This is a genomic window from Paenibacillus sp. 01T431, assembly GCF_056398625.1.
On record NZ_JBFTPT010000001.1, the window covers coordinates 230686 to 346028 of the forward strand.

Sequence of the window (115343 nt, forward strand, 5' to 3'; positions counted from 1 at the left end):
AAGCTGCAGGAACGTGAGAGCAGCATTAAACGAGTGAAGCGCTGAATAAAGCAGCCGCTAAGACGAGTACAATCCAGGCATTCGAGCGGAGGTGGCAAGATGTCGATGTTGCTAAACGGGCAAAACGTATTGCCGGCAGTGCATAAGCTGAAGGATGTGGAAGCGGTGCTTGCCTCGCCTTTTTCATACATGGTGCTCCTTGGTGGGCATTTGGGGCAGTTAAAGCATATCGTTGATCTGGCGAGTCAGCATAACAAAAAGGTACTGCTGCATGCCGATTTGATCGATGGCTTGAAAAACGATGAATACGCGGCAGAGTTTCTTTGCCAGTCTATTAGGCCAGCAGGTATTATCTCGACGCGATCCAGCGTTATTGGTCGTACGAAGCAGAATGGACTGATTGCCATTCAGCGATTATTTCTTATTGATTCGGATGCTTTGGAGAGAAGTTATACGGTGCTGGACAAAAATCGTCCTGATTTCATTGAGGTACTGCCGGGTGTTATACCGGATATTATAAGTGAAGTGAAGCAGCGGAGCGGCATTCCCATTATAGCGGGAGGACTAATTCGTACGGAGGCGCATGTCAGCCAGGCGCTTGAAGCGGGAGCTTCGGCGATAACGACATCACGGAAAGAGCTGTGGAAGCTAGGAAAATAAGAGGAAGCTGAAAAGTGAAGGAGGGGTTCAAGTGGAAACGTATATGTTATCGCTCGATCAGGGCACAACCAGCACGCGCGCGCTGCTCGTGGATAAGAGTGGAACCATTGTAGATATAGCAAGAGAAGAGCTTCCGCTGTCTTACCCGCATGCAGGATGGGTAGAAGCAGATGCTAGGTTTATATGGCAGTCGACGAAAAAGGTAATGGCAGAGCTGCTGGCCAAAACAGGCATTACCGCTGAGCAAATTGCTGGAATCGGAATTACGAATCAACGGGAAACAACCGTTGTCTGGGACAAAACGACGGGTCAACCGATTCATAACGCGATCGTATGGCAATCCCGCCAAACGGCGGAAATTAGTGATGGTCTTAAGAAAAGCGGCTATGAGCAACAGTTTCATGAGAAGACGGGACTGCTCATTGATGCTTATTTCTCAGGCACGAAGGTGAGCTGGCTGCTTGAGCATGTGGAGGGCGCACGCGAGCGTGCTGAGAAAGGCGAGCTGCTCTTTGGCACGATCGATACATGGCTGATCTGGAATTTAACCGGCGGACAAGTGCATGTAACAGATGTTTCGAATGCTTCTAGAACACTTATGTTCAACATCCATGAGCGGAGCTGGGACGATGAGCTTCTGCATATTTTGAACATTCCTAAAGCGATGCTGCCGGAGGTTCGATCTTCCTCTGAAGTTTACGGACATGTGGTTGATGAAATAGTCGGACGCAAAATTCCTGTTGCAGGAGCAGCTGGTGATCAGCAAGCAGCTTTGTTTGGTCAAAATGCTTATGCAGAAGGAAATACAAAAAACACATATGGTACGGGATGCTTCATGTTAATGAATACGGGCACCAAAGCAATCGTCTCCGAGAAGGGGCTGCTCACCACGATTGCGTGGGAGGTTGATGGCAAGCTGGAGTATGCGCTTGAAGGGAGCGTATTTGTGGCAGGTGCTGCGATTCAGTGGCTTAGAGATGGTCTAGAGCTTATTGAATCGGCTTCCGAGACGGAAGCTCTGGCGGAGCAGGTGGAGTCCTCGGACGGCGTTTATGTCGTGCCGGCATTTGTTGGACTCGGTACGCCGTATTGGAATAGCGATGTTAGAGGAGCCGTATTTGGACTCACGCGGGGGACATCCAAGGCACATTTTGTCCGTGCTGTATTAGAGTCGCTGGCTTACCAGACCAAAGATGTTCTCTCCGTTATGGAGGAGGAATCAGGTTTGCCGCTGGAGTCGCTTTGTGTAGACGGCGGAGCCGTTGCCAACAACATGCTTATGCAATTCCAAAGTGATCTGCTTGGCGTTCCCGTGGAGCGTCCAGTAGTAAATGAATCTACAGCACTTGGAGCTGCATATTTAGCCGGACTTGCGGTAGGCTTCTGGCAAAACCGCGAGGAGCTGGCTAAGCTGAGACAGGTAGATAAAGTATTTAAGCCTGCTATGGAAGAGGAGACCCGTGCCGATTTATACAGCGGATGGCATCGTGCAGTCCGAGCGGCCATGGCTTTCGCGCAATAATTATGCTATACTAATGGCAAGTTAATAACGGTTGGAGATCTGGAGAAACCACGAGAACCGCTTCTACACCCTTTTTAGGGATTGGGGAGCGGTTTGAGTGGTTTTTTTGTTTATTTAGATTCATTCATGAGTAATGAACTGTAAATGGCAGAACAATAATAAATAGACAATCGGGAGGAAATAATGATGACCATTCATAATAGAGAAATATTTGCCGCCCAAAATCGTGAGCAAGTACTGAAGCAGATGCAGCAATCACAGCTGGATGTACTCGTCATAGGTGGAGGAATTACTGGAGCGGGCATTGCGCTTGATGCTGCTGCGCGCGGTATGAAAGTGGCTTTAGTGGAGATGCAGGATTTTGCAGCTGGGACCTCTAGCCGTTCGACGAAGCTGGTCCATGGCGGTTTGCGTTACTTGAAGCAGCTAGAGATTGGTGTCGTAGCCGAGGTTGGCAAGGAGCGGGCAATCGTATATGAGAACGGGCCGCATGTTACGACACCGGAATGGATGCTGCTTCCGCTTTATAAGGGCGGCACCTTCGGTAAATTCTCAACATCGATTGGTTTGCGCGTTTACGATTTTCTAGCTGGCGTCAAACGAAAAGAGCGCCGGATGATGCTGAACGTAGAGGACACGCTGTTTAAGGAACCTCTTTTGAAGCGGGATGGCTTAAAGGGCAGCGGTTATTATGTAGAATACCGTACCGATGATGCACGGCTGACGATAGAAGTGATGAAGAAAGCGGTAGAAACCGGCGCATTGTCGGTGAACTATGCGAAGGTAGAGACGCTTCGTTATGGCAAAGACGGTAAAATAACAGGCACGTTGGTTAAAGATATGATTAACGGCGCTGAATACGAGTTGAAGGCAACAAAAGTCATTAATGCTACGGGCCCTTGGGTCGATGATATTCGCGAAATTGATGGATCGAAGAAGGGGAAAACGCTCCGTCTGACAAAAGGCGTTCATGTGGTCTTCGACCAGAGTCGTTTCCCATTGCGCCAAGCCGTCTACTTCGATACGCCGGATGGCCGCATGGTATTCGCGATTCCGCGCGCGGGAAAAACGTACTTCGGTACGACGGATACCAACTACAAGGGCAATGCCGTCAATCCAGTGATGACGCTGGAGGATCGCACTTATTTGCTGCAAGCTGTTAACTTTATGTTCCCAGATCTGAAGCTTGTAGAAGCAGATGTGGAATCAAGCTGGGCAGGCCTTCGCCCGCTTATACAGCAAGAAGGAAAATCGCCTTCGGAAATATCGCGTCGTGATGAGATTTTTGTATCGGATTCCGGACTGATTTCGATTGCGGGCGGCAAGTTGACGGGTTATCGCAAGATGGCTGAAACCGTTGTAGATAAAGTAGTTGAACTGCTCGGGCAGGAGGGCGGCAGCAAAGCTTTTGCCAAAAGCGAAACCAAGACGATTACGATGTCAGGCGGGGACTTAGGCGGTTCAAAAGGTTTTGAGCCTTTTGTTCAGAAGAAATCAGCAGAGGGAGCACATTATGGCTTCAGCAAGGAAGAGTCTGCTTTTCTGGCGCAGCGTTATGGCTCAAACGTGGATCAGCTGTTCTCACTGGCGCAAAGCACAGGCGCTTGGGCGGAAACCTTTGAATTGCCGCTCATACTAGCGGTTCAGCTTCGTTACGCCATAGAGGCGGAAATGACAGTGAAGCCAACCGATTTCTTTATTCGCCGCACGGGTGATTTGTTTTTCCGAATCGGATATGTTCAGCAGTGGAAAACACAGGTCATAGCCGCGATGGCGAATCGTCTTCAGTGGAACGATGAGCAGCGGACTGCTTATACATTGGAGCTGGAAGAAAAGCTGGTTGAAGCAGTAGAGCCGCTGAAAGGCTAAGCTGCTTCGATATTCGTTAGATCAACGGAATCCGATAGAAATGGAGGTGCATTGATGCGCCTCTTTTTTTGTGCGTAAAAGTTGTTGCAACATTAGCATAAATTACATATAATAAATTTAATAACATATGAGCATGTATTCATATGTTATAGAAATTCGATTGCATTCATGAAATAGTTGGTTTAGAAGCAAACTAATAGAGTCTGTTGGAATGGATTGGGGGAGAGAACTATGAACGGATCACAAAGCGAGAAACTAGGGGAAAATTTAAAAACAGCAGCCATTGCGGAAAACCATCAACATGATCATGGAGATGGAGCATGCGACCATAACCATGAACAGAACGCAGCTAAACATTCGCATGGGAATCACAGCCATCACGGTCACCACCATGGTCACTCGCATGGTCATGGTCATCATGGACATTCTCATGCTCCGAATAACAAAGCGGGACTGCTGATCGCACTTATTATTACAGCAGGTATTATGGTTCTGGAATTTGTAGGGGGACTTGTGACGAACTCGTTGGCGCTATTGTCTGATTCAGGGCATATGCTGAGCGACACAGCGGCACTGGCGTTAAGCTTGGCAGCAATGTGGATTGCCGTGCGTCCAGCTTCTTCTAACCGCACTTATGGATTTCATCGTTTTGAAATATTGGCAGCCTTGTTTAATGGCATTACACTGTTCGTTATCGCCGCGTTTATCATTGCGGAGGCAATCAAGCGGTTCGGTGAACCGCCGACCGTCGCGAGCGGGTCGATGATGATTATAGCTGGTATCGGTTTGCTGGCTAATATAGCAAGTGCATGGTTTCTTATGCGGAAGGCGGATGTGAAGGACAATCTAAATGTTCGGAGTGCATATCTTCATGTCATCGGAGATGCCATTGGTTCGGTAGGCGCGATCATTGCCGGCATTTTGATGTATTCATTTTCGTGGTATATCGCTGATCCAATCATTAGTGTAGTCGTTGCTCTTCTTATTTTGCGAAGCGCATGGGGAGTGATTAAATCAACCGTTCATATTCTGATGGAGGGAACGCCAGCTCATGTGAATGCTGAGCAGGTTAAAGAAGCACTGCTAGACATTCAAGGTGTCAAAGACGTTCACGATCTTCATATTTGGACAATAACTTCGGGAATAGACTCCTTAAGCTGCCATCTTATTGTTGAGGATGAGAAGGATTGCCAAGTCATTCTTCAGGAAGCGATTCAACATCTGGCCGACAGGTTCCAAATTGAACATTCAACGATTCAGATCGAGAAATCGCAATTGAAGCACTCTGCTTGCAAAGTATAGATCCGGTTATCGTAAAATAGGGCTGTCACTTCAGTAGGATGATCTACTTTTGTGACAGCCCTATTTTTCAGCTTATGATTACGACTAGGCTGCTTCAACAGCTGATTTCGATTTATACACTTGGGAGCCGATTAAGAAGGATACAACACCCCATGTGACCATAATGCCAATACCGATCCAGAATGAGGTTGAAACGATCCCGGAATTGTAGATGAGACCATCCCGCATGCCCTCCACGAAGTAAGTAAGCGGCAAAATTTGTGCAATCGGCTGCAGCCAGTTTGGCATGATTTCGAGTGGGATAAATACACCGCTAAGAAACATCATGAGCATGCTGGCAATGTTGGACATCCCCATATAAGCTTCTATAGACTTACTGAAGGAAGAGAATAAATAACCCATCGCATTAAATACGAGTGCGCCTGCAAAGAAAGCAATAACTAAGCTTAATACATTAATATGAAGATTTGCGCCAAAACCGAATACGCCAATCAATGTTAAAATAATGATTTGAAAAACGCCGAGCAACAGCTTTACAATTACGCCTGCCAGACCGTAAAGGCCCATTTTTGCTGGCGTCATGCGAAGCCGTTTCATCAGTCCCTTTCTGCGCATCTCAACTAGACTGACCATGCCGAACAGGCCGCCCTGCGCGAGTGTTAGACCGATCATGCCAGTTAGCAGGAAGTCCGCATAATTCAAATCCTCGGAGCCTTGCGAAATGGATTGTCTAGTTAAGCTGAATGTTGGCGTAGCTTTGGCAACGGTCCAATTCGTCTGTTGAATAAATTGATCCAAAATGCCGGCAATAGCCTGGGTGGTAGCGCCTTGCTCATTGGCTTTGTTTACAACGAGCTGCATTGTGGTGGAGCTGTCGGATTCAGGCAAAATAATGAGTGCATCAATATCTTGTTTCTCAATGAGCGTATTGCCGGCTTCCTTCGTGATCGGCTGCTCTTCTTTGAACTCGAATACCGGGATTTGGCGCAGCTGCTCAAGCAGCATGCTCGAATTGGCATTCGGCTGTGAATCAACAACGGCAATTGTAGCTTTAAAGCTATCGGGTGAGCCTCCGCCAAAAATGACCATAAACAATACCATTAAAATTATCGGAAAAAAAATGTTCCAAAACCATACTTGTTTTTCGCGAAACATCATTTTGACCTGGGCGCTAAACATTTTGGAAAATTGTTTGGTGCTGTTCATTTAACTTAATCCCTCCATTCCTTGCCGGTGAAGGCAATGAATACATCTTCCAGGCTCATTTCACGAATAGAGATTTGCTCGACGCGGAAGCCGCGATCCTTTGTAAATCCAAACAGCTCATACAATGTTTCTTCAGGCTGGGTCGTCCATAGCTGGAGCGAAGCGCCTTCGCGATTCGTTCGGACGACAGCATGGTGGAGTGTAGCGACTTTCTCAGTCTCAAGAGCTGCCTCAGCGCCATCAATAAAGGTAAGCCTGACCTCTCGTTCCTTCGTGAGCCGATCAATTAAAGCAGCTGGAGTGTCTAAGGTGACGATTTTCCCTTGATCTACAATGCATACACGGTCACTCAGCTTTTCGGCCTCTTCCATGTAATGGGTAGTAAGGATGGTTGTTTTGCCTAGCTCCTTCAGCTTAAGAATAATGTCCCATATATTTCGTCTTGCCTGCGGATCAAGTCCTGTTGTAGGCTCATCTAAAAAAATGATCGTAGGGTCATTAATCATGGCGAGTCCGATGGCAAGCCGTTGTTTCTGTCCGCCGGAGAGCTTCCTAACCTGCTTGCTGCGCTGATCAGTGAGATTAATCATTTCGAGCACTTCTGCTGCTGGCCGGGATTTTGGATAAAAGGTAGCGAACAAATCTAAATTTTCTTCTACCGTCAATAAATCGAACAAAGCGCTGGACTGAGGCTGAACACCGATGGACACCTTGATTTGTTCACTGTTTTTCGTCCAATTTAGAGGACCAAATTCGATTTGGCCGGAATCAGGATTTTGCAGCCCTTCAATCATTTCAAGCGTAGTCGTTTTTCCTGCGCCGTTTGGACCGATGATGGTGAACACTTCTCCAGCCTCGACGGTGAAGCTAATGCCGGCTACAGCGCTGACTGATCCAAAGCTCTTTTGTAAATTACGCACTTCTAATACGGGCATTATGTAACCTCCTTTAGTTTTTGTGAAGCAAAAACTTACTTCGAAAGCATAAGCTTCGTTTTTGTGAAGCAAAAACTTACTTCGAAAGCATACGCTTTGTTTTTGTGAAGCAAAACTCACTTCGAAAGCATAAGCTTCGTTTTTGTGGAGCAAAAACTCACTTCGAAAGCATACGCTTTGTTTTTGTAATGTAAGGTTTCCGATTTGATTGATCTGCTACAATAATTTTAACCGTATCCATTTTATGAGAGTACCGTCTTAAGCATGCTTCGGACTCAGTCTTAAGGCGGAGGCTGGAATGGTTTGGAGATTTTGAAAACGATCAGCGTGTTGAATTTCCTGCCGAAGCTAGAGGAATATTGAGCAATTGCAAGGCTAGTTTTACGCTTGGATGGTCGTGATTGTCTGTTAGATAGAGTGCATAGGCCCTCGTAACTGGAAAAGGCAATTCGCAGCGCAGTTCATATAAACGGTAATCATCTAGAAAAGGCTGCGCAATAGATCGGGGAAGGAAGCCAAATCCTGCTCCTTGCAAAAGCAATGTGAGCATTATGGTGGAGTGGTCCTTTTCAAAAGTAGGCAGATAACCATCCCCAACGATCGAGCGAAACCAATCTGGAAACGGATATCCCCACTCGATGTGACAATATTGTCCCGAGAAGAAGTCTGTTTTCGTAAACAAGTTAGAACTATTTTGAGAAGAAACAAGAATAATTTCGTCCTCAAATAGGAAATGTTTAGTAACATTAGGGCGATCAAGAGGGTCGTATCGAATAGCTACTTGTACAACGCCATCGAGTAAAAGATCTCGAATCATGTAGCTGGAATCGATGTAGCTCAGAAATTTAATAGCCACCTTCGGGTGTGCTTGCCTAAATGAAACAATGTGCTGCAAATAATAGTAATGCCAAACAGAGCCAGGTCCGCTCATGACGATATAGTTTTCTAATCCTTCGGATAACGTCACCTTGCTTTCTTCAAACAGCAGCAGCATCCTCTCTGCATAAGGAAGGAAATGGATGCCTGCCTGCGTTAAGCTTACATTCCGATTATCACGTAGAAACAGCGGTTTTCCGACGGACTGTTCCAGCGCTTTTATTCTTGCTGTAACAGCAGATTGTGAGATATGCAAATACTCTGCAGCCCTTGTGAAATTGCGAATTTTGCACACGGATAAGAAAGCCTCTAACTGTGGAATATCCATAGCTGCACCTCAACTAATTTGAAATATGAATCATTATAATCAAATAAATTCGTTATACAAATTATACTTCGATCATTACTATTAAACTATACTCATGGTTTGGAGGAGATTTGAATGGCTGGTGATGTGATGATTGAACAAATACAATCCATTGAAGAGCATGTTAGCGGGCTGGCGGATCTGTTGGTGCAGGTCGTTGAAGATGGTGCGTCAATTGGCTTTTTACCCCCAATGAAGTTTTCTGATGCTGTAATGTACTGGGAGGCTGTGTTAAGTCCAGAGGTGATTTTATACGTTGCCAAAATCGATGATCGAATCGTTGGGAGCGTGCAGCTGCATCTATGTACGAAGCAAAATGGCGGACATAGAGGGGAAATTGCAAAATTAATGACCCATCCAAACTATCGTCTTAGAGGAATAGGCCGTTTACTCATGCAAAAGGCAGAGGAACGAGCAAGGCACGAAGGCAGAACATTGTTAGTTCTCGATACGAGGGAGGATGATCCTTCGAATATCCTGTATACTTCATTAGAGTACATTGAAGCCGGACGCATTCCTGGCTATGCACGATCGGCAGACGGTAAATTAGATGCAACGATTTTCTATTACAAAATGCTGAATTAATTGACCTGTTAGCTCAGGCAACCTCCCAGAATAGATATCATCACATAAATTCATATGGTACAATATGGATATTGTATCTGCGGAGGAGTTGATCTATTTTGGCAGTTAGAAAACCTTTTGGTTATGGATCACTTTCTATACTTTTTTTATTTTCGGGGTTTTTAATAAATTATAATTTTGGGAATGGTTTTATTTTAACTCACTCTCTCTTTAACCTAATCGGATTAGCAGTATATTCAAACGGCACAGATGGTTTCAACTATCCCTTTTTAGCTTCCATGCCGTTTTGGTTAGCGACAATATTAGTTTCGAAAAGAAATATTCATGATTTTGGAGCAGTCGTCAGCAAAAGAATTGGTGAACTCCTGCTTGCTATAAGCGTTGTAGTTACAATCATTTTTTTAATACTGCCAATATGGATTGAATTCTAATAAAATAAAGAACAAGGAGCAGTTTGCCGCATGGCAGGCTGCTCTTATTTCATGAAGCCATATAAAAAAAGTTCTTATAAGATATTTTTGAATGGTCGTTCGTGTTTTATATAGGAGGTGAATAAATGGACAACAAATCTTTAAGTCGTACCCATAGTGAGTTTTCTGAAATGTATGAGCGGAATATCGATATGGTGTACAGATTATGTTTCATCCTATTGAAAAATACGATGGATGCGGATGACGCTGTTCAGTCTGTATTTTTAAAGCTATTCAAGCACAACAAAACCTTTAATGACGGCGAGCATGAAAAAGCATGGCTTATTGTGACGACCAAAAATACCTGTAAAGACATATTAAAAAGCTGGTGGAGATCTCGCCGGGTTGATGTAGACGTTTTGCCGGAAAAAACATACTGGGAAAACAATGAGCAGCAGAGGGATATACTCGAGAAATTGCTGCGGCTTCCTGAAAAATACAGAACGGTGTTATACCTCTACTATGTGGAGGATTATTCTGTAAAAGAAATATCAAAGCTATTAGATCGAAAAGAGAGTACGCTGCAAACACAATTATCAAAAGGACGAACACGCCTGAAGGCTGATTTGGGAGGGATATATGTTGACGGAAAACCAGTTCAAGGGCATGTTTGAAACCATAAAGCCTAAGAAGGAACATAAGGACAAGCTATTACATGACATAATTGTAAAAATTGAATCGGAAACCGTGGACAAAAGAATACCAACATCATGGAGACATGTAAGATCTGCGATGCTGGCATCAGCGGTTATGATCTGTTTGCTAACGACAACTGCTTTTGCAGCAAGCTATATGGGCCTCGATATGAAATTTTTGAACTTTCTAAACCCGTTGAATGACGAACAGGAGCTGTATTTGGAAAACGGCGCTCAATTGGTCAACAAAAAAGCGGTAAACGAGAATGGAACAATTGAAGTTAAACAGATTATCGGAGACAGCAATTTGATATATGTTCTTTTGGACTTCACCGCGCCGGAAGGTACCGTTCTAGATGCCAAAAGGTATCGTTTTGAGACACATTTAAGTTTTGACCATATGAGTACCAATAGCTCCTCTACCGGTTACACCTTATTGGACGATGAGAATCCAAGCGATAATAAAATCAGTCTAATGATGAGTTATTTAACGAAGAATAGAACAATCGCAGGAAGTCCTGTTACTTTGATGCTTAGTCATTTAGAGGCGGCAGATGTTTATCCCGATATATTTGAAAAAGTAAATCCAGGTTCATGGAAAATCAAATTCAATTTGGACTATAAGGATATGTCAACAACGTATCAGATTGATCAGGACATACTATTATATAACTACGATGCAAAACTATCATCCATTTCTATCTCGCCCATTTCCGTTACAATAAAAGTAGACAGTGCGCATACCAAAGAGATTTCTGAGGCAGCGAGCCGCTCCTCGCGGGAAATAGGGTTAAACGAGTATGCGGATCATTATCCGATCACCATACATTACAAAGATGGAACATCGGAGACAACGGCTGTTTTTAAGGGGATGTCCTCAGGGGATCTTATAACTAACACCATAACGATTGTGAAGCCATTTACCCCTATTATTAATGATAAAGAAATAAAAGCTGTCGAATTTTTTGATAAGGTCATTCCGATGGACTAATTCAATTCTTGTGCGATTTGAGGAACTGCAGGTATGCAGTTCCTCTTTTCTTTGTTGATGGTATGGACTGGTTACAGAAGAAGCTGTTAACCTGCATTGTATTGACAAGAAATATAAATAAAATTATTCTGAATATATATTAATTTATATGTATAAAAATACAATATGAAACGAGGGTATCAACTTGAACCATCTATATAAAGAGTTTCTAATTAGTGATGACAAGTCACTTATTGATATGGATTCCGTTTGCAAATTTTTATCAAGGAGTTATTGGGCAAACCAAAGGCCAGCGGAAACGATTCATAAATCCATTCAAAATTCAGTTTGTTTTGGCATCTACGATAATAAAAGGCAGGTTGGATTCGCTCGAATTGTAACGGATTGGGCAACGATTTATTATTTGTGTGATGTTTTTATTGACGAAGAATACAGAGGCAGAGGGCTCGGAAAGAAGTTAGTTGAATTCATTACCAAAGAATTCGAAGGGATTGGGGGCATACTGCGAACGCATGATGCTCATGAATTGTATGAACAGTATGGATTTAAAAAAGATACTGAACGATTCATGAATCGCCTAGTGAAAAGATAGTTTAGGGGTGAACAAACCAAAGGCAGTCTAGGACATGATTTGATGTCCTAGTCCGTCTTTGTTATTTGAATCAGCTCTGCTCACTAGAATAAACAATTAATCCGATTTTACAGTCGCGTGAATAGCAATGCCGGAAGCGTCATGTACAACGAACGCGTTTCCTTGCTCTGCAGCTTCAACACCGTCGCTGCGCAGATGCTCGAGCCAAGCTTCACGAGATGTTGCAGTTGGGAAAACAATCGTATAATAAGATAAGCCAACCGTATTGGCAGATGGCAAGGCAGCACCTGCGCCTGCCCAAATGTTCATGCCGATATGGTGATGGTATCCGCCAGCCGAGACGAATACAGCAGCCATTTGAGCATAATCGCCAACAACATCAAAGCCTAGCTTGCCTTCATAAAACGCGCGCGACTTCCTAAGGTCGCCTACGTGAAGATGGATATGTCCAATAACGGTTCCTTGCGGGAGACCGCTCCATTCCAAACCATCACTCTGAGCAAGCAGATCTTCCCAATCAAGCGGGTCTGTTGCCATCACATAATTGCCCTCGGCATCTCGCTTCCACTCTTCACGCGGACGATCCGCGTAAATTTCGATACCGTTATGATCCGGATCTGAAATATAAAGCGCCTCGCTTACCAAGTGATCGGCCTGCCCAATATGAATGCCGCTTGTGATCAAGTTGCGGAGTGCAAGCGATAATGAGCGACGATCCGGCAGCAGAATTGCAAAATGGTACAAACCAGCATGAGAGCGTTTTTGCGGCACAACGGCATTCGGTACTTCCTCTAGAACGAGCAGTGAATGTTTCCCATCAGCAGTGAACGCTGCAACACGATGTATTTCATCATGCTGCAAAACCTTTAGCCCGACAACTTCCGTATAAAAAAGGATTGAACGCTCGAGATTGCTTACCTTAAGCTTTATTTCTCCCAGTGAAATTTGTTCATCCAAAAATGTCGACATGATTAATCCTCCTTGAAGTATATATGGTTGTGATACTTGATTGCTTTAAATAAACTGCACCTAAAGCATAGTCCTTTACGTCTATATCATGTACAATATTGGAAAATGTAACCAACGATAATTAAGGCTGCTATAAGCTCAAATCGTATGAATTAGGTTTATAATAGCATATGCAGTATAAAAATTAAAGTAGCTTATTAAAAGTAATCAACTTATAGTATTTTAATCAAAAGGAGGTTGAAATGAGAAAAATAATACGAAGGGTAGAGTGGGTGCTGCTTATTGTTATTGGAGGTTTTTCGCTGCTTTTTGCACTTCCTTCAATTGATTTGTTTGATCATGATGCTGAGCTGAGCGAGGCTAAGAAGAAAGGTTTTTATTATAAGGTGGATGCAGATAAGCAAACCTATTTCAACAAAGAGATAAGTATTGACGGCGTTGTTTATGGGGAAGGGAAGCTGGTTGTTTATTTGTCTTCAAAACGATTTTTTTCGGTGCCGCAACTGCCTAATACCATTCAAATAAAAACAGACGCCAATGAGGCGCTTGAGAATAAATCTTCAAGTGCAACCAGGCGGCTTTATCGATCAAATAGAGAATTTACGTTTACTAACGTGCCGCCTAATCTGAAAAGCGTCACTGTATTTAATGAAGCTTATGGCGAGTCCTTTTCCTTTTATATTCCGCTTGAAAGGGGGAAGGCAGACTAATGCAGACAACTACAAAAATAATTTTCGGACACTTGATCCGTTGGTTATTGATTCTTCTGGCTTGCTCCATCATCTATTCTGCGCTTTTCTCACAAAGCTCTATTCGTGTGGAGAAAGTAGCACAGCATGCACTGGATATGATGGAGTCTCCTTACGCTCCTATTTCCTTAAAATCAAAGACAGGCCAAGGCTATGAGCTGTTGCTAATCGTTGATCATAAACATGAGCTCCAACATCAATTGTTCGTGAAACGTTCGCTTGGATTTTTCTGGAGCTTCCGCGACGGTGGATTTGGAATGAAGCTGGACCCGCAAATCATACTCAGCTTTCGGATGGGTATGTCTACTTTTGGCAAGTATCGACATTATTATGCTGTTGGTCAACTGAATGATCCGAATATAAGCAGGGTGCAAATTGCATGGTGGGATGGATATGAGCAGGATGCGCTTATGAAAGACGGGGTATATCTTGCTGGGCGTTCTATTCGCAGTTCTACTAAAGAGCAGTCGGCTTCCAGAATGAATAAAGTGTATGCCTATGATGCAAACGGGCAATTATTATATGAGCTAAATGATGAGCAGCGGGAGATTAAAGCGGATGCGAAATCAGAAACGGAAATGAAGGAAGCAATTTAATAGAAGAGCCGTCCGCGCTTTCTTTGGAAGCGATCGAACGGCTCTTTTTTTTATTATCCTTGAATACTTGGCTGTATTGGAGAAGCAGGCTGTTTCTTCTTAGTTGGAAGCGGACCAAACAGCAGCCAGTGCCATTTGAATGGTGCGCTAAGTGCCATGATAGCCCAAGGAATAACGAGTGCGAGCAGGAAGCCGCCGGCCACCCAAACATGGAACAGAATTGGAGAGCCGCTGGCATTCGTCTGGCGGTATAAATACAGAATTAAGGGATGGACCAAATATATGCCAAAGGATGTGGCACCGATATGTATAAGAGCTTTGACGACCATCTTGTTCCATGATGTATAAATCCAGAAGGAAACTTGAAGCAGCACAATAGCAGCCGTAACGCAACGCACCTCATCTATCAGTTCTAATAGACTTGTGTTTATAACAGATAGCCCAGTTAACCGTTTCTCGTAATAAAAGTAGACCATAGTCATATTTGACGATAAGAATAGTGCCCACAGCACAAGCGATGCTGCAATTTTTGCCGGAGTAGCGTTTTTTCTTGTGAGATTAACCCATTCAGCGAATTTCTCATAATAAATACCGATAAATGCACCTGCTGTAAAATAAAGCATATACGTAAACGCATAGCTGCCGGGGCTAACCACATGATATTCCCGGACAATGATAAAAATAAATAACCATTGCACCAGCAAACCGATCCAGACGATATGCCGGCTGGATTTTCGAAACCGATTAACGGCGTACAGCATTAGTGGTGATATTGCATAAAATTGAATAATAATAACGACAAAATAAAGATGGACATAGGTTTTTCCAAAAATAAGCATTTTGAGAAATTTAGTCGTTGTAAAGTAACCGATAAAGGTCTGCAGGTCACTAAATCCGTAAGCTGCCAGTCTCGTAAAGGCGAAATAGAGGAACGAAAATAATATAAAAGGAATCAATACTTTAGATATTCGTTTTTTGTAAAACTGCCCAATTGCTGTTGCTGTGAAGGGTTTATTGTAGTAGTTGTAAAACAGGACGAAGCCGCTTAGAAAGATGAAGACGGGCACTGCGAATTTGGTAAATGTGTTTAGAAAGACATAAAGAGGATATAGCGTAGCCTTGTGATCGTAGTTAGCTACGACCGCTGATGTTGCGTGAATCATGATGACCGCTAAAATACCGAATGCTCTAAAAATGTCTAGCGCAGGTAAATATGGTCTTTTTGCTAATTGTGCCATTAAAATCCCCTTATTTTTATAAGATACTAGCTTGTGTTAAGAGGCTATGAGGAAACCTCTATTCGTTATTATAAGGTTAGTCCCAGTTTCAGCCAATACTTTTATTTTTGCATCGGATTACAGAAGAAAGAGCCTCTTCCTAACGCTGAAAGAGGCTTTTTGTGCTTTGGTTTACAGCCATCAGGTTTAACAGATATAATCATTAAAAATATTAATTAGTAATTATATTAATCAAATAATGTTTATGTTATTATACTCTTGTGAAATGAAATAGATTTGTGTATTTACTGTCTTTTCTCGTATGAATTCATATGATAGTTAAGTTATTTTTGATTCTAAAATAAAGATGACGGGTGATCTTACATGAAACGTAATGACGGTAATGAATTTATTAATGATAGTTTAATCGCGCAATACAAGTTTGATCTTGCTGAACATATCGGCAAGGACAGCTCAGGGAATAGAAATGACGGGTCGGCATCAGGTGCTTCCATTCAAACCGTAGGAGGCAAGACTGCAGTCATGCTTTCAGGGGGACGCAACGGCACATCCTATGTGAAGCTGCCTGTGGATCTCCTGAAGGATGTTAGTGATTTGACCGGTATTACCATTTCAACTTGGGTATATGCGGGAAAAGGCTCAAGCGTATGGGAAAGAATTTTTGATTTCGGCAAGGGGCAGACAGGCCCTTATATGTTCTTAACACGCAATTTGCGTGCAGCTTGTTTTGCAGGGGAAGACTTGATCGCAGATCCTGGAAAGACTTTTGCGGCGGGAGAATGGATGCATATTTCTATGTCTGTAGCAGGCACGAAGTCCGGTACATCCAGCAGTGCAGGACCGATTGTATATGTGAATGGCGAGGTGGCTGCAGATGGAACGATCAGTCAGACATCAAGCGGTACCTATGCTAAATTGCGTGCATGGTTTGCTTCTTTCGCTGACCAAGAGAATTACTGCAACAACTATATTGGAATGTCCCAGTACGATGCAGATGTGGATTTTTGCGGTTCGCTTTCGGATTTCCGTGTATACAAAGCGGGACTAACACAAGATGAAGTAATTGAAGTGATGTGCGAATCGTTGACGGATGAAGAGATTGTTGAACTTGCCAAAGACAAGTACTTAACGTTCCCAACCTTCATTATTACAAAAGATATTGCGCTGCCTTCTTCTCTAATGGGCGGCAAAGTGAGCGTATCATGGGCATCGAGTGATATCGGCACGATTTCTAATGAGGGAATCGTCAACAAGGAAATGCAGTCGGCAAAGGGCGTAACGATGACAGCCATCGTAAGTAAAGGAGCAAGCTCCGCTGTAAAAAGCTTCACCGTATCTGTACTTCCTCAAGGTGTACCACCGTATACGTTGACTATTGATGGAAGCAAAGAGATATTGGATGTCAGTCCCGTTTTATACGGCTTATTTTATGAGGATATTAACAATGCAGCTGATGGCGGTATATACGCGGAGCTCGTACAGAACCGCTCCTTCGAGTCATTTGCGTTCGACAGCTACTCTCATGTGTGCGGCGAGCATGGTGCTTCAACAGGAAGAAACTACACGCCTCTGCATGCATGGTCGGGCGATACAAAGCAAATGACGGTGAAAAATACGGGCGGTTTAAATGACTTTTTCGGAATAACAGACAAAGATGTGAATGCTCATTATGTAACGGTAGCGAGCGGAGCGACGATATCCAATCGAGGTTTTGCGGATTCCAATCAAAACTGTGCAATGGCGATTAGACAAGCTGCCAAATACAACTTTACGATCTGGGCAAGAGCTGAAGCGGCAGGCACGATCACCTTGCAGCTGCTGGATAAAGAGGGTGTCTCTATCAGCGACACAGTGGTTGTTCAAATAGAAGGCGGAGGCATATGGAAAAAGTACGGTGTGGACAGCCCTCTTGTATTGACGGGCTTAACAACGGTGTTTGGTCAATTGGCTTTAACCTTTAACGGCGAAATTTCGATCGATATGGTCTCACTGATGCCGGAGGATGTTTGGGGCGCGGGCGAGGAACAGCGATCCTCGACGGCTCATGCAAACTTTAAAGGAAATCCAAACTATAGACTGCGAAAAGACTTAGTAAACGCACTAGTTGATTTGCATCCTACATTTCTTCGTTTTCCAGGCGGCTGTATTTCGGAGGGCTCTCACATTTGGGAAAACGTATACGATTGGAAGGAATCTATAGGGGATGTGGAGCTGCGCAAAGAAAACTTTAACGTATGGGGTTACATGATGACGATGGGCCTTGGCTATATGGAATATTTCCAGTTGGCTGAAGATCTGAATGCCACTCCGCTCCCAGTTATGGCCTGCGGCGTGCTTTGCCAGGCTCGTTCGGATTACGCGAATCCCGCTGGCGGCAAGCTTAGGGACTACTACGTAAAAAACTTTACAGACTTAATTGATTTTGCGATTAGTACAGATTTTGAGAATAACGAATGGGCTGCTTTGCGTAAAAAAATGGGCCACGAAGCGGCGTTTGATTTGCGTTATTTAGGTGTCGGCAATGAAAACTGGGGTACAGAATTTTTTGCGAACTTTGAATATTTTAAAGCAGCTATTGATGATTATATGGAGCAGCATTACGCTGGATATGAGCTGCATATTATTTCAACCGTGGGCGCGCAAGCGGATGATGATGCTTATCAGCAGGGCTGGAAGTTTTTAAGCGGCAGCTTGGCAGGCTCGGAGACGATAAGCTTTACGGACGGGCTGTCGCGCATTGAGGAAACCGTTACGTGGTATGAGAAGCAAAAGAATTACATGGATACGATTGCGGATGAGCACTACTATCGTTCGAATGAGTATTTGTTAGCTAATGCGGACCGATATAATTACTATTACAGAGCTTATAATGATGATGGCAGCCTGAATGAAGCCGAGACCTCCAAAGTATTTGTCGGCGAATATGCTTCAACGGATAAAAACACATTGGCTGGGGCAATTGCAGAAGCAGCGATTATGACCAGCTTTGAGAATAACTCGGATGTCGTTCGATTAGCAGCAACTGCACCGTTGTTTAATAAGGTTCTGACAGATGGTACATATCGATGGACCCCGGATTGTATTTGGTTTGATGATGAAACGGTATGGTATACACCGAACTATTACGTGCAGCAGCTATTCGGAAAATACATCGGCACTAAAGTAGCAGATACGTCGTTTACGACTTATCGGAACGGTGAGCGGTCTGCGCTCATCCCTCGCGGTGGCATTGAAGTGGCTGCTGGAAATGCAGATATTGTTGTGAAGCGTGTGAAAGTAACGTCCAATGTGGATGGCAGCGTGCTTTTTGAACAGGATTTTACGAAGGCATTAAATGCGGCTTGGCAAGTCATTCCGGGCTCGGCAGGTTATACGCTTGATTCGGCCAAAGGCTTGGTATTAAAAGCGCAGAGCAGCGGCTTGAATGGATTGTATATCCTTAATGAAGCATGGACCAATTACAAAGTTGAGGTAGCAGCAGAACGAATATCCGGTACAGACGGTTTTTATGTAGGCGCAGGCTTGACCGATATTTCACCCGACAATAAGGATGTCATAGAATATGTGATCGGCTATAATGGCAGCGCCACTGGCGTAAAGGTGTATAAGCAAGGAATCGAGGGTTATACGTTAGGGGATTACTCCTCGAGCACAGCCGCAGGCAACTTAAGAGCTAGCTGCTATGAAGAGCTCGCCGATCATACCGAATACACGATTACAGTGAACTATGGAGGAGCTGATGGCCAGCATTTGATCTGTTCCTATACGGATGGCGTAGTAACAAGCAAGGTTCTGGATTATAAACTGGAAGCCTATAACAGGGAAATCTATCATTCCGTTACCAAAGATGACAAGCATATGTATGTGAAGCTGGTTAATGCAGACGGTGTGGAGAAAGCAGTGAAGCTTGATTTTAAAGGGATAAATGCAGCTACTACGGGTAAATGGGTCATATTAACGGGTGATGCTTCACTTGTTCATGTTCCGAATGTGAACAAAAAGAACGATGAGAAAATAACCCCAATGGAAGCTGAAATAAAAATGGAGAATAACACTGCCATAATAAATTTGGCCGCCAATTCTGTAAATGTTATTATAGTGAGCCTAATGTAATCGGGAAAATTACTTTATCATTGAGCCTCAGAGACTAGTCTCTGAGGCTCTTTTATTGGCAACCAGACCTATTTGTAATTCTTATTCATTACTTGACTGAACAGTGATAAACTGTGGAATAGCCTTTAACGTTTTGGAAAAGTAGCATTGCACGGATAAGATGGAGGACTGGATAACATGTTGCTTGTAAATAATGTTAAGTTAAAGGAATTGCTGAACGGAAATAAAATGGATACACCTTCCTTTTTACATATAGCGATCGCGCTGACTGAATCCGTACATAAGGCTCATAAGCAAAACCTACTAATCGGTCATTTGAATCCAGCAGGGATACTCATTCAATCGGAAATAAATACTGTTGTGCTCACAGACGAAAGAATAACAGATTACGCCTACCTATCTCCTGAACAAACAGGCAGAATCAACCGTAAAGCTGACGAACGAAGCGATTTGTATGCAATCGGCATGATATTTTATCACATGCTCGCAGGTCGTCTGCCCTTTCAAGCTCAGAATAGGGAAGAATGGCTGCATGCCCATCTTGCGATTGTGCCAATGCCTTTGCGTGAGGTGCGTTTGGAGCTGGAGGATTCTCTCGAAAATATAATTATGAAGCTGTTGTCGAAGAGGCCAGAAGACCGCTATCAGAGTGCTTTTGGATTGCTGTTTGATTTGAAAAGCTGTGCTTCTTCTATGGAGAAAAAAGGAGAAATCATCCCTTTCGAAATCGCTCGTGTCGATGAGGCTAGTCGGTTTCAGCTGCCAAAAACTCTTTTTGGCCGTGAAATGGAGGGAAAGGCGCTCCGCGAGGCTTTGCAACAGGCGCAAGCCGGCGTGTCTTCGTTCGTATTCGTTAGCGGAAGTGCAGGCAGTGGAAAAACCGCGCTTATTCGAGAGTTTCAGGTGCTGGCTAGAAAAGAAGGCAGTCTGTTCATTGGAGGAAAATGTGATCTGATGAATCGTGACGTTCCTCTCTCGCCGCTCTTGCAGGCTCTGCGGAGCTTGATTCGGCAAATATACAGCCAGTCCCCTGAACGAATGGCAAAGCTGAAGTTACAGTTGGAAGAGGCATTAGGTCAAGGAGCAGCTGTTATCGTACAGCTGCTGCCAGAAGCAGCTAAGCTTTTTGGCGAACTTCCGTCTGTGGAGCCGCTGCCTCCTGCCGAAGCGGCTATTCGGTTTCATCGCTTGATTCCTCTTTTTATGAATATATTTGCTGAAAAGGAACATCCTCTCCTTATTTTTCTAGACGATCTACAATGGGCAGACCCAGCTACGTTGGATGTCCTTCGTTCGCTTGCCCATGCTCCCAATAGATTAAACTTACTAGTAATAGGAACGTTAAGAGTAGAAACGGCTTCTGGCTGCTCGGACAACGGAGCAAATCAAGGTGAAGCAGCCTTATGGATGGAGAACACACTGAACTTGCAGCATGCAAGCTCATCCATACCTGTACAGCATATCGCCCTCGAAGCGCTGACCTATTTGGATGTAAGGCAGGTCCTTTCGCATGTTCTTAACGAAAATTCGGCTCGTGTACGAACACTTGCAGAGGTGCTATATCATCGAACAGGCGGTAATCCACTATTCGTACATCGTCTTCTAGACAGCCTGTATCGTGAGAATAAGCTTTATTATGATGAGGAAGCTGCGATTTGGAATTGGGATGCTGCGGCAGTTACACAGATACCGGAACATCCTGACATTCTTCATTTAATCGGGACCCGTATTCGTATGCTTTCAGCGGATATGATTGAGCTGCTTGCCATAGGTGCAGCGATTGGTCATCGTTTTCATTCCTCTACGATCGCTTTAGTAAGCGGTCGCTCTCCGCTTCATACACTTCAGCTTTTACGTTTAGTAGAGGAAGAGGGTTTATTAAGTAGAGAAATTGAAATGGATGATGCAGCAGCGGATGAAGGTTATTATACATTTATGCATGACCGTGTGCAGCAGGCAGCTTATATGACTATTACCGAAGCGGAAAAATCGAGCTTGCATCTGACCATCGGCCGTGTGTTACGCGACCATTCATTAGAAGAGCGTGAACACTCCATTTATGATATGGTGTATCACTTGAATATGGGCAGCGATAAGCTGGTAAATGAAGCAGAAAAGATGGAGCTAGCTGAATATAACTATCAGGCAGGTTTGAAATCGAAGGCAGCAACAGCATTTGCGGCTGCTCTGAACTTTTTTGAAAAAGGCTTGCAGCTTGCGGGGGATGATTGGAGGAGTACGAGCTCACTAGCCTATCGTCTGATGCTGGAGCTGCCTGAATGTGAATTTATGTGCCGTCGCATAGACAAGGCAGAAGCTCTGCTCGAACAATTGATGTCCTGTACTACGGACTTGGTGGAGCGCTCTCAGATTTACCTGAAACGCATAGCCATGTATTCGTACTTGAAGAATGACGAGCTTGCTGTCCATATTGGAAAGCAGGCGCTGGCGGAATTTGGCTGGATTTTTTCTAGTGAGCCCTCTAAAGCTGTCATCGTAAAGGAATTGATCATGACGCAAGGTGTATTATTTAGTATGCGGCATGAGATTATGAATTTACCGATTAATCGTAATCCTGAGTATAAAGCCTTGTCGGACTTGGTCATGGCGATATCTTCTTCTGTATTTACATTAAGCCTTGAACTGTCTGCTGTACTTTTCTCGAGGTTCATTCGCTATGCTCTAAAGCATGGAAGCAACGAAGCGTTCGCTTTTATGCTTGCTGGCTATGGCATGATTATTTTTAAAATTTCTTTCTATCATACGGGACCTCAATATATAGATTTGGCATTTAAGCTATCAGCCTCCTTTGAAAGCTCGGATTTGCGAAGCAGACTGCACTATATTAAGGGGCTTGTTGGGCTGCAGCAGAATCCTGAAGCAAGCGTCAAGCATTTTGAGCAATCGATTTACTATGGGATGGAATCGATTAATCTGTCCTATGTAAGTATCGCTATGCTAACCTCTACGACCACTCATACGGGTGATTTGCATACACTTACTGCACGGATTTCGAATTATGAAGAAATTTCACAGCAGCTCTTGGATGAAGTCACAGTTAATATCTTTCGCATTGCGAGGTGGTATGTGGCACAAATGCAGGATGGAGCGGGTGGATACGATGAAGTCGTAGTGCCGGTGCTGAAGGATCGATTCGAGGAGAAGCTGAATAATGAGGTTTATTATACTTGTACCAGTCAGATAGAAATTGCTTATTTGTTCGGACGCTATCAAGATGCCTTGGAATGGGTAGAGAAGGGCAAATTCAACACATATCGTCAAACCCGGATGCAAGTGCGCAAACAGCATATTTACCATTCCCTGACGCTTGCTGCCATGTATGCGGAGGCAGCGGTGGATGAGCAAAAGGGCATTCGCGCAAAGCTTAACAAGCAATTGCGCAGCATGAGACAATGGACGGGATATTACGGGAATGAATCTTCAGCATATTTGCTCATAACAGCTGAGCTCCACCGTATTGATGGTGACCGAGTGAATGCAGCCAAAGGATTTGAGGGAGCGACCCGAGAAGCTCGAAGAGAAGGAAATGGGCTAATGGAGGCTATTTCTTGTGAGCGTGCTTCAATCTTCTATAGGGAAGCTGGGAGTATTACCGGAGCGGATGTTCTGATTGCAGATGCCTGCGCTGCTTATTCAAGATGGGGGGCAACTGCTAAAGCAAAAAGACTGATGGAGTCAAATTCCAAGCTGAAATTAGCTATGGCGGAACTACAAACAGAAAGCGTGGCTGCCACTGAGGAAATTGGACAAGTAAGCACTATCCGTGAAACCACACCAATGTTCGTTGATGAAAAGGCGTTTATACGGCAAATTACAGATTGGTCAAGAAAGGCAGATGACTGTAATGTAATGAGCCAATTCCTGGAGTCGGCACTTCGGTATTCCGGTGCGGAAAAGGGATATGTGCTGGAGAGCCATGAAGAGGTTTTCACCATTGCAGATCAGGCTGGCACTAGGAATGAGAGTGATGGAGAGGTTTCGTACGCGGAGGCTATTGTCCGTTATGTGGTTAAGACAGGTGATTCTGTTGTGCTTGCAAATGCTTCACGCAGTTCATACGCAGCTGATCCCTATATCACTCGCAGTAAGTCTCAGTCTGTTCTTTGTATGCCGGTTTCCTTTCCAGGAACATCATCGCAATCTGTCCTTTATTTTGAGAATAATCTGATCTCCGATGTATTTACGAAGGAGAGGCTGGAAGTGCTGGATCTTATGATTGCACGGATGGTTTATTTGAAATCGTCAGAGGAATTCCTAATTCAAAGCAGTGCGTCTGCGTCTAGTAGCGATTCGGAGTACAGTCCTCTAGATATCGCTGCCAATGCTGCACAGCCGCAGCCGTTAGTTGAACTGCTGACAAACCGTGAAGCAGAGATTTTGTATGCTTTAACCGATGGATTGTCGAATAAGGAAATCGCCTATCGTTTTGGATTAAAGGAAAGCACCGTGAAAAGTTATGTATTCCATCTATACGGAAAACTAGGCGTGAAACGGCGCAGTCAGGCCATTGCGCGTGCAAAAGAATTAGAGCTGGTTACTTAGTTGTATGGGATAGGCATTTATATGTGGGAGAATACAATAATTACTCATAAGATTGGAGAGGTGAGAATGAGAGGCGGATACAGTATCCTTAGGGAAATTCATAGAAAAGATTTTATGCCTAATGGGAAGGACTATGGCCTATTAAACTATGAATTCGATAATATGATCCGTTTTCTTGAGAAACAAGGGTACCTAGAAAGAGTATTGAGAGTGGGCGACGCCTATTCGCTAAAACCAGCAAAATTAACGTTAAAGGGACTCCAGCTTCTGAAGGATAAATCTGATTATGAAGAAACCTATCCCGCAAGGAATGGTTTGATTGAATGGGTTAGATCAGAGAAAGAACATTATTCTAATTACTAGGCTCCACCAATCACACAGAAGAGAATGTCCCAAAGATAACATGATTTGCTTAAGAAATCATGTGAATATTGAAAAAATGGCGTTACAGAGATTTATTTCTGTGACGCCTTTTTTTTATTTATTAGACATACCACGGACAATATTAGGCCCTAACCAGCTCTTTGGCATACTGCTTGCCTGCCGAAAGAAGAGTGCCGCTCAGTTCTGGATCGTGAACAGACCGTGCAAGAACAAGAGTGCCGACCATTGTACTGATCAGTGCGCTGCCCTTGGTTGTGTCAATTCCCGCTAGATTCGAGATGAAAGTAATCATCCGCTCCAGTTCGTGGGTAAATACCTGCCGGACCTCTTCGGAAGAACGGGAAATTTCGCCAGAAAGAGCAGGAAGAATGCAGCCCATCTCTGTTTTGTCGCGGTGATACGGACTTAAATAATAATCGATGACACTATTGATTTTGGGATTCTGCTTCTCCTGATCAGCAGCATTCTGCAAAATGGCTATGGTATCGCTGATAGCATACCGGCAGGCTTCGGCGACCAGCTGTTCTTTGTTGTCAAAGTGTGAATAAAACCCTCCATGCGTAAGTCCTGCCCCCTTCATAATGAACGGAACACTTACATCGAGTATACCCTTCGTGCGAAAAGCTTGGGCCGCACTTTCAACGATCTTATTCCGCACTTTCATCTTATGACCTTTGGGATACGGTATTGTAATCACTCCACAGCTTCATAATTCTATCTTCAAAATATTATAGTCGTCATAATATAGGGTGTCAATTGAGTGAATACAGCAACGGTTAGCTAGCGGAAGGGCTTAATACGGTTGTTGACGATTTTAAAATATGATGGTTATAATATATTACGGTCATCATATTTTAAATGGTTTCATCAGGAGGGATCAGAAAATGAGTAAGCTTGAATCCGTAGAAACGTTGGTCATTGGATCAGGTCCGGGAGGTTATGTGGCGGCGCTTCGTTCTTCACAGCTTGGAATGAAGACGGCGATTGTGGAACGCAGTCAGCTCGGCGGGGTCTGCACGCATGTTGGCTGTATTCCATCCAAAGCATTAATTGCAGAATCGCATCGCTATGATTTGCTTAGGCAGTTCAATCATGGGGATGCGGCAGCAGCATTTGAAATTGCGCAGCATTTCAAGCAGGGAATTGTGAAAAAGCAGGCAGGAGGAGTTAGCTATTTATTAAAGACTGCAGGTGTGAGCATTTTGGAGGGAGAGGCCAGTTTGGTTGATGAACATACAGCTATTATTCAGCAAAGCGGCCGGGAGCAAACCATTTCTTTTAGAAACGCCATATTGGCAACGGGATCTCGTCCAATTGAGCTGCAAGCATTTCCGGTTGGAGGACGTATTTTATCTTCCACAGAAGCGCTATCGCTCCCTGAAGTTCCGACCAGTTTGATCGTTATTGGCGGCGGTTATATCGGAATCGAACTAGGCCAAATGTATGCCAAATTTGGAACAAAGGTATCGATTCTAGAAGGAGGAGAACAAGTACTGCCGGGTTTCGAGGCAGACCTCGCGATCCCTGTGGTTCGGCAGTTGAAAGCCGATGGTATTCAAATGATTACTGGGGCGACAGCACAGAAAGTGGTTCAGCATGCTGATTCAATTACACTGCAGTATTTAAAAAATAAGGAGCAACATGAAATTACAGCAGAGTATGTGTTAGTCACTATCGGCAGAAAACCAAATACAGATGGTCATTTAGGGCTTGCGAACATAGGCTTGCCCGTGACGGGCAGGGGACTGATTGAGACAAACGAACAGTGCAGAACGGTTATTCCAAATATTTTTGCCATTGGAGATATTACGGCTGGTCCGGCACTCGCCCACAAGGCTTCTTACGAAGCGAAAATTGCGGCAGAAGCCATTGCTGGTCATGCCTCTGAGGTTAATTATAAAGCCATTCCGCTCGTCGTTTTTTCTCATCCAGAGCTGGCCAGCGTTGGTTTAAATGAAACGGAAGCAAAAGCTAAATCCATCCCGATTGTAATTGGCAAAGCTTCTTTTGCAATCAACGGAAGAGCTTTGGCATTGAGGGAGACTGAAGGGTTTGTGAAAATTTTGGCGGACCCATCCTCAGGAATCGTGATCGGTGCACAAATCGTTGGCGTGGAGGCTTCAACACTCGTATCAGAGCTTGGCCTTGCTATCGAGATGGGAGCAACCGTGGAGGATTTGGCTTTGACCATTCACCCCCATCCGACATTGGGAGAAGTAATTATGGAAGCTGCCGAAAACGCGGTCTTAAAAATGATGAAGATAAAAAAAGAGCAGCAGATTTAACTGCAAATAGAGAATGGGAGAGATTGAGGAATGAAAATAAAAGCAGGTTTTTATATTGGGATTGCGGTTGCGCTGATCGTTGGAGGTTCACTTCTTGTTGTTAAAGGAAAGGATGCTGTCAGTCAGGCTGAGATGAGGAAACAAGGTGTGCTTGAGGCGGAGCAAACGACCCTATTTTATCAGAAGAGTCCAGGTTCGATTGTAGAGGTAGGTGTGGCTGCGGGTGACTGGGTAAAACGCGGTGATGTGTTATTCAAGGTTAAATCAGCTGAAGAAGGAGAAGAAGATGTGTTTGCGCTAGATGACGGGTTGATCAGCAGAATTGCGGTTAAGCCGGGGGATCAAGTAAAGCAAGGCGCGCCGATGGCGGTTTTGCAGAAAAATAGCTATTATACAGATCTCTATATACAGGAAAGTGAAATCCAAAAGCTTCAGGTTGATCAAAACATTGGTATTCATTTTCCATACTTGGATGATCCCGCACAGGTGACTGGTGTTGTGACTTCGATTTCAGCGGCCCCTCAATTTGCGAACTTGCGCATGTCACGTGAGAAGGGGCAAGCAGATTTAAGTATGTTTCTTGTCCGAATAGCTGTGGATTCAAATGCTGATTTGCTTCCGGGGATGACGGCGGAGGTGAGACTTGATGAAATCGCTGATTGACGAGTGGAAGTACGTATCGGGCAGTAAGTATTTGCGTTTAATCTTTATTGGCCCACTAGTTGCGGCCCTATTTTTTGGTTTAATGTTCTCGCATAACCAAATTAGCGAATCGCCCGTTGTAGTCATTGATGAGGATCACAGCTCGTATTCGCGGCAGCTGATCTCGAAAATAAATGCTTCCCCCTACATGAACGTTACAAATGTGTACGCGAGCCGCCTGAGCCCGGAAATATTGCTTGCAAATGAGCAGGCTGTAGCGGTCATCATGCTACCTAAGCAGCTTCAGCAGCTTCAGCAGCAGGGCATATCAACGAATATCGGCATTTTAATGGATAACACGATGCCCTCAGGGTTAACCGGCATTCGGACAGCGATTCAGGAAGTCATCGTAACGGAAAATATGACCCTTTCTATGTCCCGTCTGGTTCAAAAAGGGATGGACGCCGAAACCGCTAGAGGCGTTGTTTCTCCGTTATCTCTTCAGCAGCGGATGCTGTTTAATCCAACCACAAGCTATGTCGGCTTTATGGTGCTTGGTTTTGTAAATATTGTGGTTCTCATGATTACAACAAGCGCAGCGGGCTCTATTGCGCCTCGTTTGCGTCAGGAAGGGAAGCTCTTTGCCAACGGAAAGTCGCCCTTGCAGCTTTGGATTCGCAGTGTACCTTACGCGGTCATGACCGCCCTTTCGCTGCTCTTATGTTATGGATTGCTGAAGCAGGTGGGGGGAATGCGGTTTGAAGCGGAGCCTTATCTTTTTATTATCCCATTGCTTGTTTATGCCTTTGCATTGTCACTTATGGGGCTGTTGATCGGCTATTCTGCCAAAGATTTGTCTAAAGTCAATTTGCGAACCAGCTTCGTATTGTATCCTTCATTTCTTGCAACTGGAATTCAACTGACTCCGCTTGCTTTTCCAGAGCCATTTCAAATTTTTGCATGGGTATTGCCGATGAACTGGCTTAACCGCCTCATACGCGGGATGGCGTTTCGGGATGGAGCGCTAACAGCCTACAGTCAGGAGCTCGGAGCACTGCTGATCATTATAGGCGGCGTGTCCTTATTCATTGGATTACTGGTACTGCGGGAAGCAGGGAAAACATATTCCAGCCGGGAACGAGTCGTGAGTGCGGACATTCTGCCGAGCAGCGGTTCGTTAAATAGTTAAGGTCCTTACCCGTTCGAATAACGCCCTTGACTAAGATAGATACCCTATTTCAGTCAAGGGAACACAGGGGAATAAGAGAGTTCAGATTCTCGACTGTTCGAAGGTTTGTTTATTCGCGTTTAATAAATAGTTTAAAGACACTATTTTTCAAATAATCAAGGGAGTAATAAACAGGTTTATCGTTATCGTCATAGTGGAGCTGCTTTAATAAAGCTAGAGATGTGCGTATTATTGGCTCTGCTAGCCTTGCTTTATGTTTAGTGGCATCGGGTAGATTGACTGGATTTTGGCATGATGGGCTTTATCCTTGGGACGTCGCCGCTGGCTTGATTATTATTCAAGAAGCGGGTGGGAAGATATCAAACCGTGATGGAAATGAGTTTAAATTCAAAGAACATAAAGATGACGCCAAGAAATATTTTCCTGAGCGTCATTTTTGTTTTTGTTATCGAAACAAAAATAGATTCGTTGAGCTGTGACGCGTTTTTAGCTTTCAAAAGATGGTCCGCTGTATGATAACAGAGGGTAGACATTGCAATTAGAGTTTGCTATTATTTACCCAACAATATTTTAGAACACGGTTTTATAATATAAAACCACTTCTAGGAGGGGAGCGAGCGAAGAAATATGCCCATCATTCAAGCATTGGATAGAGCACTGAAAATTATCGACTTATTCGATGAGCATCATATGGAGTACAAACTGTCTGAAATAAGCTCAGAAATGGATTTGCACAAAAGTACAGTTCATTCATTGTTGAAAACGCTTCAAATTCATGATTACATTACACAGGATGAGCAGACTGGGAAATACCGCCTCGGGATGAGGTTTGTAGAGAAGGGACAATTGCTTCTCAATCATTTTGATATTCGGGAAATCGCTAGACCGCATCTTAGGGCTTTGTCTGCCGCCACTGGTCAAACGACACATTTGGTCATTATGGATGATGGAAAAGAAGGGATATACATTGATAAAGTAGAGGGGCATAAGGCTGCAATTCGTTATTCACGTATCGGTCGCAGAATACCTTTGCATAGCAGCGCCGTGGGTAAGGTATTGGCGGCTTTCCGGTCTATCAAAGAACAGGTGCAGATTGCGGAAGGACATACGTTTGTTAAGCTTACGGATAAGACGATCGACAACCCCGAAGCTTTTTTGAAAGAGTTGGAGCAAGTCAGGAAGCAAGGCTATGCTATTGATAATGAGGAGAATGAGTCGGGGGTCCGGTGTGCCGCTGCTCCGATATACAATCATAACGGACAAGTGATAGCGGCGATGAGCATATCCACCATGGTAGCACACGTTGATGATCAAGAACTGGCACATTTAATTGACCTGATTCAGCAGGAAACGAGTGAAATTTCTCGCCAGCTAGGTTATCAGTTCTAAGATGAGCTTCCTGAGCAATAACTATTGAGTTAATGCTAGATCGACATGCGATGAAAGCAAGTCGATCTATATTATAATTTGAGAACGTCGTTTTATATTATAAAACAAGGAGAGGTTAAAATGAGAATTATTCGATATCGTGATGGCGTAGAGCAATGTTTGGCAGCAGTAACTGACGAGGATAAGGTATTCAAATTGGCGGATTCGGACTTTATATCATTCCTTGAACGAATCGAGAAGGCAGGAAAAACACCACTTGAAGACGTGAATGATCTGATCCGTTCAAATCAGCCGCTGGATAGGGAGTTTGCTAGTCTTGAATTACTTATGCCAGTAACTGCCCCTGAAGTATGGGCAGCCGGTGTAACCTATGCGCGCAGCAAGGAAGCTAGAAATTATGAGGCGACTGGCGGCAAGCTGAATGCATCCACCTACTATGACAAGGTGTATGATGCAGAAAGGCCAGAATTGTTCATGAAATCCACAGCAGCTCGGACGGTTGGCCATTTTGATAATGTTTGCTTGAGAAGCGACTCGAATTGGCAGGTTCCGGAACCGGAGCTTGGTTTGGTTTTAAATAAGCGAGGCCATATTGTAGGATACATTATTGGCAACGATATGAGCTGCCGCGATATTGAAGGAGAGAATCCGTTATATCTTCCGCAAGCCAAGGTTTGGAAACAATCATGCTCAATTGGACCGATCATAAGATTAGCCGAAACGATTCAAGATCCCTACCAGTTGCAGATCACTTTGCGGATTTATAGAGATGGAGAAAAAGTAGTCGATGAATCAGCAAGCACGGGACAGCTTAAACGCAAGCTGGAGGAACTCGTTTCCTTTCTGCTCAGGGATAATATTGTGTACGATGGTACGATCCTCCTCACGGGTACATGTATCGTTCCTCCGAATCAGTTCACACTTGCACCTGAAGATGTCATTGAAATCGAAATCACCAGCCTTGGAACACTAGTGAATACTGCTGTTTTGGCCTAAATAGCAATTTAAAAAAGAGAGGAAGATTAAAATGGTAAAAATAAATTACGCCATATATAACAACTACATTAATGGCGAATGGAGAAGCTCCGAGAGCGGCAGAACGCAGAAAAGTATAAGTCCAGCAAATAAAAACGAAGTCGTAGGTATGATCCCAGATTCGACTAAACGGGATCTAGAGGATGCTGTTGCAGCTGCAAAGGCGGCCAAGCTTGCTTGGCGTAAGCTAACGGGATCACAGCGGGGTAATTTGCTGTTCAAAGCAGCCGATATTATGGAAAGTAGAATGAATGAAATCGGTGAAGCGATGACAAGGGAAATGGGTAAGACATTACCCGAGGCGAAGGGCGAGACGGCACGTGGAGTGGCCATTCTGCGTTATTATGCAGGAGAAGGCATGCGTAAAATTGGTGATGTTATACCTTCTTCCGATCCAGATGCTTTCTTGTATACAACAAGGTCACCGCTCGGAACGGTAGGGGTGATCTCCCCTTGGAATTTCCCAGTTGCTATTCCTATTTGGAAAATCGCACCTGCATTAATATATGGGAACTCGGTCGTATGGAAGCCAGCAACGGAAACAGCGGTTACAGCAGCGAAAGTTATGCAATGCTTCCATGATGCAGGCTTACCAGCCGGTGTTCTGAATATGATCGTAGGCAGTGGCAGCGTCATTGGTCAAGGTATTGCGGAACATGCTGATATTAACGGAATCACCTTCACGGGCTCCAATGCGGTAGGGCAAGCGGTAGGGCAAGCAGCGTTGGCACGCGGGGCTAAGTATCAGCTGGAGATGGGCGGAAAAAATCCGATCCTAATTGCGGCAGATGCAGACATAGATTTTGCGGTTGAAGCGACAATTAGCGGGGGTCTTCGTTCTACTGGCCAGAAGTGCACTGCGACAAGCCGAGTTATCGTAGTAAAGGATGTTTATGAGGAGTTCAAGTCGAAGCTGCTCCAGAAGGTGACTGAATTGAAGGTTGGAGATGGAATGGATGGACAGACATGGTTAGGCCCATGTGCGAATGAAAAACAAATGGAAACCGTTCTATCTTACATTAGTAAGGGTGTAGAAGAAGGGGCAGTATTGCTGTATGGCGGCACAAGACCAACTGAGGGCGCATTATCAGATGGCTTCTATGTCACGCCAGCGATTTTTGATAAAGTGACTTCAAAAATGTCGATTGCTCAAGAAGAAATATTCGGGCCTGTGCTTACACTAATCGAAGTGAATGATATTCAAGAAGCGATAGAGATTGCGAACGATACGGATTATGGTCTTAGCGCATCAATTTATACCCGTAATATCGGAAACGCTTTGCAGTTCGTTCAAGATATGGAAGCGGGTCTCATCCGTATTAATGCAGAGACAGCCGGTGTTGAGCTTCAAGCACCGTTCGGGGGTATGAAACAGTCCAGTTCGCATTCAAGGGAGCAAGGCCAAGCCGCTATTGAATTCTATACTTCAATCAAAACCGTATTCATTAAGCCATAACGACAACACAAGGGATGGATGGTGTGAAATGAATGAAGGCTTCGAAACGATAATGGGCAAGGATATTGATTCTTATTTTGACATCTATACGCATGCTCCAGGACCAAGCGGCTCCTTGCCGCTTACCCCGGATATGCTTCGTAATTCACCAAGCGGTGATTTATTCGGATTAACACAGAACGTTGGCATGGGATGGGATCCGAAGAAGCTTTTGGGAAAGCAAATACTCATTCTTGGAACCCAAGGCGGCATTCGAGATGAGGACGGCCGCCCGATCGCTCTTGGCTATCATACGGGACATTGGGAAGTTGGAATCATGATGAAAGCCGCAGCGGAGGAAATCACAGGTCTTGGTGGCGTGCCCTTCGCGGGTTTCGTGAGCGATCCTTGTGATGGCCGTTCACAAGGGACGACGGGGATGTTCGATTCACTGCCGTTTCGCAATGATGCGGCCATGGTATTAAGACGTCTTATCCGTTCCTTGCCGCAACGCTCGGCCGTATTGGGGGTAGGCACTTGTGACAAAGGATTACCATCCATGATGTTGGCTCTGGCAGGGATGGGTAAACTTCCTGGCGTAATTGTTCCAGGCGGCGTTACGCTTCCACCGACCCAAGGCGAGGATGCAGGCAAGATTCAAACGATTGGCGCGAGATATACGAATGGTGAACTCTCGCTTGAGGAAGCGGCTGATCTCGGTTGCCGCGCGTGCGCGACACCTGGTGGAGGCTGTCAGTTCTTAGGAACAGCGGGAACGGCACAGGTGATAGCGGAGGCTCTTGGTATGACCGTTCCTCATGCTGCACTGGCACCGTCAGGACAGCCGGTGTGGGAGGAAATGGCAAGGCAATCTGCGAGAGCTGCTCTCAAAATGGCGGAGAGCGGACTGACGACAGGCCAAATTGTAACGGATCATGCCATTCGAAATGCGATGGCCGTTCATGCAGCCTTCGGCGGATCAACGAATTTGCTGCTCCATATTCCTGCAATCGCACATGCGGCGGGGCTCTCCCTGCCAACTGTCGCTGATTGGGCAGAAGTCAACCGCAGCGTCCCACGATTAGTCAGCGTTCTTCCTAATGGACCAGAACATCACCCGACAGTGAGAGCTTTCCTTGCTGGCGGTGTACCTGAGGTTATGCTGCATATGCGCAAACTTGGCGTTTTGGATGAGAAGTCGCTTACGGTAACAGGCAATACGATTGGGGAGACGCTGGATTGGTGGGAATCGTCAGAACGCCGCCACCGCATGCGCCGGCATTTGCTGGAGAACGAGGGGATTGATCCAGACCGCGTCATCTTCAACCCGGAACGCGCCAAACAAGCAGGGCTGACCTCGACTGTGACTTTCCCGACAGGAAACATTTGTCCCGAGGGCTCTGTTATTAAATCGACTGCAATTGATCCTTCAATGGTTGACAGTGATGGGGTCTATCGCCACGTCGGCAGGGCGAAAGTGTTCACGACGGAACGTGCGGCAATCCATGCGATAAAAAACAAAGGCATCGTTGCCGGGGATATTATGGTACTCATTGGGCGCGGCCCATCGGGTACGGGGATGGAAGAGACTTATCAGCTGACTTCAGCGCTTAAGCATCTGCCCTTCGGCAAAGAAGTATCACTGCTTACAGACGCACGCTTCTCGGGCGTCTCAACTGGCGCTTGTATAGGTCATATTGGACCCGAGGCCCTTGCTGGCGGACCCGTTGGCCAGCTTCGCAATGGCGATTGGATTGACATCCGTATCGACCTCCGTCAATTAGAGGGACATGTCGAAATGGTAGGCAGCGGTGAGGTGCCGGAGGATTCGGAAGTGGGAACGAATGTATTGGCTTCTAGAAAACCTCATCCCGATCTCGCGAAAGACCCTGATCTTCCTGACGACACTCGGTTATGGGCTGCACTGCAAGCAGCGAGCGGCGGCACATGGCGGGGATGCGTCTATGACGTAGACAGAATCGTCAAACTGCTGGAAGCGGGTATGAACACGGCAGAAGGCCAGGAAATAATGAACAGTTAAACAAGATTTAAAGGAGAGTTGGGGAACATGATTAACAATCCCATACTGCGAGGATTTCATCCTGATCCATCTATCTTGCGTGTAGGAGAAGACTATTATATTGCAACTTCGACATTTGAATGGTTCCCGGGAGTACGTGTTCACCATTCCAAGGATTTGGTGAATTGGCGTCCGCTCACTTCGATATTGACACGTTCTTCACAATTGAATATGGAAGGCAACATCAATTCCGGTGGCGCGTGGGCACCATGCTTAAGCTATCATGAAGGCGTTTTCTATCTTATTTATACAGATGTAAAAAGTCGCACGGGAGCCTTCAAGGATACTCATAATTATATGGTGACGGCGGACGATATAATGGGGCCTTGGTCTGAGCCCATTTATTTGAACAGCAGCGGTTTCGATCCTTCCTTATTTCATGATGAGGATGGTCGCCAATGGTTGGTGAATATGATCTGGGATCATAGGAGAGGGACAAACTCTTTCGCTGGCACTATTCTTCAGGAATACTCCAAGGAAAAGAAGAAACTTATTGGTCCTAAGAAAAATATTTTTCTAGGCACACAGCTGAGATTAACCGAAGGGCCTCATTTATATAAACGAAATGGATACTATTACTTGCTGACAGCTGAAGGTGGAACGCAATATGAACACGCTGTCACGATGGCGCGTTCTCGGCATATCGATGGTCCTTATGAAGTTGATCCCGCGAATCCAATCTTGACATCTGCGGGAAAGCCGGAATTGAAATTACAAAAGGCGGGGCATGCTTCACTAGTGGAAACGCAGAACGGCGAGTGGTATATGGTTCACCTCGTGGGTCGTCCTGTGATTGATAAGCGATGTATGCTCGGCAGAGAAACGGCCATTCAGCGCTGTCATTGGACGGATGATGATTGGATCGCTGTTGACGGAGGAGCCAATTCGCCGCAATATGTGGTGCAAGCACCTCAATTGCCAACACATCCATTCCCTGCTGAACCGAGCCTCGACCACTTTGATAGAGCACAGCTTGGGCTGCAATGGAATACCCTTCGCATCCCTGCAAGTCCCGATTGGCTATCCTTAACGGAAAGGCCAGGATTTTTGCGGCTTCGCGGCCAGGAGTCCATGAGTTCAACGCATCGCCAAAGTCTTGTCGCGCGTAGACAGCAATCGATGTATTGTGAAGCGGAAACATCCATTGAATACCGTCCAGAGCATTATCAGCAAATGGCGGGATTGATTCTGTTCTACGATACCCGTGATTATGTCTATTTACGCCTGACTCATCACGAGAAATTAGGTACATGTATTGGGATTGTACAATCAGAAAATGGAATCTATAACGAAATACTGGATCAAGATATTCCAATTGCGGATGGAACATACCGATTGAAGGTGAGTATTCAGCGTGAAATGGCCAGGTTCATGTATGCGGGCCAGACAGGGGAATGGATTGTGATTGGCCCACAGCTTGATGTTAGCCATTTATCTGATGAATATGCTGATTATATTCGTTTTACAGGCAATTTTATCGGTGTTTGCGTCCAAGACTTAAGCGGGGAACGCAAGCACGCTGATTTCGATTATTTTCGATATGATGAGTATGATGATGTGCAGACGGATCATTAAATAAAGATTACAGCAGATATTACGTCTTATACGACCCATAGCTTTGTTGTGGGTTTTGTGTAAATAGAGCTGCAGGTGGACTCGGGTGGTAATACCAACAAATCCAGCTGGGAAAAATAGATTTTTTTGTTGAATACTATATATCTGAGGACCTTCCCATTTCTTTCGGTGTTAGTGGTGTGCTTAACACTTGAAGATTTGGGGAGGTACTCCTTTTTCTGGGCTTAAAAATGATCAATCCTGTATGGCTTCGGGGTTATGAAATGAAATCACTAACAAAACAATTGGCTTGAAAGAGGGACAGAATGATGAACAATGCTGTCAGATTCTTGATTAGTTCCTTACCTGGAAAAACCATCATTCGAACGATCATGTTCTCATATTTAATTGTAAACATTCTACTTTTATTGTTGCTGGGACTATTATCCGTTCAGGACTCAACTAAAAGTCTTACCAAAGAAGTCACTCAATCCAGCTACAAAATAATGGAGCAGGCAGCACGCGGGCTTAGCTTCAATCTTGAAGAAGCGACTCGCCCGCTCGTTCTTCTAACAGGCCATTATTCGGTTGGAAGCTTGATGAATCCAGGCAGGGAAATGGATATCGCAGGACGCATCCAGCATGAGAGGAATATCGCGGACCTAGCATTTGGCGTATCTTCCTTGCAATCAATGGTAAGTGATGTTTTGATCTTGGGCAAAAATGGCTATGTAAACAACCTAGATGGCAGAAAATCACTTCGGTGGGATTATCCTTTCACCGAACAAACTTGGTTTAGGCAGGCGATCTCGGATACTCCAAACAAAGGATTCATTACGCTTGGACTCCATACGCAGGACTATTACTTAGAAAATAATATTTCAAAATATAACATGCCGACGTTATCGATCGCTCTTCCGGTTAAAGATTATACCCTTAGAACGATCGGGGCTGTCATTGCTAATCTGGATTTAGCCAAAATCAACGGGATGTTTGAATTTAGCTCCTATCAAAACAATGAAAGCATCTTTATGATCGATAATCAGCAGACTATCATCGCCCATAAGGATAGTACGGCAATCGGGACAAAACTTGACTTCTCAGGTATCGAGCTTATTTATGCCAGCGACTCAGGAAGTTTCGTTACCGAGCTTGGCGGAAATGAGACACTTGTTATATTCCACCCTACTGCCGTTCAGGGTTGGAGAATGATCTCGACGATTCCGATGTCTGTCATCAGAGGACAATCAGACTCACTGAAGTCAAACTTGATCGGTTTTATTTATCTTTGTTTGCTGCTCAACCTCCTCATATCCATCTTGAACACCGCTCGGATATCCCGCCCATTTGGGCAACTGCTCTCAACATTGGACAAGATTGGCGAAGACAGTATTTATATCATTAAGAATAAATACAGGTATCGCGAATTGGATTTGATAGGCGACAAATTTAGGGAACTGGTCATCCGGATCGAAACGTTGGTCAAACAAAATTATCAATCAGATATTGCACTAAAAGAGGTAGAGCTTAAAACGCTGCAGTCCCAGATCAATCCACACTTTCTATTCAATACGCTGCAACTGCTGCAAACCGAAATTGTATGTGGAAGCACGGAGGATTCCAACCATTTGGTGTTGTCATTGAGCAGTCTGCTAAGGTATTCCATGAAGCAATCGGAAGAGATGGTGGAGCTGGAACAAGAAATTCAGAACGTCAGGGATTATCTCTATATTGTGAACAAAAAATATGACGATCGAATTGACATCGAGTTTCTTATTCCGGACGAGTCGATTCTAAAAAACAGAACGATCAAGTTGATCCTGCAGCCTCTCGTAGAAAACGTGGTTTTTCATGGATTTGGCGAAAATCCGCAGTCAGCAAAAATGACGATTAGGGTTATGACAGTCAAAAAAGGAATTATGATCGTTATCCAAGATAATGGAAAAGGGATATCAAGGAGCAGAAGCCGTCAATTGGCAAGGCAATTGAAGCAACAAGACTTTAAGCCGGATGGGATAGGCCTATTCAACGTCAATCAGCGTATCCGATTGAAATTCGGACCTGATTACGGACTGAAGATTAGAAGCAGGCAAGGGGTATTTACAACGGTTTATATCGTGTTGCCCAGAACGTGATATCTTCGGGGAGGTAGCGAGCATGAAATTGCTTATTGTGGACGATCAATTATCTTTGCATAGATATTTAGATAAAGTGATGGATTGGAAGGAGCTAGGGTTTGTGAAGGTGCAACATGCATATGACGGAGAAGAAGCGGCCAACATGGTAGAAACCTTCCGTCCCGATCTGATGATCATGGATATTCATATGCCGTTGCTCGACGGAATCGAGTCGCTGAAGCGGATTCAACATTTGGACAAAATACCGCGAACAATTATTTTAAGTGCGTATGATCAATTCGAATATGCACGGGATGCGCTTCGACTTCATGTTTCCCAGTACCTGTTAAAGCCGGTCGATGCCGAATTGCTTCGGGATGCTTTGCGTGAGCTGATTCAACAGTCCGTATCGGATGCTCAGAAATCGATTCGCAGTGAACTCGATCGGACGATATACGCTGGACAGATCGAAGCAAATTCGTTGATAAACTTCCGAGACTGCCTAGAATTTCTCGCCATCGAACGTTTTGCAATTTTGACATTCGAGAACAGTCTGCCATCGGACGATGATTATTCTTGCTTGCTGCAAGAACAAGCGGTCATCAAAATCCACTGTGTTATGTGTTGTAAAAACCGCAAGGAGCAAGTAGTGCTAGTCGGCGGGGGGGACGATCTGTCTAGCGGTCAATTGAGGGAATTAAGTGAATCTGTGATGGAAAAAGTGGCAGAGTCATCACCGTCTCACACATTGTCTGTCGGAATCAGCTCAATTACCCAAGATGCCGCATTTCTGCCACAGCTAATTTCCGAGAGCATGCTAGCGGTAAGAGCGCCTGCTTCGGAAACCGGATCCAAGCTTCAGGATGCTGTGCGGCGGATTAAACCGTATGTAGAAACCCGATATCAAGAGGATTTATCTTTGCAATCAGTGGCAGATCGCTTCGATATAGACAAGTATCAATTAAGTCGTGCGTTCAAACAGGAATTCGGTGTGAATTATTGGGCTTATGTGATCCAGGTGCGGATGATTAAAGCCGCAGAACTACTCGTTGGAACGAATTGGAGGAACAACCACATCGCGGAGCATATCGGTTTTTTGGACGAGAGTCACTTTAGCCGCGCTTTCAAAAAGTATTTCGGCGTAACGCCTAAAGAGTACCGCGCATCGTCTATTCGACCCAATTAATCGGATTTGCTGCTAGTGCAACATTTGACAACAAATGATGCAACAATATGAATTCAGATTCAAGCGAGTTCATATTACACTCTAAATGTAAGTGCTTACAACAAGTGCTTATTACAAAAAAATGATTACATGGGGGTTAATCAAACATGAAGAAAACGTCTCTACTGCTATTAATCACTCTCCTTTGTTTGTCAGTCGTGCTCGCTGCATGCGGTAAAAACAGCAATACAGGTAATAAAGGCAATACCGGTAATGAAGGTACGACCAACAATGCTGAAAAGGGTAATGATGCACCTAAATCAGTCAAGCTAAGCATTCTTGCATGGAACAATGAAAAAGAAATGAAGCCTGTTATAGACGGCTTCAAAGAAAAATATCCACATATTTCATTCGATTTTCAATTTGCTCCACCGGTAAAGGATTACATTGCTAAGCTTCAGACGATGCTGTTGTCTAATACGGCACCTGATATTTTCATCATCGCCGCAGAAAACCGTAATGAGATTATTGATGGCGGTTATGCACTCGATTTGACTGACGAACCATTCATGTCCGTTATGTTGGACAGTAACAAACCGATGCTAAGTAAAGATGGAAGAACATATGCCTTCACTCAAAGCGGATGGGCAGGCGGCTTGTTTTATAACAAACAATTGTTTCAAAAAGCTGGCATCACTCAATTGCCAGAAACATGGGATGAGTTCATCCAGGACTGCTTGAAGCTTAAAGAAGCGGGCATCATTCCACTCTATGACAGAATGCATGATATTACGATTATTCATTCCGCCATGTTCGGCAGCAATGTACTAACGAAAGACCCAACGTTCGACGAGAAGCTGTTTAAGGGCGAGGCAACATTTGCTGAAGGATGGACTGAAGTGTTAACGATGTGGAAGGAAGGGCTTATCGATAATAAAATTTTGACGCCAGACATGATTGGACTAACCGGTGACCAAGTGATGAACGAGTTCTCCCTTGGTAACGTAGCAATGTTCCCTGGCGGCCCTTGGAACATTGCCACAATTGAGAAAACGAATCCCGATATTGAGTTCGAAATTATGCCGATTCCAGGAAAAGAACCAGGCAACAAATACTACAACGGTGCTCCTGGTGTAGGTTTCGCTGTCAACAGTAAAACGAAAAACAAGGAAGAAGCTTTGCTGTTCCTCGAATATATGACAACGCAAGAAGGGTTGAAGCAATTCGAGGAAGGCACTGGCGGCATCATTACAGCTCACGGTTATGAAAGCAAAGTTCACCCGGCGTATGCACCAGCATATAACGACGGGCTGATGGCAGGAAAGATTTATTTGCCAATGGTATCGTGGGACAGACATCAAGAAGCGCTGCGCAACCAATTCCTTGTATCGATCCAAGATATAGCCGTAAACAAAATAACACCGGAGCAAGCAACGGCTTCACTAGATAAGAAACTGAAAGAAATGGAAAATAAATAATCGGAATTAGTTAAAGTAGAGGGTATGTTGAAACCTACTACCCTCTCTTCAACTATTTACACCTTGATCCTCTATTACTTGAATGCTTCCAATGCAGTTTTATCGACTGCCGACATCATCAATCAAAGTCTCAAAGGAGGCAAATTATGGTCAAATATGTTCGTCAACTACAGTTTCTATTGTTTTTGCTTCCGATTCTAGCGATATACTCATTGTTTACGATCTATCCGCTGATCAAATCGTTTTTCTTGAGCTTTACTAATTTTGACGGATATACGGAGGCATATGATTTTATTGGCTTGAAAAACTATGTGCGGATATTTAGTGATGATGCGATTACATCCGCCATTTCCTATACGTTATTTTTTACTTTTGGCAAGGCTTTGCTTGTTACGTTGTTAGCTATCCCGCTCGCTATGATATTGGATCAAAAATTTTTAACGAGAAACATTCATCGCGCCATCTTTTTCTTCCCGTCGATTCCAAGCGGCTTGCTGCTTGCCTATATTTGGGGATTTATCCTTGCACCGATTGGGTCAGGGGTACTGAACACCGTCCTTAGTGAGCTGTTTAACATCGGTCCTCAGCCATGGCTATCCGCCCCGTTGCTAGCGAAACTGTCAACAATCGTTGTGGCAACATGGGCGATAACAGGATGGCACGCAGTGTTGTATTTGGCATTTCTGCAATCCATTCCGAAAGATTATTATGAAGCTGCCTCAATAGATGGGGCGAACCGTTTACAACAAATTCGGTTTATAACTTTTCCGCTACTCGCACCTGCGATGACGGTCAGCGTCATGCTGCTGCTTACCGGCGGTCTAAAAGTATTTGAAATTCCATTTGCATTGACAAAGGGCGGGCCTGGCTATGAAACTTATTCGATAACCCAGGTCATCGTATTAAGGGGAATATCTGAAACCCAATACGGCCTAGCATCGGCAATGTCGATCGTCTTTTTCCTAATTGTGTTAGCGATTGCTATCTTCCAAGTTACAGTAATGCAACGAAGGGAGCAGGGCATACAATGAAAAAAACCTTTGAAAAACGGTTATGGATTCTAGACATCATCATGCTCCCTGCCGGATTAATAGCGTTCTTCCCGTTTTATTTGATCATTGTCAACACGTTCAAAACGATGCAAGATGCAGCAAGAAGCCCGATGGCTCTTCCTTCGAAATGGATCTTTAAAAACTATGTCCAGGTTTTCGAGGAAACATCGATCTTGCAAAGCTTTTGGAACAGTTTTATAATCACCGTCTGTTCTGTCTTATTGATCGTTTTGATTGGTGCGATGGCGGCATACCCGGTTGTGTTTAATGCGAATCGATTAACACGGTTTGCTATGCTCTATTTGCTTGCCGGATTTATGATTCCTTTCCAAGCGACTCTCATTCCCTTGTTCCAGCTGATGAGTGATTTGCACCTGATCGACAAAATATCCGGTTTGATCATTCTCTACACGAGCGGCTCTGTTTTCGTCTTTTTCCTAATGACGGGCTATATGAAGTCGATACCCAAGGAGCTGCCCGAAGCGGCCGTCATCGATGGCTGCAGTGTATGGGGCATCTTCTGGCGGATCATCTTTCCGCTGCTAAAGCCCATTACGATAACGAGTATCATTTTTCAGACGATGTGGATATGGAACGACTTTTTGGCACCTATGCTGTTTTTGAACTCATCCTCCAAATCGACACTCGTTCTGCAAATCTATAAAGCCAAAGGCGAATTTACCGTTGATTGGCCGATGTTCATGACACTTACGGTCATCACATTGGTACCGATATTCATCTTCTTTATTATTATGCAAAAGCATATCGTCAAGGGTATCGCTGCTGGCGCTGTCAAAGGCTGACATGTAATAAATCAATAGATTTGTTAGAAGCGCCTGATTCTATAATCGGGCGTTTTTTACTAATTGTAAGTTTAATTCCAAAGGGAATGTTTTATCGAGGGAGAACAAGATGGGACTTGCAACGTTTGTTTAAAAGGGAAGCGGTGTAGACAACCGCTTCCTTTTTGTTTATCTTTCATATAGGTTTGATTTAAGAAAGGGGTTCTATTGCACTCATGTGGCTTACTTATTCAGTGTTTGCAGCCTTATGTTTTGGCTTGCGAGGCATTCTGTACCATTGGACGAGTCAGAAGCCGCTTAACCGTAACTTGTTGCTATGCGGCGCGTTTACTATGGGAGCGCTCGTAAATGGAATTTGCGCGTTAGTGTTCTCATCCAGCTGGACGCTCGCGGCGTTGATAGGCATTCAAATGGGCTTGTTTTCATTCGGTGCGAATGCCAGCATGTTCAAGGGGTTTGCCGTCGGCAAGGCTTCACTTGTAGCGATACTAACGGCATTGCCTTCAGTCGTTGTTGTGATCGTTGCGTTTGGACTTTGGGGAGAAAAACTCCATGCGATGCAATTTATTGCATTTGTCGTGATTGTTGGCGGAGTGCTTCTCGTTCGGCTATCGAATGACATCTCGCTGCGCAATTTGCAAGGAGCACAGTGGGGGCTGCTGGCTATGCTGCTGTTTGCAGCAAATGATTTATCAGGCAAATGGTCAACAATTATGGAAGCAGATTTGTTTCCTACCATGTTTTTTATGTTTGTGACGGGCGCATCGTGTTTTGGTATATGGTGGCTGCGAGATTTGCAAGCGGAAAGAGCTAGAAGAGCGTTGTCGCTGCAGGGTGCGGTCACTGCCCGGGGGGAAGTGCGTGTGTCACAGCATTCGACCAGTGCTAGTTTAACCGATAAGCCACCGGCTTGGAGCGGCAAAAAAACGTTTCTTATTGGTTTGGCCGTCGGCACAACTAACGCTGTCGGCATGATGCTTATTGTAACCGCATTTGATCTTGGCAAAGCGGGGCTAGTATCTGCTGTCACAGCTCTAAACGTTCTGATTGTGCTGCTCTATACACGATTCGTTGTGAAAGAGAAGTTCACGAAGATAGAGATCACCGGCATTTCACTTGCCTTCGCGGGTATCTTGCTGATGCGTTTATTCGGATCGTAAGAAATAGTGGATAGAAGAAGCTTTGCATGGGCTAAGAAGTTAAGCCTGTGCAGAGCTTTTTTTGTGGATGATATTGACAATTTAGGTTGGTTCAATTAAATTAATGTTTAACGATTATTAAATGACTTTTATATATTGTTTAAATAACATTAAACGAATACTTAACGAAGTATGGAGGCGTTAATTATTTTAGACTGGGAAATAGCAGCCAAAAGATTACATTTTTCTTATCATGAGCCTATTGAATTTTTAGTCACGATGAAATTTGTTGCGCAATTCGAGCATATGAAGGCTTTCGCGCGCGAGATTCATTTTACACTGGATGATGAAATGATTCGTATGGCGGAGACCGCGAATGCGAGCATGAGCAATTATGTGAAAGCAGAGATAGCTGCCCTATTTGGTGACAACATGTTTAAAGAGCGGCTTGACTATGTCATGGTTATGCTGTTTGTAGAGGAACGAGACAAGCTGAATAGTTCTGAGGATTTTCTGGCGTTTTACCGTGACAAGCCTGCAAGCGAGCTCGTCTTCCACCTGGCAGCTGCGAAATATAATGACGAGAACATGGAATGGACGAAGGGGAGAGACTGGGGAGCCATCTCGAAGGATGCGGGGTTGCTTTACGAGCTCGTTGCGGGATGTGAGCTGCCTGATCAAGCGGAGCATGCGGCACTGCTGGAACATATTCGATTTTCTGAGGAATACAAACAGCGGACTCTGTTTATAATGGAGCAGTTTCATCGTTATGCCTATATGCCTATGCGAGATCGCTTGAAGGAGCTTGGCGAAGCTGGAGCTGTGAAATATCGTGCCTTATTTGATGAACAGCCAGAGCGCGCGATCCGCGATATTACGAAGATGGATGTTGATCTGGTCGATAAAGAGACAGCCGTACATGTTAGTTATTTTTCGCAGGTGCGTGTTGGCATTCATCGTGATGACCGTGAAGGACATTCCAATTTGGTGGTGGTTGGAATCAACAATGACGCTTTTGCATGGCGTAACGAGGATCAAGAGACGATTGAGCGTTTCTTGAAGGTTATTGCCGATAGGCGAAGGCTGGAATTGATTGAGCTGCTTCGCCATAAAAATTACTATGGCAATGAGCTTGCTCAGGAAATGGGCTTAACGCCTGCTGCTATAAGCTATCATACGAATATGTTGTTTGATCTAAATCTCATTCAGCTGATTCGGGTAGATAATCGCATCTATTATGAGCTCGACAAAGAAAAAATCGCTTATTACTGGGAGCAAACAAGGCGCAAGCTGCTGCCGTAATACATAAGGGAGTGAATGAGATTGGGTGAGTATGTATACGAGCTAAAGGGAGTTAGTCAGGTATATAAGAAAGGCAAAACGATGGTCACAGCCAATGATGATATCTCGCTTACGATTCGTGAAGGAGAGATACTCGGCGTGCTCGGCCCGAATGGGGCGGGCAAGTCAACGCTCATTAAACAAATGGTCGGTCAATTGAAACCTACCAAAGGACAGGTTTTGTTTTGCGGCGAGGATGTGATGAAGAATACGCGTCACGTATCCGGCATGGTGGCTTATTACGCGCAGGAGCCGCATGTGCTGTCAGCGCTGAAAGTGCATGAGGCTCTTTCTTTTACGGGCAGGCTAAGAGGGATGCCAGCATCAGAGGCAGAAAAGCAGGCGAAGGAATTATTAGAGCAATTTGATATGGCGGATGTAAGAAACAAGCTGCTGAAGCAGTTGTCCGGGGGACAAAAACGATTGATCGGTATTGGCACAGCCCTAATTGGCCGTTCACCTGTGCTTATCTTTGATGAACCCACCAATGAGCTTGATCCGAAAAAAAGGAGGCTCGTTTGGAATTTAATCCAAGAACGCAATCGCGAAGGCGCGACGATTATTTTGGTCACGCATAATGTGCTGGAGGCTGAGCAGGTTGTAGACAGAGCGGCTGTCATCAATCATGGCAGGCTGCTGGCGATTGATCATGTAGCAACGTTAAAGCAGAAGGTTGATCAGCGCTTGAAGTTTGAGCTTACGACAGAGAATGGGCGTCGTGCCGAAGCTGCTGCTGCCCTTCATCATTACGGGATCGTGCAGGAGAGCGGCGAGAATCGTTTGCTGCTGCTAGTTGAGAAGAATGTTGCAGGCAAAGTGCTAGAGTATATTATCGACCATACAGAACTGCCGATTTTGGAATATGCCGTAGTGCCTCCAAGCTTAGAGGATGTTTATTTCCATATTGATGATTTGGCGATGAAGGAGGTATCCGCATCATGAATGGAACACCACTTGGCTTGCGGCACATGCAGTCCATACAACTATCTGGACCGAAGCGATTATGGACGGAGCTGGAGATTTTATTCCGCATTCAATTTGCGCTTATACGTGACAGCTGGGTAATCGTTGTGCTGCTGGCAACGATGTTTCCGCTGACGACGATTTTATTTATGCGTTTCTTTATCGCTGACCCAGCCCCGGAGATGATGGTTCAAATTATTGCGGGCAATATGATATTTAGCGTCATTATTATGGGCTTAAATAGTATGGGGCAAGAAATATCGATGCAAAAGCATCAGGGACATTTTACATTTTATGCATCGCTTCCAATCCGGAAAATAAACTTCGTAGCCGCTAATTTGCTGCGCGGGCTTATGAGCACGATTCCATCCTTCGTATTGCTGGGTGTCATTGGTTATTTTGTTTATGGCGTAGACCTTCATCTATCATGGGGTTTGCCAGTCGTTATGCTGCTGTCGCTGACGAGTGTGGTAGGGCTCGGCGTATGCATAGGCTTCTGGTCGCCGAATCAGCAGTTGACCAGTATGCTTGCTCAGCTGCTTATGATGGTTGTAACCTTCCTATCTCCAGTCATGGTAGAGCTCAATCAGCTGCCTAAAGCGCTGCAGGTCGTCTCGTATATTTTCCCTACAACTTATGCAGCGGACGCCATGCGCGTTGTTTTGCTTCATGGCTGGACACAAGGGGTCATGCTGGATTGCCTCATGATGCTTCTCTACACAGCTATGACACTGGTCATCGTTAATCGATTGGTCAGCTGGCGAGTTTAATATGTAAAAAAAATGCTGCCCTGCACAGGTTGTGAAAACCTTGCGGAGGCAGCCTTTTTACTTTGATTCTGCTTTATTACTGTTGGCCGGGACGAATACGGACGACTCCGATGTCTGTTGCATTGATTGCAAATGCATTTCCGCCTTGATTAATGGATGCATGTGCGTTTTGCTTGACATTAACAAAGGTTTTACCGTTGTTTTTCTTTACCGTGTTGCCCTGCTTAGAATGTTTAAAGGACATGTTATCACCTCCTTTGAGGCGTGTGTAAAATAATGCTGCTTAGTGGAGGGATGAGAAATGAGAGGGAACTAGCTGCGCTTTGATTTTTTGAAAATTTGCACAGTAGCTGCATTGCTTGCCAGCACATTGCCCTGCTGTGCACTTGCTTCGGATGATTGATAAATATTAATGATCAAATATTTGTTTTTGCCTACGCGGTACTTAATGGTTTTCACACTTGAACGAACCATCTATGAGCCTCCCTTACTAGCAAGTTTCTCTTTACTAGATAACATATGAGAGAAACAGGCGGCCTGTATCCGCTAATATTAACCGTCAAATCTATCAATTATTCATTCCTCTTATAATGAGAGGGTGTCATGCCTGTTAGTTTCTTGAACATACGGTGAAAATGCGGAAGGCTTTCAAAGCCGCATTGCTCGGCTATTTCGGCAATATTGGCATCGCTCTCCATCAAAAGCTCTTTCGCGCGGATGATTCGTTTGGTCGTGACATATTCCGTAACGTTCATGCTGGTTAGTTTTTTGAAAACACGCGAAAAATGAGCGGGCGTAACCGATGCGCGTTTGGCAAGCTGCGACAATCCAAGAGGGCTGCTCGGATGCTCATCGATATAGGTTAATACAGCGGTCATCCAGCTTGGAGCGGATGAGGATACCGTTTGGCCTTCTTCAGAGGGAGCGAGGATGCGCCCGAGGAACAGCAATATTTGCTGGAGATGAAGAAGGATAGCTAGACGATTGCCTGGCAGCTTGTCCATTTCCTCCAAATGTATCCGATCGATTAAATCGACTATTTGTTGTCTCTCTTCAGCAGATGCCTTCGACAGCTTGTACGCCTTATGGCGCTTAGCTTGCTCGAAGCAGCGCAAATAGGAGAAAGGATCGCCAAGTGGCGGGCTGTGCACGAGTGAAGCATTAAAGAAAAGCGCAGTTGATGTTTTCGGGTCATTCGCATCTGGAAAGGAGCGATGGATCGTGTTTCCGGGAATGAGGAAGATGTCGCCGGGAACAGCATCATAAAACGTCTGATCGATAAAGAACGTACCTTTGCCGCTATAAATATAAACGAGTTCATACCAATCGTGTATATGATCAGGCAATTCGTTTTGCGCGCTCTTGGTGTCACGATATACGCATTCAAACGGAAACGGTGTGTGGGCATCGAACCTTTTACGATAGGGATTCATAGCTTTCTCCTCACTCTCCTGTATGAATTGATAACGCCCACTTCTCTTCGATAAGTTGTTTATTAGACAACATTTCAGTATGGCTTTCCTTTAAAACAAATCCATTTTTAGCATAGATTCGTCTTGCTGTTACGAGCTCACTGTTGGTCCAGAGGATGATGGTTTTGAAAGCTAACCCCTTACAGAAATCAATCGCCGTTTGTACCAGCTGCTGCCCATAACCAGCTCCTCTTACGTCAGGCTCAATGAGAAACAAACCGAGCTGAGCGGTATCCTCATTTACTTTATGAATACTAATCGAACCACGCTGCTTGCCTTCGCTTTCCAAAATCCAAATGTTCTCATTAGGATCTGACCTCTCGATAAAACCATGTACACGATCAGCAATAAACGCTCGGAAAGAAAGATCGTAGTGGAACTCCTTATTATAAAGATTGTAGTGGGAGTTAATGATGTAATCTACATCTTCTAATTTAAACGGACGGATCATCCGATCACCTTTTCCATTCTATTTTAAGTTTCAAAAAGCGCTAGTCCTCCTAGCATCAGCCTGATTGTAACAAATATCAAAAAAGAGTACAAATATGCATGAATTGATTATTTCAGCTATCAATATTGTTTTTTATAATGAAGAGGAAGCTACTTTGTTAGAAAAGAGGCTGATGAGATGAGAATAGATTCGCATCAACATTATTGGAAGATTGAACGAGGGGATTACGGCTGGATCACACCAGACATTCCGGTGCTTTACCGCGATTTTTTGCCTCAGCATTTGGAGCCTCATCTAAATAAACATAAGCTGGACGGTACGATTGTTGTGCAGGCGGCAGCGACGCTTGCAGAAACGGATTATTTGCTGACATTAAGCGAATCATCCGATACGATATTAGGCGTTGTCGCATGGCTGGATCTTGCCGATCCGGATTATCGCAATCATTACGAGCGTTTTGCGCAGCATCCGAAATGTGTAGGCTTCCGTGTCATGATTCAGGAGATGACCGATGCGAATGCGATTTTAGCACCAAGCTATTTGGAAGCGTTCACATATTTTGCAGACAAAGGAATACCGATAGATTTGTTAGTTGTGTCGCATCAGCTTACTCCTCTAGTTGAACTGCTGGATAAAGTGCCAGGCCTTCATGCGGTCATTGACCATATCGCGAAGCCTAGAATAAAAGCTGGGGAGCTTGAGCCTTGGAAAAGCCAGATTAGCCAAATTGCCGCTCATCCTAATCTATTTTGCAAGCTCTCGGGAATGGTTACAGAAGCGGATCATGATAACTGGCAACCAGCTGATTTCTTGCCCTATATCGAGCATGCGCTCGAAGCATTTGGTTACAAGCGGGTCATGTTTGGCAGTGATTGGCCGGTCAGCTTGCTTGCGGCAAGCTACGACGAGGTTGTGTCCGTGCTGGAGCAGGCGCTGCCGCAGACATGGACGGAATTAGAGCGAGAGCGGTTGTTTGGACGAAACGCAAAGGAGTTTTATCGAATATGAATACTTTAAACGAGCAGCATTTAAATGAAGAACAGACACAGCAATATAGGGCAATGAAGCAAGCAAAGATTACGGTACTGCAAATTGGCGAAGGCAATTTTTTGCGCGGTTTTTTTGATTGGATGATTCAAGCTTGCAGGAATCAAGGCTTATACGAGGGAAGCATTGCGGTCACGCAGCCGCGTCCCGGCGGCAAACCAAAGATTGATGCGCTGGCAGAACAGGACGGTCTATATACGCTTGTTGTTCGCGGTTTGGAGAATGGTGCCAGCGTGGAGCGTACAGAGATTGTGTCTGTGTTTAGCAAAGTCTTTGATCCGTATTCCAATTGGGATGAATATCTCACATTAGCCGAAAGTCCAGACTTGCAGGTTGTCGTATCCAACACGACGGAAGCGGGACTTGTTTATCGACCGGAGGAGCTGATCGAGGGACAACCGATTCAGTCGTTTCCCGGCAAGCTGACACAGCTGCTGTACCGCAGGTTTAATTATTTTAAAGGCGATCCGAAGCGCGGCTTAGTATGCTTGCCTTGCGAGCTGCTGGAACGTAATGGCGATGAGCTTCGCAGCTGTATTTTGCGCTATAGCGATGATTGGGGCTATTCCGAAGAATTCAAACATTGGGTTACACAGCATAACCGTTTTCTGAACTCATTAGTCGATCGCATTGTTACGGGTTATCCCGATGCAGCGCAGGCCGAAGCTTGGTTTGGTGAATGGGGTTACTCTGATTCCATGCTGAGTACAGCAGAGCCGTATCATTTATGGGCGATTGAGACAGGACCGGAGCTGGATGAGCTGCTTCCGCTGCGCAAGGCTGGACTGAACGTACATTATGTCGAGGATTTGAAGCCTTTCCAGCTAAGAAAGGTAAGAATTTTGAATGGTGCACACACGTTAATGACGCCGCTTGGCTTGCTGCATGATATGGAGCAGGTGCGGGAAGCGATGGAGGATACAGTGCTAGGTCCTCTGGTGAGAGCAACAGTAGAGACAGAAATTATTCCTTCACTTGCCATTTCTGAAGAGGAGCTGCACGCCTATGCACAGGATGTTTACGAACGTTTTCTTAATCCGTTCATTCGTCATCGGCTTGCGGATATTGCGATGAACAGCTTAAGTAAATTTAAAGTGCGTCTGCTTCCATCCCTGCTTCATTATGCCGAAGATGGTAATATGCTGCCAACGGGGCTTATACAAGGTTTTGCTGGTTTGCTTCGGTATTACAAAGTAATGCTTGGTGAGACGGGTTACGAAGGGAAAACGTTAAGCGGATTGCCGTACGTGGTGCGGGATGATGCCAACTTGCTTTCCATCATTGCGTCTATCTGGGCGGAAGCGAAAGAGCAGAAATGGCCGCTGGAAAAGACTGTATCTAGACTGCTGCACTTGGAAAACGTGTGGGGATGTGATTTGGCGTCACTATGGCCAGAACTGGCAGCTGCGATAAGCGCGAGCATAGAGGAAATGGAGCGAGTAGCGAATGAATAGCTGGATTCGATTGCATGAGGATGATCATGTCGTTATTGCGCTGCAGTCATTTGCAAAAGGGGATAAGCTGACGCTTGAATCGGGGCTAGTTCTTGAGCTGCAAGATGAGGTGCCGAAGGGTCATAAGGTGCTGACGCGAGCTGCTCGCAAAGGGGAGCATGTGCTCAAGTTTGGTTACTCGATTGGAGTTGCGAAGGAAGATATCGAGCCAGGGAGCTGGATTCATACCCATAACATGGGCACGGGCTTAAAAGGATTTCTCGATTATTCGTATGAGCAGACTACGCCGCCAGCAGAAGTGAAAGCAGTATCGCGTGATGCTGATCGTACCTTTCAAGGCTTTATTCGCGAGAATGGCGATGTCGGTATACGGAATGAAATTTGGATTATTAACACGGTCGGCTGCATTAATAAAACCTGTGAGATTGTAGCAAGAAAAGCACATGCGCTTTATGAAGGACGTGTGGATGGGGTGTACCATTTTGCACATCCGTTCGGCTGCTCGCAGCTTGGCGATGATCTTGTGCACACACAGAAGCTGCTTGCCTCACTCGTAAACCATCCGAACGCAGCTGGCGTACTCGTTATCGGCTTAGGCTGTGAGAACAATCAGATTGATGCGTTCAAGCAGGCAATTGGCGAACATAGCGCGGAACGAGTAAAGTTTCTCAAGTCGCAAGAGGCGGAGGATGAGATCGAGGACGCGCTGGGGCTGGTAGAAGAGCTCGTAAGTTATGCAGAACGATTCAAGCGCTCGCCAGTTTCGGTATCAAAGCTGAAGCTTGGCCTGAAATGCGGCGGCTCGGATGGCTTGTCCGGCATAACGGCGAATCCGCTCGTAGGCGCGGTATCGGATCGTTTGATCGAAGCGGGCGGTACAGCTATATTGACCGAGGTGCCGGAGATGTTTGGCGCGGAGACGATATTGATGAATCGTGCAGCAAATGAGCAGGTGTTTCACAAAATTGTTCATCTAATAAACGATTTCAAGCAATATTTTATAAAGCATGATCAAGAAATTTATGAGAATCCATCGCCCGGCAATAAGGCAGGGGGCATCAGTACGTTAGAGGAAAAATCACTCGGCTGCACTCAAAAGGGCGGACACGCTATTGTAAGGGATGTTGTGCCTTACGGGGAGCGCGTTACGAGCAGCGGTCTCAATTTATTAGAAGCCCCTGGCAATGATCTTGTATCGGTTACTGCGTTATCAGCCGGAGGAGCGCATATCGTGCTGTTCACGACAGGACGGGGAACGCCGTTTGGCGGGCCGGTTCCAACCGTGAAGATTGCGACGAATAGTGAGCTTGCTGCCCGCAAGAAAAACTGGATCGACTTTAACGCAGGTGAGCTGCTTGAGAGCAAAAGCATGGAGATGCTGACCGATGAGCTGTGGGAGCAATTAATTAGCTTAGCTTCAGGCGAGCTGCAATCCCACAATGAGCTAAACGGGTTTAAAGAAATCGCGATTTTTAAAGACGGCGTTATTTTGTAAAAGCGGCAGCGAACGGTGATAGATGGCAATAACAGATTGATCCTCAAAAATCGGAGTGGATATAAATGAAATATCGTAAACTTGGCAAGACGGGACTCGAGGTGTCAGCTCTCAGCTTTGGCGCATCCTCGCTGGGTTCTGTATTTCGAGAGACGGACGAAGCAGAAAGCATTCGTACCGTGCATACTGCGGTGGATATGGGCATTAATCTGATCGACGTTTCGCCATATTATGGATTAACGAAAGCGGAGACGGTGCTTGGCAAGGCGATAACTGAGATTGCGAGAGATCGGTTTATTCTGACAACGAAGGCTGGAAGGTATGGCGAGGATGAGTTCGATTTCTCGGAGCAGCGTATCATCCGCAGTGTGGATGAAAGCCTGGCTAGGCTGCAGACGGATTATATCGATATATTGTTTTTGCATGATATTGAATTTGTTCCCTTCGAGCAAGTTGCAGAGGGTGCGTTCTTAGCACTCGATAAGCTGAAACAGCAGGGGAAAATCCGATACTCGGGCGTATCCGGGCTTCCGCTTGCTGTATTTAAGAAATCGCTGGCGTATACCGAGCTCGATGCTGTACTTTCCTATTGCCATTATTCTTTAAATGATACCTCTTTGCTGGAGCTATTGCCGCTTCTGGAGCAAAAGCAGGTTGGGCTTGTTAGTGCATCGCCGCTTTCGATGGGCTTGCTTGGAAACCGCGCAGTTGCGAATTGGCATCCTGCTGGTGAACAGATACGTGCTTTATGTGCGAAAGCCGCCGAGTATTGTGCTGCTAAGGGCGAGGATATCGCCAAGCTGGCTGTACAATTCGCCACGGCGAATGAACGAATCCCAACCACACTGGTGAGTACAGCTAACCCGGCTAATATCCGTAAAAACATAGAATGGACGGACGAGCCGATTAATGAACAGCTGCTGCGAGAGGTTCTTGCTATATTGGAGCCGATTCATAACCTTAGCTGGAAAAGTGGAAGAGAAGAATACAATACGAGAATCGACGTATAAGGGAGAGGTGCAGGATGAGAGCAATCGTATGTGAACAAGTCGATCAGCTTAGGCTGGTTGAGCAAGAGGAGCCTGTCCTGCAGCCGGGGACTGCAGTCGTTCGTATTCGGAGAATAGGAATTTGCGGAACCGACCTGCATGCATATAAAGGAAATCAACCTTTCTTCTCTTATCCGCGCGTGCTGGGTCATGAGCTGGCTGGCATCGTTGAGCAGGTGGATGATCAGCAAGGCAAGATTAAAGCGGGCGATCAGGTAAGCATTATTCCATATATGCACTGCGGGACATGTATTGCATGCCGCAATGGGAAAACGAATTGCTGCACGGACATGAAAGTGCTAGGCGTGCATATTGATGGCGGCATGCGCGAGCTAGTTGTCGTACCGACCACGCATTTGCTCGTGACGAACGACCTGACGCTTGATCAATCAGCGGTGCTGGAGCCGCTGAGCATTGGCGCGCATGCCGTTCGCCGCGCGGAGCTTCGAGCTGGCGAAACGGTGCTCGTTATTGGCTCTGGGCCGATTGGTCTTGGTGTTATGGCTTTTGCCAAACATCGCGGTGCGCGGGTGATTGCAATGGATATTCAGGAGGAACGCCTAGCCTTTTGCAAGCAATGGGCGAAGGTGGATGAGACGGTTAATGCTCGGGAAGGCGCTGCGGCGAAAATTTCAGAATTAACGGATGGCGATTTTCCAACCGTTGTATTCGATGCAACTGGCAGCGCAAGATCGATGAGCGATGCATTTAGTTTTGTCGCACACGGAGGCAAGCTTGTATATGTTGGCCTCGTCAAAGCGGAGCTCTCCTTCAACGATCCTGAGTTTCACAAGCGGGAGATGACGTTAATGGGCAGCCGAAATGCGACTATTGAGGACTTCTCAGCAGTTCAAGAAGCTGTGCGAAGCGGCAGCATTGATGTGGCTAGTTTCATTACGCATCGTGTGCCGTTTGCGGAAATGATCAACCACTTCGATAGCTGGCTGAAGCCAGAATCAAAGGTTATTAAAGCGATTGTGGAATTATAGCCAAGATATCGCAACTATTATAGAAAGTCCGGTCAACAGGCGCTGGTGCCTTGAGCCGGGCTTTTTACGTGTTTATGTGCAGTGGTGATGCTGCTTGGTAATGAATGATTATAATCATTTTGTGCGTTGACAAAATGTGTACCCAGAATTATGATAGGTAGCCAACTGCCAAAAAATAGGTTGTTTAAAGGGGTTTAAAAACAGAAACGAGGAGGGAACAACGATGCTAAAAACAGAAAAAGCTGCGGAAGCCGATAGGCCATCGCAGCAGATGAGCGAACAGGCTCGCAAGCAAGCGGACAAAGGAAAACAGAAGGCTGAGCTGAATGAGTCAAAAAGCTCCTACATTTGGGCGCTAAAGTTTTTGACGCCTTATAAGAAGCAAATCGCAGCTCTTGCGGCCTGCGGTACGATGGCGGTGCTCGGGGAAACATTAACGCCAAAGATGATCCAGTATGTTATCGATCATGTCGTAGTCAATAAGGATACCTCGCTTTTTATGATGATTTTAGGAGCTCTTGTAGCTATCAATTTGCTCATGCTTATCGCCAAAAACTATCGTAATTTACTTCAGCGGACGATTGGTGAATTAGCATCCCGCGATATGCAAACAGCGATTTTCAAGCATTTGCGCAAGCTCGGCTTTGCTCATTACGAGCGGCACCCTGCAGGCGAGACGCTGTCGATGTTCAACTCCGAGGTAGCTTCGGTTCAGAAAATATACCGCAATGTCCTTCCGAGCGTCATCGAAAACTTGCTTTTTATAGCGGTAGCTATTTGTTTGCTGCTCAGCATTAGCGGCTGGTTATGCCTCATCATGCTGCCAACATTCGGGCTTTATTATTTATTTGGTCCTTATTTTGAACGGAAAGCTTCCCTTTATGGGAGAGAGTCCGGTCAGTCACGAATTGCTTATAATCAATCGGTTTACGAAAGCATCTCCGGCTTGCGCGAATTTCGAGCTTTCGGCTCGCAGCCCTGGTACCATGGACGGACGCTCGGAAAACATAAAGAGTGGTCGCATGTATACTTGCTTGCTGCTACGTATAGCTTCGGGCGGGGCAGCTTTCGGCGGTTTACATTTTATTTGGGCGCCATTGCATTATTTATTACGGGCTACTACTCTCTCCAAAATAATTGGATTACGTTAGGCGGTTTTATCGCCTTCACCCTCTTATACATGACGACGATGTTCCGCCTCACGCTGCTCGTCACTCAGCTTACGGAACAGAAGCTCATCATCCACCAAACGATTCCGCTATATAGATTCATGCACAAAGAAATTGAGATTGATGATCCGGCCGATCCGATCGCTCTTGATGAGGTACGCGGCGGACTTACGTTCGAAGATGTTTACTTTCAGTATCCGGAGCAGCCTCCTGTTATTAACGGCTTCTCACTCACTATCAAGCCAGGAGAGAAGGTCGCCTTTGTAGGGGCAAGCGGCAACGGCAAGACTACGATGTTTAAAATGATTGGGCGTTTTTATGATCCGACTGCTGGCATGATTAAGCTGGATGGTGTACCAATTCAGCAAATGACGCTAGAGCGTTTAAGAGAGTCGATCGGTTATGTATTTCAAGAAACCTATCTGTTCGGGTCTTCTGTCAAAGAGAATATTCGATTCGGCAAACCAGAAGCAAGCGATGAAGAAGTGGTTGCAGCCGCCAAAGCTGCTTATGCGCATGATTTCATTATGCAGCTGCCCGAAGGCTACGATACGCTCGTAGGCGAGCGAGGGATGAAGCTCTCTGGCGGACAGAAGCAGCGAGTATCGATTGCGCGGATGTTTGTGAAGCAGCCAGCTATTATTTTGCTCGATGAGGCGACCTCGTCTCTAGATAATGTAAGTGAATATGAAGTGCAGCGTGCGCTTGATGAGGTGCTGGTGAACCGCACGACGATTGCGATTGCACACAGGCTGTCGACGGTGAAGCATTTTGACAAAATCGTTGTCATTCACGAGGGCCGCGTCGCGGAGGCAGGAAGCTATGAAGAGCTGATTGCACGCAAAGGGCTGCTGTATGAGCTTGAAATCGGGCAATCCGAAGCAGCGGAAGAGAGGGTGGCACATGAAGTATCTTAAAATCTTTTGGTCGAACTCCGTCATGCTGAGAGGTACCTATCTCATTGTGCTGCTCTATCTCGCACTGGAGTCCGTATCGAATTATACGATTGTATATGTTCAAAAAATATTAATTGATGACGTGTTTACGGAAGGCAAGTATGAGCTGATGCCGATTGTCATCTCTATTTTCGCGCTTGCAGGCCTTGTCTACTCGCTAATGTTTACGATGACGAGCCGAAGTCTCGTTCGCAATGAATTTGCAGTCAGCCGCTCTTTGCTCTCCCGAATGCTGAAGCGGCTTGAAGGTGTACCTGTTGAACGGTTCCAAAATGAGCGGACCGGCAAATACGTATATTCGTTCACGCAGGATCTGTTCGTTTCGGCTAGCGTGATGGGCTGGCAGATTCCGCGCGGTATACAGGAGACGTTAAACCTTTGCATATTGATGACGATCATTGGCATTTCCAGCCCTATTTTGCTGCTTATGATTGTGGGGCTTTGTACCATTTACATTCTTATTGGCTTTTACTTCACCCCCAAGCTGGAGGAGCAAGCCAAAAAAGTGGCGGAGAAACGTACGGCGCTGCTGATACAAATTGAAGAGGGAGTAGCCTCTACACGAGAAGTGGTTGCTTATCACCGATTGAAGTGGGAAATGAAGCTTTACGATAAAATGTTTGCGGAATACTTTGAGCAGGTAATGGCTGAAGGAAAACTCGTGAATCGGCAAATTCGCTACAGCGACCCGATGAAATGGGGCATTGGCATTCTTGTGCTTGGCTACTGCGGTATGCAGCTTATTCATGAACAAATGTCGATCGGAACGTTCGTCATCTTGTTTCAATTTTCTACGCAAATGTCGGATTCCTTCTATAATCTATTTCAATTTATTATGGGCATGTCGTCGCAGCTTGCTAACGTGGACAGGGTTCAGCGTATTTTGGAGATGGAACAGCAAGACAAGGGTCAAAAGAGTATAGCGGGACCGATTGAGCAGTTGTCCTTTAAAGATACGAGCTTTCGCTATTCGCCAGAGCTGCCGGAGGTCATTCGCAGATTTTCGGCTGATCTGCCGATCGGAAGCAAAATTGCTTTTGTAGGGACGAGCGGGGGAGGCAAATCAACCATTGCTCAGCTATTGGTTCGTTTCTTTGATGCGCCGAAGGGGACTTTTAAGCTGAACGATATGGACGCCCAAATCTTCAACCGCGAGCAGTGGGCGAGTAAGGTGTCTGTTGTATTCCAAGACCCGTATATGTTCTCTGATACCATTCGTGAAAACCTGATGTTAGGCAGAGACGAGGTAACCGAAGCGGATGTGGAGGAAGCTTGCCGTATCGCTCAGATTCATGATTTTATTCTGGGGCTGCCTGATGGTTATGATACGAATATTGGAGAGAGGGGCATCAAGCTATCCGGCGGACAGCGTCAACGTATTGCAATTGCACGGGCAATTGTCAGTGATCCGGAAGTTTTGGTGCTGGACGAAGCGACGTCAGCGCTCGATCTGGAGACAGAGCGTCAGCTGCTGGCTGGTCTAGAAGCAAGACGGAAGGGGCTGACGACAATTATGATCGCACATAGGTTGTCCACTATCGAGAATGCTGACGTGATCTTCGTTATGGATCAAGGATCGTTAGCCGAGACCGGCACCCATGAAGAGCTGCTCGCCACAGGCAAGGTGTATCAACAGCTGCTCATGGCGCAGCATTAGATGCAATATATGCAGCAGCAAGTAAGTTAGGCTGTTTGTATGGAGGTAGAGCTGGAATCTAGATTTAGATTTCAGCTCTATTTTTATGACGTCACGCTTTAGGGGTGCTTATGCGAGTCGTGCTGCATGAATAAGACTAGATTCTAGAGCTATCTGCGCAGAAATAGTGAATTTGGTGAGAATAGAGCTATAACCCCTAATTAGCTTCCCCCGGACGGAGCGTATCCATGTTCACCAACCCGTCACACCTCCCAGCTGTATAGAAATGTCCATCCTTGAAAACAGGAAAGTCCATTCCGATCATCTGAAAATCGTGTAACATAGTGAATGTTGCTGATAATGGTTATCATTGAATGATGATAAGCGGAGGCAATGTATTTTTTTGATAATTAATGAGAATGATTATCTCTGATAATATTCGTGATGATTCGAGGATTGAGTATGAAGCTATGGTATCTTTTTGTCGTGCTAATTGTATTATCGATTACTTCTTTATTTATCGGAGTAAAAGACATCTCGCCGCTGGACCTGTTCAGTCTGACGGATGAGCAGCTTCAGGTTCTCACCATCAGCCGTTTTCCTAGGCTTATCAGTATTATTATTGCCGGTGTCGGCATGAGCGTTACAGGTTTGATAATGCAGCAGCTAAGCCGCAACAAATTCGTATCGCCTACGACCGGCGGAACGGATGATTCCGCTAGACTCGGTATACTCGTTGCCTTAATGGTGTTTCCATCGGCGAGTACACTTGAGAAAATGCTGATCGCGTTTGCTTTTGCGCTCGCAGGAACCTATCTGTTCATGAAAATTCTCGATCGTCTGAAATTTAAAGATACGATTTTCATTCCACTAGTAGGATTGATGTTCGGTAACATCATCAGCTCTGTTACTACATTTTTTGCCTATAAAAATGATCTTATTCAAAACATCTCATCTTGGCTGCAAGGCAGCTTCTCGCTTGTAATGAGCGGACGTTACGAGCTGCTGTATGTGAGCCTGCCGCTGCTCGTAGTAGCTTATCTCTACGCGAACAAGTTTACCATTGCTGGTCTTGGCGAAGAGTTTTCAACCAATTTGGGAATGAATCATAAGCTTGTCGTTAACATTGGGCTTGTAATTGTAGCTCTTGTATCGGTTATCGTCATTTTGACCGTCGGTACGCTGCCTTTCCTTGGCCTCATTATTCCGAATATCGTGACGCTTTATATGGGCGACAATTTGAAGAAAAACCTGTCGCACACGGCGGTGCTTGGAGCCATATTCGTGCTGGTGTGCGATGTGCTTGGCCGCCTAATTATTTTTCCGTATGAAATTCCAATCGGACTCACGATCGGCGTTGTCGGAAGCATTATTTTTCTTTACTTGTTGATGAGGAGAAAGGCATATGAAGCTTAAACTAAGTTTGCTTGCGGTGCTGGGCGTCGCATTAATTGCCGTATTTTTGTTCATCGATCTTGGGACCCATTGGGATTATGCACTGCCAAGAAGATTGAAGAAGGTACTGGCGATTGTCGTAACCGGGGGCGCTATTGCTTACTCCACTATGATTTTTCAGACCATTACGAACAACCGTATTTTGACGCCGAGCATAATCGGGCTGGATTCCCTTTATATGCTGATTCAAACCTTCGTCGTTTTTACCTTTGGATCGATGAGTCTGCCAAGCACAAACAAGCATCTTAATTTTTTTATTACGATAGCGGCAATGATAGCATTCGCCCTGCTGCTCTATAAGTTTCTATTCAAAAGGGAAGGCAGAAATCTTTATTTCCTTCTATTAATAGGGCTAGTGATGGGCACATTGTTCGGGAGCATGTCGACGTTCATGCAGGTTCTTATTGATCCGAATGAATTTCTAATTGTGCAGGGGAAAATGTTCGCCAGCTTCAATAATGTCAACACGGATCTGCTTATCATTTCAATCATCATCGTCGCTCTTGTAGCTATTTATGGCATGCGGCTAAGTAAATATTTTGACGTGTTATCGCTGGGCAAGGAGCATGCAGTCAATCTTGGCATTCCTTATGATTATGTTGTCAAAAGAGTGCTCGTCATCGTCGCCATTCTGATCGCTGTATCTACTGCTTTAGTTGGGCCGATTACCTTCCTTGGACTGCTCGTTGTCAACGTAGCCTATCAGTTCATGAAGACCTATCGGCATAGCTATCTCATTCCAGGAGCGATACTCATCAGCATCATTTCACTCGTTGGCGGTCAACTGCTCGTAGAGCATGTGTTCACGTTTGAAACGACGATTAGCGTCATTATTAACTTCATCGGCGGAGCGTACTTTTTATATTTGCTGCTAAGGGAGAAAAAAGCATGATAGAGGTTAAAAATGTTTCCAAATCATATGGCGGCAAGCCGGTGATCGAGGATGTATCGATTCGGATTTCGAAGGGAAAGGTCACTTCGTTTATCGGTCCGAACGGTGCAGGCAAGAGTACGCTTCTCTCTATGATTAGCCGATTGTTAGCGAAGGACAGCGGTCAAGTGTTAATTGAGGGGAAGGAAGTAAGTAGCTGGAAAAGTGCTGATCTTGCCAAAAAAATATCGATCTTAAAACAGTCGAATCATATTAATCTTCGTTTAACGGTACGAGAGCTCGTCAGCTTCGGCAGGTTCCCTTATTCACAAGGCAAGCTGACAAAGGAAGATTGGCAGCAAGTAGATGAAGCCATTGCTTATATGGATCTTGTTGATCTGCAAGCCAAGTACCTTGATGAACTCAGCGGTGGACAAAACCAGCGTGCATTTATTGCGATGGTTATCGCTCAGAACACTGAATACATATTGCTGGATGAACCGCTCAACAACTTGGATATGAAGCACTCTGTCCAAATTATGAAGGTGCTGCGGCGGCTCGTTGAGGAGCTTGGCAAAACGGTCGTGCTCGTTATTCACGATATCAATTTCGCTTCTTGCTACTCCGATTATATCGTGGCGTTGAAGGATGGAAAGGTCGTCAAGGAAGGTTCAACCGAGACGATCATCGACAATGCCGTGCTTCATGACATCTATGACATGGACATACCGATTGAGCTCATAAACGGGAATCGTATCGGCGTCTATTTTAAGTAGTCATGCAAGATTTACTTACTTCCGGTTTTCAAGTCTTTCAATATAAAAAAATTGATTTAGGGGTGAATGTTTTGAAAAAATCTATACCTGTATTGGCCATTTTAGTCATTCTAAGCTTGGTGCTTGCAGCATGCGGCGCAAATAACAACGGAAATAAAGGCGCTAACAGCGCTACGAACACACCAGCATCTGAAACACCTGCAACAGATGCACCTACAGAAATTACAGTTAAACATCAGCTTGGCGAAACGGTTGTCCCTGTTAATCCTAGCAAGGTTGTCGTATTTGACTATGGTACTCTTGATACACTAGACAAGCTAGGTGTAGAGGTTGCTTCACTTCCGCAAGCTAGCGTTCCTGCATACCTTGAAAAATTTAAAGATGCAAAATACGTAAACGCAGGCAGCTTGAAAGAGCCGGACTTTGAGAAAATCAATGAAACTGCACCTGACTTGATCATTATTTCAGGTCGTCAACAGGATGCTTACGAAGAGCTTACGAAGATCGCTCCTACGATTTTTATGGGTGTGGACAACAAAAACTTCATGGAGTCCTTTACGACTAACGTGAAAACACTGGCTCAAATCTTCTCTAAAGAAGCTGAAGCAGATACAGAGCTGGCAGCAATTAATGATTCCATTAAAGCATTGAATGAAAAAGCAACAGCTTCTGGAAAAAATGGCCTTATTATTTTGGCAAACGAAGGTGCAATCAGCGCATATGGTAAAGCATCGCGTTTCGGTATCATTCATGATGTGTTTGGCATACCGGCTGTAGATGAGAACATTAAAGTTTCAACGCACGGCGACCCTGTTACGTTCGAATATGTAGCAGAGAAGGATGCTGATTACTTATTCGTAGTTGACCGCAATGCAGTGACAGAGGGATCAGGGGATGCACATTCTTCCGTTGAGAATGCTTTGGTGAAAAACACTAAAGCGTACAAAGAAGGAAATATCGTATATCTTAATCCAGATTTCTGGTACCTTTCCGGCGGCGGACTTATCTCTGTAGCGGAAATGGTTAAAGAAATTGACGCAGCGATAAAATAATAGCAGCAAGCATAGATGGACTATGAAGGCTGGTGGCCTGCTTCCGCAACTGCGGCAGTAGTCATCAGCCTTTTTTTGCATACGAGCGGGTCTGTGGCTTATTAAATTTTCTTTTTAGAGCCAAGCATTACAGCTATAATGTAAGGGAAGCCGAAGGGAGGAACGTTTGTGGCTAGTGTTTTGGAACTTCAGAGTATTAGGAAAAACCGCAGTGGTGATGGGAATGTTCAGCTGTTCGCAAATGTTTCTGCAACGATTGCTGATCCGGCTATTATTTCTATATTAGGTGTATCTGGACAAGGTAAAAGCACGCTGCTTCGTTTGCTTGCAGGTCTGGATAACGCCGATGAGGGTGATATCCGTTTACATAATGTTTCACAGCGAGAACTAGATCCAAGGGTTTGGAGAATGAAGGTATGTTACGTTGCTCAGCAGTCCGTTATGCTGAATGGGAGCATTGAGCAAAATTTGAGAACCGTGAGTATGCTGCATCGCATGCCGTATGACGAGAAGCTCGTACGCCATATGCTGCCAAGGCTAGGGCTGGATCATCTTGATATGGGCAAAAGTGCCGAACAGCTGTCAGGAGGAGAGAAACAGCGAATATCGCTGCTCCGTTCCTTGCTTCTTCATCCTACCGTGCTTCTTCTTGATGAGATTACCGCGTCGCTTGACAGAGGCAGCAAGGAAATGGTGGAGGAAGTGCTGCGAGAGTGGCATCATCAAGAAGGGGCAACGATGCTTTGGGTTACACATGATTTGGAGCAGGCTCAGCAGATGAGCAGCTCTATATGGTTTATGGGGGAAGGAACGCTGCTGGAGAATAGCGACACAGCTGCTTTTTTTGAACATCCAACATCTGAGCTCGCACAAAATTATATAAAAGCGCCGATACAAAAGGAGCAGCCATGTCAATCGTAGCACTTAGCTTTACCTTGTTGTTTGTGATGATTACGATGCTTATCTCCGTATGGCAGAAGCTTGGGCTTGAGCGAGACATCGCGATTGGCACCATTCGTTCTGCGGTACAGCTGCTGCTTGTCGGCTATGTGCTGCAATTTATTTTTAATACGAGCAACCCGCTGTTTATTACAATGATCCTTGTACTTATGATTAGTGTAGCGTCTTATCATGCTGGTAAAAGAGGAGCTGGACTGAAGGGCATCATTTGGAAAATCGCGATTGCGATCACATCGACAGAGCTGCTTATGATGGGACTGCTGCTCGGCTTTCGAATTATAGAAGCGACACCGCAATACATTATTCCGATTAGCGGCATGACGATCGGCAATGCGATGGTCGTTTCGGGTTTACTGCTCAATCAAATGAGAAGAGAGGTCGAATCCTCGAAAGGCGAGATGGAGACGCTGCTCTCACTTGGAGCGACAGCAAGGCAAGCGATTCAAGACGTAATGAAGCGATCGGTTAAATCGAGCATGATTCCGACGATAGACGGAATGAAGACAGTAGGTCTAGTTCAGCTTCCCGGTATGATGACAGGGATGATTATCGCTGGCGCGAATCCGATCGAAGCGGTTCGGTACCAAATATTAATTGTGTTTGCGTTCGCAAGCTCAGCAGCGGTTACAAGCATTATTTTAAGTTTATTAAGCTATAAGCTATGGTTTACGAAAGACCTTCGCATTCAAAATATGGAGCAAAAAGGGTGATGACCGTCGTGAACGTTTATAACAGTGGGAAAAATTTAGTAAATCAAATAGCTGGAACTGAACTTCCAGATCAAGCTTTAGCGCTTTGGGCACTTGGACAAGAGGGCTTTCTCGTCAAATGGAACAAAAAAACGATTTTATTTGATCCGTATTTGACGAACTGGGTGTATGAGATGGCAGGACCGCCGTGGTCACGAGCCTTCGAATCGCCGCTGTCCCCTTCGGATTGCCTCGATGTCGATTATGTCGTATGCTCCCACCACCATGAGGATCATATGGACAAGCAGACGCTGCAAGTTATTCAGCAATCATCCAAAACACGGTTTATCGTGCCGAGAGCTCATCTTCCGCTATTGAAGGAATGGGGTTTCCGTGATGAGCAGCTGATTGGCATCTCTCATGGACAATCGATTGAGCTTGCAGGCGGCATAAGGCTCGATGCATTCGCTGCCAAGCATGAACAGTTCGAACAGGATGAAGCAGGTGAACATAAGTTTCTAGGTTATGTTGCGAATTTTAATGGCATTCATCTTTATCACTCTGGCGATACCGTTGGTTTCCCAGAGCTTGTCACTTGGCTGCAAAGCAGACAAATCGATATTGCATTATTGCCGATCAATGGAAGAGATTTTGTTCGCAATGAACAGGGGATCGTCGGCAATTGCAATTATCGTGAGGCTGTTGAGATTGCGGTACAAATTCATGCTGATTTATTGATTCCAATGCATTATGGCTTATTTCCACACAATGATGAGAACCCTGCTTATTTCGTCGATTATATCCAGCGTCATTATCCAGCCCAGAAGTTCCATATGTTCGCCCCCGGTGAGCGATTTATTTATATGAAATAATTTACGCTCAGCAGGGCAAAATGAGATGGGAATAAGGACTGGAGGTTGACGGATATGTCAAACAGAGGACTTGTGACAGCGTTGACGGCTGTTGGGACAGCCCAATTGCTTAAGCTGCCTGTACATTTTGCGAGAAGCGGCAAATGGGATGTGCGGAAAATTATTGGTTCAGGTGGAATGCCGAGTTCACATTCAAGCGGCGTTTCCGCGCTAGCTGCATACACGGCGACCAAATATGGCGTAAAGACGCCGGAATTTGCCATATCTGCGATGCTGGGCATTATTGTGATGTACGATGCGATGAATATTCGCAGGCATACAGGTGAAATTGCGGTGCAGGTAAATGATTTGGACGAGGATGTGGAGAAGCTGGCTGGCGAACATCCAGGATTGTATCATGCTCGCAGGCGTGAACGGCTTAAGGAAAGTCTCGGTCATCAGCCTAGTGAAGTTTTAGCCGGCTCACTGCTCGGAGCATTTATCGGTTTCGTTGGAGCTTTGACGATTAACAAGAAATAAGGCAAGCAGCAATTGTAAAATGAATAGACAGGCTTAGGCGCTTTTTTGGCTTAAGCCTGCTTTTATTTGAATACATACTTTTGCAGATGACTGGCCGAACCGTTAGTTATATAATGGTAAAAGATTTCAATTCTTATGCAGCATAAGGGGGAAATAAGGTGGCAGAGCAATTATTGTGGATGCACGGAGCGCCGTATGCACTGGGAAATGCAGATGAGGATTGTCCAGCTATAACGCCTTATCTTGTAGATGGCGAGAATAGACCAGCAATTATCGTATGTCCAGGCGGTGGTTATGGCGGGCGAGCGCACCATGAGGGAAAACCGATTGCACAATGGCTGAACAGTTTAGGCATTTCTGCGTTCGTTTTGCGATATCGGGTGGCGCCTTATCAATATCCTTGCGCACTGCTGGATGTTCAACGAGCGATACGTACCGTCCGTTTCAAAGCAGAAATGTATCGCATTAATCCGAATAAAGTAGGTATTCTTGGATTTTCAGCAGGCGGGCATTTAGTTTCAAACGCGGGGACAAGCTATGACCAAGGGAATGAAAATGCAGAGGATGTTATTGAACGACAGTCCTGCCGTCCGGATTTACTCGTCTTATGTTATCCTGTCATCACACTCAAAGATCCTTTCACCCATGAGGGCTCAAGAGAAAATTTGCTTGGCAAAGAAGCGAAGCTGGATCAAATCGAACAGCTCAGCAATGAAACGCAGGTAACCTCGGATACACCGCCAACTTTTTTATGGCATACTGCAGATGATGGCGCCGTTCCTGTCGAGAACAGCCTTTTGTTCGCATCCGCGCTGAGCAAGCACCAGGTTCCTTTTGATCTTCACGTGTATACGAAAGGACGTCATGGGCTTGGCTTAGCCGAGGATGAGGAGCATACAAAAGAATGGACGGCTGCTTGCGCATCGTGGCTAGCATTTAATGGGTACAAATAATAGCTGTAATCTACTATTCACAGACGATTATTTGTCTGATGAAGCTGCCTTTTCGAGTTGTACAGCGATCTAAGATGGTAAGGCCTGCGTTTGCAATAAGCTCGTCCATTGGATCAGCAGTCACAATGACAGCTTTGTTTGCGATTCGGCGAGTATGCTGCAGCAAGGAGAATTGTGCCTCGGGTGTCGTATTAGAGAAATGATTGTAAGGCATATCTACAATGGCTACATCATAATGGTCAGAGATATCAGCAATATCACCGCAAACGGCATCTGTTTCATATTCGAAATGAGCCAGGTTTTCACGTGTCCCGCGAATGATAAAATGGTTGATATCTCGGCCGACGATGTTCATGCCCATGGACAGCGCCTCTACCAGTACCGTCCCAATGCCGCAGCAAGGGTCGATCGCTTTAATCCCGACTGGATTCGGGATAGCGATATTGGCTATAGCGCGCGCAACTCGCGTGCTGAGTGCAATGGAATAGCTGCGCGGTTTTTGCATGTGTGCAAGCCAGACAGCTTTGCTTTTTATATAATTGCCAAAGTACCAGCGACCGCCCCATGTTAAAATGCCAAAAACGCAATCAGGTTTGCGTACATCAGCCTCGCCTTCGATATAAACGCCAAGTTCACGTTCAATTGCGCGTTGTCCTTCAAAATCGATTTTGTTTTCCGCCGTCAGGTCATTCATTTTTAGGAAAATCACCTTAAATGTAGCCTCTCCTAATTGAATTTGCTTTACCTGCTCCAAAATATCCTCAAGCCGTTCGCCTTGATATAAAACTTCAAGCCGCTCTCTCATAAAAGGACTGCGGTCGGGATGTACGTCTATTTCGCTAAACAAAAGATCAGTTTCTGATTGTTTTCCAAATAAAGAACGCATCTCCAAGCGGCATAAATCAGCCTCTTCAATGCGATAGCCATAGGTATATACGAATAGATTGTTTCTATTTTCCAAGTTGTTGTCGCATCCTTTGTATAATTGAATTGAAGCCTCTAGTATACATGAAAAGGAGGGGCGGACAAAGGAATGGCGATGTGCGATTAACGCTTAGTGTGGCGAATCAGTCGGTTATGAATAGTTTTTTTCCTTCCAAAAAGCTTGAGAACAAGCAATGGCGATTGGYGCGGCAAGCGGAATTCAAAGTGATATAGCCATGCAGCAAGCTTGAATTTAAGCGTTAAATAATAAAGAAAAGACTTGATGTTGCTGTAATTGTGAAGCCAGCCAAGCTCCTTCGTACTGTCTGTCATCATTTTAAGGTTGACGATTCTTGCAATATCTATTTTTGCAGGAGCGACAGGATTGTTTTTGAAATTGTTGATCAGCATCGAAAGAATCGTTTGGATATGGTAGGACGCCATGTCCTTTCTATAATGGGCATGCGCTAATAAACCGAATTTCTCGGATAAGCTCTTCCGCAGCTGGTACTGCAGAACAAGGCTTTCTTCAAGATAATGTTTATAGGGAGAACGAATAAGGCTGTTCAGATTGTTAACCGTGTTGTGATAATACAAAGGGTCCGGAATCGCACAGACACGATCAGAGGTTAGCAAGGCTTCCAAATGGAAAATGGTATCTTCTCCTACCGTTAATCCCTCGTTGTACAGAATCCCGTTTTTTTCAAGCGATGCGCGAAGAAATAGACTGCGCCAAGTAAAACACAGGTCATTATTAGAATGAACAGCTGCGGCGCTTAGTATTAAATCTTTGCCGTTCATAACGGTATGCAGCCGAAAGCAGGGCGATACGTTCTGTTTCGTTGGAATTGTCGCGTAACCTCCAATCAACACTTCGCAAGCATGCTCTTCTGCCATGCCGTATAGCTTTACGAAAAAAAGCGGATCGATTTCATCGTCAGCATCAAGAAAGGCGACGTATTTGCCGCTTGCCGCTTGTAAACCGGCATTTTTGGCGCTGCTCGCACCGCCGTTTGGCTTGTGAATCACTTTAACTCTATTGTCTGTTATAGCGAATTCTTCGCATATTGCGCCACTGAGATCAGTGGAACCGTCATTGACGAGCAGCACCTCAATATTTCGAAAAGACTGATTAAGAATGCTTTTCAAACAGGGACGCAGCCAATTTTCGGCATTAAATATAGGTACAATCGCACTTATCGCGTAATTCATAGGCTACACCTCTGACGTGTTCGATCGTTTAAATTTCATAAAGCGATGTTCAAAATAATCATATCACATTCGTTATAAAGAACAATCACTTATTTTAAAACCAATTATTATCTCTAGCACAAATAAGTGGTAATATGAACAGATGAGGAGAGGGGTGACAAGACTGAAAATTAAAATGAGATGGTATATCGTCGTGTTTCTCATTGCGGGAAGCTGGCTAGGAAACCTTTGGTATTTTCAGAGCATGCAGCTGAAGGAGGCGCTGTTTCTAAAGCATGACAGCACCATAAATGGGAGCACTGGTGAAATACTTGATTTTACATTTTTTGAAAATAAACAAGCATCTAATAAAGTAAGCAGCATTCAAATAGAAGAACTGCCGGAATTCCGATTTCAAATTTATAAAAGCAACACGCATACTCATCAATCTGAGATGCGAGCCTCTGGACAATTGATGCCAGATGTTATCAATGAGGATAGGAAAATACCGTTCACAATAAGAGAGATTACGGTGTATTACGAGAAAGGGCAGTCTAGAAAAGTTCCGATTGGTGAGATTAATGTCGAGTGGAATAAACGAGAAGGCATACTAGACTTTGCTTCGGGTGGCTCGTCCTCAAATGGCTCTGGAAGCTATAAGGTTTATGTAAGGAAAGCAGCTGTTTTAGAGAAGATTGAATATACGTTCAGCGATAAAGTGAAGCCATGGTTCAAGCTTGATCTATCTGGGAAGCCGCTTGAGTCGGTTGAATTCCCTATGAAGCTGTCGCAAGATGATTCATTAGCATTTGCATATCAATGGTCTATTCCGGAAAATGAGCCCGAAGCCGTCACGATGTTTAAGTCCAAAATCATTCTTCACTTCAAGCTGGAAGACGGACAGGAAATGATAGAGAACATTCCCATTAATCACAACCTTTATATTAGTGAGCGGCAGCTGAAGCRTTTAGTCCGTTCGGGAGGTGAAATGCATTGAGCACCCCTTTCAGACGCGAACTAAGGAGACTTGGCTGGGGCCTTGTTATTGCAATGATAGATATAAGGCTTGGATACTTTGATTTGCTGCCTGACATTATAGGTTACTTGATGGTTTTGTCAGCCCTGCAGCAACTGGGCTCCATACACCCGGCATATAAGAAAGCGAAGTACATTTCTATTGTTCTAATCATTCTTACTATTCCAGTTCTGTTTATCCAAACAAATGTAACAATTACGGAATTTTCGTCTATACCGCTCGCCGTCCATCTCTATTCGCAACTGCTGTTTATTCTTCATATTTTGATGGCGTATTGGATTTTCAATGGACTTATTGAAATGCTGAAACAGGATGGGGCTGTTCAGTTGTTGGATACTGCGATTAGCCGCAGAAATACTTATTTGGTGTTCAACATTTTAATGGTTATAATATATCCGTTCTTGTTGAATGTAGAAGATAGCTGGGTCATGCTGCTAATCGCTTTTGGAATATTGTTATTCATTATGGAGCTGCTATTTCTTCGATTGCCATTTCGAATCTCAAATGTTAGAGAGAAAAGGTCGTTGAATTAGCAGAAAAGGGGGATCTCATGTCTTTTGTAAAACGGTTGCGATGGTTTTTTAAGGATAGATGGGGCAGCTACGCGCTTGCCATAGGCATTATGGCGTTAGTTAGCCTGCTCTCCACAATACCGCCTAATCTAATTGGACGAACGGTTGACAACATCCGCGATGGCCAGCTGACCTCAGCTGGTTTAACGCAGACGGTGTTGACACTAGTTCTGCTTGCGTTATTTCTTTACGTCATGGTCTATATATGGATTACGACGCTATTTGGCAATTCGGCGCTTATCGAGAAGGTGCTGAGAGGGAAGCTGCTAGCAAATTTAACAAGGATGACGCCTGCTTTCTTTCAGCGCAACAGCACGGGACAGCTGATGGCGCTCGCGACAAATGATGTACTCGCAATTGGCCAGACAGCTGGATATGGTGTAATGACGCTCGTCAATACGCTGGTAGGAGCATCGGTAGTCATTATTATGATGATTTCATTAGTCAGCTATAAATTAATGATCGCGGCACTTATTCCGCTCCCGTTGCTGGCAGTCGTAATTAGCAAGCTGGGCAAAAAAGTAAGAACCCGCTTTCTCGACGCCCAGGCTTCCTTTGGGAAAATGAATGAACATGCGCTGGAATCGATTTCGGGCATACGCGTTATTCGTTCGTACGTGCAGGAAAACAATGATCTTGTTGCATTCGATCATGTGACCTCAGAAGTAATGAACAAAAATAAACGGGTTTCGATTCTAAATGCGATGTTTCAGCCGATTATCTCGTTAATTGTAGGTGTCAGTTATTCTATTGGAATAGGTTATGGCTCATATCTCGTATTCCAAGATGAGATTTCACTTGGTCAGCTCATTTCATTTAATATCTATTTGGGCATGCTCATTTGGCCAATGATTTCGTTTGGCGAGTTTATTAATGTGCTGCAGCGCGGCAGTGCTTCTGCTGATCGATTGGACTCGGCGTTAACGCAAAAGCCGGATCTTCAAGATTCGGATAAGCCTGTTGCCATTAAGGTGCCTACGCGCATTGAGATGAAACAGCTCACCTTTACCTATCCTACGGCTAGCCAGCCTAGCTTGAACAATGTATCCTTTCAACTTGAACGAGGCCAGACACTTGGAATCGTAGGGAAAACGGGGAGTGGGAAGAGTACGCTGCTTAAGCAGCTGCTGCGTCAATATCCGCTTGAAGCGGATCGCTTAATGGTAGCGGGAGTTCCAGTTGAGCAAATTGAGATAGACCAGATGAGACGCTGGATTGCCTATGTGCCTCAGGAGCATTTGCTTCTCTCCAAGACCATTCGAGAAAATATTGCGTTAGGCAAGCCGAACGCAACACATGATGAAATCGCTCGAGCGGTTCAAATGGCTTCTTTTACAGAAGATATTGCACAAATGCCAGAAGGACTTGAAACGGTCGTTGGGGAAAATGGTGTTATGCTCTCAGGTGGACAAAAACAGCGGCTGGCGATTGCACGAGCATTGCTCGTTGATTCCGAAATATTGCTGCTGGATGATTCACTTTCGGCAGTTGATGCACGGACGGAAAGTCGAATTCTTCACCATATTCGTTTGGAGCGTGAAGGAAAGACGACATTTATTACGACTCATCGCCTATCAGCGGTTAGTCATGCGGACTGGATACTTGTGCTGAATGAGGGCCGAATCATCGAAGAAGGCACTCATGAAGAGCTGATGCTGTTTGGCGGCTGGTACAAGGAACAGTGGGAACGGCAGCAAATGGAAGCTAGCTTGGAAGAATAGGAGGCTTAGAATGCCAAAACAATCAACGGCGAGAAGACTATTCGCATATGCTCTCGTCTATAAGTTTAGAATTATCGGCGCCCTGCTTATTCTGTGCTGCGCGGTAGGTGCTGAGCTCGGCGGACCTTTTATTATAAAAACGATAATCGACAAGCATTTATCAGTCGGCGGGAATGATATCATGCCAGTTCTCGGGCTGCTGAGCGTTTATATGGGGCTGCTGCTTGTTGCAAGTATTAGCAATTTCTCGCAATCCTATATTTTGCAGACGACGGCGCTTCGCATTATCAAAAATATGCGTATGGATTTAATGAGTCATATTCAGCGAATTCCGCTGCGCTACTTCGACAATACGCCGATCGGGCAAATTGTATCGAGAATTGCGAACGACACAGAGGCGATAAGGGATTTATTCATGAGCTTCATGGCGACCTTTGTTGTCAGCTTCGTACAGCTGCTAGGTATTTTTACTGCATTGTTTATTTTGGATGTGCGGCTCGCGATGTTTTGCTTGCTCTTGCCGCCGCTTTTCGCGATCATTATGGTCATTCATTTAAAATACTCCAAGAAATACATTACGATTATGCGCGCACGTCTCAGCGACATGAATGCAATGATCAACGAATCAATTGTCGTTATGCCGATTATTCAAGCCTTTCGCCGCGAGAAGGTGACGCTCGAAGAGTTTGAGGTGCTGAACGAGGATCGATACATTAACCAGATCAAGCAGTTTAGAGTTTTCTCTTTGTCTTCAAGAAACATTGTGGGCACCATTGGAAGCTTGGTAACAGCGATGGTTATTTGGTACTTTGGGCGGGCTTCACTGGAAACAGCAATTCTGTACGGCGTGTTTTATGCTTTTATCGATTATTTGGGTCGTATTTTTCAGCCGATTATCGGTATCTTCGACCAACTGACGAATGCACAGCGTGCATTTGTTTCTGCGGAGAAGGTATTTGCGATATTGGACATGGAAGGAATGGAGGTCGAAGAGGTAGCTCAGGTGAAACGTCCGGATGGTGTCGTGAAATTCGATAACATTACGTTTGCATATAAAGAGGGCGAAAACGTTCTGAAGCAAATTTCATTCGAAGCGCGCAGGGGAGAGACGGTTGCATTAGTCGGTCATACCGGTTCGGGCAAAAGCTCGATCATGAATCTGCTGCTTGGCTTTTATGAGCCTGATCAAGGGAACATTACGATTGATGGACGTAATATAGCGACGTATTCGAAGCAGGAGCTGCGCAAGCATATGGGCATTGTGCTGCAAGATCCTTACTTGTTCGCAGGCGACATTAAATTCAACGTCAGCCTGTACAACAAGGACATCACAATGGATCGTGTGAAAAGCGTGCTGAAGGATGTTGGGGCGGCAACTTTTGTAGAGCAGCTGCCTGGCGGCTATGATGAACCTGTAGTTGAGCGCGGCAGTACGTTGTCTTCGGGACAGCGGCAGCTTATCTCCTTCGCTAGAGCTTTAGCCTTCGATCCTTCTATTCTTATATTGGATGAGGCGACAGCCAGCATCGACAGTGAGACGGAGGGACTGATTCAGCAAGCCTTGAAGGTGGTCAGTGAAGGCAGGACAACACTAATTATCGCTCATCGCTTGTCCACCATTCGAGAGGCGAATCAGATTCTCGTCTTGCATCGCGGTGAAATCGTTGAGCGCGGCAATCATGATACTCTAATGGCGCTGCGAGGCAGATATTATAAAATGTATCAGCTGCAGAAAGGCGAGAAAGTATCGACTGAGCCGGCCACTGTAGCGATGGAAACACAAGGACGGTAGAAGTTTACTTTTAATGCTTTGAATAGGAATGAGAATAGCGGCAGCCAAGGAATGGAATTATTCCGAGGCTGCCGCTGCTATATATAATTTAAATCGTGTGCTGATTTAGTTGAAATAGGCTTCATTTATGCGATCTCTTGTATCACTTCTTAGACTGCGGCTGAAGTAGAAACTCTTCTACTTGTTTGCGATGATGCTCATCATGCTGGATAAAATCAAAAATTAAATATCCGATCGAATAGGGAGCTTTCGTTTGTGGACAATGTGTATTTCCGTGTACAATAATAGGATGAAAAAATTGCTGCTCAGTCATTTCGGTTAATTTTTGCACAAGTTTTTGTCTTGTCTCAATCGCTTGATTCAAAATTTCAGAAGGCAATATGCCGGATAATGCGTAAGCCGAGGAGGCAGCATTATATTCATCGTGGTTCGGGAATTCAACTTTGCTGTGTTTTTCAGCTTCGGGCAGTACGCTTGTAATGAAATATTGATCCCATTTGTCTAAATGGGCAATGATTTCTGCGGAGGACCATTTGCCCTCCTTGATCGGATTAAGCCATGCTGGTTCAGGTGTGATATGGGATAAGGATGAATACCACGGCGCTAAGCTGCCAAACTGCTGAATAAGTTCATTTTGTTTAATCATATAATCCTCCTACAATCAGATATAACTGAATTGTAGTACATAAACCACGACAACTGCCTGTCATCGTTTCGTTCTTTTTTTTAGCTGTAAAGCCGCCATATTTTTTTCGCTCTATCTCGGATAATATCCCTCACATATTTCGGCTCCATTATTTCCACGGCGTCCCCGTAGCTCAAAATCATGCCATATACCCATTCATCCTCAGGATAGACGATTTCAACAACCATTGTACCGTCATTCTCACAGCGAATGATTCCTTCTTGAAAAGAATCTTCGACTCTCACTTTAACGCTAGGTTGAAAACGCATCACCAAATGCACCGTCTTCGTATTCATTTTCCATTCGGCTTCAATGGCTGCAGCGTCATAAACGGCGATTTCTCGGTCAAAGATTTCGGATATGGCAGCTAGTTTTCGCATTCTCGATAGTCGATAAAGCTTTGTTATATTTTTGTCTCTGCAATAGCCGTACAAATACCAATGGAACCCTTTATGAACGACGGAAGCCGGCTCCACGACAGCTTTAGCTGAGCAGCCTTGGGAGTTGGTGTAATCAACGGTTACGACCATTTTCTTCTGAATGGCCTGTCGAAGGAGAGTTGTTTTTTTCTTCTCCTCCTCATTGCAGCCCCATGAGGATAAATCAATAATCCATTGTTCCAGTGCTTTATCCGTATAATGAATATCGCTTTTTTTCAATAGGGCTCGCATCTTCTCCAGCGTGCGGGCAACATCAAGATCATCCGAATGGCTTTGCAGCCCTTTTAGTCCTGTCATTACGGAAACGAGCTCATCTTTAGTGAGAACCTGATGGCTTAAGCGGTAGCCCTCCATAATTTCAAAACCTCCGAGCAGCCCCGGGAATGAAAGGATGGGGATGCCTGCCATATTAATGGCTTCCATATCCCTCTGAATCGTTCGGTTTGAGACTTCAAACTTTTGGGACAAAACCGAAGCGCTTGTTCTGCCGTGATTCAATAAATAAATGATAACAGCGAGCAATCGTTCTATTTTCAAAGTAATCACCTGTGGATGTGGATTTATTGTAGAGAGTAGTGCTTGTCGGGTTTGGGGCGGCTGGCTTTGACGAAAATAGAAGCAACGAGCAGAGACTGAATTCTAACGAACCCAGAAGCATCGAGCATAAACTGAATGCTAATGAACCCAGAAACAACGAGCAGCTACTGAATGCTGTTGAACTTAGAAGCAACGAGCATAGTCTTAGTTCTAATGAACCCAGAAGTAACGAGCAGATACTGAATGCTAATGAACTAAGAAGTAACGAGCAGATACTGAATTCTGCCTAGCCTAGAAGCAACGAGCAGTGACTGAATTCTAACGAACCTACATGCTGCTATTTGCAATAATCAGGTCCTAAATAAATTCTAACGAACTCAGATAACGTTATATGTGTAAAATAGAGCTCATTTACATCAATTGAGGTCTAATAAGGCCCTCTAGGTTCGTTAGAACTAGAAAGGTTACATTTTAAAGCAAATAAGGTGTCTGGTGTTCGTTAGATTTCTGTTGCAGTGATCTATAGCTCATCCTTGCATTTCCCGCTTGTTTGATAAGTCCTGTTTTTTGCTTCTCAGTCCTATGAATACCGTATCTTTCGACATATTAATGGGAGTTTCGTAGAAAATTTAGAAGGTCAACACATCTCTAGGCACGATTATGGATTTGAAAATATTGTAACATTAAGCTTGAATATACGGAAAGAACCACTTCGGCATTTATTAAATAGACAAAACGACCCATTAAAGTTACATGTTAAGTTATGTATATGGTACTTCAAACACAATTTTAGTCTATTTAAAACAAATCCTTCTACCAATTGACAGGAAAAATGTTCCGTTGTATACTCTCCATAAAGTCTTGTGTTAGTTTACATCACATTTAAGAGTAGATGGTTCATAAACTTTGGGCCCGAAGTTAAATTCCCCTTCCTTCATCAATGCAAATAGTCTGTTCACGGATGTTATGCATGTTTTTGGAGTAAGGGGATTTTTTATTGCCATCTATGAACAAATGTGCATGTTTACGAGAACTTAATTTCATTTTGATGTTGTGATTACACTTTGTAGCTAATCTAATTGTTGGGTAAACTATTTTATTCATTACTGGTTGTGGAGAGGGGAAAATGTAGGATGCACAAATTGGTCATACGAATACAAAGAAAAGCTTGCATGCTGTTAGCGGCTCTTCTTTTGGTTGGAGGCACGCTCGGCAGCTTAGGTGCGCCGGTTCAGGCGTCGCCTGCAGGAGATAATATCGTTATTTCACAAGTGTATGGCGGTGGGGGAAACAGCGGAGCAACACTGAGAAATGATTTTATCGAATTGTATAATCCTACGAATAAAGACGTTGTTTTGACAGGTTGGAGCGTTCGATACGCAAGTAAAGAAGGTGCCTTCACAGTTGGAAATACAACAAATTTAACAGGGACTATTAAATCAAAAGGCTACTTTCTCATTCAACAAGCGAGTAACGCTGCCGTGGGAGCAAGCCTTCCAACACCTGATGTTGTAGGGACATTGGCAATGAGCGTCTCTGATGGGAAGGTAGAACTGTTAAACAAAACATCAGATAAGATTGACTTTATTGGTTACGGAGCAGCGAACGAATCTGAAAAGCAGCCAACAGCAGCTTTATCCAGCTCAAAAGCTGCCATTCGTAAAGCAGATACAGGAGCAGCAAGTGACAGCCGCGGGAAGGATACAGATAATAACTCCGCGGACTTTGACATTCTGACACCCGACCCGCGCAACTCCACGTACGGCGTTGTCGCTGTTGATGTTGAAGCAGTAACGCCAGACGTAAACGAAGGAGCTGTACTTCCGGGTACAATCATTAAGCTCTCGACGCCAACAGTTGGCGCTAGTGTTTACTATAGTGTATACGGTGCAGGAGAAACGCAAGTTGCTCCAGAGGACTTTACGTTGTATCAGCCGAATGTAACAGAAATCAAAATTAATGCGCCTACAACGGTTCATACTTATGCCAAAAAAGAAGGTTTTCCAAATAGTGCTTTGCGTGAATATTCTTATACGATTTCTACACTAGTGACTATCGCACAAGCACGTGCGGCTGCACTTGGTACAAGCGTAACGCTTAGTGGTGTTGTAACACACCGAGCGGATTCAGGCGCTTTTGTAAATCTTTTTGTACAGGATCAAAACGGAGGCATTATTGTTAGAGTTCCAAGCAGCGTCTCGGCACAGCCGGGGGACGTCATTGAGGCTTTCGGCAAGCTGACTGAATTTTCGGGGTTGCTTCAATTGGAGGCATCTGCTGAAAATGCAAAAGTAACGGGTTCTGCTCCTGTTCCAGATCAGATCGTTGTTGATTCTTCGAGCTTTGGCAAAACGACTGAAAATCGCAACAAATTCGAAGCACGTTTGGTTCAAGTCAAAAATATTAAAGTTGAAAGTGTTGCCAGCGGCGTTGTTACAGCTACGGATGCTGTGAATGGCGGCAAAGTTATTATTTATTCTTCCGATGCTTCGTTCGTGGCAGGTAAGACCTTCGAGCAGGTTACTGGCGTTATGACGTTCCATTCCAGTGTAGGATTGGAATTATTGCCGCGTAATACACTCGACATTGTTGAGAAACGGTTGGCTGTTCAAGCGAGCATTCCGTCAGGCGGCATTAACGCAGGAGGAGCTGTATCGCTAAGCTCACTAGTTCCGGGCGGTGTGATTCGTTACACGACAGACGGAACTGTTCCGACAGCTACTACAGGAACGCTTTATACGAAAGCTATTGTCGTAAATGCGGATATGGTCATTAAAGCGGTTGTGACAGCTGGTGGAGTGACAAGCGATGTATCGACATTTTCGTATAAAGTATTAGAAAATACCAATGGTATTGCCATTCATACAATTCAAGGTGAGACGCATAAATCGATCTATACCAATGTAAAGGTTTCGAATGTTACTGGTATTATTACTTCGGTCAGCGCGAATTCCTTCTACATGCAGGCACCTGATGAGGATCAGGATGAGAATCCGAATACGTCCGAGGCTATTCAGGTGTACAAGCCTGCACATGGTCTAGCTGTTAAGGATGAGGTATCAGTCACAGGTACTGTAGAGGAATTTGGAAACAGTCCATCTTTGACTGTAACGCAAATTAATGCAGCAACAATTACTAAAGTATCGAGCGATAACCAGCTTCCTAAAGCTACATTGGTAGGAACAGGCGGTCGAATCATTCCTAACCTGATCGATACCGACAGCTTTAGCAAGTTCAACCCAGAGAACGATGCAATTGATTTCTTCGAGAGTTTGGAGAGCATGCTCGTTGAAGTGAAAAATCCAACGATTACTGGACCTTACGCGAATGCGGTAACTCAAATTACGTTTGATAATGGTGCTAACAATCCAGTGAAAACCGCTGTAGGCGGAATTGTATTGCAAGGAAATGGTTTGTCTGCTATTGATAGCAGCTTGAACCCGCAGAAGCTGTATGTAGGCGGATCAAAGCCAGCTGGTGCAGAAATTAAAACTGGCGATGCTTTTAACGGCAATATCGTTGGCGTAATTCAATACGCTGGTGATCTGTATAAACTGTTGCCTACACAAGCTTTGCCAACTATCGTACGCAGTACAAACGTCCAGAAGGTAACGAGTATTGTACCGAACCCGGACAAGCTGACGATTGCTACATTTAATGTGGAAAACTTCAGCGCAGATCAAACAGCTAAAGCTGCAAAAATTGCTTCAATTATTGTAACGAATATGAAGCAGCCAGACATTATCGGTTTAATGGAAGTACAAGACAACGATGGCGAAAAGGATACGGAAAATACGGATGCTGCCCAAAGCTTCAAAACGCTGATTGATGCGATTAAAGCAAAAGGCGGACCTACGTATTCTTATACAGACATCGCTCCTGAGAGAAATAAAGATGGCGGCGCTCCTGGCGGTAATATCCGTGTAGGCTTCTTATATCAAGCCGACCGTGTAACACTTGCTCAAGGAACGAAAGGCGATTACAAATCAACAATTAAAGTAAACGGAATTGGCGGCTTAACGCAAAATCCTGGCCGTATTGGCTCTGATGACGCTTCAACATTTGCTTCATCTCGTAAACCGCTTGTAGCAGAATTTATGTTCCAAGGAAAACGAGTTGTTGCGATTGCGAACCATCTGAATTCAAAAGGTGGAGACGGCAAGCCTTGGGGTGATGTTCAGCCGGTTGTTCGCAGCAGCGAAGTGCAGCGCGCGAAGCAAGCGGAAGCTGTTAACAGCTTCGTGAAGGATTTGACAACGAAAGACCCTGAAGCAAGTGTAGTCGTGCTAGGCGACTTTAACGATTTCCAATTCTCTGGCACATTGAACAAAATTAAAGGCAATGAATTGACAAACCTTGTAGATACGCTGCCGGTTTCAGAACGTTACTCGTATATCTATGACGGTAACTCTCAAACGCTTGATCACATTCTCGTTGATAAAGCAAATGGGACAAAAGCAGAAATCGACGTAGTACATGTCAATGCTGATTTCTCTACAGAACAGGGCAGAGTGAGCGATCATGATCCGCTTCTTGCGCAGCTGGATCTGTCAGCTAAGAAAAAATCAGAATTTGCAATGACGGTATTGCATACAAATGATACGCATGCGAATTTGGATTTAGATACGACGAGCGTACCGAACAACATCCTACGCCGTGTAACGGCGATTAAGGAAGCAAAAGCAAGCTCGAAGAATCCGATTCTGGTCGATGCTGGAGATGTGTTCTCAGGCTCGCTGTATTTCAACAAATACTTGGGACAAGCGGACCTTGCATTTATGAATTTAGTTCAATATGATGTTATGACCTTCGGTAATCATGAATTTGACAAAAATTCGAATGTACTTGCTGATTTTATTAAAAATGCATCGTTTCCTTTCGTTTCGTCTAATGTGAATTTTTCGAAAGATGTTGTTTTGAACGAATTGTTCAAAAACGAAATAGGCAATGGAACCGTTGGTGCAACCATATATCCGGCACTTATTAAAGATATAAATGGTGCGAAAGTCGGAATCATTGGTCTTACCACAGAAGATACGGCTAATATCGCTTCACCGGGCGATGTAACTTTCGAAAATGCAGTAGAGAAAGCCAAAGAGACAGTTGCTATGCTTCAAGGAAAAGGCATTAACAAAATCATTGTTTTATCTCACATTGGTTATGAGGCAGATGTGGAGCTTGCTAAAGCGGTGCAAGGTATCGATATCATTGTCGGAGGACACAGTCATACGAAATTAGATGCAGCAGTTGTCGACAATTCGGATCCGAGCGCACCAAAGCTTATCGTTCAAACAGGTGAAAAAGGCCAGTTCCTTGGCAAGCTTGAAGTGAGCTTTAACGATGAAGGTATTCTAACCAAATGGCATGATCAACTGATATCCATCGATGCGATGACGGGTAAGGAGTTTAACATTGCTGAGGATGCCGACGCTAAACAAATTTTAGAATCGAAATACAAGCCTGGCGTTCTTGAGATGTCAAAAACGGTAGTAGGGAATACGGATGTTATTTTGAATGGCCTTCGTGCTGATGTGCGCTCAAAAGAAACAAACCTTGGAAATTTAATCGCTGACGGTATGCTGGCAGCAGCGAAAGCGGCAGGAACAAATGCGGTCATTGCGCTGCAAAATGGCGGTGGCATACGTGAAACGATTAGCGAAGGGCCGATCACTCAGGGGGAAGTATTAACTGTTCTTCCATTCAATAACGATTTGGTTACGATCACATTAACGGGACAAGAAATCAAGGATGCAATGGAAAACGGTGTGTCTACGATTACAACGACTAAGGACGGTCGCTTCCCGCATATCGCTGGAATGCGTTTTGACTATGACTCGACTAAACCAGTGAACGAGCGTGTAGTGCGCATTCAAGTGAAAAACGGAGATAGCTACGTTCCGATTGATTTGAAAGCAAAATATGAAGTTGCAACAAATGCTTTTACGGCCAAAGGCGGAGATTTCTATGCTTCACTTGAGAAGGCCTATAAAGAAGGACGCGTAAACTTATTGTATTTGCCGGACTATGAAGTATTTACGAGCTACATTCAGAAGCTTGGAACTATTACGGCGGCAACTTCAGCTGTTGAAGGGCGGATTGTTGATCTAAAAGGCGAGCCTCTTCCAGGTGAGAACGATCCATTCAAGCTAACGATTATGCATGTGAACGACACGCATGCTCACCTTGATTCGATTGCAAAACGTTTTACAGCGATTAAAGAAATTCGTGCAGAAGTAAAAGACTCTATTTTGCTTGATGCAGGTGATGTGTTCTCAGGAACGCTGTTCTTCAACAAATATCTTGGTCAAGCGGACTTGGAGTTTATGAATAAGATCGGTTATGACGCGATGGTATTCGGAAACCACGAATTCGATAAAGGTCCATCCGTACTTGCTGATTTTATCAAAAAAGCGGAGTTCCCGTTTGTAAGCTCAAATATCGACTTCAGCAAGGAACCTGCAATGAACGGACTTGTGTCTGAGCAGGCAATCGGTAAACCAGCTGCGAAAGGTAAAATTTATGACGCGATCATATTGGATGAAGGCGGGCAAAAGATCGGCGTATTCGGCTTAACAACGGAGGACACAAAATTCCTTGCTTCGCCAGGAGATAATATTGTGTTCGAGGATTATATTAAGAAAGCTGAAGAAACGGTCAAAATGCTCCAAAAAGAAGGCATCAATAAGATTGTGGCATTGACGCATCTAGGAAATGAATTTGATAAGGTATTGGCTGAGAAGGTTACAGGCATTGACGTTATCGTCGGTGGACATAGCCACACGAAGGTTGACGCACCGCTTGTATATCATGCTGCGGGAGAACCAACTCTCGTTGTACAGGCAGAAGAGTATGGCAATTATTTGGGCCGTTTGGACCTCGAGTTCAATAACAAAGGGGTATTGACCGCATGGAATGGCAAGCTGCTTACAGTTAGCGGTTATGCAGCAGACCCGGAAGCTGTTGAAATGCTGAAGCCATACAGTGCGGGTGTTGAGAGTATTCAGAAACAAGTGATCGGCAAAACAAATGTGTTCCTAGATGGTGAACGTGCTTCTGCACGAGCAAAGGAAACCAATCTCGGAAACCTAATGACAGACGGAATGGTCTCCAAAGTAAAAAGCTTTGTAAACAGCAATGAGGCATTAAAGGAATTAGATGTAAAAGGTTATGTAGGTATTCAGAATGGCGGCGGCATTCGCGCTTCGATTAAGAAGACAGCTGAAGGTAAAGTAGATGGAGACATCATGATGGGTGAGTTGCTAACGGTGATGCCTTTCGGAAACAACCTTACAGCGCTTCGTATGACGGGCCAAGAAATTATTGCTGCGCTTGAGAACGGTGTGAGTGGAATCGAAACAGGACAAGGCCGCTTCCCGCAAGTATCAGGAATGCGCTTCTACTACGATTCTAGTAAGAAACCAGAAATTTTGGATGCAGACGGAATTCTTAAGCAGGCTGGCGAACGCATTACGAAGGTTGAAATCAAAAACGCAGACGGCAGCTACAGTGCAATTGATTTGAATGCTTATTATTTTGTAGCAACAAACTCATTTATGGCTAATGGCGGCGATTTCTATCGTTCGATGAAGCAAGCCAAAGATGCTGGACGCCAGCACGAAATGAATATTGTTGACTACGAGGTATTCTTGGAGTATATCAATCAATTAGGTACGATTAATGCAACGACAGAAGGACGTATTGTTGATGTGAATGTTGTAGTTCCAACACCTACTCCAACACCAACAACACCGCCGGTGACAACACCGACGCCGACACCAACGCCAACACCGACGACACCGCCGGTGACGACACCAACACCGACGCCAACCATCACATTTAGTGATGTACGCGGCCACTGGGCTGCAGATGCTATATCGAAGGCAGTGGAAATTGGGTTTGTTAATGGGTATGGAGACGGTACGTTCCACCCTGGAGACACAGCAACAAGAGCACAATTTATTACAATGGTTGGCAGAGCGCTGAAGCTTGAATCGTCGACAAGCAAGCTGGACTTTGCAGATGCGGGTCAAGTTCCTGCATGGGCACGCTCCTTCTTTGCACAGCTTATCGAGGATAAGGTCATTGCGGGCTACGAGGATAATACGCTTCGACCATCAAGTGAATTAACAAGAACGGAAATGACCGTAATTCTTGTTCGCGCACTAGGCATTAAAGTTGATCCGAAGGCGAAGCCGACGTTTGCTGATTTGAGTGACATTCCTGTATGGGCTCGTCCTTATATCGCTGCGGCACAAGCCGAAGGACTAGTAGCAGGCATGGGCGGCAATAAATTTGCACCTAAGAAAAATGCAACAAGAGCAGATGTGGTTACACTGATTTTGTCCGCACTAGAGTATGAAGGAAGAAACGGAATTTAATTAAGCAAAAGCGTCCCATTCCACTTGTTATGAGTGGGGGGGACGTTTTTTTTAGTAAGATTTGTTGTTTTCATACAAAGAAGGCGACACTTCATTTGAAACCTATGTTAAATTAGAGGGAGTAGATACCGTTTGCATTTCTAGACATAAATAGAAAGAGTGAAACTTGGATGGCTGATGATCGACTGGATGATAAGCTTAGCAAAATGATTGATGTAGCAAGGCTGTATTATGAACTGGATTATAATCAGGAAGAAATCGCTCAGAAGCTGGGGGTATCGCGCCCTACGATATCAAGATTTTTACAGCAGGCGAAGGATGAGGGGTATGTTCAAATAAAAATCGTACACCCGAACGAAAACAATTTTGTTCTGGCGAATCGATTGGAAGCGAAGTTTGGGCTGAAAAAAGCGGTTATCGTTTCTGTGCCTCAGTATGAGGACAGCATCGTAAAAAAGTATATTGGCGAAGCGGCAGCGAACTATTTATACGATACGGTAAAAGATGGCGATATCATTGCGACAACGTGGGGAACGACGCTCTTTCAAATGGCTTCTCAGCTTAAGGATAAGCCGGTTCGCGACGTAAAGGTCGTGCAGCTCAACGGCGGGGTTAGCCATTCGGAAACCAATACATACGCTTATGAAATTGTTCATTTATTCGGCAAGGCTTTCCATACGATACCTTACTTTATTCCGCTGCCGGCGCTTGTTGACCATGAGGTTGTGAAGCGGACGATTGAATCGGATCGCCATATCCGCAATATTTTGGAGCTAGGGAAGCTTTCTAATATTGCCGTTGTAACCGTAGGAGCACCTACGGATGATTCTGTATTAATTAGAGCCAATTATTTCACAGATTCAGATCTGGAAATTATTCGCGAGAAAGCAGCTGGCGATATATGCTCACGCTATATCGATATTACAGGCAATATTTGTTCAACACTCATGAACCAGCGCACGATTGGAATCAGTCTCGATGAACTGAAACGCAAGGACCAGTCGATACTTGTGGCAGGCGGAGCGAAGAAGGTAGATGGCATTTATGGCGCGCTGCGCGGCGGCTACACGAATGTACTCATTACCGATCAGTTTACAGCGAGGTATTTATTAGAACGGGATGTGTAGACATCCCATAGAACAAACGAGGGGATCTTAGCTGCAAAGCGGCAAATAAGATCCCCTCGTTTTTCTTCCTATATCTCTTATTGAAGTGCAAATCGCTCAGCGGAGTCAACCGTATGCTTCAGAAGCGTGGCGATCGTAACAGGACCTACGCCTGCAGGCACAGGGGTGATCGCACTTGCTTTTGCTAGGCATGCCTCGTAGTCAACGTCCCCAATATTCCCTTTGTTGTACCCTGCATCAAGTACTACAGCGCCATCGCGAATCCATTCGCCTTGAATAAAGCTTGGTTTGCCGACTGCAGCAACGACGATATCGGCAAGACGCAATAGCTCCGCTAAATTTTCTGTTTTGGAATGACAGGTTGTTACGGTTGCATTGCGGTTCAGCAGCATCTGAGAAACGGGTTTGCCTAGAATCGGGCTTCGTCCAACGACGACGGCATGTTTGCCTTCGACCTTGATTTCATAGTAATCAAGAATAGCCATAATAGCAGCAGGGGTACATGACGGATACTGGGCATAACCAAATGCATTTTGAGCAAAACCTAACGCGGTTACACCATCAACATCCTTATGGATACTAATCGCTTCAAAGGCAGCACGCTCATCAATTTGATGCGGTACAGGGTGCTGCAAGAGGATGCCGTGAATAAGCGGGTCTTCATTAAGCTGCAAAATAACGTCAATTAAATCATCCGTTGAAATGTTTTTGTTCAAATGAATACGTTTGGAATCAATGCCAAGCCGCTTGCATGCATTGCCCTTCATTCGAACGTAGGTTTCAGACGCAGGGTCATCGCCCACCAGTATCGTCGCTAAGCATGGAATGATTCCCCGCTTGCTAAGAATCTCAACTCTTTCTTTCAGCTGCTCTTTAATCGCATCGGCCACAATGGCTCCATCCAAAATCAGTTTCTCGGTCATCTTCTACCTCAGCCCCTTATAAATAAATGTTAAAAAAACATAAAAAGGCAAGGGGTATGTCCCCTTACCTTTGCCCAGGCGTACGGCTAATGATCTGTGCGCTTCCTCATGGTTGCCCATGTTCCGCCAGTTACGCACAGCTTTTAAATGGTATTTTGATTTTAACAGGTGGAAAGTTCAAAAGCGAGTCATTAACATTATTTTATGATTATTTAGGTGTAGAAACGAGAGGATGGATGCTATAATTACTTTATCAAGAGGGAGCGGGTCGCGCTGCCCTCTTTATTGCAGTTTGCGCAAAATGATGGGAGATTGAGGTGGTAAGTTGTTAAAGCTCACTAGATTTTTGAGGAAATATTGGCTGAGCGCTGTGCTGGCACCGCTGTTTATGCTGCTAGAGGTGGTCATGGATTTGCTGCAGCCGCGATTCATGGCGAGCATTGTGAATGAGGGCATTATAGCAGGTGATCTCACAGCAATCGCGAGCACCGCGCCCAAAATGCTGATCGCCGCATTGATCGGACTAATCGCAGGTGTCGGCTGCACGGTGTTCTCGACGATAGCATCGCAAAACTTTGGGGCTGATCTGAGGCAGGAGCTGTTTCAAAAAATACAGTCGCTGTCGCTTCGATCGCTTGACCGTTTTGGTTCAGGCTCCATCGTGACGAGACTGACGGGTGATGTCACACAAATTCAGAACTTAGTATTGCTGCTGCTCCGCGTATTTGCACGCAGTTCATTCATTATTATCGGCAGTCTGATCATGGCTTTTGTCATCAGCCCGCGCCTGTCTATTATTTTGCTCGCAATGATACCCTTATTAGCTCTCTTCCTCATCATTACAACTCGGATTACCGTCCCTTTGTTTTCAATGATGCAGCATCGGCTTGATCAAGTGAATACCGTGATGCAAGAAAACTTGTCTGGTATCCGCGTTGTGAAAGCATTTGTAAGGTCCGATTACGAGGAAGAACGTTTTAATGAAACGAACTCAAATCTACTGCATGCCAGTCTAAAAGCAGCTAAGATCGTTGCGCTTAATACGCCGCTTGTGTCGATCATTCTTAATTTTAGTATTGTAGCTGCATTATGGTATGGCGGAATGCTCTCTGAGCACGGGGCGCTGTCGGTGGGCAGTCTCGCCGCCTTTTTAACTTATATTACACAGCTTCTCTTTTCTACTCTAGGACTTGGAAATCAATTGATTGCAATCTCTCGGGCCAAGGCTTCTGCTGACCGCATTAACGAGATATTGGAGGTTCCGGCAGATAAATGGACAGCTGAACGAAAAGCTAACGAGCAGTCCAAAAAAATTCAAGCTGGCAGAATAACTTTTGACCATGTGAGCTTCTGCTACGAAGGCTCGGAGAAAAACATACTTCACGACATAGATCTGGATATAGAGCCGGGCGAGACGATTGGGATCGTAGGGGTGAACGGCTCAGGAAAATCAACGCTGGTCAGCCTCATTCCAAGGTTTTATGAAGCGACAGAGGGGATGCTTCGCATTGATTCCCATCCGATTAACGAGATCGCTTCTGCGGAGCTGCATAGCCATATCGGAATGGTGCTTCAGCAGGCGCATCTGTTCAGTGGAACCATTCGTGACAATATCAGCTATGGCAAACCGGATGCGAGTCAGGATGAAATAGAGGCAGCAGCCAAGGCGGCTGAGGCTCATGCCTTCATTATGAAGCTGGAGAATGGCTACGACACGCTGCTTGGCCAGCGCGGGGTCAATCTGTCTGGCGGTCAAAAGCAGCGGTTATCCATAGCTCGGACGTTGCTGCTGAAACCCAAAATTGTCATCCTTGATGATTGTACAAGCGCGGTTGATCTGAGAACGGATTTACTCATACGCAAATCGTTGCAAGAGATTATGAAGAGCAGCACTTGTCTTATTATTGGTCAGCGAATTGCATCCGTACAGCAGGCAAATCGGATTATTGTGCTTGAGGATGGTCGAATTACAGCCATTGGCACGCATCAGGAGCTTCTTGAACAAAGCAAGCTATACCAGAAAATGGCCTTTTCCCAGCAAGGAGCTTGATAGATGAATCATACGCTAACGACATTAAGAAGAATTGGAACTTATTTGCTTCATGGCCGCGCTAGACTGCTGGCGGTTATTGCACTAACGATAGTTGCCGCAGGACTTACGCTCGCTGGTCCTTATTTTTTGGGCAAAGCTTTGGATGATTATATTATTGCGAAGCGATATGATGGGCTGCTTTCTATTTGTTTGCTTATGTTTGGCCTATACGCGGCTGGCAGCTTAGTCAGCTGGCTTCAAGCCCTATATTTAGCTGATGTATCGCAGCGGACCGTATGGAGTCTTCGCAAGGAATTGTTTAATCATTTGCAAAAGCTGCCTATTCCGTTTTTTGCGAGTAAAAACCACGGTGAACTCATGAGTCGTACGACGAATGACATCGACAATGTTACGAATACGCTGAACCAAAGCTTGATTCAGATCATCTCAAGCGTCATCATGCTCATAGGTTCGTTCGCGATGATGCTTTTCTTAAATGTGTGGCTAACGCTTGTAGCACTCATTGTTATTCCGGTCATTGTTTTGGTAACGAAACGAATTGCGAAGGCAACACAGCGTCAGTTCAAAGGACAGCAGCAGGAGCTTGGCGGGCTTAACGGCTTTATCGAGGAGACGGTATCGGGACAGAAGGTCGTAGCCCTGTTTCATCAAGAGGAGCGAATGGCTGAGCAGTTCAGCGCCGCTAATGCCAAGTTGAAGAAAGTCGGAACCAAAGCCCAAATTTATTCGGGTACGATGGGCCCGTTCATGAACATGTTTGGTCATATCAGCTATTTGATCATTGCAGGTGTCGGCGGCTGGCTGGCGATTCACGGCCACGCAACAGTGGGCGTCATCATAAGCTTTCTCGGTTATTCAAAGCAATTCTCCGGCCCTTTGAATGAGGTCGCCAATCAATACAATATGATTCAGTCGGGGGTAGCAGGCGCGGAGCGGGTATTTGAGATGATGGATATTCCATCAGAATATGAAGAACCCGAGTCCGTGAAAGAGATGGAATCGATTGGCGGCAAGGTAGAGTTTCGCGATGTGCGGTTTGAATATAACGACGGAACCGCAGCGCTTAATAACATCTCCTTTATTGCTAAGCCGGGAGAGACCGTTGCGCTAGTGGGTCCAACTGGAGCGGGCAAGACTACGATCATTAATCTGATTGGGCGTTTCTATGAGATCAAGGACGGTCAAATACTGATTGATGACGAAGACATTTGCACGATAGACAAAAACAGCTTGCGTAAACAGCTTGGAATCGTGCTCCAGGATGCCCATTTGTTCTCGGGTACCATTCGTGAGAATATCCGCTATGGCAAGCTGGATGCTACCGATGAAGAGGTGGAGGAGGCGGCTGCCCAAGCGAATGCGAATAGCTTCATCACGAAGCTTCCGCTAGGCTATGAGACCGAATTGACAGCGGAAGGCGGGAACATAAGCCACGGGCAGCGCCAGCTTATCACGATTGCTCGGGCCATTCTTGGAGATCCTGCGCTGCTTATACTCGATGAAGCAACGAGCAGTGTAGATACGCTGGCTGAGCTCCAAATTCAAGAAGCGATGAAGAAGCTGCTTAGCGGCAGAACGAGCTTCGTTATTGCGCACCGACTCAGTACCATTCGAAATGCGGATACCATTCTATTTATTAAAGATGGTGAAATTGCGGAGCGCGGTACACATGATGAGCTGCTTGCGAAAAAAGGGTTGTATGATCAACTGCATGGCAGTCAATTTTTACAACAAGTATAGACGTACTGTCTCATAAAGGTCATATGAATGTGGTACAATGAGACGAGCGATACAATTAGGAGATGACTAACGATGACAGAACAACTGAACGAGCAAGAACTTTTGCAGTATATAGCAAACGAAACAAACGCGGATGAGAAGCTGATTAAGCTTGTATTAAAGCATGAGCAAGCGTTCATCGGCAGCGCGAAGGAAGATAAAAATGGCGAGGTAGATATTGACGGCGACGAGCTCGTAGATTATGTACTGAGCCGTCCTGATGTAAAGTCCAACGAGCTGGTCGTGGAATCAATCTTGGACGCAGAAATGGATTATTTGATGGACAAAGGCCTTGCAGGTTACGTAGACTAATTTGTGAGCATAAATGTAAGTCTATGAAGGACTGCTTCCAAGCGCATGTTGGCTGAAGCAGTTCTTCTTGTGTTGGAAAGTTTATGATATTTTTGTAAACACTAGCTGAAAATAGATGTTTTGCACGGTTATTGCGACGGAATAAGGACAGGATAGTACAGCATATGTTCTAAACGAGGTACATGCGTTTTTGAAAAAAATGCTTTTTTATGCTAAAGTTATAGGATGAAATCGGGAAAACGGAGGATGGGCAGTTGGCAAAAACGCATAAGGGGTTATCATCTTTAGAAATTTTTAAGCGGTTTATTTTTATCTCGATTGGTTCGATTTTAATGGGCGTCGCACTCGAATTGTTTCTCGTTCCGAATAATGTAATCGATGGCGGCATTGCCGGTATATCGATTATGTTGGCGCACCTCACATCGCTTCCACTCGGCGTGTTCTTGTTCGCAGTGAACGTACCGTTCCTAATTCTTGGATACAAACAAATTGGGAAAACGTTTGCGATCTCAACCCTTTATGGCATTATCGTCATGTCGATCACGACATCATTGCTCCATCACGTTGAAGCATTTACAGAAGAAAAGCTGCTTGCTGTTTTGTTCGGTGGTCTTATTCTCGGTGCAGGAGTTGGTCTTGCGATACGTTTCGGCGGCTCGCTGGATGGCGTAGAAATTGTATCGATCCTGATTTCGAAGAAAATGCGTATGCCAGTCGGACAAATTATCATGATATTTAACGTTATTATTTTTGTAATTGCGGGATTTGTGTTTGAATGGGATTCAGCCATGTACTCGATGTTTACATATTATATAGCGATTAAATTAATTGATATCGTTGTGGAAGGTCTCGATGAGTCGAAATCGGTAACGATTATTTCTTCTGAATATGATGAGGTATCGCAAGCGATTATTGACCGTTTAGGTCGTACAACGACATTGATCCAAGCGCGCGGCGGCTATTCGAAGGATGAAACGCAAATGATCTATTGCGTCGTATCCCGACTTGAGCTTGCGAAGCTCAAAGCCATCGTGCAATCCATCGATGAGAATGCCTTTATTGCTATCGAGCATGTATCCGACGTCATGGGCGGCGGATTCAGCAAAGGCAGCATCCACTAAGGTATAACAATAAAATCCGGCTGCGGCGTCAGAAGTCGCGCAGCCGGATTTTTTTATATTATAAGCTTGTCGAAATAGATGGATCATTCACAGGCCTAGCGAGACCCTTGTCTTTTACACATAGCAGGAACAAGAGCGCAATAACCATGCCTCCTGATGAGAAATAGAACAGCACGGAATAACCGAGCAGATCAATCAAGCCGCCCATGAGCGGCGGTGAAGCGATAGCAGCAAGTGAAGAGATTAAGTAATAGATGCCTGTCCGTGTACCGATGCTTTGCTCTTTGCCGAGCGAAACGATAAACGGATAGGAATTGATATTGATCATCGCCCAGCAGATGCCTCCGACAATAAGCAAGGTACGAAGCGGGAGCAGCGCGTCTGCGAAAGAGATTGCTGCAAAAATAACGATGAGGCCAATAACCCCTAACGTGATAATAAGCTTTTTGCCGAAGCGGTTGCCAAGCAATCCGCTTGGAATGGCGGCAGCTACAAAAGCGAGTGAGAAGAAGGCGAGCGAAAATGATGATTGGCCTTCGGTCAGTTGTAAGTGTTTTGTGCCGTACAGAGTAAAGAAGGCTTCAACCCCTTGATAGGAAAGAAACCAGAAGAAAATTGCACCAAGCAAAAAGATCGTAGGACGGTTCCATTGTTCTTTGAACGATATTTTTGTTTTCTCCTCAGCAGGCGAGTAAGAGAGCGCATCACGTTTTTCTTTTATGTTATTCAAGAGAATGACTAAACAAATGAGCGTTAAAATGGATGCAACTAGAAAAGGGAGTGAGTGATGTTTCTCATATAGAAACGAGCCTCCTGCGAAAGCGATAATGGAGCCGATGCCGCCCATGAAGTTAATAATGCCATTTGCTTTTGTACGCTTGCTGTCATGAGTGATGTCGGGCATAAGCGCGACGGTCGGGGAGCGGTACAGGCTCATCGACAGATTCATAAGCACCATAAACAATACGAGCGTGAGCAAGCTTGTGTGCCAAGGGATGAGCGCACCGAACAAGGCTGCAAGTGGCATGCCGATGAGCAAATAGGGCATTCTTCGGCCAAGGCGCGTGTTTGTGCGATCACTGCGGCTTCCAATCCATGGCTGCAAAAAAAGAGCAAAGTAATTATCGATCGTCATCATGAATCCAATCAGCGCCGTACTCGTCAAAAACTTATCGAGAAAAAAGGGGACGAATGCGTTGTAAAGCGCCCATGTAATGCTGATGCTAAAAAAACCGAACCCGAGCAGCCATGTTTTTTTCATACCGCTTATGCCCCTCTCCTTAACAGCACCTTAGCCAATCGATCAGGATAATCCGTAATGATTCCGTCTACACCTGCGTTAAGGAGTCGCTCCATCTCTTCCGCATCATTAACCGTAAACGGATGGTAGGCAATGCCATATGCAGCGGCGGAAGCTGTCCATTCTGGCGTTACAGCGTATTTGAAAGGATGCAGTGCATCAGCCTGAAGCGTCGCCGCATATTCCCAAGGACGATAAAGCCCTTCCATATACAGAACACCCGTACGAATTTCAGGGGCCAGCTGCTTGCAGAGCAAGAGCGAATAATGATTGAAGCTGGATAGGATGATGCGATCAGCCATACCGAAGGCTCGAACCATGTCAATTACCTTTTGCTCCAAACCTGGATACTGGATGATACCGTTTTTAAGCTCGATATTTAAAATGATATCCGAATGACGGAGAAGCTCAAGAAGCTGCTCTAAAAGTGGAACTCGTTCGGCTTGGAAGGCGGGGTCAAACCAGCTGCCGGCATCGAGTGACATCAGCTCCTCGTATGCTGTATCCTTTACAAGCCTGTTCAAGCCGGTTGTCCGCATTAGTGATTCATCATGAATGATAACCATTTGGTCGTCCTTCGTTAGTTGAACATCGATTTCGATGCCAGTAGCACCTAGCTCAATGGCTTTCTTGAATGCAGCGAGCGTATTTTCGGGACAATAGCCGCTTGCTCCGCGATGGGCGAAATTAATAATAGTTTTAATAACGATTCATCCTTTCTGCACAATAGAGTCTATTACTAACTATATAGAAGTAATATTATGGCTGTGTCAAACACGAAAAAAAAGTGGGCTTCGGAATGATACCAATAAGAGTTAAGCGAAGCGGTAATACAGGAGGAGGTAGGTAGCTAGTACGAAAATAAAATTAAGCGGAACAAACACCATTTGCGTGAAGGTCGTGCGATAAACGGAGAGCGGTTTCTTATAGATGCAAGCGCCTTCGATAATAAACAAAAGCAGTACGATGTGAATCATAAAATGACCAATCAGCTCTTTCATACCAAAAAGCATCGTTGCTGAGATGAAAATGAAGGTTAGCACCACAGACAACATTCGGTTTAAAATACCGATTACGAGTAAATAACCGACCAAAAACTCTATATAACCAGCCATGACGATAAATAGTGAGGTGTCAAAACCAAACGTGGGTACGTGATGTTTAATAATAATGTCCTCTGCCATTGTCGGGTAAATCCATTTCTCTACGGCGACCCAGCAAAGCGATAAGCCTGTTCCCAAATAGAGAAGGGGGAATCCCCATTCGGATAGTTTAGTTCGCTCGAGCAGCAGGGCGCCGATAATGGCCAAATAAAAACCATAATCAAGCATATGAAATATTCCTGCTTCAATGCCTGTTTCAATGAATAGAACGAGCAGCACAAGTGCACCAATTTTTGTTGCATAATGCCGCGGAATAAGCAGTAATATGATTGCAGTCCACATTAGGATCGTTTGCCAGCCGTCTGTAAGCTTAAATTCCAGTGCGAAGCGTGTTCCGGAAGCTGCTTGAATGAGAAGAGCAGCAGCTGTGCCGTACTTTAGGATGGGTAAGGAATATCGCCGGAGCTTAACGAGCTGACGATCCACTTTTGTAGACAAATTTGAGCTCGATAACTCAGGAAGGAACTTGGTTAGCACAGCGAGCAGAACGGTGATAATCATTGCCAGCTTCATAAAAAAAGGAGAAAGAATGGCGGCAAGCGGTTGTTTCTCCGCGATGATGTCTGTAAACCATTTGACATGTGCATAATAATCCATTAACTGATATTCCTCCGATTCGATGTGGTTTAGGATGAACACGAGGATGATCGTAGCATAATAGCGAAAAGAATAAAAGTGTAATATAAGGGATAAATTTACATTATTAAAAAGAGTATTTACATACCCCTAAGGGGTATGATATGATGAATTTATCAAGTAATACCCCATGGAGGTATGCGAAATGGACAATGAAGCAATAATCGATGGGAGTCATGAGCATTCCCATCCACCGGATGACTGCTGCGACCCATACGGTCCGCGTAAGAGTCATCACTCCTCACAAATGAAGGACAATTTAACAAAGCGCTTGAACCGAATTGAAGGACAAATTAGGGGCATTAAGGCGATGATAGAGAAGGATACGTATTGTGATGACGTGCTTAATCAGATTGCCGCTGCACAATCCGCTTTGAACAGTGTCGGCAAGCTGCTGCTTGAAGGACATATGCGAAGCTGCGTAATTGAACGTATTCAAGCAGGCGAAAGTGAAGTTATCGATGAATTGCTCATTACCGTTAACAAACTAATGAAATAATAGACGGAGAGGGGATTTTAATGATGGCAAACGCAGTATTGAAAGTAGAGGGCATGACATGCGGTCATTGTGTCAGTTCGGTTGAGAAGGCCGTTGCAAATGTAGGAGCGGTAGGCAAGGTAGATTTGGCAAACAAGAAAGTAACAGTCGATTTCGACGAATCGAAGGTTACGATAGAGGCAGTAAAAGCAGCGATCGAGGATCAAGGCTACGACATCGTATAAAATAAAGCAGGTAGGGGCTGAATACAGCCCCTCTTTTTTTTGGTTCTGATTTCGTTTATTATGAAAGCAATAAATATACGTTTATATTAACGAAGTGCTTTTAAATCTTTAATTTGCTCTGTGTGCCGCTGCTCATGCAAATATAGCAGTTCGATCCATTGATCTAAAGGCAAGTTACCAAACCTCGGGTGATTCACTGCTATTTCCTCTACAATAGATTTATCCTCAATCTTAACAAGAACATCCATTAAATTAATTCTTGATTCGCTTAATAATTGAATGATCTGTGATACTTGAAATGGTCCTGAATCAGGTTCTGAAATTTGGGGAGCTTGATACTTCACCGACTTATCCAACACAATTTCAATAGGCTGACGTTCGGTTTTGGATAAAATCTTTTGCTTAAGTCCGAACATAATGGCCTTTCTAAACAAGTTTTCCGTTTTCAATAAATGATGGCAAACCTGAGCTATACTCCACATTGAAGTTTCAAATGTACGATTGAATTCATCGTCATCTAGGCATGATATTTCATTTAACAATTTCTCTCTAGTTGTAAATAAATACTCATTAAAATCATCCATCTGATCCTCTCCTTAAGCGGATGGTAATATCTACTATAATCATATAACAAGGTACTATGACTTGGTACTATTTATTACAATATTCTAAGCACTGGGATAACGCATACTATCGTCCGTTAGCAGGATTGAGGCTGAGGTCGATGGGCAATAATGGATGAGATTAGATTTTAAAGCATGAGGTGAATGGTTATGAATAAATCGGCTTTGCATGCAAAAAAGTATCGGAAGCGGACAGTAACTGCGGGAATCATAATTCTTAGCTTGCTTGCGGCGGGCTGCGGAAGCCCGGCAGTCAGTGATCATTCCCAGCATGCTGTGAGCAATGTTGCTGTCACTGATGAACATCGTGGTCATACGGCTAATGCACAAGGCGATGAGATGGAACATGATACTTCGGAAAATCATAGCGGCCACAACCGCTTAGAACAAATGTCAGCGGCCGATATTAAGCTGGAATGGCGTTATTCGCCGGTGCGTCCTGATCCTGGGAAAGAAACAAATATCGAGCTGTTTCTTTATGATCATGCGGGAAAGGCGATTGAAAAATATGAAGTCAATCATGAGAAGCTCATGCACCTCATTCTCGTAAGCGAGGATTTGAAGGACTTCATGCATATTCATCCTGAGTATAAAGGGAAAGGTAAGTTCGAGGTAGCTGCATCCTTCAACAAGAGTGGAAACTATAAGCTATATGCAGATTTTATTCCGACAGGTTCTCCGCAGATGACGGTTACGTCCCATCTACAGGTGTCAGGAGCAAAACAAGCTCAGGAGCCGCTGAAGAAGGATAAAAACCTAACAAAAATCGTTGATGGTATTGCTGTCTCCTTGAAGATTTCCTCATTCAAAGCCGATCAAGAGACAGATTTGATATTCACGTTAAGCGATGAAAAAACGAAAGAACCGATTAGTGATTTACAGCCTTACTTAGGGGCTATCGGACATGTTGTTATTTTGAGCGAGGATAGGAGCCGTTACCTGCATGTCCATCCGAAGGATGACAACAGAAGTGGGCCGACCGCTGAATTCTCCACTCGTTTCCCTGAACCGGGTTTATATAAAATGTGGGGGCAATTTCAGCGTGGAGGAAAAACATTTATTGTTCCATTTATCATTGAGGCAGAGTGAAAAAAATGATCAACATTAAATATTTATATAAATGCTAATCACTCAGAAATGGGTGATTTTTTTGTGCTTAAACATGAAAAACGAGGCAATCCAGCGGGTGTTACGCAGATAGTAAATAAAAATGCGATTCAGCATTGAAAAAAGTTGAACGAAAATTTTGGTTGAATCGAATTTTAGTACTTGAAAACGAAAAAATACGTGTTAAACTAAATCATGTAACATAATTATTAATCGATTAATATAATGGTTATTTCTCATGGAGGTGAAGCTTGAGCTGAACAAGTTTACGTATGTTTTAATGCATGAATATAGGTTCGCGCTATACGGTTAATAAATTAACTAGAATATAAGCAAACTGGGCTGTTAAGTCAAGAGCTGCTTATGTTTAATTCAAACAGAAGCCTAGCAGTGAAAGTAAGCAGGAGTTGTTTAAGCTTTACAATGCTGATAACTAGAGGGAGTCATAGCAGCAAGAGAAACAAAAAAATAGAAATCGTTTTTGATGCCTGCAAAAAAATGCTTCTGATTAACAAATGTGTTAAACACTGTTTACTCATCTATGAACCATAATCAAGCAAGGCATTAATGACTATATCCTTTAAGGGTTAAAATGTAAACGCTTTATTCAAAATTACGGAGGAGGCTTTTTTAAATGAAAAAGTTAACAAGCACTTTCATTTTTATGTTGGCTCTTATTATGCTCGTAACGGCATGCTCCAGCGGTGCAGGTAAAAACTCGGTTAATAATGGTAAAGAGAATACGCCTGCGAATACGGAAGGCAATAAGGAAGCGTCTACAAATGAGCCGGCTGCTAATAATTCTGAGCCTGATGGCGGGGCTGCCAAGTCCTCCATTGATCCGTCGATTGCAGGTGAAGTAACGTTCTGGACGTTCCTTGACAACAAAGAGAAGGATGCTGCGCTTCAAAAGGCGTTTAATGAAGTTTATCCGAATATCAAGCTGAAAACGATTTTTGTACCGTTCGGAGATTTGCACGATAAGCTGCAAACGACTTTGGCAGCTGGCAAAGGAGCGCCGGATGTTGCACTTGTTGAGCAAGGCCAATTTACACGCTATAGCACAGGAAATGTGCTGGAGGATTTGCTTCAACCGCAATATGATGCTGGCAAATATCAAAGCCTTGTATCGGAGTATAACTGGAACCGCTGGTCGTCCATTGACGGCAGCAAATTGTTAGGTATGCCGTGGGATGTTACACCTGCTGTAACTTACTACCGTGCAGACATCTTTGAAGAGCTGGGCTTGCCATCTGATCCAGCCGAGCTTGGCGAATACATTCAAGATCCAGACAACTTCTTCACATTAGCTCAAACGTTGAAAGCAAACGGAAAGTATTCCATGGAATGGCGTGATTCACCCGTTCACTGGTTAGGCGATTCACTTGGATACTACGACAGCGAAATGAACTGGGTTCGCAACACGGATGAGTTCGTAAAATTCCTCGATATTTCAAAACAAGTTAACCAATTGAAAATTGCTCCGCATGACGGCATCTACAGTGATAAAGGCAAGCAGCGCGTAAAAAAAGGCGAGTCCCCGATGTACGTAGCGGGAACTTACGGCGCACGTGATCTAGAAATCAACTTCCCGGATCAAAAAGGCAAATGGAAAGCTACAACAATGCCTTTTGGACTTAACGTAGGTATGGGCGGATCGACATTCGTCATTCCTTCACAAAGCAGCAATAAAGATGCAGCATGGGCATTCGTAGAATTTATTACAACGTCCGAAGCAGCTTGGAAACTATGGATTGAACAATCGGTTCAACCGGATTACAAGCATATTACAAGCCAAGAATGGTACCTGTCACATACAAATCCTTACCTCGGCGACCAAGAGGATTACAAGTTCTACAATGAGCTTGCCAGCCTCATTCCAATTAGACGTTTTACTCGTCTTGACGGTTTAGCATGGCCTTTATGGGTTGAAGGTGTATTAGCCGCACTTGATAAAAACGTTGATTCAAAAACAGCCATTCAGCAAACGCAAGAAAACATTGAGAACAAGCTGAAGGCCGAAAAGGAAAAACTGATTAAAGAGCTCGCCCAATAATTTTGCTTCCTTTATCAGAAAACCGAATCATCCTTCATTGAAGGATGATTCGGCATGATAACACAACGATACGTTTTAACATTTATCGCGAAACGATAGCTGCGCCGCCTTAAAATGACGCAAGCCGTTTACGCTAGTATGGCAAGGGGGTGCTCCTTGGTGATTCATTGGCTAAGCAAGTATAAGGTAACATTGGTTGTCATTGCCGCATTAGTCTGCTTCTTTTTATGGTGGAATAATTCAAGGGGCTACAACGATGATGCGATGGCTGGAATTGCGCTGGATGCTGGAATCGATCAATCGTCAATTTTGGAAGGTGAAGACGCCAGCAGCAAGCTGGAGCCGTCTTTTAATAAATATGTAGACAGCTGGAGTGAACAAGGAGCGTCAGATATGACGGATTTCAGCATCACGCTGTCTTCTACAGATTATGAGGGAATCAGCGAGTCAGGAACACAAATCGTTTCGGGCTTAGGTGACCAGTCAGGTCAAGCCTTGGCTCTTATAGATGAGGACAGCTGGGCGGATTATTCCTTTGAAGTGCCGCAGGATGGCTATTATCAAATGGGAATGAGCTATTACGCGATGGAGGGCAAGCGCTCATCCGTCGTTCGCAGCTTGCAAATTGACGGAAAATATCCGTTTTTCCAAGCGAAGAAGCTGGAATTCCAAAGGATGTGGAAGGAAGCCGGAAAAACATGGTTTGACAATCAGAATAATGAATTCAATCCACGCAGGGAAGAGACATTCGGTTGGCAATACCGGGAATTCCGTGATGCAGAAGGCAAAACGTACGAGCCGTTTCGTTTCTATCTGACAAAGGGCAAGCATACGCTGCGCCTTCAGGCGGTTAGGGAGCCTGCGGCAATTGGGAAAATTGACATTTACTCGCCGGTAAAGCTACCAACTTACGCCGAGGTTGCCAGCACATATGAACAGAAGGGCTACAAGAAAACAGCGGGACAGCTTATTAAGGCGCAGGCCGAGCTGTCGACCTTAAAATCCGATCCGACGCTGAAGCGTATCGAGGATCGCGAGCCGTTAACAGAGCCATTCAAAAAAGATTCTATTGTACTTAACACGTTCGGCGGCGCTAGCTGGCGAACGGGCGGACAGTGGGCGGAATGGGAAATTGAGGTGCCTGAAAGCGGTCTGTACGAAATCGGAGCACGTTATGGGCAATGGTTTCTTAACGGAATGCCAACACAGCGGACGGTAACGATTGACGGCAAGCTGCCATTTAAAGAAATGAATGAAATTTCTTTTCCTTATAAGGCGGAGTTCCAAGTTGCTAAGTTTGGCGGCGACAGCGAGAGCAATGAGCCCTATCTCTATTATCTAGAAAAGGGCAAGCATACGATTCGAATGGAGGTTCAGGTTGGTGCGCTTGGGCGAATGCTCGAGACGGTTACAGATACGACACGCAAAATGTCACTGCTCGGCCGTGAGGTTATTCAAGTTACGGGTACGAACCCCGATCCGAATGGCGACTGGCGCTTGGAGCAAAATATCGCAAACCTCGTACCGCGCCTGCAGCTTATGGCCAAGAGCTTCGATGATACGATCAAAGGCCTTTATGAGCTGGGCGTTGACAAGGGCAGCTCTGAAGTAAGTCCGCTTTACGAAGCGCGCGACGTGCTGCTCAGCATGTCTAACGATACAACCTCCATTCCAGGACGCATGCTGCAATTCAATGATTTGCAGGCATCGCTTGGAACATGGGTGAATGGGCTGAGCAAGCAGAGCTTGCTGCTTGACTATCTCATCATTAAATCGCCAGATACGGCATGGCCGAAGCCTGATGCAGGCTGGCTGGCAAGAACCGGGACGATGATTTACGACTTTACGAGCTCATTCACGAAAAACTACGGCGGTATCGGCAACGTGTATGAAGACGAGAAGGTGCTGGACGTTTGGGTAGCGAGAGGGCGCGACTGGGTCGACATTATTAAGCAAATGATTGATGAGGATTTCACCACAGAAACAGGCATCAAAGTAAATGTCAACGTGATTCCGGCTCAGCAGATGCAGGTGCTCTTGCTGGCAAGCACGGCGGGTTTAGCGCCAGATGTTGCGCTTGGTGTAGAGGGTGAAATTCCAATTGATTATGCTGTGCGCAATGGATTGGTCAACTTGGAGGAATACGACGATTACGATGAAGTGGCCGCTCGATTCAGGCCAGGTGCACTTATTCCTTACAAATATAATAACGGCAGCTACGCGTTGCCAGAAAATCAAAACTTCAACATGTTGTTCTATCGCAAAGATATTATGCAGCAGCTGGGCATCTCCGAGTCTGAAATTCCAGACACTTGGCAGGAGGTTATGGATCTTATTCCGATCCTGCAGCAAAACGGAATGGACTTTTTCTACCCGCATGCTCCGAATAATCCGGCGCTTGCGATTAATGAGTTTGCGCCGTTCCTGTTCCAGCAAAACAGCGAGTTTTACCGTGAAGACGGTAAATATTCGAACCTTGATTCGCCAGAGGCGATAAAGGCATTCAAGCTTTGGACAGGATTGTTCACGAACTTTAAAATTTCGAAGCAAGCCGATTTCTATAACCGTTTCCGTTCCGGCGAAATGCCAATCGGGGTGGCGGACTATTCCACTTACGTGCTGCTATCTACTGCAGCGCCGGAGCTTACAGGCTGGTGGGGCATGAAGCCGATGCCGGGCATCGAGCAGGAGGACGGGCAAATTAACCGTTCAACCGGCGGCCTCGCGCAAACGGGCATGATTTTCAAAGATACCGATATGAAAGAACAATCATGGGAATTTCTGAAATGGTGGACGAGTGCAGATACGCAGGAAAGATTCGGCTCCGAGCTTGAAGCGCTGCTTGGCGTAGAAGCAAGATGGAATACCGCTAATATCGAGGCGCTGAAGCGGATGCCTTGGCAATCCTCTGATATTAACGCGATTCTCGAGCAGTGGGAATGGTTCAAGGAGCGCGAGGTTGTCATTGGCGGTTACTACACGACCAGGCATATCGCGAATATTTGGAACCAAATCGTATTGAATGGCAAAATACCGCGTGAAGCGGTGGAGGAAGGCGTTAAGGAAATCGATAAGGAATTGCGCAAGAAGCGCGAGGAATTTGGTTTAAATGATGCGCCTGCATCTTCCAGTCAAGCAACTTTCAAAGGAGGCGACAGCCCGTGAAAATGAACACTGATTCAGCGGCAACCGTGGTCACTCCGGCAGCGGAACGCCTCCGCAAACCGAGCAAATTGTCTTTGCTGTGGCATGAAATGAAGAGAAACAGGGTTTCCTACCTGTTTCTCGCTCCATTTCTTATCCTGTTCACCTTGTTTACGATCGTACCGGTCGTCACTTCGGTTGTACTCAGCTTTACCTATTACAACATTCTGGAGGCGCCAAAGTTTATTGGTCTCTCCAATTACAAGCTGTTGTTTGTCGACGACGATATTTTTCTTAAGGCGATTGGCATTACGTTGAAATTTGCGTTCATTACAGGGCCAGTCGGCTATGTGATGGCGTTCTTGCTGGCTTGGCTCATCAGCCAAATTCCGCAAAAATACCGCTTCTTCTATACGCTTTGTTATTACACGCCGTCCATTACGAGCGCTACGGCGATGTCGGTCGTATGGCTCTACCTGTTTGCGGGCGACCGCAAAGGCTTGCTTAACTATTTTGCTTCGAAGCTGGGCATTATCGATGAGCCTTATTTATTTTTGCAAAATATTAATTCGATCGTACCCGTTATCATCATCGTCTCGCTATGGATGTCGATGGGGGTAGGGTTCTTGGCTTTCCTAGCCGGACTTCAGAACGTACCGAAGGATCTTTATGAGGCTGGGGAAATCGACGGAATTAAGTATAGATGGCAGCAGCTCATTTATATTACGGTTCCATCCGTAAAGCCGCAATTGCTGTTCGGCGCAGTGCTTCAGGTTGTTAGCTCATTGACCGTGTTTGATGTCAGCGTGCAGCTCGTCGGATTGCCGAGTCCGCTTTATGCAGGCCATACGATTTTGACACATTTATTCGATTATGCCTTTATCAAGTTTGAGATGGGTTACGCTGCGGCGATCGCTGTTGTGCTGTTCGTCATGATGATCGGACTAAACCGTCTCATATTCAAATGGCTAGGAAAGGACTGAACCGATATGACTGGCGCAGTGAAAGGCAGGAAGGATTGGGGAGGGTTTTTCCTTTATCTATTTCTAACGTTGTTCGGTCTCTTGATGCTTGCCCCTCTGGTTTATATGGTATCTACAGCCTTTAAACCAACAAGCGAGCTGTTCCTGTTTCCGCCGCGATTTTTCGTGAACAATCCGACATTAGTCAATTTTCGCGATTTATTGCTCATAACGGGAACGACAAGCGTTCCGTTCTCCAGGTTTATTTTTAACAGCTTGCTGATCAGCTCCTGTATTGTTGGCTTTGGCATTCTCGTATCGGCCATGGCAGCGTATCCGCTGGCGAAGCACAATATGCCGTTTCGCAGCGCTATATTCAACATGGTCGTACTTGCAATTATGTTCTCGCCAATGGTCGTGCAAATTCCGCAATATTTGCTCATTAGCAAAATCGGTTTGATCAATACGTATTGGGCGATGATTTTGCCGTATTTGGCGGCTCCGATAGGGATGTTTCTCATGACGCAGTTTTTGCGCCAAATCCCGGATGCTTTGCTGGAGGCAGCACGCATGGATGGCGCATCCGAGTGGAAGGTGTTCTGGGTTGTCGTCATGCCGATGCTGAAGCCAGCTATCGCGACCTTTGCACTATTCAGCTTTATATCAGCCTGGAATGATCCATACCCAGCAATGGTCTATACGACCGATCAGGATATGAAGTCGCTGCCGCTGGCAATCCAGACGTTAAGCGGTGGATACGGCGTCGTTGCGCGTGTCGGCACGCTTGCCGCGGCAAGTTTATTGATGATTGTGCCGACGATAATCGTCTTTATCGTAACGCAGCGCTTAGTGCTGCAAACGATGGCGCATTCAGGTCTGAAAGAGTAGGAGGACAACCGGGATGAAGCAGGTTACGATATTCCGATTCGTTGTCAGTACAGCTATCGCTTTACTGATGCTAGTTACAGCTCTACCTGTTCAAACGATCGCGGCCTCTCCTTATGAAGGGTATACGAGAAATAAGCTGGGCCAAGATGTTCACTCGATCAACGGGTACATGTATGAGAGCTCAATTGACGGTTATAACCTATCAACTGGACCATTTAGCTCGCCAGAAGATATTTTCCTTGCTGACGATGGAACGATCTATATCGTGGATACAGGAAATAGCCGGGTCGTCCATTTGGATGGGAAGCATGAGGTGCTGAACATTATCGGCGACGAAGAAGGCGACGGCAAGCTGAACGAGCCAAAAGGCGTTTACGTGAAGCAGGATGGAACCATCTATGTAGCGGATACCAAAAACCAACGAATCGCTATTTTTGATAAAAACGGGAAATTCCAGAAGCAGTTCGGCAAGCCTGAAAGTCCGCTGCTCGGAGCAACTTTCTCGTATTCTCCATCAAAGCTGCTCGTGGATAAGCGGAATTACATGTTTGTCGTGAGTGACGGAAACACACAGGGCCTCATTCAAATTGATCCAAATGGGCAATTTAAAGGGTTTTATGGTGCGAATCATGTAGGCTTCAGCTGGAGCAGATTGTTCGTTAAGCTCGTTGCAACGGAGGAGCAGAAGGCAAAATTGTCAGTCGTTAAGCCGCTCGAGTTCTCCAATGCGGTGCAGGATGAGGAAGGTTTCGTCTACACGTCCACACTTGGAACAGAAATGAACCAATTGAAGCGTTTATCGCCTGTTGGTGTGGATACGCTCAATATTGTTCCTAAAAGGTACGGTGGACGTTTTGATGCTGGCCCTTTCGAAGTACCGTCGTTTCTTGATCTAGCTGTAGATAAGGACGGTGTTATCACCGCACTTGACCTTCAGTCCAGCAAAGTTTATCAGTACGATAAGCTTGGGAATTTCTTGTTCGTGTTTGGAGGGCTCGGCGATCAGAACGGCTTGTTTATAACGCCATCAAGCCTTGATCAGTCAGCAGACGGCACGGTGTATGTGGTCGATAAAGGACGCAATCGCATCGATTTGTTCCGTACGACGCCATTTGCAGATCTGGTGCATGACGCATCGCGGTTATTCGTTGATGGACGATACAAAGAGTCGGAGGGAATGTGGAACGAGGTTTTGCATTTGAATGCAAACTTTGATCTAGCCTATCTCGCAATCGGCAAGTCTCTCTATAAAGCGGAAAACTATAAGGGAGCTATGGAGTATTTTGAGCTGGCAAGATCGCGTTACGATTACTCGGTCGCTTTCAAGGAATATCGAAAGGAATATATTAGAGAGCATTTTGCATGGATATGTTTAGCCATTATCGTGCTTATCGTGCTTTTGCGCTACATCATACCTTTTGTTTGGCGCAGAGCTTCTGCGATGCTGATAGACCGCAAGTCGGCTAAAGTGGTTCAGGTGAAGGGAGGAGTGCCTTATGATCGCAACGTTTAAAATGATGCGGCAGGTGCTCGTGCACCCGATCGATTTTTACCACGATATTCAGGAGCCGGGCCGCATTAAATGGGGGCAAGCGTTGTTCATCGTCGCGCTGGCTTATATCGCGAGAATGGTTGCCATTCTAATTACGGGGTATGCGTTCGAGACGAGAGAAACGTATGAGATCTCGTTTGTACATGAGCTGATATGGATCGTTGTGCCATGGGTAACGTGGACGATATCGAACTGGGGCGTCAGTGCGATTCTTGAAGGAGAAGGGAAATTTAAGGAAGTGTTTGTCGGCAGTGCATTTGCGCTGGTTCCTTATGCGATCTTTATTATCCCAATCACGCTGCTAACGAATATTTTGGCGCTGGATGAAAGCTCTATTTATTCGTTTTTAATCAATCTTACTCTTTACTGGGTAGGATGGCTGCTCTTGCTAAAGGTAAGAATCGTTCATGATTTTGAGCTTGGCAAAATGATCTGGATTACGGTGCTGAGCATCGTCGGCATATTAATTATTTGGTTTATTGGTATTCTGATGTTTGGCTTAATCAATCAACTCCTTAACTTTATAATCGACATGTTCAAAGAAATAAACTTCCGAAGGTAGGTGGACGAGATGAGGAAACAACGAAAATGGCTTATTATCGTGGCATTGCTGCTCGTTGTCAGCATATTCCCTCACTTCGGGAGCGTGGAAGGCGAAACCCGTGTTCAAGCGGAGGAAGACGCGGGCAAGAGTGCAACTGCGACTGCGACGGAGACGACTACGGATGAAGATGCCGCATCGGCTTCGGATTCAACAGCAGCTTCGGAGGCTCCAGCAGAAGAGTCTGCTGCAGAGACCGCGGAGCCAGCTGACCAAGGCGAAGTGAAGCTGTATCCTGTATCTGCTACAAAGCAAATTGCGGAGAACGGCAGCTACAAGATGTACATCGACGATAAAACAGGCAATGTTCGCCTCGTTGACAAGCGAACCAAGAAAGAATGGCTGGGGACGCCGCAGCTACCTAGAACGACGATGCCTAATAATAAGAAGTTTATGGATGCCGCCGTTCATGTGAAGTATACAGAGGGCTCGGATACTGTACAAACGTACTTAGCAAAGGAAAAGGAAAACAAGCTGAAGATCGAGACGATTGATGGCGGGGCGAAAGTAACCTTCCAATTCGTGAAGGAAAAGCTGGAGTTTGCGATTGAATATCGCTTGAATGAGAAAGGCTTCGAACTTTCGATTCCGGAAGCATCCATTAAGGAAGCGGGCAAAGCAAAGTTTGTAAGTATTGAGCCGCTGCCATTCTGGAACGCTGCTGCGGATACGGAGGAAGGAGCGATTTTCCTGCCGGACGGCTCCGGCGCGCTTATGAAATACAGCGCGAAGCATCCGCAGTATTTTGCGGGTTACTCCGAAATGATCTATGGCGCTGACCCGGCTTACGTTACGCAATCACATACGGATATTGATCAAATGTGGCGGCAAAAGCTTGCTCCAAAAGAAATGGTTGCGCTGCCGGTATTCGGCAATTACCGCGACGATGTAGGTTCGCTCGGTATCGTAACGAAAGGTCAATACGATGCGAAGATTAATGGAACGCCGTCAGGCATCCGCGCGATCTCCTATTACCGGACGTCGGCGGAATTTGTATACCGCTGGAGCGATGTGATTTTCATCGGGACATCGGGTGAAATCCCATTTTTCCAAGGCAACTGGATCAAAGGCGATCGGCAGCTGCGTTACGTACTGCTTCAAGACAAGGAAGCTGATTATGTAGGAATGGCACAGGCATATGGTAAATTTCTGAAAGAAGAGCAAGGAGTTAAGCCTTTGGAGCAAACGGCAGTTCCCTTTAAGGTGAAGCTGCTTGGCGGTACTTTGCGTGATGAGGTGCTTGGCAATACGTTCATTTCGATGACGACATTCGATCAAGCGCGTGAAATTATTGATGCTTTTCAGAAAAAAGGAATCGCGAATTTAGAGCTTACGTTTTCCGGATGGTCTGATGATGGTTTATATGGCGATCAGCCGGATCACTTTCCAGTGGAGAAGAAGCTGGGCGGAGCAAAGGATTTGAAGGATCTTGCCGCCTATGCCGCTAATAAAGGGGTTTCGCTTTATTTGGAAGCAAACTATGCCCGAGCAATCGCCGATAGCGACGGCATGAAGAAGTCAAAAGATGCCATTCGCGGCATGGATCGTGAAGTAGCGCCAAGTACGGACTATTATATTGGCAGCAGATGGAATGACGACAGTAGACTTTATTATTGGATGAAGCCAGAGCGTGTCATCAGCAAACATCTGAACAAAGAGCTGAAGGATTATTCTAAGCTTGGCATCTCTGGTGTCCATCTTAGCTTTTGGGGAAATACATTGTACTCCGATATCGATCCGAAGTCGCTGACAACGCGCGGCGAGACAGCATCAACTTGGGTGAAAGCTGCGGATGCTATTCGGGAGACTACCGGCGGAGCGTCAGTCGATTATGGATTTGCTTATATGCTTGGGCATATTGATGGCATTAGCGGAGCACCGCTTGATTCCAGCCATTTTATTTACAACGACGAGACGGTTCCTTTCTATCAGATTGCGGTACGCGGGCTGGTGCCTTATACGGCTAATCCAATCAATTTGCGAAATGATGCCCAGAACGAGCTGCTTCGGATGGTAGAGTATGGTGCGCTGCCTAGTCTAGAGCTGACTTATGAGCCTACAACGAAGCTTCAAAGAACGCTTGAGGATCGGTTGTGGAGCTCCGAATATAGGACATGGATTGATGATGCCGTTTCGCAATATAACGAGCTTGAGTCTATTTACAAAGCGATTGCTAATCAGACGATTGCTGATCATGAGAAGCTGAGCAATAACGTATACCAAACAACGTATGCGAATGGAACAAAGGTTATTGTCAATTACGGCAGTGCTTCAGCGACGGTTGACGGCTTATCTATTCCTGCGGCAGGATATCTCATGCAGAACGGAGGGAAATGAGCATGGGCAAAAAAATTGGACTCTCGATGAGAGGCCGCCACATCTTTGAGGGATACTCGTTCATTTCCATATGGGTTATCGGTTTCTTACTGTTCATGGTCATTCCGCTTGGCAAATCACTTTATTATTCGCTTAACAATTTAGAGGTTACGAAGGCAGGGCTAAAGGCATCTTACACGGGCTTGACCCATTACCGGGCTGCCTTTACGACTGACATCGATTTTGTGCCGCTGCTGCAAGCTACGCTGACAACGATGCTGACGCAGGTACCGCTTATTCTGATTTTTGCGATGTTCAGCGCATTGCTGCTTAATCGTCCGTTTCGCGGCCGTACATTGTTCCGCGGCATATTCTTTCTGCCGGTTATTATCGCTTCCGGCGCCATCTTGAGGGAGCTGCTGGAGCAGGGTGCTGCCCAGCTCCCGATCTTCTATCAATACGATCTTTACAGCAAGCTAAACGCTTTTATACCGGACAGCATCTTGGACCCGCTGCTTCAATATGCAGATTCTTTAACCCTCGTCATGTGGGATTCGGGCGTGCAAATATTGATTTTCATCGCGGGTTTGCAGACAATCTCGCCAGCGTTATATGAAGCAGCCAAATGTGATGGCGCAACAAAATGGGAAAGCTTCTGGAAGATTACGTTTCCGATGATTATGCCGATGCTGTTCGTCAACACGCTTTACAGCGTCGTCAACTCGTTTACCAAAACAGATAACCAAATTATGAATCACATTATGAACAATGTGTTCAAAACGAATAATTACGCTTATGGCTCGGCAATGGGCTGGATTTACTTTATTGTGATTTCGGTTGTGCTAGCGGTCGTATTCTTCATCTTCCGCAAAAGCTTGTCAGCAACCGAAGGTAGGGGGTAGAGGGCATGAATTCACCTAGCATGACCGAAAAATATGCCGACCTTCAAGGCAAAGCGGAAGAGGTCTGGAAGATTACTTGGATTAAGCGCGGACGCGGCGTAATCGGAACGATTTTCTATTATGTCGTTATTCTCAGCTTGGCGTTTGTTTTCGTTTATCCGCTGCTTTATATGGTATCAAAATCGCTGATGCGGCCGGAGGATGTAGCGGATGCTACGATTCAGTGGATTCCGAAGCAGTTTAATCTAACGAATTATTCGATCGCGAAGGAGGAAATCAACTTCTGGCCGGGACTGCTGAACAGCTCCATCATTTCATTTGGCAGCGCGATGCTTCAAGTCGTAAGCTGTTCAATTGTAGGATACGGCTTCGCACGTTACCGTTTTCCCGGTCAAGCGTTGTTTCTGGCGATGGTTGTATTTACATTTCTTGTGCCGCCGCAGACGATCGTTGTACCGTTGTTTACCTTTTTCCTTGACTTGGGCTGGGTAAATACGCATCTGCCGTTCGTTGTGCCGGCGCTGCTTGGACACGGACTGAAAGGCTCTTTGTTCGTCCTTATCTTTATTCAATTTTACCGAACGCTGCCGAATGTGCTGGAGGAAGCGGCAAGAATCGATGGCGCGGGTGCGTTCCGGACGTACTGGATGATTATGTTTCCGCTCGCGAAACCTGCCATGCTGGTTGTCTTCTTGTTCTCGGTCGTGTGGCACTGGAATGACCTGTTTGAGCCGAATATGTATTTACTCGTTCCAGAGTATTTCAATCTGGCGCAAAATATGGCTTTCTTCAACGGCAATGCGAATCTGGATCTTCAGCAGGCATCCAGCTCGGTATCCTCAGGTACGCTCGGCATGGCGCCGACGCTGCAAAACCAAGTTATGGCTGGGGTTATGCTAACGATCCTGCCGGTGCTTATTTTGTATATGTTCACGCAGCGTTATTTCGTCGAGAGCGTCGAGCGTTCCGGTATCGCAGGTGAATAGTAGGAGAGATGCAGCTTGATTGACATACGTCTGAAGAAGCTGGCTGCCATATTGCTGCTGGTATTGGTGGCAGCTGTTATCTGGATTGTCTTCAGCCAGCGGCAGGAGCCTAATATAAAGGAAACAGCCCAGCGAGATGAGCGGCAGGCTTATCAAAATTGTTTGCTGCTGCGCTACACTTTCGATCATACGGAGAAGTCGGAACTGAGCGCTTCACCGAATGAATTGCTGGACGCATCAGGTCATGATAATACTGGGACGCTGAGCGGCGGCGTGCTGCAGAAAGAGGGCAAGTTCGGAAGCAGCTTGCAGCTGGATGGATCAAGTGCCTTTGCGGAGATGCCTACGGCAATTTTGAATGGTTTGGATGAGCTGACGATATCTGCATGGGTAAACATTAACGATCTGCGAACTTGGCAGCGTATATTCGATTTCGGAAACGGAGTGGATCGTTATTTGTTTCTCACCCCGATGTCAGAAACAGGCAAGATGAAGCTCGCGATCAAGAATGGCGGCGGCGAGCAAATGATCAGCACCGAAACGGATTTTCCGGCGGACAGCTGGACGCATATTGCCTTCACTTGGTCTGGCAGCACGGGCATTCTTTATTTGAATGGGCATGAAATCGCCCGCAATGATGATCTATCAATCAAGCCGAGTGATATGGCGGGTACGACAGGCAATTATATCGGAAAATCGCAATTTGACGTCGACCCGTATTTATCCGGCAAAGTAGATGAGGTGCGGATTTATAGCGAAGCTCTATCCGCTGATGAAATTGCTGATCAACTGACTGAAGGGATGAACGATCAGGATACCGTTGCTATTGCGGTTGAATGGTTATCCCTTCCAAGCAGCAGCCGTGTTATGGAATCTTTAGAGCTGCCGCGCAGTGGACCGGGTGGCACAAGCATCGTCTGGTCCTCTGATCATGAAGAAACAGTTGCGCCAGATGGCACAGTTACTAGACCGGCAAGCGGACATGGAGATGTTGAAGCAACGTTAACGGCAATGGTCAACAAAGGAAAAGCAGCGGGGGAGAAAAAAATACCGCTTCGCATATGGGAGGAAGGGGCAGCGGATTACGCGATTTCCATTCAAGCGGATCAGACGGGCGCTCCTGTAAGTGATACCTTATATGGGATTTTCTTTGAGGATATCAATTTTGCTGGTGATGGCGGCGTGTATGCAGAATTGATTGAGAATCGCTCCTTCGAATTCGGCGATTCATTCTGGAACTGGGCGGTAAGAAAAGCTGGATCTGGAGACGGAGCAGTAGAAGTTGCGGATAAAGCGCCGCTGAACGCAAACAATCCACATTATTTATCGATGCAGGTGAGGGCTCCAGCTCTAGAAGATGAGTTTGCAATCGTAAATAGTGGTTTTGGCGGAATGGCTTTGCAGCAAGGTGAGAAATATGATTTCTCGATGTATGCAAGAAGCAGCAACCATGCAACGCTTAAGCTTACTGCTTATCTAGAAGACGATAGCGGCAAAAGGCTTGGCGAAACGACAATCACAGCCGAGAAAATGGGAACGGATTGGACGAAGCTGAAGGGGACAATAACAGCTTCTGAAACAGCTCTAAACGCTAAATTAGTGCTGGGTGCGAGTGGTAACGGTCAGATCGACGTTGATATGATCTCGTTATTCCCGCAATCCACATGGAAGAATAGGCCAGGCGGCTTGCGTGCAGACCTTGTCCGCATGCTGGCTGATTTGAAGCCGTCATTCGTAAGGTTCCCCGGAGGCAGCATCGTAGGCGGAGATGGGATAGGCAATCGCTACAATTGGAAGGACTCGATTGGAGAGCCGTCCGAACGAAAGCAAAATACGAATATGTGGGGCGGCGGCGGCTTAACGACACCTTATTATCAAAGCTACGGGCTTGGCTTCCATGAGTATTTCCAGCTAAGCGAGGATCTTGGAGCAGAACCGCTGCCTGTCGTAAATGCAGGAATGGGCGATCAATTCCGTCAGTCAGACGTAGCGCAGATAGAGGAGCTTGCTTCTTATATCCAAGATGCGCTTGATCTGATCGAATATGCAAATGGTTCTGCAACGAGCAAATGGGGAGCGAAGCGGGCGAAGAATGGACACCCTGAGCCGTTTGGGCTTCATTACCTTGCGATTGGCAACGAGCATTGGGGTACGGACTATTTTATAAGATACGAAATGTTTGCAGCTGCAATTAAAGAGAAGTATCCAACTATTAAACTTATTGCGTCTGCGGGTCCTTCGCCTTCTGGTCCTATATTTGATGATGCTTGGCGGTGGCAGAAGGATAAGCCAACAGATATCGTCGATGAGCATTATTATATGAATCCTAATTGGTTTATAGCGAATTCGAATCGTTATGATACGTATGATCGGAATGGGCCAAAAGTGTTCGTAGGCGAATATGCAGCACATAACGGCAAACGCAGCAACAGCTTCGGTTCAGCGCTGGCTGAAGCGGCGTTCATGGTCGGGTTGGAGCGGAATTCTGATGTTGTAGCTATGGCTTCCTATGCACCATTGTTCGGTAAGGAAGGGTATACACAGTGGTCGCCGGATTTAATCTGGTTCAACAATGCTGAAGTATACGGGACTCCGAACTATTATGTGCAGCAAATGTTCAGCAATCATGTTGCGAGCTCGGTACTGCCAGCTTCAATTCGCATGCGCAGCGGCGAATCGTACGAGGCGGGACGCGGCGGTAAACAAGGAGAGGAGCCGTTCTATTTCATAGCGGGCAGAGATGAGAAGACAGATGAGATCATTTTGAAAATCGTAAATGCCAATGACTATACAGTGAATGCGTCTATTGAAATAAAGGGGAAAACGATAGCCCCGCAAGGAACGAAGCTGTCGCTCCAAGCGGATATAGGTGTGGAGAATTCGTTTGCGGAGCCTGAAGCCGTGCTGCCTAAGGAGCAGGCTGTTGATGGGTTGTCTAACATATTTACGCTGGAGCTTGCGAAACAATCCATTACGGTCTTTAGGCTGAAAAATTTACCGTAAAAGGGGATGGAGAGCTAGCAGCTCGCGCCGCAAGCTCTTATTCGTTCCTTTCATAATAAAGCTTAAAGACGATGTCTTGATTGTAATTGCCAAACCCAGAGCCGAATAACGTAACGCCGCCGACATTTTCGGCGTCCTTCTCGACTGCTATGCGGAATTTCCATTGCTTGCTTAATATGTTGACATCATCAAGGGTAACATCGGATATTTGCTGACCGTCGATGAAGGTTCCGGCTTGCGTAATCTTCAGCACCTTCAACAGGCCGTATTGATTAATTTCATCCCACCACCAATCGGGGGTATACTTTCCGCGTTTGCCGCCGAAGTCGCCAGGACTCGTCCAAAGGCCGATTTTGGTGTCATTTAAGTAAAAGGAAATATCCGAAGGCCAATTGTCATTGGCAAAAGGAGCCTCGGAGGAAATTTCAAACGATATTTCGAGCTCTGTAGGCTTCTCGCTTTTCAATAAGAAGTTGGCTGTTTTGTATTCAATAAAGCCGCTGCTAAACCAAAGGATTCTGGCATTAATGCGATCAGGATCGAGAAAAAAACGCGGCTCATCGAACATGCCAATGACTTTAGCAGTCGTAGCGAGGCCGCAGGTAGGCTCCACTTCAAAGTCGGTGTAGTGACCGATGGAAATGATGGACTCATGATAAGTGCGAAGCGCTGGGCGCCGTGTTGACGGGAAATCTATCTCGATGCTATCAGTGATAAGTTTGCACATTTTCTTGGTTCCGCCGCTGCTGGAAACCATCTCGGAGCTGATTAAACCGGCTTTTTCGAGCTTTTTCACATGCATCGTCATAATGGGGCTGCTCAGCTCGAGCGCTTGTGCGAGATCCTTGATGTTCATCTCCTGCAGAGCAAGCAATTGTATGATTTTAAGCCTTACATCGCTGGCTAATGCTTCATAGATGGGTAAATGAGTATCTGAAATATCAATTTTCATACGTTCACTCCGCTCAATTTTTTAACATTGGATTCGCCATACAGCTTGTGATTGAAAATATGAAGTCGAATTCGTTAATGAAAATGTTATTCTGATATATCTTATCTATTTTATATGCAAAGAGAAACCTTGACAATTTATATTTAGTCGGTGAAACCCTTCGTATTTATAGTAATGAATCAATGAAGTTACTTTATAAAAATAGAAATATTAGCTGGAGGACTGAGAGAAACATGAGCACACAAGCATCTGAACAGTCGCAGAAGCAGCTGCGAAATCCGTTAATAGAGCAACGAGCAGATCCGTGGGTTGTGAAGCATACAGACGGGTATTATTATTTCACAGGCTCCGTGCCGGAGTATGATCGGATTGAGCTGCGAAGAGCACAAACGCTGGAAGGACTTACCGATGCTGAGCAGGTTGTGGTATGGAAAAAACACGATTCGGGACCAATGAGCCACAATATTTGGGCACCTGAGCTGCATTTTATCGCTGGAAAATGGTATGTATATTTCGCTGCCGCAAGGGCAGATGCGCCATTCAGGCATCGCATGTATGTTATTGAAAATGATTCGGCTAACCCGCTTGAGGGCGAGTGGACGGAGAGGGGCCAGATCATTACGGATTGGGATTCTTTCTCGCTTGATGCGACAAGCTTCCTGCATAATGACGAGCAATATTTAGTATGGGCGCAGCAAGACCCAGCCATTCAAGGCAATACAAATTTGTATATCGCTTCGATGAGCAATCCTTGGACGCTGAAGAGCAAGCAGGTACTGATTACGAAGCCGGAGCTCGACTGGGAAGTCATTGGTTTCATGGTAAATGAGGGAGCGGCTGTTCTGAAGCGGGGCGGGAAAATATTTATGACCTACTCCGGCAGCGCCACCAATCATAACTATGCAATGGGTTTA

92 protein-coding genes, 1 pseudogene and 1 riboswitch (2 of these 94 only partly in view) are annotated in these 115343 nt (G+C 45.2%); of the genes and pseudogenes, 73 read left to right on the top strand and 20 right to left on the bottom strand.

Annotation, left to right across the window (positions count from 1 at the left end):
• The 5 genes from AC1DM9_RS01050 to AC1DM9_RS01070 form a co-directional block, all read left to right on the top strand.
• Window positions 1–45, top strand: the 3' portion of a protein-coding gene (locus AC1DM9_RS01050; protein WP_477578058.1) for a LacI family DNA-binding transcriptional regulator. 975 nt of this gene lie to the left of the window's left edge; the window shows 45 of its 1020 coding nt (coding positions 976–1020); the start codon falls outside the window, past its left edge; the stop codon is at window positions 43–45.
• A gap of 60 nt (window positions 46–105) precedes the next feature.
• Complete coding sequence (locus AC1DM9_RS01055) at window positions 106–660, top strand: glycerol-3-phosphate responsive antiterminator (RefSeq protein WP_430063306.1); 555 nt, start codon at window positions 106–108, stop codon at window positions 658–660.
• A 31-nt stretch (window positions 661–691) separates the two neighbouring features.
• Window positions 692–2182 (top strand): glycerol kinase GlpK, encoded by a 1491-nt coding sequence (glpK, locus tag AC1DM9_RS01060; RefSeq protein ID WP_441880680.1) that lies wholly within the window; start codon window positions 692–694, stop codon window positions 2180–2182.
• A gap of 186 nt (window positions 2183–2368) precedes the next feature.
• Complete coding sequence (locus AC1DM9_RS01065) at window positions 2369–4051, top strand: glycerol-3-phosphate dehydrogenase/oxidase (protein WP_477578382.1); 1683 nt, start codon at window positions 2369–2371, stop codon at window positions 4049–4051.
• A 231-nt stretch (window positions 4052–4282) separates the two neighbouring features.
• Complete coding sequence (locus AC1DM9_RS01070; RefSeq protein ID WP_477578059.1) at window positions 4283–5353, top strand: cation diffusion facilitator family transporter; 1071 nt, start codon at window positions 4283–4285, stop codon at window positions 5351–5353.
• Between the two features lie 84 nt (window positions 5354–5437).
• Here the strand turns inward: AC1DM9_RS01070 and AC1DM9_RS01075 are convergent, their stop codons facing one another.
• From AC1DM9_RS01075 to AC1DM9_RS01085, 3 genes are all read right to left on the bottom strand, one after another.
• Window positions 5438–6559: an ABC transporter permease gene (locus AC1DM9_RS01075; RefSeq protein ID WP_477578060.1), complete on the bottom strand. Its 1122-nt coding sequence runs from the start codon at window positions 6557–6559 to the stop codon at window positions 5438–5440.
• A 5-nt stretch (window positions 6560–6564) separates the two neighbouring features.
• Window positions 6565–7494 carry an ABC transporter ATP-binding protein gene (locus AC1DM9_RS01080; protein ID WP_441911393.1) on the bottom strand — a complete coding sequence of 310 codons (930 nt, stop codon included), beginning with the start codon at window positions 7492–7494 and terminating at the stop codon, window positions 6565–6567.
• Window positions 7495–7816: 322 nt separating this feature from the next.
• On the bottom strand, window positions 7817–8698 hold the full coding sequence (locus AC1DM9_RS01085; protein WP_477578061.1) for a LysR family transcriptional regulator: 882 nt from the start codon (window positions 8696–8698) through the stop codon (window positions 7817–7819).
• Window positions 8699–8812: 114 nt separating this feature from the next.
• Between AC1DM9_RS01085 and AC1DM9_RS01090 the strand changes: the two genes are divergently transcribed.
• The 5 genes from AC1DM9_RS01090 (at window position 8813) to AC1DM9_RS01110 (ending at window position 12010) form a co-directional block, all read left to right on the top strand.
• A complete protein-coding gene (locus tag AC1DM9_RS01090; RefSeq protein ID WP_477578062.1) occupies window positions 8813–9322 on the top strand; it encodes an N-acetyltransferase family protein in 510 nt (169 codons plus the stop codon).
• Window positions 9323–9420: 98 nt separating this feature from the next.
• Window positions 9421–9753 (top strand): hypothetical protein, encoded by a 333-nt coding sequence (locus AC1DM9_RS01095; RefSeq protein WP_477578063.1) that lies wholly within the window; start codon window positions 9421–9423, stop codon window positions 9751–9753.
• Between the two features lie 125 nt (window positions 9754–9878).
• On the top strand, window positions 9879–10406 hold the full coding sequence (locus AC1DM9_RS01100; RefSeq protein WP_477578064.1) for an RNA polymerase sigma factor: 528 nt from the start codon (window positions 9879–9881) through the stop codon (window positions 10404–10406).
• Window positions 10372–11418 (top strand): hypothetical protein, encoded by a 1047-nt coding sequence (locus tag AC1DM9_RS01105; protein WP_477578066.1) that lies wholly within the window; start codon window positions 10372–10374, stop codon window positions 11416–11418. The genes AC1DM9_RS01100 and AC1DM9_RS01105 overlap by 35 nt, the downstream gene beginning before the upstream one ends.
• A gap of 184 nt (window positions 11419–11602) precedes the next feature.
• Complete coding sequence (locus tag AC1DM9_RS01110) at window positions 11603–12010, top strand: GNAT family N-acetyltransferase (RefSeq protein ID WP_477578068.1); 408 nt, start codon at window positions 11603–11605, stop codon at window positions 12008–12010.
• Window positions 12011–12106: 96 nt separating this feature from the next.
• Here the strand turns inward: AC1DM9_RS01110 and AC1DM9_RS01115 are convergent, their stop codons facing one another.
• Entirely contained in the window at window positions 12107–12979 is an 873-nt protein-coding gene (locus AC1DM9_RS01115; protein WP_477578070.1) for a VOC family protein, read from the bottom strand.
• 242 nt (window positions 12980–13221) lie between these two features.
• Here AC1DM9_RS01115 and AC1DM9_RS01120 point away from each other — a divergent pair, with 242 nt between their 5' ends.
• Window positions 13222–13689: a hypothetical protein gene (locus AC1DM9_RS01120; RefSeq protein WP_477578072.1), complete on the top strand. Its 468-nt coding sequence runs from the start codon at window positions 13222–13224 to the stop codon at window positions 13687–13689.
• A complete protein-coding gene (locus AC1DM9_RS01125; RefSeq protein ID WP_477578074.1) occupies window positions 13689–14324 on the top strand; it encodes a hypothetical protein in 636 nt (211 codons plus the stop codon). Before AC1DM9_RS01120 ends, AC1DM9_RS01125 begins: the two co-directional genes overlap by 1 nt.
• Window positions 14325–14377: 53 nt before the next feature.
• On the opposite strand, the gene AC1DM9_RS01130 is transcribed toward AC1DM9_RS01125, so the two are convergent.
• Window positions 14378–15562 carry an acyltransferase gene (locus tag AC1DM9_RS01130; RefSeq protein WP_477578076.1) on the bottom strand — a complete coding sequence of 395 codons (1185 nt, stop codon included), beginning with the start codon at window positions 15560–15562 and terminating at the stop codon, window positions 14378–14380.
• Between the two features lie 363 nt (window positions 15563–15925).
• Here AC1DM9_RS01130 and AC1DM9_RS01135 point away from each other — a divergent pair, with 363 nt between their 5' ends.
• From AC1DM9_RS01135 to AC1DM9_RS01145, 3 genes are all read left to right on the top strand, one after another.
• Window positions 15926–19675 carry an alpha-L-arabinofuranosidase C-terminal domain-containing protein gene (locus AC1DM9_RS01135; protein WP_477578078.1) on the top strand — a complete coding sequence of 1250 codons (3750 nt, stop codon included), beginning with the start codon at window positions 15926–15928 and terminating at the stop codon, window positions 19673–19675.
• A 177-nt stretch (window positions 19676–19852) separates the two neighbouring features.
• Window positions 19853–24238 carry a helix-turn-helix transcriptional regulator gene (locus AC1DM9_RS01140; RefSeq protein ID WP_477578080.1) on the top strand — a complete coding sequence of 1462 codons (4386 nt, stop codon included), beginning with the start codon at window positions 19853–19855 and terminating at the stop codon, window positions 24236–24238.
• 21 nt (window positions 24239–24259) lie between these two features.
• The gene (locus AC1DM9_RS01145; protein WP_477551401.1) at window positions 24260–24601 is read left to right on the top strand and encodes a hypothetical protein; all 342 of its coding nucleotides are present in this window, start codon (window positions 24260–24262) and stop codon (window positions 24599–24601) included.
• 142 nt (window positions 24602–24743) lie between these two features.
• Here AC1DM9_RS01145 and AC1DM9_RS01150 read toward each other — a convergent pair whose 3' ends face one another.
• Window positions 24744–25310 carry a TetR/AcrR family transcriptional regulator gene (locus tag AC1DM9_RS01150; RefSeq protein WP_441880816.1) on the bottom strand — a complete coding sequence of 189 codons (567 nt, stop codon included), beginning with the start codon at window positions 25308–25310 and terminating at the stop codon, window positions 24744–24746.
• A gap of 196 nt (window positions 25311–25506) precedes the next feature.
• Here AC1DM9_RS01150 and lpdA point away from each other — a divergent pair, with 196 nt between their 5' ends.
• The 18 genes and pseudogenes from lpdA to AC1DM9_RS01240 all read left to right on the top strand — a co-directional run bounded on the left by lpdA (window position 25507) and on the right by AC1DM9_RS01240 (window position 47059).
• Window positions 25507–26907, top strand: a complete 1401-nt coding sequence (gene lpdA, locus AC1DM9_RS01155) for a dihydrolipoyl dehydrogenase (RefSeq protein WP_477578082.1) — start codon at window positions 25507–25509, stop codon at window positions 26905–26907.
• 30 nt (window positions 26908–26937) lie between these two features.
• Entirely contained in the window at window positions 26938–27570 is a 633-nt protein-coding gene (locus AC1DM9_RS01160; protein WP_441880644.1) for a biotin/lipoyl-containing protein, read from the top strand.
• On the top strand, window positions 27554–28738 hold the full coding sequence (locus AC1DM9_RS01165) for an ABC transporter permease (RefSeq protein ID WP_477578084.1): 1185 nt from the start codon (window positions 27554–27556) through the stop codon (window positions 28736–28738). Before AC1DM9_RS01160 ends, AC1DM9_RS01165 begins: the two co-directional genes overlap by 17 nt.
• A 221-nt stretch (window positions 28739–28959) precedes the next feature.
• Window positions 28960–29217 carry an inositol monophosphatase family protein gene (locus tag AC1DM9_RS01170; RefSeq protein ID WP_477578086.1) on the top strand — a complete coding sequence of 86 codons (258 nt, stop codon included), beginning with the start codon at window positions 28960–28962 and terminating at the stop codon, window positions 29215–29217.
• A 148-nt stretch (window positions 29218–29365) separates the two neighbouring features.
• On the top strand, window positions 29366–30127 hold the full coding sequence (locus tag AC1DM9_RS01175; RefSeq protein WP_477578088.1) for an IclR family transcriptional regulator: 762 nt from the start codon (window positions 29366–29368) through the stop codon (window positions 30125–30127).
• A 120-nt stretch (window positions 30128–30247) separates the two neighbouring features.
• On the top strand, window positions 30248–31123 hold the full coding sequence (locus tag AC1DM9_RS01180) for a fumarylacetoacetate hydrolase family protein (protein WP_477578090.1): 876 nt from the start codon (window positions 30248–30250) through the stop codon (window positions 31121–31123).
• Between the two features lie 31 nt (window positions 31124–31154).
• Window positions 31155–32618 (top strand): alpha-ketoglutaric semialdehyde dehydrogenase GucD, encoded by a 1464-nt coding sequence (gene gucD / locus AC1DM9_RS01185; RefSeq protein ID WP_477578092.1) that lies wholly within the window; start codon window positions 31155–31157, stop codon window positions 32616–32618.
• Window positions 32619–32646: 28 nt separating this feature from the next.
• Window positions 32647–34638, top strand: coding sequence for a YjhG/YagF family D-xylonate dehydratase (locus AC1DM9_RS01190; protein ID WP_477578094.1), 1992 nt, complete (start codon window positions 32647–32649; stop codon window positions 34636–34638).
• Window positions 34639–34665: 27 nt separating this feature from the next.
• Complete coding sequence (locus AC1DM9_RS01195; protein ID WP_477510367.1) at window positions 34666–36252, top strand: glycoside hydrolase family 43 protein; 1587 nt, start codon at window positions 34666–34668, stop codon at window positions 36250–36252.
• Between the two features lie 305 nt (window positions 36253–36557).
• On the top strand, window positions 36558–38366 hold the full coding sequence (locus tag AC1DM9_RS01200; protein ID WP_477510368.1) for a sensor histidine kinase: 1809 nt from the start codon (window positions 36558–36560) through the stop codon (window positions 38364–38366).
• Between the two features lie 22 nt (window positions 38367–38388).
• Window positions 38389–39534 (top strand): response regulator transcription factor, encoded by a 1146-nt coding sequence (locus tag AC1DM9_RS01205; protein ID WP_477510369.1) that lies wholly within the window; start codon window positions 38389–38391, stop codon window positions 39532–39534.
• A gap of 146 nt (window positions 39535–39680) precedes the next feature.
• Window positions 39681–40991 (top strand): ABC transporter substrate-binding protein, encoded by a 1311-nt coding sequence (locus tag AC1DM9_RS01210; RefSeq protein ID WP_441880625.1) that lies wholly within the window; start codon window positions 39681–39683, stop codon window positions 40989–40991.
• A gap of 146 nt (window positions 40992–41137) precedes the next feature.
• Window positions 41138–42022, top strand: a complete 885-nt coding sequence (locus AC1DM9_RS01215; RefSeq protein WP_430063207.1) for a carbohydrate ABC transporter permease — start codon at window positions 41138–41140, stop codon at window positions 42020–42022.
• Window positions 42019–42846, top strand: coding sequence for a carbohydrate ABC transporter permease (locus tag AC1DM9_RS01220; RefSeq protein WP_477510371.1), 828 nt, complete (start codon window positions 42019–42021; stop codon window positions 42844–42846). Before AC1DM9_RS01215 ends, AC1DM9_RS01220 begins: the two co-directional genes overlap by 4 nt.
• Before the next feature lie 215 nt (window positions 42847–43061).
• Complete coding sequence (locus AC1DM9_RS01225; RefSeq protein WP_477510372.1) at window positions 43062–44006, top strand: EamA family transporter; 945 nt, start codon at window positions 43062–43064, stop codon at window positions 44004–44006.
• A gap of 258 nt (window positions 44007–44264) precedes the next feature.
• On the top strand, window positions 44265–45287 hold the full coding sequence (locus AC1DM9_RS01230; RefSeq protein ID WP_477578098.1) for an ArsR/SmtB family transcription factor: 1023 nt from the start codon (window positions 44265–44267) through the stop codon (window positions 45285–45287).
• A gap of 105 nt (window positions 45288–45392) precedes the next feature.
• Window positions 45393–46268 (top strand): annotated as a pseudogene (locus AC1DM9_RS01235) (ABC transporter ATP-binding protein); the annotation flags it as partial.
• Window positions 46265–47059, top strand: a complete 795-nt coding sequence (locus AC1DM9_RS01240; protein WP_475444118.1) for an ABC transporter permease — start codon at window positions 46265–46267, stop codon at window positions 47057–47059. The pseudogene AC1DM9_RS01235 and the gene AC1DM9_RS01240, both read left to right, overlap by 4 nt.
• 76 nt (window positions 47060–47135) lie before the next feature.
• Here the strand turns inward: AC1DM9_RS01240 and AC1DM9_RS01245 are convergent, their stop codons facing one another.
• From AC1DM9_RS01245 to AC1DM9_RS01260, 4 genes are all read right to left on the bottom strand, one after another.
• Entirely contained in the window at window positions 47136–47303 is a 168-nt protein-coding gene (locus tag AC1DM9_RS01245) for a hypothetical protein (RefSeq protein WP_339204909.1), read from the bottom strand.
• A 68-nt stretch (window positions 47304–47371) separates the two neighbouring features.
• Window positions 47372–47533, bottom strand: a complete 162-nt coding sequence (locus tag AC1DM9_RS01250; RefSeq protein WP_339204908.1) for a hypothetical protein — start codon at window positions 47531–47533, stop codon at window positions 47372–47374.
• Window positions 47534–47631: 98 nt separating this feature from the next.
• Complete coding sequence (locus AC1DM9_RS01255; RefSeq protein ID WP_477578100.1) at window positions 47632–48492, bottom strand: helix-turn-helix domain-containing protein; 861 nt, start codon at window positions 48490–48492, stop codon at window positions 47632–47634.
• A 10-nt stretch (window positions 48493–48502) separates the two neighbouring features.
• A complete protein-coding gene (locus AC1DM9_RS01260) occupies window positions 48503–48982 on the bottom strand; it encodes a GNAT family N-acetyltransferase (protein WP_477578102.1) in 480 nt (159 codons plus the stop codon).
• A gap of 177 nt (window positions 48983–49159) precedes the next feature.
• On the opposite strand from AC1DM9_RS01260, the gene AC1DM9_RS01265 reads away from it, so the two are divergent.
• The 16 genes from AC1DM9_RS01265 (at window position 49160) to AC1DM9_RS01340 (ending at window position 66924) form a co-directional block, all read left to right on the top strand.
• Entirely contained in the window at window positions 49160–49990 is an 831-nt protein-coding gene (locus tag AC1DM9_RS01265) for an amidohydrolase family protein (RefSeq protein WP_477578104.1), read from the top strand.
• Window positions 49987–51483: a tagaturonate reductase gene (locus AC1DM9_RS01270; RefSeq protein ID WP_477578106.1), complete on the top strand. Its 1497-nt coding sequence runs from the start codon at window positions 49987–49989 to the stop codon at window positions 51481–51483. Before AC1DM9_RS01265 ends, AC1DM9_RS01270 begins: the two co-directional genes overlap by 4 nt.
• The gene (locus AC1DM9_RS01275) at window positions 51476–52978 is read left to right on the top strand and encodes a UxaA family hydrolase (protein ID WP_477578108.1); all 1503 of its coding nucleotides are present in this window, start codon (window positions 51476–51478) and stop codon (window positions 52976–52978) included. The genes AC1DM9_RS01270 and AC1DM9_RS01275 overlap by 8 nt, the downstream gene beginning before the upstream one ends.
• Window positions 52979–53043: 65 nt before the next feature.
• Window positions 53044–53988: an aldo/keto reductase gene (locus tag AC1DM9_RS01280; protein ID WP_477578110.1), complete on the top strand. Its 945-nt coding sequence runs from the start codon at window positions 53044–53046 to the stop codon at window positions 53986–53988.
• Between the two features lie 14 nt (window positions 53989–54002).
• Window positions 54003–55016, top strand: a complete 1014-nt coding sequence (locus AC1DM9_RS01285) for a zinc-binding alcohol dehydrogenase family protein (protein ID WP_477578112.1) — start codon at window positions 54003–54005, stop codon at window positions 55014–55016.
• Window positions 55017–55239: 223 nt separating this feature from the next.
• Window positions 55240–57102: an ABC transporter ATP-binding protein gene (locus AC1DM9_RS01290; protein WP_339204900.1), complete on the top strand. Its 1863-nt coding sequence runs from the start codon at window positions 55240–55242 to the stop codon at window positions 57100–57102.
• Window positions 57089–58798, top strand: a complete 1710-nt coding sequence (locus AC1DM9_RS01295) for an ABC transporter ATP-binding protein (RefSeq protein WP_477578114.1) — start codon at window positions 57089–57091, stop codon at window positions 58796–58798. Before AC1DM9_RS01290 ends, AC1DM9_RS01295 begins: the two co-directional genes overlap by 14 nt.
• A 441-nt stretch (window positions 58799–59239) precedes the next feature.
• Complete coding sequence (locus AC1DM9_RS01300; protein WP_076267197.1) at window positions 59240–60193, top strand: ABC transporter permease; 954 nt, start codon at window positions 59240–59242, stop codon at window positions 60191–60193.
• Window positions 60183–61124 carry an iron chelate uptake ABC transporter family permease subunit gene (locus AC1DM9_RS01305; protein WP_076267196.1) on the top strand — a complete coding sequence of 314 codons (942 nt, stop codon included), beginning with the start codon at window positions 60183–60185 and terminating at the stop codon, window positions 61122–61124. Before AC1DM9_RS01300 ends, AC1DM9_RS01305 begins: the two co-directional genes overlap by 11 nt.
• Window positions 61121–61879 (top strand): iron ABC transporter ATP-binding protein, encoded by a 759-nt coding sequence (locus AC1DM9_RS01310; RefSeq protein ID WP_076267195.1) that lies wholly within the window; start codon window positions 61121–61123, stop codon window positions 61877–61879. Before AC1DM9_RS01305 ends, AC1DM9_RS01310 begins: the two co-directional genes overlap by 4 nt.
• Window positions 61880–61950: 71 nt before the next feature.
• Window positions 61951–62931 carry a siderophore ABC transporter substrate-binding protein gene (locus AC1DM9_RS01315; RefSeq protein WP_339204896.1) on the top strand — a complete coding sequence of 327 codons (981 nt, stop codon included), beginning with the start codon at window positions 61951–61953 and terminating at the stop codon, window positions 62929–62931.
• A 168-nt stretch (window positions 62932–63099) separates the two neighbouring features.
• Window positions 63100–63852 carry an ABC transporter ATP-binding protein gene (locus tag AC1DM9_RS01320; RefSeq protein ID WP_477578116.1) on the top strand — a complete coding sequence of 251 codons (753 nt, stop codon included), beginning with the start codon at window positions 63100–63102 and terminating at the stop codon, window positions 63850–63852.
• Entirely contained in the window at window positions 63840–64601 is a 762-nt protein-coding gene (locus tag AC1DM9_RS01325; RefSeq protein WP_076267194.1) for an ABC transporter permease, read from the top strand. Before AC1DM9_RS01320 ends, AC1DM9_RS01325 begins: the two co-directional genes overlap by 13 nt.
• On the top strand, window positions 64601–65452 hold the full coding sequence (locus AC1DM9_RS01330; protein WP_477578384.1) for an MBL fold metallo-hydrolase: 852 nt from the start codon (window positions 64601–64603) through the stop codon (window positions 65450–65452). Before AC1DM9_RS01325 ends, AC1DM9_RS01330 begins: the two co-directional genes overlap by 1 nt.
• A gap of 54 nt (window positions 65453–65506) precedes the next feature.
• Window positions 65507–65971 (top strand): divergent PAP2 family protein, encoded by a 465-nt coding sequence (locus AC1DM9_RS01335; RefSeq protein ID WP_477578118.1) that lies wholly within the window; start codon window positions 65507–65509, stop codon window positions 65969–65971.
• Between the two features lie 179 nt (window positions 65972–66150).
• The gene (locus AC1DM9_RS01340; protein WP_441882756.1) at window positions 66151–66924 is read left to right on the top strand and encodes an alpha/beta hydrolase; all 774 of its coding nucleotides are present in this window, start codon (window positions 66151–66153) and stop codon (window positions 66922–66924) included.
• A gap of 13 nt (window positions 66925–66937) precedes the next feature.
• Here the strand turns inward: AC1DM9_RS01340 and AC1DM9_RS01345 are convergent, their stop codons facing one another.
• A complete protein-coding gene (locus tag AC1DM9_RS01345) occupies window positions 66938–67885 on the bottom strand; it encodes a TRM11 family SAM-dependent methyltransferase (protein ID WP_477578120.1) in 948 nt (315 codons plus the stop codon).
• An 86-nt stretch (window positions 67886–67971) separates the two neighbouring features.
• The gene (locus tag AC1DM9_RS01350) at window positions 67972–69060 is read right to left on the bottom strand and encodes a glycosyltransferase (RefSeq protein WP_477578121.1); all 1089 of its coding nucleotides are present in this window, start codon (window positions 69058–69060) and stop codon (window positions 67972–67974) included.
• Between the two features lie 154 nt (window positions 69061–69214).
• Between AC1DM9_RS01350 and AC1DM9_RS01355 the strand changes: the two genes are divergently transcribed.
• Genes AC1DM9_RS01355 through AC1DM9_RS01370 form a run of 4 tightly spaced genes read left to right on the top strand, consistent with a single transcriptional unit; the run spans window position 69215 to window position 74160 of the window.
• Entirely contained in the window at window positions 69215–70036 is an 822-nt protein-coding gene (locus AC1DM9_RS01355) for a hypothetical protein (protein ID WP_477578122.1), read from the top strand.
• Window positions 70033–70608: a hypothetical protein gene (locus tag AC1DM9_RS01360; protein WP_477578124.1), complete on the top strand. Its 576-nt coding sequence runs from the start codon at window positions 70033–70035 to the stop codon at window positions 70606–70608. Before AC1DM9_RS01355 ends, AC1DM9_RS01360 begins: the two co-directional genes overlap by 4 nt.
• 17 nt (window positions 70609–70625) lie before the next feature.
• A complete protein-coding gene (locus AC1DM9_RS01365) occupies window positions 70626–72368 on the top strand; it encodes an ABC transporter ATP-binding protein (RefSeq protein ID WP_477578126.1) in 1743 nt (580 codons plus the stop codon).
• Between the two features lie 10 nt (window positions 72369–72378).
• Window positions 72379–74160 carry an ABC transporter ATP-binding protein gene (locus AC1DM9_RS01370; RefSeq protein ID WP_477578127.1) on the top strand — a complete coding sequence of 594 codons (1782 nt, stop codon included), beginning with the start codon at window positions 72379–72381 and terminating at the stop codon, window positions 74158–74160.
• A 142-nt stretch (window positions 74161–74302) separates the two neighbouring features.
• On the opposite strand, the gene AC1DM9_RS01375 is transcribed toward AC1DM9_RS01370, so the two are convergent.
• Window positions 74303–74806 (bottom strand): DinB family protein, encoded by a 504-nt coding sequence (locus AC1DM9_RS01375; protein WP_477510394.1) that lies wholly within the window; start codon window positions 74804–74806, stop codon window positions 74303–74305.
• Between the two features lie 80 nt (window positions 74807–74886).
• Window positions 74887–75831, bottom strand: a complete 945-nt coding sequence (locus AC1DM9_RS01380; protein WP_477578129.1) for a helix-turn-helix transcriptional regulator — start codon at window positions 75829–75831, stop codon at window positions 74887–74889.
• Window positions 75832–76955: 1124 nt separating this feature from the next.
• Between AC1DM9_RS01380 and AC1DM9_RS01385 the strand changes: the two genes are divergently transcribed.
• Window positions 76956–84200 (top strand): 5'-nucleotidase C-terminal domain-containing protein, encoded by a 7245-nt coding sequence (locus AC1DM9_RS01385; RefSeq protein ID WP_477578131.1) that lies wholly within the window; start codon window positions 76956–76958, stop codon window positions 84198–84200.
• Window positions 84201–84370: 170 nt separating this feature from the next.
• The gene (locus AC1DM9_RS01390; protein ID WP_477510397.1) at window positions 84371–85327 is read left to right on the top strand and encodes a sugar-binding transcriptional regulator; all 957 of its coding nucleotides are present in this window, start codon (window positions 84371–84373) and stop codon (window positions 85325–85327) included.
• Window positions 85328–85404: 77 nt separating this feature from the next.
• On the opposite strand, the gene AC1DM9_RS01395 is transcribed toward AC1DM9_RS01390, so the two are convergent.
• Window positions 85405–86250: a bifunctional 5,10-methylenetetrahydrofolate dehydrogenase/5,10-methenyltetrahydrofolate cyclohydrolase gene (locus AC1DM9_RS01395; protein ID WP_477527826.1), complete on the bottom strand. Its 846-nt coding sequence runs from the start codon at window positions 86248–86250 to the stop codon at window positions 85405–85407.
• Between the two features lie 65 nt (window positions 86251–86315).
• Window positions 86316–86394, bottom strand: a riboswitch (ZMP/ZTP riboswitch).
• Between the two features lie 181 nt (window positions 86395–86575).
• Here AC1DM9_RS01395 and AC1DM9_RS01400 point away from each other — a divergent pair.
• From AC1DM9_RS01400 to AC1DM9_RS01415, 4 genes are all read left to right on the top strand, one after another.
• Window positions 86576–88300 carry an ABC transporter ATP-binding protein gene (locus AC1DM9_RS01400; RefSeq protein ID WP_477578133.1) on the top strand — a complete coding sequence of 575 codons (1725 nt, stop codon included), beginning with the start codon at window positions 86576–86578 and terminating at the stop codon, window positions 88298–88300.
• A gap of 3 nt (window positions 88301–88303) precedes the next feature.
• On the top strand, window positions 88304–90043 hold the full coding sequence (locus tag AC1DM9_RS01405; RefSeq protein WP_477578135.1) for an ABC transporter ATP-binding protein: 1740 nt from the start codon (window positions 88304–88306) through the stop codon (window positions 90041–90043).
• Window positions 90044–90115: 72 nt separating this feature from the next.
• Window positions 90116–90394, top strand: coding sequence for a hypothetical protein (locus AC1DM9_RS01410; RefSeq protein WP_076267180.1), 279 nt, complete (start codon window positions 90116–90118; stop codon window positions 90392–90394).
• Window positions 90395–90648: 254 nt separating this feature from the next.
• Window positions 90649–91515, top strand: a complete 867-nt coding sequence (locus AC1DM9_RS01415; protein WP_339204879.1) for a YitT family protein — start codon at window positions 90649–90651, stop codon at window positions 91513–91515.
• A gap of 58 nt (window positions 91516–91573) precedes the next feature.
• Here AC1DM9_RS01415 and AC1DM9_RS01420 read toward each other — a convergent pair whose 3' ends face one another.
• The 3 genes from AC1DM9_RS01420 to AC1DM9_RS01430 all read right to left on the bottom strand — a co-directional run bounded on the left by AC1DM9_RS01420 (window position 91574) and on the right by AC1DM9_RS01430 (window position 94575).
• Window positions 91574–92776 carry an SLC45 family MFS transporter gene (locus tag AC1DM9_RS01420; protein WP_477578137.1) on the bottom strand — a complete coding sequence of 401 codons (1203 nt, stop codon included), beginning with the start codon at window positions 92774–92776 and terminating at the stop codon, window positions 91574–91576.
• Between the two features lie 5 nt (window positions 92777–92781).
• The gene (locus AC1DM9_RS01425; RefSeq protein WP_477578386.1) at window positions 92782–93519 is read right to left on the bottom strand and encodes a glycerophosphodiester phosphodiesterase; all 738 of its coding nucleotides are present in this window, start codon (window positions 93517–93519) and stop codon (window positions 92782–92784) included.
• 111 nt (window positions 93520–93630) lie between these two features.
• Window positions 93631–94575: a hypothetical protein gene (locus AC1DM9_RS01430; RefSeq protein WP_441882689.1), complete on the bottom strand. Its 945-nt coding sequence runs from the start codon at window positions 94573–94575 to the stop codon at window positions 93631–93633.
• A 184-nt stretch (window positions 94576–94759) separates the two neighbouring features.
• On the opposite strand from AC1DM9_RS01430, the gene AC1DM9_RS01435 reads away from it, so the two are divergent.
• Both AC1DM9_RS01435 and AC1DM9_RS01440 read left to right on the top strand, forming a co-directional pair.
• Window positions 94760–95113: a metal-sensitive transcriptional regulator gene (locus tag AC1DM9_RS01435; RefSeq protein WP_477578140.1), complete on the top strand. Its 354-nt coding sequence runs from the start codon at window positions 94760–94762 to the stop codon at window positions 95111–95113.
• A 23-nt stretch (window positions 95114–95136) separates the two neighbouring features.
• Window positions 95137–95337: a copper ion binding protein gene (locus AC1DM9_RS01440; protein WP_054023077.1), complete on the top strand. Its 201-nt coding sequence runs from the start codon at window positions 95137–95139 to the stop codon at window positions 95335–95337.
• An 86-nt stretch (window positions 95338–95423) separates the two neighbouring features.
• On the opposite strand, the gene AC1DM9_RS01445 is transcribed toward AC1DM9_RS01440, so the two are convergent.
• Entirely contained in the window at window positions 95424–95921 is a 498-nt protein-coding gene (locus AC1DM9_RS01445; protein WP_477578142.1) for a DinB family protein, read from the bottom strand.
• A gap of 189 nt (window positions 95922–96110) precedes the next feature.
• Here AC1DM9_RS01445 and AC1DM9_RS01450 point away from each other — a divergent pair, with 189 nt between their 5' ends.
• From AC1DM9_RS01450 to AC1DM9_RS01500, 11 genes are all read left to right on the top strand, one after another.
• Window positions 96111–97049 carry a hypothetical protein gene (locus AC1DM9_RS01450; RefSeq protein WP_477578144.1) on the top strand — a complete coding sequence of 313 codons (939 nt, stop codon included), beginning with the start codon at window positions 96111–96113 and terminating at the stop codon, window positions 97047–97049.
• 652 nt (window positions 97050–97701) lie between these two features.
• Window positions 97702–99123, top strand: a complete 1422-nt coding sequence (locus AC1DM9_RS01455) for an ABC transporter substrate-binding protein (RefSeq protein WP_441882681.1) — start codon at window positions 97702–97704, stop codon at window positions 99121–99123.
• 159 nt (window positions 99124–99282) lie between these two features.
• The gene (locus AC1DM9_RS01460; RefSeq protein ID WP_477578146.1) at window positions 99283–102288 is read left to right on the top strand and encodes an extracellular solute-binding protein; all 3006 of its coding nucleotides are present in this window, start codon (window positions 99283–99285) and stop codon (window positions 102286–102288) included.
• Window positions 102289–102290: 2 nt separating this feature from the next.
• Window positions 102291–103250, top strand: coding sequence for a carbohydrate ABC transporter permease (locus tag AC1DM9_RS01465; protein ID WP_076267399.1), 960 nt, complete (start codon window positions 102291–102293; stop codon window positions 103248–103250).
• Window positions 103251–103256: 6 nt separating this feature from the next.
• Window positions 103257–104117, top strand: coding sequence for a carbohydrate ABC transporter permease (locus tag AC1DM9_RS01470; RefSeq protein ID WP_256710834.1), 861 nt, complete (start codon window positions 103257–103259; stop codon window positions 104115–104117).
• Between the two features lie 13 nt (window positions 104118–104130).
• Entirely contained in the window at window positions 104131–105630 is a 1500-nt protein-coding gene (locus AC1DM9_RS01475; protein ID WP_477578148.1) for a hypothetical protein, read from the top strand.
• On the top strand, window positions 105614–106231 hold the full coding sequence (locus tag AC1DM9_RS01480; RefSeq protein WP_076267169.1) for a YIP1 family protein: 618 nt from the start codon (window positions 105614–105616) through the stop codon (window positions 106229–106231). The genes AC1DM9_RS01475 and AC1DM9_RS01480 overlap by 17 nt, the downstream gene beginning before the upstream one ends.
• Window positions 106232–106240: 9 nt before the next feature.
• Window positions 106241–108607, top strand: coding sequence for a DUF5696 domain-containing protein (locus tag AC1DM9_RS01485; protein ID WP_477510408.1), 2367 nt, complete (start codon window positions 106241–106243; stop codon window positions 108605–108607).
• A gap of 2 nt (window positions 108608–108609) precedes the next feature.
• On the top strand, window positions 108610–109488 hold the full coding sequence (locus tag AC1DM9_RS01490) for a carbohydrate ABC transporter permease (RefSeq protein ID WP_477510409.1): 879 nt from the start codon (window positions 108610–108612) through the stop codon (window positions 109486–109488).
• A 5-nt stretch (window positions 109489–109493) separates the two neighbouring features.
• Window positions 109494–110474 carry a carbohydrate ABC transporter permease gene (locus tag AC1DM9_RS01495; RefSeq protein WP_477578151.1) on the top strand — a complete coding sequence of 327 codons (981 nt, stop codon included), beginning with the start codon at window positions 109494–109496 and terminating at the stop codon, window positions 110472–110474.
• Window positions 110475–110489: 15 nt separating this feature from the next.
• Window positions 110490–113477, top strand: a complete 2988-nt coding sequence (locus AC1DM9_RS01500) for a LamG-like jellyroll fold domain-containing protein (RefSeq protein ID WP_477578153.1) — start codon at window positions 110490–110492, stop codon at window positions 113475–113477.
• Window positions 113478–113514: 37 nt separating this feature from the next.
• Here AC1DM9_RS01500 and AC1DM9_RS01505 read toward each other — a convergent pair whose 3' ends face one another.
• The gene (locus AC1DM9_RS01505; protein WP_441882668.1) at window positions 113515–114429 is read right to left on the bottom strand and encodes an ArsR/SmtB family transcription factor; all 915 of its coding nucleotides are present in this window, start codon (window positions 114427–114429) and stop codon (window positions 113515–113517) included.
• Between the two features lie 233 nt (window positions 114430–114662).
• Here AC1DM9_RS01505 and AC1DM9_RS01510 point away from each other — a divergent pair, with 233 nt between their 5' ends.
• Window positions 114663–115343: the 5' portion of a glycoside hydrolase family 43 protein gene (locus tag AC1DM9_RS01510; RefSeq protein ID WP_441882666.1), read on the top strand. It continues 288 nt past the right edge of the window; the window shows 681 of its 969 coding nt (coding positions 1–681); it begins with the start codon at window positions 114663–114665; the stop codon falls past the right edge of the window.

Bases quoted from the DNA above. Each gene is read 5' to 3' on its own strand.
- AC1DM9_RS01195 (WP_477510367.1), top strand. From the start codon at position 34,666: ATGATTAACAATCCCATACTGCGAGGATTTCATCCTGATCCATCTATC.
- AC1DM9_RS01075 (WP_477578060.1), bottom strand. From the start codon at position 6,559: ATGAACAGCACCAAACAATTTTCCAAAATGTTTAGCGCCCAGGTCAAA.
- AC1DM9_RS01495 (WP_477578151.1), top strand. From the start codon at position 109,494: ATGAATTCACCTAGCATGACCGAAAAATATGCCGACCTTCAAGGCAAA.
- AC1DM9_RS01275 (WP_477578108.1), top strand. From the start codon at position 51,476: ATGAATAGCTGGATTCGATTGCATGAGGATGATCATGTCGTTATTGCG.
- AC1DM9_RS01215 (WP_430063207.1), top strand. From the start codon at position 41,138: ATGGTCAAATATGTTCGTCAACTACAGTTTCTATTGTTTTTGCTTCCG.
- AC1DM9_RS01240 (WP_475444118.1), top strand. From the start codon at position 46,265: ATGAATGGAACACCACTTGGCTTGCGGCACATGCAGTCCATACAACTA.
- AC1DM9_RS01390 (WP_477510397.1), top strand. From the start codon at position 84,371: ATGGCTGATGATCGACTGGATGATAAGCTTAGCAAAATGATTGATGTA.
- AC1DM9_RS01130 (WP_477578076.1), bottom strand. From the start codon at position 15,562: ATGGCACAATTAGCAAAAAGACCATATTTACCTGCGCTAGACATTTTT.
- AC1DM9_RS01385 (WP_477578131.1), top strand. From the start codon at position 76,956: ATGCACAAATTGGTCATACGAATACAAAGAAAAGCTTGCATGCTGTTA.
- AC1DM9_RS01100 (WP_477578064.1), top strand. From the start codon at position 9,879: ATGGACAACAAATCTTTAAGTCGTACCCATAGTGAGTTTTCTGAAATG.
- AC1DM9_RS01405 (WP_477578135.1), top strand. From the start codon at position 88,304: ATGAATCATACGCTAACGACATTAAGAAGAATTGGAACTTATTTGCTT.
- AC1DM9_RS01070 (WP_477578059.1), top strand. From the start codon at position 4,283: ATGAACGGATCACAAAGCGAGAAACTAGGGGAAAATTTAAAAACAGCA.
- AC1DM9_RS01485 (WP_477510408.1), top strand. From the start codon at position 106,241: ATGAGGAAACAACGAAAATGGCTTATTATCGTGGCATTGCTGCTCGTT.
- AC1DM9_RS01450 (WP_477578144.1), top strand. From the start codon at position 96,111: ATGAATAAATCGGCTTTGCATGCAAAAAAGTATCGGAAGCGGACAGTA.
- AC1DM9_RS01140 (WP_477578080.1), top strand. From the start codon at position 19,853: ATGTTGCTTGTAAATAATGTTAAGTTAAAGGAATTGCTGAACGGAAAT.
- AC1DM9_RS01255 (WP_477578100.1), bottom strand. From the start codon at position 48,492: ATGAATCCCTATCGTAAAAGGTTCGATGCCCACACACCGTTTCCGTTT.
- AC1DM9_RS01505 (WP_441882668.1), bottom strand. From the start codon at position 114,429: ATGAAAATTGATATTTCAGATACTCATTTACCCATCTATGAAGCATTA.
- AC1DM9_RS01440 (WP_054023077.1), top strand. From the start codon at position 95,137: ATGGCAAACGCAGTATTGAAAGTAGAGGGCATGACATGCGGTCATTGT.
- AC1DM9_RS01365 (WP_477578126.1), top strand. From the start codon at position 70,626: ATGTCTTTTGTAAAACGGTTGCGATGGTTTTTTAAGGATAGATGGGGC.
- AC1DM9_RS01190 (WP_477578094.1), top strand. From the start codon at position 32,647: ATGAATGAAGGCTTCGAAACGATAATGGGCAAGGATATTGATTCTTAT.
- AC1DM9_RS01445 (WP_477578142.1), bottom strand. From the start codon at position 95,921: ATGGATGATTTTAATGAGTATTTATTTACAACTAGAGAGAAATTGTTA.
- AC1DM9_RS01220 (WP_477510371.1), top strand. From the start codon at position 42,019: ATGAAAAAAACCTTTGAAAAACGGTTATGGATTCTAGACATCATCATG.
- AC1DM9_RS01465 (WP_076267399.1), top strand. From the start codon at position 102,291: ATGAACACTGATTCAGCGGCAACCGTGGTCACTCCGGCAGCGGAACGC.
- AC1DM9_RS01340 (WP_441882756.1), top strand. From the start codon at position 66,151: ATGCACGGAGCGCCGTATGCACTGGGAAATGCAGATGAGGATTGTCCA.
- AC1DM9_RS01455 (WP_441882681.1), top strand. From the start codon at position 97,702: ATGAAAAAGTTAACAAGCACTTTCATTTTTATGTTGGCTCTTATTATG.
- lpdA (WP_477578082.1), top strand. From the start codon at position 25,507: ATGAGTAAGCTTGAATCCGTAGAAACGTTGGTCATTGGATCAGGTCCG.
- AC1DM9_RS01200 (WP_477510368.1), top strand. From the start codon at position 36,558: ATGATGAACAATGCTGTCAGATTCTTGATTAGTTCCTTACCTGGAAAA.
- AC1DM9_RS01115 (WP_477578070.1), bottom strand. From the start codon at position 12,979: ATGTCGACATTTTTGGATGAACAAATTTCACTGGGAGAAATAAAGCTT.
- AC1DM9_RS01145 (WP_477551401.1), top strand. From the start codon at position 24,260: ATGTGGGAGAATACAATAATTACTCATAAGATTGGAGAGGTGAGAATG.
- AC1DM9_RS01375 (WP_477510394.1), bottom strand. From the start codon at position 74,806: ATGATTAAACAAAATGAACTTATTCAGCAGTTTGGCAGCTTAGCGCCG.
- AC1DM9_RS01370 (WP_477578127.1), top strand. From the start codon at position 72,379: ATGCCAAAACAATCAACGGCGAGAAGACTATTCGCATATGCTCTCGTC.
- AC1DM9_RS01230 (WP_477578098.1), top strand. From the start codon at position 44,265: ATGAAATTTGTTGCGCAATTCGAGCATATGAAGGCTTTCGCGCGCGAG.
- AC1DM9_RS01210 (WP_441880625.1), top strand. From the start codon at position 39,681: ATGAAGAAAACGTCTCTACTGCTATTAATCACTCTCCTTTGTTTGTCA.
- AC1DM9_RS01135 (WP_477578078.1), top strand. From the start codon at position 15,926: ATGAAACGTAATGACGGTAATGAATTTATTAATGATAGTTTAATCGCG.
- AC1DM9_RS01245 (WP_339204909.1), bottom strand. From the start codon at position 47,303: ATGTCCTTTAAACATTCTAAGCAGGGCAACACGGTAAAGAAAAACAAC.
- AC1DM9_RS01290 (WP_339204900.1), top strand. From the start codon at position 55,240: ATGCTAAAAACAGAAAAAGCTGCGGAAGCCGATAGGCCATCGCAGCAG.
- AC1DM9_RS01055 (WP_430063306.1), top strand. From the start codon at position 106: ATGTTGCTAAACGGGCAAAACGTATTGCCGGCAGTGCATAAGCTGAAG.
- AC1DM9_RS01420 (WP_477578137.1), bottom strand. From the start codon at position 92,776: ATGAAAAAAACATGGCTGCTCGGGTTCGGTTTTTTTAGCATCAGCATT.
- AC1DM9_RS01325 (WP_076267194.1), top strand. From the start codon at position 63,840: ATGTCAATCGTAGCACTTAGCTTTACCTTGTTGTTTGTGATGATTACG.
- AC1DM9_RS01395 (WP_477527826.1), bottom strand. From the start codon at position 86,250: ATGACCGAGAAACTGATTTTGGATGGAGCCATTGTGGCCGATGCGATT.
- AC1DM9_RS01125 (WP_477578074.1), top strand. From the start codon at position 13,689: ATGCAGACAACTACAAAAATAATTTTCGGACACTTGATCCGTTGGTTA.
- AC1DM9_RS01260 (WP_477578102.1), bottom strand. From the start codon at position 48,982: ATGATCCGTCCGTTTAAATTAGAAGATGTAGATTACATCATTAACTCC.
- AC1DM9_RS01080 (WP_441911393.1), bottom strand. From the start codon at position 7,494: ATGCCCGTATTAGAAGTGCGTAATTTACAAAAGAGCTTTGGATCAGTC.
- AC1DM9_RS01250 (WP_339204908.1), bottom strand. From the start codon at position 47,533: ATGGTTCGTTCAAGTGTGAAAACCATTAAGTACCGCGTAGGCAAAAAC.
- AC1DM9_RS01160 (WP_441880644.1), top strand. From the start codon at position 26,938: ATGAAAATAAAAGCAGGTTTTTATATTGGGATTGCGGTTGCGCTGATC.
- AC1DM9_RS01105 (WP_477578066.1), top strand. From the start codon at position 10,372: ATGTTGACGGAAAACCAGTTCAAGGGCATGTTTGAAACCATAAAGCCT.
- AC1DM9_RS01265 (WP_477578104.1), top strand. From the start codon at position 49,160: ATGAGAATAGATTCGCATCAACATTATTGGAAGATTGAACGAGGGGAT.
- AC1DM9_RS01285 (WP_477578112.1), top strand. From the start codon at position 54,003: ATGAGAGCAATCGTATGTGAACAAGTCGATCAGCTTAGGCTGGTTGAG.
- gucD (WP_477578092.1), top strand. From the start codon at position 31,155: ATGGTAAAAATAAATTACGCCATATATAACAACTACATTAATGGCGAA.
- AC1DM9_RS01180 (WP_477578090.1), top strand. From the start codon at position 30,248: ATGAGAATTATTCGATATCGTGATGGCGTAGAGCAATGTTTGGCAGCA.
- AC1DM9_RS01430 (WP_441882689.1), bottom strand. From the start codon at position 94,575: ATGGATTATTATGCACATGTCAAATGGTTTACAGACATCATCGCGGAG.
- AC1DM9_RS01205 (WP_477510369.1), top strand. From the start codon at position 38,389: ATGAAATTGCTTATTGTGGACGATCAATTATCTTTGCATAGATATTTA.
- AC1DM9_RS01085 (WP_477578061.1), bottom strand. From the start codon at position 8,698: ATGGATATTCCACAGTTAGAGGCTTTCTTATCCGTGTGCAAAATTCGC.
- AC1DM9_RS01475 (WP_477578148.1), top strand. From the start codon at position 104,131: ATGAAGCAGGTTACGATATTCCGATTCGTTGTCAGTACAGCTATCGCT.
- AC1DM9_RS01065 (WP_477578382.1), top strand. From the start codon at position 2,369: ATGACCATTCATAATAGAGAAATATTTGCCGCCCAAAATCGTGAGCAA.
- AC1DM9_RS01310 (WP_076267195.1), top strand. From the start codon at position 61,121: ATGATAGAGGTTAAAAATGTTTCCAAATCATATGGCGGCAAGCCGGTG.
- AC1DM9_RS01120 (WP_477578072.1), top strand. From the start codon at position 13,222: ATGAGAAAAATAATACGAAGGGTAGAGTGGGTGCTGCTTATTGTTATT.
- AC1DM9_RS01335 (WP_477578118.1), top strand. From the start codon at position 65,507: ATGTCAAACAGAGGACTTGTGACAGCGTTGACGGCTGTTGGGACAGCC.
- AC1DM9_RS01090 (WP_477578062.1), top strand. From the start codon at position 8,813: ATGGCTGGTGATGTGATGATTGAACAAATACAATCCATTGAAGAGCAT.
- AC1DM9_RS01300 (WP_076267197.1), top strand. From the start codon at position 59,240: ATGAAGCTATGGTATCTTTTTGTCGTGCTAATTGTATTATCGATTACT.
- AC1DM9_RS01480 (WP_076267169.1), top strand. From the start codon at position 105,614: ATGATCGCAACGTTTAAAATGATGCGGCAGGTGCTCGTGCACCCGATC.
- AC1DM9_RS01470 (WP_256710834.1), top strand. From the start codon at position 103,257: ATGACTGGCGCAGTGAAAGGCAGGAAGGATTGGGGAGGGTTTTTCCTT.
- AC1DM9_RS01225 (WP_477510372.1), top strand. From the start codon at position 43,062: ATGTGGCTTACTTATTCAGTGTTTGCAGCCTTATGTTTTGGCTTGCGA.
- AC1DM9_RS01490 (WP_477510409.1), top strand. From the start codon at position 108,610: ATGGGCAAAAAAATTGGACTCTCGATGAGAGGCCGCCACATCTTTGAG.
- AC1DM9_RS01165 (WP_477578084.1), top strand. From the start codon at position 27,554: ATGAAATCGCTGATTGACGAGTGGAAGTACGTATCGGGCAGTAAGTAT.
- AC1DM9_RS01280 (WP_477578110.1), top strand. From the start codon at position 53,044: ATGAAATATCGTAAACTTGGCAAGACGGGACTCGAGGTGTCAGCTCTC.
- AC1DM9_RS01330 (WP_477578384.1), top strand. From the start codon at position 64,601: ATGACCGTCGTGAACGTTTATAACAGTGGGAAAAATTTAGTAAATCAA.
- AC1DM9_RS01305 (WP_076267196.1), top strand. From the start codon at position 60,183: ATGAAGCTTAAACTAAGTTTGCTTGCGGTGCTGGGCGTCGCATTAATT.
- AC1DM9_RS01175 (WP_477578088.1), top strand. From the start codon at position 29,366: ATGCCCATCATTCAAGCATTGGATAGAGCACTGAAAATTATCGACTTA.
- AC1DM9_RS01435 (WP_477578140.1), top strand. From the start codon at position 94,760: ATGGACAATGAAGCAATAATCGATGGGAGTCATGAGCATTCCCATCCA.
- AC1DM9_RS01295 (WP_477578114.1), top strand. From the start codon at position 57,089: ATGAAGTATCTTAAAATCTTTTGGTCGAACTCCGTCATGCTGAGAGGT.
- AC1DM9_RS01410 (WP_076267180.1), top strand. From the start codon at position 90,116: ATGACAGAACAACTGAACGAGCAAGAACTTTTGCAGTATATAGCAAAC.
- AC1DM9_RS01270 (WP_477578106.1), top strand. From the start codon at position 49,987: ATGAATACTTTAAACGAGCAGCATTTAAATGAAGAACAGACACAGCAA.